This is a genomic window from Streptomyces sp. NPDC045026 (genome assembly GCF_056432625.1).
The window spans coordinates 1-115343 of record NZ_JBWKIS010000026.1 but is presented as its reverse complement, the minus strand read 5'-3'; the positions used below and the strand labels follow the sequence as shown (position 1 = coordinate 115343).

The window sequence follows — 115343 nt, the reverse complement described above, 5'->3', positions numbered from 1 at the left end:
ACCATGCGCTTCATGATCTGCTGGCGCAGCTCGCGCTTCATCTGGCCGCCGAGCGCCGCGTTGATCGTCAAGGGCTTCGTCAGGTCGATCCCGCGCTCCTCGGTCCACGAGGCCAGATAGGCGGCGCTGCGGTCCTTGAGGGAGCCGGGCGGGCGCACGCCGTAGACCTCGTGCAGCTCGGCGACGAGCTTCATCTCGATGGCCGCGACGCCGGTGATCTCGGCCGCCAGCTCGGCGGGCATCGCGGGAGGTACGGGCATCATCGCGGCGGCGCCGATCCCCGCACCCACGGTGGAGGTGGCGTTGGCCGCGCCCGCGATGAGTTTGTCCGCGAGCTGTTCGGCGCTCAGGCCGGGGAATTGTTTGCGCAGGGTCGCCAGATCGCGCACCGGCACGCGCGGTGCGTTCTCGATGATCCGGTCGGCGAGGTAGCCGAGTCCTGCTTTCGCGGCGGTGCCGCTTTTGCGGACGCCGTCCCTGACGGCGGCCACGCGGCGCCTGGCGACCTGTACACGGCCGCCGGTCGGCGCTTGGTCACCCGCGGTGGGCACCACGGGAAGATCGCTGTATCCCGCCGCCGCGAGGTCGCCCGCCACCTCTTGGTCGTCCGCGTCCTCGAGCGAGGCTGCTCCAGTGGGGGAAGAGCCTCGCTCGTTGTCACGCACGCCGTCGTCGGACGGGCCACCGTCCGCTTCCCGGTCCTTCCGGGAGCGGCGCTTCCAGGGCGGGGTCGAGCCAGTCACGGCCGACCCTGCCTCAGTCGCAGTCGCGGCAGATCGGCTGGCCGTTCTTCTCGCGGGCCAGCTGGCTCCTGTGGTGCACCAGGAAGCAGCTCATGCAGGTGAACTCGTCCTGCTGCTTGGGCAGGACCCGGACGGCCAGCTCCTCGTTCGAGAGGTCGGCGCCGGGAAGCTCCAGGCCTTCCGCGGCCTCGAACTCGTCGACGTCGACCGACGAGGTCGACTTGTCGTTCCGCCGAGCCTTGAGCTCCTCGATGCTGTCCTCGTTGACATCATCGTCGGTCTTGCGTGGGGTGTCGTAATCCGTTGCCATGTGTCGCTCTCCCCCTCTGGGTGTATGCGGTGTCTCCAGCGCACAACGCGCGGGAGGCCGGACTTTGTGCCCGACCTGAGGCGGAGATTTTGCCTCACATCAAGGTCTGTTACTCAATCGACACCCAACCGGATCCCCCATGAGTGATCGGGTTGGATGGCGATCGGGACCGTACACGGTCCATGGGTCACGCTCCACGGGCGCCACCCCGTGTACTTCCCGTGATCAGGACCCCTGAAAACCCGGATTTTCCAGGCTTTCCGGGGGCTTTTGCGATCACGGAGCGTAGATGGCCGGAAATTCGCCCTTGTGATCGATCACACACGGCCTTCGCGGGATCAGGTCCCGAAAATTCCGCTAAAAGCGAACTCCTCCGGCACGTCGGCGGAAGCATCTCAGATCGGTCGCCGACCCGCATCTCGAAAGGCCCGGATCGGCAGGGTGACCCGCGTCTCGGAGGCCTCAGATCGGCAGGGTGACCCTCATGACCAGCCCACCCCCCTCACGCGGCTCCGCGATGATACGGCCCCCATGAGCCCGCGCCACCGACCGGGCGATCGACAGGCCGAGCCCCACTCCCTTGTCGCTCCCGGTGCGCTCGGTGCGCAGCCGCCGGAACGGTTCGAAGAGGTTGTCGATCTCGTACGCGGGCACCACGGGCCCTGTGTTGGACACCACGAGGACCGCCTGGCCGTGCTGGGCCTCGGTGGTCACCTCGACCCAGCCGCCCTCCGGGACGTTGTACCGGACGGCGTTCTGGACGAGGTTCAGGGCGATGCGCTCCAGGAGCACGCCGTTGCCCTGGACGACGGCCTCCTTGCGCTCGCCGCGGATCTCGACGCCCTTCTCGTCGGCCTCCGAGCGGGTCTGGTCGATGGCCTGCGAGGCGACCTCGGCGAGGTCGACCGGTTTGCGCTCCACGATCTGGTTGTCGCTGCGGGCGAGCAGGAGCAGGCCCTCGACGAGCTGCTCGCTGCGCTCGTTCGTCGCCAGCAGCGTCTTGCCGAGCTGCTGGAGCTCCACCGGCGCCCCGGGGTCGGAGAGGTGGACTTCCAGGAGCGTGCGGTTGATCGCGAGCGGCGTGCGCAGCTCGTGCGACGCGTTGCCGACGAACCGCTGCTGCGCGGTGAAGGCTCTCTCCAGTCGGTCGAGCATGTCGTCGAAGGTGTCGGACAACTCCTTGAGCTCGTCGTCCGGGCCGTCCAGCTCGATGCGCCGCGACAGGTCCGTGCCGGCCACCCGGCGCGCGGTGCGCGTGATGCGGCCCAGCGGGGACAGGACGCGGCCCGCCATCGCGTACCCGAAGGCGAACGCGATCACGGCGAGACCGAGCAGGGCGAGGAGCGAGCGGCTGAGGAGGTTGTCGAGCGCGTGTTGACGCATCTCGTTGACGCACTCGTTCAGCGCGGAGTTGAGCTGGCTGGTCGTGGGGTGATCCGGGAGACCTGTGAAGTTGCGGCAGGTCCCGCTGCTCACCGTGCCGCCTGTGACCGTGAACGGCAGGTCACTGCCCACGTTCAGCGCCTGCGCGGCGAGCAGATAGATGATCGACAGCAGCAGGATGCCGGCGATCAAGAACATGCCGCCGTACAGCAGGGTGAGGCGTATACGGATGGTGGGGCGCAGCCACGGATAGGGCGGTTCGGCTTTCCTGGGGTCCCAGGTGGGTTTCGGAGGCGCGGCCGGTGGCGCCGGTGACGAGGCCACAGGGGATCAGATCCGGTATCCGGAGCCGGGCACGGTCACGATGACGGCGGGCTCTCCGAGCTTGCGGCGCAGGGTCATGACGGTGACCCGTACGACGTTCGTGAAGGGGTCCGTGTTCTCGTCCCAGGCCTTCTCCAGGAGCTGCTCGGCCGAGACGACGGCACCCTCGCTGCGCAGGAGCACCTCGAGGACGGCGAACTCCTTGGGCGCGAGCTGGATCTCCTTGCCGTCGCGGAACACCTCGCGGCGGTTCGGGTCGAGCTTGATGCCCGCACGCTCGAGGACGGGCGGCAGCGGCACGCTCGTACGGCGTCCGAGCGCCCGCACACGGGCTGTCAGCTCGCTGAACGCGAACGGCTTGGGCAGATAGTCGTCGGCACCGATCTCCAGGCCCTCGACGCGGTCGCTGACGTCGCCGGAGGCGGTCAGCATCAGGACGCGGGTCGGCATGCCGAGTTCGACGATCTTGCGGCAGACGTCGTCGCCGTGCACGAGCGGGAGGTCCCGGTCGAGGACGACCACGTCGTAGTCGTTCACACCGATGCGCTCGAGGGCGGCCGCGCCGTCGTACACGACGTCGACGGCCATGGCCTCCCGGCGCAGTCCGGTGGCCACCGCATCGGCGAGCAGCTGCTCGTCCTCGACGACGAGTACGCGCACGTCGCTGTCCTTCCTGTGTGACCTGCGGGCAGGTTCTGAGCACCTGTGAGCAGGTCCGGGTCGTGGAGTGTGGCCTCCATCCTGCCCCTTTCGGCCATAAACCGGCTGTAAGACGGTGGGGCGCCCCGGGAACGCGGGATTTTCTCGCCGGTCGAGGTTTCTGCGGAAGTGAGCGCGGGGAGGACGGATTTACACCCGCGATCACGCTTTGCATGTGGCGTGCCACGACCCGCTTTCCGCAGGGCGGTTTGAGACGTGATCGCCCCTTCCGAGGGCACACCCCCGTGCCACGACCCACGACCCAGGACGAGGGGGCGCAACCATGGACGCATTCACCGCAGGACTTCTGCAGCGCATCAAGGCGACCGAGTCCGATCTGAGCCGGGCTCGCGAGACGGGCGACGAATTCCTCGTCGAGATCGAGCAGGACGAGCTGCACGACCTGCATCGGCTCGCCGCCGAACACGGCGTGGAACTCGGCGTCTCGCACGTCTGACGCAGTACGGAAGGGCCCCGGCGCCTGGTGATCCAGGCAGGCGCCGGGGCCCTTTCTCGTGCCGTTCCTGTGCTTCTCGCGCTCGGGCGGCCGGCGTCCGTCAGTCGTGCCAGGCCCCGAGCTCCTCCAGGCGGTTCTGGAGCTGCTCGAAGAGTCCGGGCGGCGCCGCGATCGTCAGCTCGCCGGACGGCACCTCGCCCGGACGACCGCCGGTGAGCGCGCCCGCCTCCCTCGCGATGAGGTCGCCGGCCGCCAGGTCCCACGGGTTCAGACCGCGCTCGTAGTACGCGTCGAGGCGCCCGACGGCGACGTCGCAGAGGTCGATGGCGGCCGAACCGCCGCGCCGGATGTCACGCACCTGGGGCACCAACTCCCGTACGACATCGGCCTGGTGGGCCCGGCGGGTGGCGAGGTAGCCGAACCCCGTGCCGACGAGCGCCTGCTCGAAGGGGGGCGCCACGCGCGCGCGTGCCGGGCGGTCGTTCACGTACGCGCCCTGGCCGAGGACCGCGCGGTAGGTCTCGCCGCGCAGGGGCGCCGCGACGACCCCGACGAGGGTCTCCTCGCCCTGGCGGGCGGCGATCGAGACCGACCAGTCGGGGCGTCCGTAAAGGTAGTTGACCGTTCCGTCGATGGGGTCGATCACCCAGGTGATCCCACTGCTGCCCTCGGTGCTCGCGCCCTCCTCGCCCAGGACGCCGTCATCCGGCCGGCGCTCCGCGAGGAAGCCGGTGATCAGCTTCTCGGAGGCGATGTCCATCTCCGTGACGACGTCCACGGCGCTGGTCTTGGTGGCGGCGACGCCGAGGTCGGTGGGGCGACTGTCGCGCAGGAAGCTTCCCGCGCGGGCGGCGGCCTCCAGCGCGACCTCGAGGAGTTCGGCCTTCAGGTCTGTCACGTCGAGTTCCTTACGCGTACGGGCTGTCGGCGCCCGCTGCCGCGGGCTTGGGCGCACGGGAGGGGCAGCAGCCCACCGGGCACAGGTTGTGGCTCGCGCCGAGGGCGCCCAGGGCGCACGGCGTGACCGTCCGGCCGCTCTCGGCGGCGGACCGCTCGAGGACGAGGTCGCGGACGGCGGCGGCGAAGCGGGGGTCCGCGCCGACCGTGGCGGAGCGACGCACCGGGAGGCCGAGCTCGGCGGCCTTGGCCGTGGCCTCCGTGTCGAGGTCGTAGAGGACCTCCATGTGGTCGGAGACGAACCCGATGGGCGCCATCACGACGGCCGGCACACCGGCGCCCTGCCGCTCCTCGAGGTGGTCGCAGATGTCGGGCTCGAGCCACGGGATGTGCGGGGCACCGGAGCGCGACTGGTAGACGAGCTGCCACGGGTGGTCGAACCCGGTCTCCTCGCGTACCGCGTCGGCGATCACGCGCGCGACGTCGAGGTGCTCCTTCACGTAGGCACCGCCGTCGCCGTGGTCGTCGACGGGCCCGGAGACATCGGCGGCCGCCGTCGGGATGGAGTGCGTCGTGAAGGCGATATGGGCGCCGTCGCGCACGTCGTCGGGGAGGTCGGCGAGCGACTTCAGGACACCGTCGATCATGGGGCGCACGAAGCCGGGGTGGTTGAAGTAGTGCCGCAGCTTGTCGACGCGCGGCACTTCGAGCCCCTCCGCTTCGAGGGCGGCGAGGGAGTCCGCGAGATTTTCGCGGTACTGGCGGCAGCCCGAGTACGACGCGTACGCGCTGGTCGCGAGGACGAGGATGCGCTCGTGGCCGTCGGTGACCATCTCGCGGAGGGTGTCTGTCAGGTACGGCGCCCAGTTCCGGTTGCCCCAGTAGACGGGCAGGTCGAGGCCGTGGTCCGCGAAGTCCTTGCGGAGCGCGTCCAGCAGGGCGCGGTTCTGCTCGTTGATGGGGCTGACCCCGCCGAACAGGAAGTAGTGCTGCCCCACCTCCTTGAGCCGCTCCTTGGGGATTCCCCGGCCGCGCGTCACGTTCTCCAGGAACGGGACCACGTCGTCCGGGCCCTCGGGGCCTCCGAACGAGAGGAGCAGCAGGGCGTCGTAGCCGTCGAAGGGCGTGGGATCGAGCGCATCGGACATGCCTTTGATCCTGCCACCCGTCACTGACAGGCGGAAACGGCGATGCCCGCAAGCCCCGGGACCCGTAAGCTGTCTTGGCCACCTACGCGCCTTACCGGAGTCGACTTGCCCAGCCCCTACCGCGCCATATTCGCCCTGCCCGGCACCAAGAGCTTCTCGGTCGCCGGGTTCCTGGGCCGGATGCCCCTGTCGATGATGGGCATCGGGATCGTCACGATGGTCTCCCAGCTGACCGGCCGATACGGGCTCGCCGGTGGCCTGTCCGCCACCGTGGCGCTCTCGGCGGCGGCCATCGGCCCGCAGATCTCCCGCCTCGTCGACCGGCACGGACAGCGCCGTGTGCTGCGGCCCGCCGCCCTGGTCTCGCTCGTCGCGGTGGCCGGTCTGCTGCTGTGCGCGAAGTTCGAGGCGCCGGACTGGACGCTGTTCGTCTTCAGCGCCCTGATCGGCTGTGTGCCGAGCGTCGGCTCGATGGTCCGGGCGCGCTGGGCGGCCCTCTACAGGGACACGCCTCAGCTGCACACCGCGTACTCCTTCGAGTCCGTCATCGACGAGGTGTGCTTCATCTTCGGGCCGATCATCTCGATCGGACTGTCGACGGCCTGGTTCCCGGAGGCGGGGCCTCTTCTCGCGGGCTGTTTCCTCGCGGCCGGTGTCTTCTGGCTGACCGCGCAGCGCGCGACGGAGCCGGTGCCGCATCCGCACGGGCAGCACTCCGGGGGATCCGCCCTGAGGGCGCGGGGCCTTCAGGTCCTGGTGGCCACGTTCGTCGCGACGGGCACGATCTTCGGCGCGGTGGACGTGGTGACCGTCGCGTTCGCCGAGGAGGAGGGCCACAAGGCGGCGGCCAGTCTCGTGCTCGCGGTGTATGCGGCGGGTTCCTGCGTGGCCGGAGCGGTCTTCGGCCTGCTGCACTTCAAGGGGGCGCCCGCGCGCCGGTGGCTGGTCGGTGTCTGCACGACGGCCGTGAGTATGATCCCCCTCCTACTGGTCGGGAACCTTCCGTTTCTGGCCGTGGCGCTCTTTGTCGCGGGCCTGTCCATCGCACCGACGATGATCACGACGATGGCTCTCGTCGAGCAGCACGTACCACGCGCGAAACTGACCGAGGGCATGACCTGGGTGAGCACCGGACTCGCGGTCGGTGTCGCGCTCGGCTCCTCCGCGGCCGGCTGGGTGATCGACGCCGCCGGCGCGAAGGCCGGGTACGGGGTTCCGGCCGTGGCCGGCGCCGTCGCGGTGGCGGTCGGGTTCCTGGGGTACCGCCGGCTGAAGCAGCCGGTGCCGCAGCGGGGAGGAACCAATGAGCACGGGGAACGCGGGCAGCGACACGACGAAAGCCCGGCAGGCCAGGACACGGAACGAACCGTGGCGTAACTGGGCGGGGAACGTCACCGCGCGCCCGGTCCGCGAGGTGACGCCCGCGTCGGTGGAGGAGCTCTCGGCGGCCGTCCGCGCGGCCGCCGCCGACGGCCTCAAGGTGAAGGCCGTCGGCACGGGGCACTCGTTCACCGCGGCGGCGGCCACCGACGGTGTCTTGATACGCCCTCAGCTGTTGACCGGTATCCGCAATATTGACCGTGAGGTCGGCACCGTCACGGTGGAGGCGGGCACCCCGCTCAAGCGACTCAATCTCGCCCTGGCCCGCGAGGGCCTGTCGCTCACGAACATGGGCGACATCATGGAGCAGACGGTGTCGGGGGCCACCAGCACCGGCACGCACGGCACGGGCCGCGAATCGGCGTCGATATCCGCGCAGATCAAGGGCCTCGAACTGGTCACCGCCGACGGCTCGGTCCTCACGTGCTCCGAAAAGGAGAATCCCGAGGTCTTCGCGGCCGCGCGGATCGGCCTCGGCGCCCTCGGCATCATCACGGCGATCACGTTCGCCGTGGAACCGATCTTCCTGCTCACCGCCCGCGAGGAGCCGATGACCTTCGACAGGGTCATCAGCGACTTCGACGCCCTGTACGCGGAGAACGAGCACTTCGAGTTCTACTGGTTCCCGCACACGGGCAACTGCAACACCAAGCGCAACAACCGCAGCGCCGGCCCGGAGGCCCCTGTCGGCAGGTTCAGCAGCTTCCTCGAGGACGAGCTCCTGTCGAACGGCCTCTTCCAGGCGGTCAATTCACTTGGTCGCGCGGTCCCCGCGACGATCCCGTCGATCGCGAAGATCTCCAGCCGCGCGCTCTCCGCCCGCACCTACACGGACATCCCTTACAAGGTCTTCACGTCCCCGCGCCGCGTGCGCTTCGTCGAGATGGAATTCGCCGTTCCGCGCGCGGCCCTCGTCGAGACGCTGCGCGAGCTGAAGACCATGGTCGAGCGCTCGAACCTGCGCATCAGCTTCCCGGTCGAGGTCCGCACGGCCCCCGCGGACGACATCGCGCTCTCCACGGCGTCCGGCAGGGACAGCGCGTACATCGCCGTCCACATGTACAAGGGAACCCCGTACCAGGCCTACTTCACGGCCGCCGAGCGCATCTTCACCGCGCACGAGGGCCGGCCACACTGGGGCAAGGTCCACACGCGCGACGCGGACTACTTCTCGACGGTCTATCCGCGCTTCGGCGAGTTCACGGACCTGCGTGACCGTCTCGACCCGGACCGCCTCTTCGCCAACGACTATCTGCGTCGGGTCATCGGCGACTGACCGCGCTCACCCGGCGGGCGTCTCGGCCTGCTGCTGCGACCCGTCGGTCCCGTCACCGCTCTCCGAGGAGCTCGGAGTGGGCGTCGGGGTCGGCGTGGGCGTGGACTTGTCACCGCCGGTCCCTGAACCACTGCCGGCACCGCTGCCGGCCCCGGTGTCCTTACCGGTGTGCGAATCCTCGCTCGCGCTGGGCGTGGGCGTGGGCTCCTCGGTGTCGCCGTGCTGCCTCCCGCTTCCGTCCTGAGGGGTGCCGCTGCGCGTCCCGGTACTGCTGCTGTCCGACGGCTCCTGCGAGGTGCTCGGCACAGGGGTGCGGTCGTTACGGGGCGAGTGGACGCCTCCGCCGGTGAACGCCTCACGGAGCGTCGTCCGCTGACCGTCGCCGCTGAAACTCTGCCCCGAGGCGAGTTCGTACGTCGTGATGCCGCCCATGGTCACTCCGAAGACCAGGGCAGCGGCGACGAGAGGCCGCTTCCAGCTCCGCACGCGCGCGCGATGCGTGGTCCCTTCGGTGAACTCGTCGCTGAACTCGGACCCGAACTCGGACCCGAACTCGGACCCGAACTCGTCGGGGAAGCCGCCGCCCAAGTCGCCAGGCGGAGGCGGCAGTTCCGGCCCACCGGCCGCGACCCCGCCCGCCGGAGACGCGGCGTGCAGCACGCGCGTGGCGTCATCCACGACACCGGACCCGACACCTGCCCCGGCTCCGGCCCTGAGCAACTGGGTCTTGTCCGGATCGCCACCGCCGGACGTCAGGAGCCGTGTCCGCCCCGGGTCACCGGCGTCCACCTTGAGGAGCTGCGTCCGCTCGGCGCCCAGCGCCGGGAGAACCGTCGTCCGGTCGGCATCCTGCGCCGGCGCACCCATCCCCCAGGTCGTCGTCCTCGGCACGGCGTCCTTCGTCCGCATCGCCGTCGTGGCCGCGGGCGGCGTCACGGGGGCGGCGGTCACGTCGGACCGGAAGGTGTCCGGCACAGGCCGCCCGTCGTCGGTCACGGGGACCTGCCGGCCCTTGGGGATCGCCTGGCCCGCGACGTCACGTATCTGCTCGCCCGTGCGCCGGAAGAAGTGCTGGAAGAGCGAACCGCCACAGGTGGCCAGCGCGCTCACCACACCCGCGCCCACGATCGTCCCGTACACACCGAGCCCGGAGGCCAGCTTGGCCGCCACCACGGCGGCCACGGCGCTGCCCGCCACCTGCGGCACATTCAGGTCGAGCCGCTTCTTCTTGGGCTTTTCTTGTGTGTTCTGGGAGGTTTCCGGCTTCTCGCCCATCTCCGACCCTTGCCTGCCTTTCTCGACTTACTTCACGAGAGGGGGACGGATGGACGAAGTGATTAGTTCCGTTTCTGTGGATTCCGTGAAGCACGCCACGTCCATGGACCCCGAACGAGTGACGCCCCATACCCAACTCCCGTCCCCCATGAGAACTTCGATGGCGTGCCGGTCCACCCGAGTGGCCCGAATGGAGTACCGTTGCGAGCCCTGGGTCCGGTCTCCCGTCAGGGTGCCCGGGGCCTTCCAGGACCGCCGGGAGGGGGTTCGTTGCACAGGGTGACGAGCTCGGTCACTTAGCGTTGCGAACAGGTAACCGTGCCATAACGGCGATCCAGGGCCCATGCCCGACACGCCGGGCAACTCGGCAAGGTTGTGGCAGGCTGCACCCGGGCAGGCCACACTCGACTAGCGGAAGCAGCGACGCACGTGACGTCGGCAGGCACCACCCGGGAGGTCCCCATGCCCGAACTGCGTGTCGTGGCCGTCTCTAACGACGGCACACGGCTGGTGCTGAAAGCTGCGGACAGCACGGAGTACACGCTTCCGATCGATGAGCGCCTCCGGGCCGCCGTGCGCGGCGACCGTCCGCGCCTCGGCCAGATCGAGATCGAGGTGGAGAGCCATCTCCGCCCCCGCGACATCCAGGCGCGTATACGTGCCGGTGCCTCCGCCGAGGAGGTGGCCCAGCTCGCCGGCATCCCCGTCGACCGCGTCCGCCGCTTCGAGGGCCCTGTCCTCGCGGAGCGCGCCTTCATGGCCGAGCGGGCCAGGAAGACCCCCGTACGCCGCCCCGGCGAGAACGCGGGACCCCAGCTCGGTGAGGCGGTGCAGGAGCGCCTGCTGCTGCGCGGCGCCGACAAGGAGACCGTCCAGTGGGACTCCTGGCGCCGCGACGACGGCACCTGGGAAGTCCTGCTCGTCTACCTGGTCGCGGGTGAACCGCACTCGGCGAGCTGGACGTACGACCCGCCCCGGCGGCTCGTCCAGGCCGTCGACGACGAGGCGCGCTCGCTCATCGGCGAGACCGACGACATCGCCGCCCCGGAACCCAGCTTTCCGTTCGTGCCGCGCATCGCGAGGCTGCCCCGCGACCGCCCGCTCGACCGGGCACTCGACCGGCAGCTGGAGCGCCCCACGCCGCCGGCCCCCGCACCGGAGATCACCGAGGAGAGCCCGACGGCGGTCTCCACCGCCGAGCGTGACTCGCTGACCAGCCTCCTGGAGGCCGTACCCAGCTATCGCGGCGACATCGTGGTCCCCGAGCGCCCCACGGTGTCGGCGCCCGAGCCCGTCACCGAGCCGCCGGAGCCTGTCGAGGCGGAGGAGCCCCCGGCGCCTGCCGCGTCCGCGGGAGCGGGTTCGGCCTACGCGGACGTCCTGATGCCGCGCAGCGTCGCGGGACACCGGGACCGTCTCACCGGGACCACCGACCGCCAGGCCGAGGCCGACGGGGTCCGTCCGGGACGGCGCGCTGCCGTGCCCAGCTGGGACGAGATCGTGTTCGGCACCCGCCGCAAGAAGCAGGACTAGGCGGACCAGCCACGAGTAGTACGCACGAGAGGCCCGCGCCACATCGGCGCGGGCCTCTCGCGTGTTCGGCCGCCGAGGTCCTACTGAGGCTCGGGGCCGGTCGCCACGGGGCGTGACTCGTCCGAGGACCACTCGGACCACGAACCGACGTACAGCGCCGCGTCGATCCCCGCCACCGCGAGGGCGAGCACCTCGTGGGCGCCCGAGACGCCCGAGCCGCAGTACACGCCGACCTCGCCCGAACCCCCGGACGCGCCAAGGGACTTGAAGCGGGAGGCGAGCGCGTCGGCGGGCAGGAAACGGCCGTCCTGCGCCACGTTCTGAGACGTCGGCGCCGACACTGCGCCCGGGATGTGGCCGCCGACGCGGTCGATCGGCTCCACGTCGCCCCGGTAGCGCTCGGCGGCGCGGGCGTCGAGGAGGATCCCCGAGCGGGCCAGCGCGGCCGCCCCGTCGGCGTCCAGGAGCCGCACGGCACCCGGAGCGGGCTCGAACGTGCCCGGCACGGGCGACGGCACCGCGGTCTCCAGCGGGCCCTCCCAAGCGCCGAGGCCGCCGTCGAGCACGCGCACGGACGGGTGACCTGTCCAGCGCAGCATCCACCAGGTACGCGCGGCCGCCCAGCCCTGCCCGCCGTCGTACACGACCACGTCCCGGTCGGCCGACACACCAGCCTGCCGCATCACTGCGCCGAAGGAGTCGACGTCCGGCAGGGGGTGCCGACCGGACGCGCCCGCCGGTCCCGCGAGGTCGGCATCGAGGTCAACAAAGACCGCGCCGGGGATGTGTCCGGCCTCGTATTCGGCCCGTCCGTCGAAGGCCGCGGCGCCCGCCGCCTTGGCCACGCTCAGCTGCCAGCGGACATCGAGGAGGACGGGCGGGGTCCCGCCTGTCGACTCGCTCGCGAGTTCGGTTGCGGAGATGATGGCATTCATGGGGGCCATCCTTGCTCATGCTCTGGCCCGAGCGCCCTTGGTCGGCTAGCGTGCACGATCGACTACCGAGCGTTGACCGACCGGACATCGCGAGGTCATGGCGCGGCATCGGGTGCGGACATCTCACCGGACATCCTCGTGCGAGGAGTCCCGCCGTGGCGGCGCGGCCGATGAGCGTCGCGCGGCACGGAGTGCCACCATCAGCTCGGGCGCGTTGCGACACGTGATTTTGTTCCGAGGAGAGAGTGACGATGACCGAGGCAGCAGCCAGGCGCGCGCCGGGCACCCCCTGCTGGGTGAGTCTCATGGTGCATGGCATGGCGGCGACCCAGGAGTTCTACGCGGCGTTGTTCGGCTGGGAGTTCCGGCCGGGACCACAGCAGCTCGGCCCCTACGTGCGGGCGCTGCTCGACGGTCACGAGGTGGCCGGGATCGGACAGATGCCGCCCGACCGCCACCTCCCCGTCGCCTGGACCCCGTACCTCGCCTCGGACGACGTGGACGCCACGGCCGAGAGCGTGCGCAGTTGCGGCGGCACCGTCGGCGTCGGCCCGCTCGACGCCGGGGAGGCGGGCCGGATGGCCATCGCCTCGGACCCGGCGGGCGCCGTGTTCGGGATCTGGCAGGCGGCCGAGCACCTGGGGATGGCGCTCACCGGGGTGCCTGGCGCACCCGCGTGGAACGAGCTGGTGACCCAGGAGACGGCGAGCGTCGCCAAGTTCTACGAGGCGACGTTCGGCTACGAGGAAGTGGCCGTCGTCTCCGCCGACTTCGACTATCTGACGCTACATCTGAACGGCAGCCCGGTGGCCGCGGTGCACGGCGTGGGCCAGGCGCTCCCGCGCGACCGGGGCGCGCACTGGATGACGCACTTCGAGGTGGCGGACGTCGACGAGTCCGTGGCCCTCGTCGAGGAGCTCGGCGGACATGTCCTGAAGCCCGCGCGGGACAGCTCCCAGGGCCGCCTCGCGACCGTCGCGGACCTGGAGGGCGCGGTGTTCACGCTCGTACGGTCGGCGCCACGCGGGGAGGACTAGCCGTCCGGCCGCTCACCGTGCGCGGGGCGCGGGGCGCGGGGGCGGCGTCCGCCTGCCTCCCCACCGCGGACCACTGTCCGAACCCCGGTGACTGTCCACCCGCCCGTAACCGGGGAGTCACCCGCGCCTGCCACGCTCCGGGTCGTCATAAGTTGTTTGTACAACTTGGAGTTTTGTTCATGGAGTCTCTCGCCTCCGCACCGCCGTTCTGGCTGCGCGACAACTGCCCTTGCCCCGCCTGCCGCGACCCGCGCAACGGGCAGAAGCTGTTCCAGATCACCGAGCTTCCCGCCGCGCTCACCGTCGACAGCGTCCACGACGCCCACACCCCCGACGGCGCCGCCGCTCTCGAGGTCGTCTGGGCCCCGGACGGACACCGCTCCGTCTACGCCGAGACCTGGCTGCAGGCCCACCTCCTCGGCACGACCGCCGCATCCGGCGACGGCCGCGCCGAGGACGACAAGGAGTTGTGGGACGCCCCCGGCCTCGCCGGCCGACTCCCCGAGGCCGACTGGGACGCGTACCTCACCGACCCGGCCGTCCGCGCCACCGCGCTCGAATCCGTCCTGCGCCTCGGCTTCGTCCTGCTGCGCAACGTCCCCGTACGCGACCGCCAGGTCCTCGACGTGGCCCGCACCTTCGGCTACGTCCGCGAGACCAACTACGGCGAGCTCTTCGAGGTCCGCGTCGAGGCCGACCCCAACAACCTCGCGTTCACCGGCGCCCGGATCACCCCGCACACCGACAATCCCTACCGCGACCCGGTCCCCACCCTCCAGCTGCTGCACTGCCTCACCAATGCGGCACAGGGCGGCGACTCCGGCCTCGTCGACGGCTTCCACGCCGCCGCACTGCTGCGCGCCGAGGCCCCGGAGGCGTACGAGATCCTGGCCCGCGTCCCCGTCCCGTTCGCCTTCGCCGACGAACACACCGAACTGCGCGCCCACCGGCCGCTGATCGGGGCCGACCGCGACGGCCGGATCCGCGAGATCCGCTTCAACAACCGCTCCGTCGGCGCCCTGCGCCTGCCCGTCGACCTCCTCGACGCCTTCTACGCCGCCTACCGGCGCTTCGGCGAACTGCTGCTGCGACCGGAGCTCCAGCTGGACTTCCGGCTCACGCCCGGCGACTGCCTGATCTTCGACAACACTCGGCTGCTGCACGCCCGAACCGCCTTCGCCGAGTCCGGCGCCCGCCACCTCCAGGGCGCCTACGCCGACATCGACGGGCTGGCCTCCAGCCTCGCCGTCCTGCGCCGGGAGACGATGTGAACCCGCGCGACACGATCGACAGGCTCGCCGCGCTCTTCGAGGGCGAGGGCAGCGCCGAATACCTCGGCGAGGCGGTCACCCAGGCCGAGCACATGCTCCAGGCCGGCGCCCTCGCCGAGGCCGCGGGCGCCCCGCCGCACCTCGTCGCCGCCGCGCTCCTGCACGACGTCGGTCACTTCCAGGGCGCGGTCACCGGCCGCGACCTGATGGAGCACGGCACCGACAATCGGCACAGCCACACCGGAGCCGACTGGCTGGGCCAGTGGTTCGACCCCGAAGTCACCGAGCCCGTACGGCTGCACGTCGCCGCCAAGCGGTACCTGTGCGCGGTCGAGCCCGGCTACTTCGACCTGCTCTCCGAGGCCTCCGTGCACACGCTCGCCGTGCAGGGCGGGCCGATGACCGAGGAGCAGGTACGCGCCTTCGAGGCGCACCCGGGGGCCGCCGACGCCGTCGCCGTACGCCGCTGGGACGAGCAGGCGAAGGACCCGGATATGGACACCCCCGGCTTCGGGCACTTCCGTCCGCTGCTGGAGGGGCTGCTCCGCCCTGAGGCCGGGCCCGGCGCCTGATGGCACGGCGACCGGGACGCGTCGAACCCGGGGTCCTCGATCCTCGACCCCGGGTTCGACGCCTCCCGGCTCACGATCCGAGGCGGCGCCCCAGGGCGCTCGTCGCCGTCGAACTCTGCATCGTGAACGCCACCGTCCCCGGCAGATAGCGGTCCTGCGACCACTCCACCGGGGCCCCCGTCGGGTCGGTGGAGTGCCGGCGCTCCCGCAGCAGCGACTCCCCGGCCCGGCAGCCGAGCAGTTCCGCGTCGTCCGCATCGGCCGGCACGAGGTCGATGGTGTGCCGGGCATCGGCGAACAGGACTCCGTGCAGCTCCAGTTCTTCGGAGTGCGAGACCGTGTCCAGCGGCATCGCCGCCACCAGCTCCCCGATGCGCTCCGGGTACGTCGTACGTTCCACCATCACCGGGACCCCGGACAGCGTCCGCAGCCGCCGCACCCGGTACACGAACGCCCCCTCGGCGAGCCGAAGTTGCTCCGCCTCCTCCTCGTTCGCCCGGACCCGGTCCACCGCCACGATCCGGCCGCCCGGCGCCTCGCCCAGCGAGCGCGCCCAGCGCGTGAACGAGCGCAGCTCGCCGAAGCCGTGCAGGCGGGGCCCGCCGAGCACCACCCGGCGCGTGCCGCGCCGCGAGGTGATCAGTCCATCGGAGCGCAGCGCCGCCAGGGCCTGGCGGACCGTCCCCCTGGACACGCCGTAACGGCGGGCCAGTTCGTCCTCCGTGGGCAGCTTCGCCCCGGAGCCGTACTCGCCCGCCGTGATGGCGGTCCGCAGATCGGCGGCGACCTTCAGATACAGCGGCGTCCTGCCCTGTCCCTCACTCACACGTCCACCCTGTCATGTCCTTTGTTCAACGGACCAGGGAGGCCAGCAGCTCGGGATCCACCTCGGTCAGCGAGCCGGCCAGGGTGACCGCCTCGGTCTGCGCGAAGCGGACCAGGGGCTCGGTCGACGGCACGGCGAGCACCCGGCAGCCCGCGGCGAGCGCGGAGGTGACCCCCGCCGGGCTGTCCTCGACCGCGACGCACCGCGTCGGCTCGGCGCCCAGCGCCACGGCCGCCGCCAGATACGGATCGGGCTCCGGTTTCGTCCGCCGGGTGTCCTCCGCGCCGAACAGCGTGTCGAAGCGGTGCCCGTCGAGCGTGGCCGCGACCTGCTCCACGACCGCCCGCGGCGAGGCCGACACCAGCGCCGTGGGAACCTTCCGGGCCCGCAGCGCGGCGAGCAGCCGCAGCGCTCCCGGCCGGGGGACGACGGCCGCGGAGAGCCGGGCGGCGAAGTCCGCGCCCAGTTCGGCGGCGAGCTCGGCCTCCGGGACGTCCAGATGTTCGTGCACCAGGGCCGCGGTGTCCTCCACCGAGCGGCCCGTCACGGCGCGGCGGCGCTCCGGGTCCAGGGTGCGGCCACGCCGTACGGCCGCCGCCTCCACCACGTCCAGCCAGACGCCCTCGCTGTCGACGAGGGTCCCGTCCATGTCGAAGAGGACGGCTTGCATGCCGCTCATGCCGCACCGCCCCGCGCGCCGGCGAGCAGGACCGGGCGCCGCTGGGGCCGGACGGTGACGGCCGTGCCCGGCGTCAGGGCCGTGGCGGCGTGCGTGGGCAGGTCCGCCTTGACCTCCGTGCCGTCGTGCAGCGCGATCCGCAGGCGGATGGTGGGGCCGTGGAAGGCCGAACCGGTGACCTGCGCGGAGCCGCCCGGCTCCACCTCCAGGGCCTCCGGCCGGACCAGGGCCCGTACCTCACCACGGGCGTCGGGGCCGTCGACCGGCAGCCGCACCCCGAGCACCTCCACCGTGCCGTCGCCAGCGGCATGCCCCTGAAGCCGGTTCATGACACCGATGAACTCCGCGACGAAGTCGGTCGCGGGCCGCGCGTACAACTCGGTGGGGGAGGCGCACTGTTCGAGCCGCCCCTTGTTCATCACCGCGACCCGGTCGGCCATCGACAGCGCCTCCTCCTGGTCGTGCGTGACGAACACCGTGGTGATGCCCAGCTCCAGCTGGAGCCGGCGGATCTCCTCCCGCAGCGTCACCCGCACCTGCGCGTCGAGCGCCGACAGCGGCTCGTCGAGCAGCAGCAGGCGGGGCCGCAGCGCCAGCGCGCGGGCCAGCGCGACGCGCTGCTGCTGGCCGCCGGAGAGCTGGTGCGGGAAGCGGTCGCCGTGGCCGGCCAGCCCGATCAGGTCGAGCAGCTCGGCGGCGCGCGCCCGCCGCTCGGCGCCGCCCACCTTCCGCATGCGCAGCCCGAAGGCCACGTTTTCGGCGGCGGTGAGGTGCGGGAAGAGGCTGTACGACTGGAACACCATCGCCGTGTCGCGGCGGTTGGCCGGCACCGGCACCATGTCCTCGCCGTCGAGCAGCACCTGGCCCTCGTCCGGCTGCTCGAAGCCGGCCAGGACCCGCAGCGCGGTGGTCTTGCCGCAGCCGGACGGGCCGAGCAGGCTGAGGAGTTCGCCCGGGGCGACCTCCAGGTCGAGGCCGTCGAGCGCGACGGCGGAGCCGAAGGCACGGCGCAGTCCGCGCAGGCGGAGCGCGGCCCCGGTACGGGCCGGGGCGTCGGTCAAGGTCATCGGGACGTCTTTCCTTGTGAAGTACGAGGTGCGCGGCGGCGGTTGCCCAGCGTGGTCAGCGCGAGCAGCAGTACCCAGGTCAGCAGCAGGCTCAGCAACGACACGGCCACGGACAGCCGGGCGTCCGCGCCGGACGCCTGCACGATCCACACCGCGAACGGCTGGAAGCCCAGCAGCGAGGCGACCGTGAACTCGCCGAGCACCAGTGCGAGCGTCAGGAACGAGGCGTTCAGCAGCGCGCCCCGCAGGTTGGGCAGCACGGCCGAGACGAGCGCCCGCGGCCAGGACGCGCCGCAGTCGCGGGCGGCCTCCATCAGCGTGCGGACGTCGACGGAGCGCAGGCCCGCGTCCAGCGCCCGGTACACCAGGGGCAGCGCCATCACGGCGTACGCGAGGACGAGGACGAAGGGGAATTCGGGGTTCTGCACGGCCACGAACGTCTGGTACAGCGGTGTCGTGGACAGCTTCTCGGGACCCCAGCGCAGTACGGTCCCGATCCCCGCGGTCAGCGCCACCGGCGGCACGACCAGAGGCAGGGTGCACACCACCTCCAGGACGGGCCGCAGCCGCGGCGCCCCGAGCCGGGCGGCGACCGCCGCCGGGATGGTGACCAGGAGCACGAGCGCGACCGCGGCCACGGCGAGCCCGAGCGAGAGCAGCAGGCTGCCGGTGAAGCCGGGCGCGGCGAAGATCCGCGTGTACGAGGAGAGGGTCAGCCCCTCCCCCGGGATGTCCACGGTGAAGACGGCGGAGGCCAGCAGCGGCACGAGGAAGTAGACCCCGGCCACCAGCAGGATCAGGCTCCGGTTCAGGCGAGCCATCGCGTGCTCCTTCGCTGGAGGGGAAGGTGGACGGCCATCACCAGGGCGGCGACGACGACCATGTCGAGGCTGAGCGCGAGCGCCACGTTCTCCTGGCCGACCAGCACGTTTCCGGACAGCGCGTCGGCGATCTGGAGAGTGACCAGCGGGACGGAGCTGCCGACCATCGCCGCCGCCGTCGCGTACGCGGCGAACGCACTGCCGAAGAGCAGCACGAAGCCGCCGAGCAGGGAAGGCAGCAGTACCGGAATGCCGACATGGCGCCAGTACTGCCAGGTCGTCGCGCCGTTGTCGTGGGCGGCCTCGCGCCACTGGACGCGCAGCCCGTCGAGCGCGGGCGCCACGGTCAGCACCATCAGCGGCACCAGGAAGTAGACGTAGGTCAGGGCGAGGCCCCAGAAGCCGTACAGCGACCAGCCGTGGTCGGCGAGACCGAGGCGGGTGGTCAGCACGCCCGCGTTGCCGAGGGTGGCGACGAAGGCGAAGGCGAGCGGGACACCGCCGAAGTTGGCGAGCACCCCGGAAGCGGTGAGCACCGCCTCACGCAGCGCCCGGCTCCGCGAGGTGACGACGGCGTGGGCGAGGAGCAGCCCGAAGAGGGTGCCCGCGGCGGCCGTGAGCGCGGCGAGCTTCACGCTGCCGAGCAGGGCGGTGCGGTACGCGCCGTCGACGGACCTGGTCAGGTTGTCGAGGCCGTAGCCGCCGCCGGCGACCGTGAGGGCGCCGTCGGCCATGGCGAGCGCGGGCAGCCCGAAAGCGAGCGCGACCACGAGGAGGAGCGGCAGGGCGGCGAGCCAGCCCACCCGGCGCGCACGGCGCGGACGCCGGGCCGCGCGCGCCGGGTGAGCCGGGGCGGTGAAGGAGTGCGGGGTCATGGCAGGTGTCACCCGGAGACGGCCGCGGCCCAGCCCTGCGCCAGGGTCTCCTTGGCCTTGGACGTCTGGGGCTCGGTCGGGAACCTCGGCGTGCCGTCGACCTTCGGCAGCGCGGCGGCCGCCTTGTCGAGGGTGCCGGCGGCCTCCATGGCCGGCATCAGCACGGGCCGGGCGTGACCCTTGAGCCACAGGTTCTGGCCCTCGGCGCTGTACAGGTACTCCTGCCACAGCCGGGCGGCCGCCGGGTGCGGGGCGTCCTTGTTGATCGCCTGCGAGTAGAACTGGGCGTAGACGCCGTCGCTGGGCACGGCGACCTTCCAGTCGATGCCCTTGGGCGCGAACTGGTCGGCGTAGCCCGCGTTCAGGTAGTCCCAGTCGATGGAGATGGGCGTCTCGCCCTTCTCGATCGTGGCGGGCGTCGACTCGACCGGGTTGAAGTTGCCGTTCTTCTTCAGCTTGCCGAAGAAGTCGATGCCCGGCTTGATGTCGTCGAACGAGCCGCCGTTCGCGAGCGCCGCCGCGTAGACGCCGCCGAAGGCGGAGCCGGACTTGGTCGGGTTGCCGTTGAGGGCGACCTTGCCCTTGTACTCGGGCTTCAGCAGATCGGCGAAGGTCTTCGGGCAGACCTTGACGCGCTTGGCGTCACAGCCGATGGAGACGTAACCGCCGTAGTCGTTGAACCAGCGGCCCTTCGCGTCACGCTGCGTCTGGGGGATCTTGTCGAACGCGACGACCTTGTACGGCGCGGTCAGCCCCTGCTCGCCCGCGGCCTGCGCGAAGGATGCGCCGAGGTCGAGAACGTCCGGAGCACGGTCCTGGCCCTTGCGGGACTTGACCGCGTTGATCTCGTCCTGACTCGAGGCGTCGGGGTTCTCGTCGTTCACCTTGATGCCGTACTTCGCGGTGAAGCCGTCGATGATCGCGCCGTAGTTCGCCCAGTCGCGCGGGAGGGCGATCGCGTTGAGCGTGCCCTCCTTCTTCGCGGCTGCGACCAGGGCGTCCATTCCGCCGGCGTCGGCGGCGGAGGCCGAGGCGGCGAGGTTCTTCCCGTCGGCGCCGGCGGCGCCCTGAGTGGGAGCGGCGCCGCAGGCGGTGAGCGTCAGTGCGGTCAGACCGAGGGCGCCGAGCAGGGTGACGGCGCGGGCAGGGGTGGTCACGCGTACTCCATGGGGAAAAGGGGAGCGGGGCCAAAATGTATGAACAACTATTGTTCAGACAACTTCAGTATTACGGGGGGCCCCAATGTCGCCCCGGTGAACGCAAGGCGTCGCTCACCCTTCGATTCACCGGCGGATCAGGAATCCTGCGCCGTACGTCGAAGCGCGCATCCCTGAGAGCGGAGCACCCCTTGCCCTTCGCTCGACCGACCCCGCGCCGCGCCGTCAGGCCGAGGCGACCCGCGGCTCGTCACAGAAGCTGGTCGGAGGTGACCACCGTGACGAGGGGCGCGAGTTGACCGAGCAGCTCCAGCGCCTGCGCGTGGAGGGCCGCTGTCGCGCCCGCACAGGCATCGGCCACCACCGTCACCCGGCGGCCGGCGTCCGCGGCGGCGAAGGCCGTGCCGAGGACGCAGCATTCGGTGGCCACGCCGCACAGGACCAGCGGATCGTCGCCCACGATGCTCTCGAGTCCGGGGCCCCACTTGGAGAAGGTGGGCAGGCTCACCACCCGGGCGCCCTCGGGGACCGACGGTGTCAGCGCCCAGGCCGGGTCCGTCTCGGGCAGCCGGAACTCCTGCCAGCGGTCGTAGTACGCGGCCCACTCCCGGTCCTCGCCCGGGTCGCGTACGAATCTGGTCCACACGACGCGGTCACCGAACCGTCCGGCGAGCTCCGACACCACCGGCTCGATCGCCTCATAGCCTTCCGTCGCCCAGCCCGAGGCGGGATCGCCGAAGGCGACCTGCATGTCGATCACGACCAACCAGGGCGTACGCGCCGTCACTTGGCCTCCACAACGTCCAGGGACGGCTCCGGCGCGGCCTGACGGCCGGTCCGCCAGAGCGGGCGGAGCCGGTACGTGGCGAAGTAGACCACCGCCGCCACCACGAGGCCGACCAGCATGCTCCAGTCACCGCCGCCGAAGTCGTCCGCCAGCGGCCCGGTGTACAGCGAGGACTGCCAGAACGGCACCGAGGCGAGGACGCCCGCCGCCCACGCGACGAATCCCCACTCCAGGATGCGTGAGCGGTCGAAGAGTTCCTGGATCCGCGCCTTGTCCTTGCGGCCGCCGACCGTGTAGTCGAGCAGGATCACCGTGACGTAGGGCGCGATGAAGTACGCCGTCAGGTTGAGGAACACCGTGAAATTGTCGTAGACCCCGGACTCGGCCCAGAGGCTGACCCCGAAGGCGGCCAGGCAGATACAGACGACGGCCTGGACTCGGCTGATGGGCAGGCCGAGCGTCTGCAGCGAGATCGCGCCGCCGTACACGTTGAGGAAGTTCTGCGAGAGCGACGAGAGGAGGATCGCGAGGAGAGCGGGAACCGCCCACGGGCCCGTCAGCTCCTTGACCGCGGCGATCGGGTCGGTCTCCGTCGCCGCCCCGGCCACCACCGCGCCGGCGATGCCGAGCCACGCCAGAGTGAGGAAGTTGCCCAGCGCCGTGTACCAGCCGGCGCGCACGCTCACGGAGTGGTCGTCGGGCAGGTAGCGGGAGTAGTCGGAGGCGAACGGCGTCCAGGCCACCAGGAAGGCCAGGAACCAGCCGAAAAGGGTGACCCACCCGCCGAACGAGCCGATGTAGCCGTCCGCTTGGGGGGCTGCGTGCAATGTCGAGGACCCACGGACGACGGCCACCACCGTCATGATGGAAAAGAGCACCACGAGGACGTAGGACAGCACCTTCTGCAGCAGGTGGATCATGTTGTAACCGAAGATCGCGACCATCAGCTGCACCGCCACCAGCCCCGCCGCCGAGACCGCGAACGGAAGGCCGGTGATCTCACCGAGCGCCTTGCCGCCGAGGATCACGGTCAACGCCGCCCAGCCGATACCGGCGAAGACGTTGATGTATGCAACCGGAATCATGTTGCCGACGAAGCCGAGCGGTCCACGGGCCTGCATCTGCTGCGCGACCCCCAGGCGGACGCCCATTCTGGAGAGCACACCCATCAGCACGGACCCCACGCCGGCACCGGCGACCACCGCGGTCACCGCCTGCCAGAGGCTGAGTCCGAACCAGGCCGCGCTGAAACCCAGCACCATGATGGGGAAGTTCAGGCCGGCCGCGAACCAGACGTAGAACTGCGAGACGGGCCGCCCATGGCGCTCGACGTCGGGTATGTGGTCGATCCCGTAGGGCTCGACCTTCGCGACGGTGTCGCGGTAGCCGCAGTCCGCGGCCTCGCCGCCTGTGTACGCCGGATCGGAGAGGTGACTCATGTTCAGGCTCCCATCGGAGATTCCTGTGTCCCAGTAATGAGTGTGGATTTGAGGCTCATCGCTCTCTGCCTCGACGTTCGACGTTCGACGTTCGAATGGGTCAAGAGGCATGCTCGAGGCGGCTCTGTACGCCTTCGGGATCGCCTTCGAGATCGCCTTCGGGATCGCCTTCGACGGCCGGCTCTCCGCGGACTGTCGCCCACTCGACCCGACCGAGTTGCACCGCTCGCCGCGGACCTCTAGGCCGAACCGTCCCTCGAACCGCCGATGGGCAGCCCCGCCAGCAGCGCACGCCGACTGGCCCTGATGTGCTCGCGCATCACCTGCTCGGCGCTGTCGCCGTCCTTGTCCAGGATCAGCTCCACGACCAGGTGGTGCTCGCGGTCCGACTGCAGGGCGCGGCCCGGCTGACTCAGCGACGTGTTCACCAACCGGGAGTAGGCCAGTTGGTTCATCAACATCCGGTAGTGGGCCTTCAGTTTGCTGTTGTCGGCGCCGGTGATGAGCAGGTCGTGGAACTCCTGGACCAACTCCGCGTACCGCTCGCGATCGTCCCGCGCCACCGCTTCATCGGCCTCGCGCAGGTTTCGCTCGAGCAAGTCGATCTCCGGAACCCGGCCGCGCTGGGCGAGGAGGCGGGCAGCCGCGCCCTCGAGGAGCTCTTTCATCTCGAAGAGCTCGATGATCTCGCGGCGCGAAGGCGTGGTGACGAACGTCCCGACGCGGGGCCGGATCTCGACGAGTCCCTCGGTCTGCAGTTGCTTGAGGGCTTCGCGCACCGGCGTACGGCTGACGCCGAACTCGTCCGCGAGCGCCAGCTCCGACAGCGGAGCCCCGGGCTCGATGTCGCCCTTGATGATGCGCCTGCGCATCTCGGCGATCACCGTGGCCTGCATCGACCCGTTCTTCGGTTCGCTCTTGGCGCGATTCACCGAGTGCTCCTTCATCTCCCGAGCCGCCCGCTGGGTCATCCCAGAGGTGCAAGCGTGCCGGCGTCGAGGAACTTACCCGCGCTGTAGACCATGGGGTGGTGGCCGGCGACCGCAGCGTGGACCACACGGCAGATGAAGACGGTGTGGGTGCTGGCCTGGAGCCGCTCGCGGATCTCCACTTCCATCTGCGCGCTGCTCCGGGCGATCAGCGGGCTGCCGAACGGGCCGCTCTCCCAGTCCAGGTCCTTGAACTTGTCGTCGGCTTTGCTTGCGAACGTGCCCACGACGTCGAGTTGCTCCGTGGACAGGATGTTGATCGCGAGGTGGTCGGACCGGAACAGGCAGTCGTGGGTGGACGAGGTGTGCTGGACGCACACCATGACGGTGGCGGGGTCGAGCGAGATGCTCGAGAACGCGTTGACGGCCAGCCCTCTGGGGGTCTCTCCGTCCATCGCGGTCACGACAGTGACACCGGTGACGAACTGCCGGTTGACCTGCTTCATCACGTCGATGTCGGGCTTCGAGGCAAGCGGGGCCATGAGGGTGCTCCTTGTCATGTCGGTCGTCAGTCCTGTCCCACGCGGATGATGCCCAGTGCCGAGAGCAGCGCCCGGGGATCCCACGTCACGTGCTCCTCGACGATCCGATCCCCCTCGAAGCGGGCGAAGGTGGCACCGCTGACGGCGACGCGCCGCTTGGTCGGAGGGACACCGAGGAACGAGTTCATATGGGCTCCGCTGCTGTGCCAGCGGATCGCGGCCGTGTCGCCTTCGACCACGATGTTGTCGATGGTCGTGGTCAGGTCCGGGAACGCCGCCCGGGTGGAGATGATCGCGGCCTTGAAGGCGTTCAGGTTCTGCGGATGCGGGTCACCGCCGTGGCGGAGGTAGGCCGGGCTCAGCAGTGCATCGAGGGCATCGACGTCACCCTGCCCCCATGCCATGGCCCATGCCTTCTCGATGAGCTCTCGGCGGGCGTCGGCGTGCGACATCGGTCTTCATCCTTTCGATCTGCGCCCGGCTCCTCCGCCGACGAGCATCAGGACGATGGCGGTGACGGTGCGGCGGCCCTGGCGACGGGGCGAGTACGCGGTGGCGAGGCCGAAGACGGTGTCCACCCGCACTGGCATACAAGAAGCAGTAAGACATGGCACAGATAGACCGTCAAGAGTTCGGGGGCGTCGAATCGCACCCGGCTCCACGTATCGCTAAAACATGCAGGCCAGATGGCAATTGGCGGCCCAGACGAGGGCCCATAGGGGAAACGGAGGAGCCGCTCCACCCAACCCCTTGACCGATACAAGAGACGATGCCTATCGTCCTGTGCCATGCAAGAGCGCATGGATCACCCTGACGAGAGCATCGGTCTCCGAAAACTCGTGCTCTACCGTGATGTCGTCTTCACCGAGGCGGGCGAGACACCCGCGCGGCCCGCGTGGCGAGCCAGCGTCGCCGCGGTCATACGGAACCCATGGGTGGGCCTCGGCCCTTCGGCCGATCTGTCCACGGAGCAGGCTCGCATCGGCCCGGTGCTGGCGAAGGTGCTCACCGATCGGCTCATCGCTTCCCTCGGTGGTGCGGACGAGATCGAATCGTTCGGCAAGGCCGCCATCGTCGGTACGGCGGGGGAGATCGAGCACGCCGGGGCGCTCATCCACACGCCGTACTTCGGCAACCTGGTGAGGGAGTTCCTCCAGGGCGAGTCGATCATCTGCTTCGCCGACACGCGTGCCGAGGCCGGAGAGACACTGATCGTCCCGCTCTGGCACAAGACACATGCCGCGAAGCGCAGTCACTACCAGACCATCAGCGCCCGTGTTCCCGACGCCCCGCGTGCGGACGAGATCGTCGTCATCGCGGCCGCGTCGACGGGCCCGCGGCCACACCCCCGTATCGGGGACCGCATGACCGATCCCGTCGTCACCACCAAAACCCTGGAGGTTGTTCCCTCATGAGCGTCCGCAAGATCGTGACCGTCGTCGAGGAGATCCGTTCCGAGGGCGGCCGTGAGGTCAATCCTCCCGCCCGCGTGGCCGTCGTCGCAGCGGTGATCGAGAACCCCTGGGCCGGTCAGGGCTTCGTCGAGGACCTCGATCCCGGCATCGCCGCGACCGCCTCCGACCTCGGCGCACTGCTGGCTCCGGCGGTCCTCGACGCCCTCGGTGAACCTGCCGAGGCGTACGGCAAGGCGGCCATCGTCGGCCTGGACGGGGAGATCGAGCACGGTTCGGCGCTGATCCACACGCTCCAGTTCGGTGATCACTTCCGCAAGGCGGCTCGTGCCACCACTCTGCTGCCGGCAGTCGAGAAGCGCGGGCCCGCCGGGGTCGTCTTCGACATCCCGCTGAAGCACATCACCGACGCCACGATCCGTTCGCACCACCAGACCATCGAAGTCCGCCTCAGCGACGCCCCGCACCCCGACGAGATCGTCATCGCGCTTGCCGCCGCCGCTCAGGGGCGCCCCCAGCAGCGCCTGGCGCCCCTTTCGACCGAGCAGTAGGCATCATGAGCAAGCCGACCGTGGTCCTGCTGCACGGCGTCGGACTCGACCACACCATGTGGGAGCCCACCGCCGCACTCCTGACCGACCGCTTCACCGTGATCACCCCCGACCTGCCGGGCCACGGCAGCCGCCCGCCGGTGAGTGACGGGGTGACACTCGCCGACCTGGCCGAGGGGATGGCGGGCGAGATCCCGGCCGGCTCGCACGTGGTCGGATTCTCCCTGGGTGCGCTGGTCGCCCAGCACCTGGCGCTGCACCGCCCCGAACTGGTGGCCACGCTGACCTCGGTCAGCTCGGTGTGCAAGCGCACGGCCGAGGAGCGGTCCTCCGTCCTCGCCCGGCTGCGTACCGCGGAGGCGGACCTGACGGCGAGCGCGGCCGCATCCCTGAAGCGGTGGTACGACGGCACGGACGTCGACGCCGACCGCGTGGCCCGCACCGGGGCAACGCTGCTCGCCAATGACGCCGGCTCCTTCCTCGGCTGTTATCGCGTGTTCGCCACGGCAGACGCCGAACTCGGGCCGGACCTCGGCACCATCGCGGTACCCGCGCTGGCTGTGACGGGTGAAAACGATCCTGGCTCCACCCCCGAGATGAGCCGTCGGCTCGCCGCGGCGCTTCCGGACTGCCGTGCGGTGGTCGTGCCCGAGGCGCGCCACATGCTGCCCGTCGAGCGTCCCCAGGCGCTCGTCGGATCCCTCACCACCTTCCTCGGAGAGTGTGCACATGTCTGACCCCACCACGTTGCAGCACTTCATCGGCGGGGCACGGGTGGCGCCCGCGTCGGGCGAGTATTTCGACAGCACCAACCCGGCCACCCGCGAGGTCCTCTACCGGGCGGCGCGCGGCGACGCGGCCGACATCGACCGGGCCGTCGCCGCCGCGAGGAATGCCTTCGAGAACCCGCGCTGGCGCGACCTGAGCCAGACGCGACGCGGCCACCTGCTGCGCCGCCTCGGCGACCTGATCGCCGAGAACGCCGAAGACCTCGCCCGGATGGAGACGCAGGACAACGGCAAACTGCTGCGTGAGATGCGTGGCCAGCTGGCCACGCTGCCGGAGTATTACCACTACTACGCCGGACTCGCAGACAAGATCCACGGCGACTTCATCCCCACCTCCGACCGCCAGGTGCTGAACTACACGGCTCGGGAGCCGCTGGGAGTCGTCGGAGCGATCACGCCCTGGAACTCCCCGCTGACGCTGACCAGCAGCAAACTGGCCCCTGCTCTGTGCGCCGGCAACACCGTCGTGATCAAACCCTCCGAATACACCTCGGCCACCGTCCTCAAGCTCGCCGAGCTGGCGCTCGAGGCAGGGTTCCCACCGGGTGCGGTGAACGTCGTCACCGGGTTCGGCGCCGAGGCCGGGCAGGCCCTGGTCGACCACCGCGACCTCGCAAAGATCTCCTTCACCGGCAGCACCGCCACCGGTTCCCGCATCGCCGCGGCGACCGCGAGCCGTTTCGTCGGGTCCACGCTCGAGCTCGGTGGCAAGTCGCCCAACATCGTGTTCGAGGACGCGAACATCCCGAACGCCGCGATGGGTGTCGTCGCCGGCATCTTCGCCGCCGCCGGGCAGACCTGTATCGCCGGCAGCCGCGTCTTCGCGCACCGGTCGGTCTACGACGAGCTTCTCGAGCGAGTCTGCGAACGGGCCAAGACCATCCGTATCGGCGACCCCCTGGCGGAACAGACCGAACTCGGCCCGCTGGCCTTCGCCGACCAGCGCGACAAGGTGGCCGGATACGTCGACCTCGGACGCAGCGAAGGGGCCCGGGTACTGACCGGTGGACACGCCACCGACGGCGGGCTCGGCGGCTACTTCTACGAGCCCACCATCCTCGTGGACGTCGACAACAGCATGCGCGTCGTACGCGAGGAGATCTTCGGACCTGTCCTGGCGATCATGCCGTTCGACACCGAGGACGAGGTCCTGCGCCTGGCCAACGACACCGATTACGGGCTCGCGGCCGGCGTCTGGACGACGAACCTCGCCCGGGCGCACCGGATGGCGGCTCGCCTCGATGCCGGGACCGTATGGGTCAACACCTACCGGGCCATGTCCCCCATGTCTCCGCGGCAGGGCTTCAAGTCCAGCGGCGTCGGCGTCGAGCACGGCACCGAGTCCATGAAGGAGTACACCCGGCTCAAGAGCGTGTGGATCAACACGAGCGAAGAGCCCGTGGCCGACCCGTTCACGATGCGGAGCTGACATGCCCCAGGTCGCCATCACCCTCGCCGAGGGCCGCACCCCGGGCCAGATCCGGGACCTGATGCACGAGGTGCACGCCGCGGTCCTGCGCACCACGAACACCCGGCCCGAACACATCCGTGTCGTCGTTCACGAGGTGCCCCGCTCCCACTGGGCCACCGGTGACGTCACCCTCACGGAGATGGACGCCGCCGGCACGGGACAGCCCGGCGCGACCACCGACGAACACACCGGCCAGGTGAAGAACCGACACCTGACCGGCCAGCAAGACGAGGAGCAGTCATGAGGTTTTCGTTGTTCGTACACATGGAACGCTGGGACGAGGAGGTCAGCCACCGCCGGCTCTTCGAGAACCTCTCCGAGCTGGCGCTGATGGCCGAGGCCGGCGGGTTCGGCACCGTGTGGATCGGCGAGCACCACGGGATGGAGTACACCATCTCCCCCAGCCCGATGCCGCTGCTCGCCCACCTGGCCGCGAAGACCTCGACCATCCGCCTGGGTGCCGGCACCATCATCGCCCCGTTCTGGAACCCGATCCGGGCCGCCGGTGAATGCGCCCTGCTGGACGTCATCAGCAACGGCCGGATGGAGGTGGGGCTCGCCAGGGGCGCCTACCAGTTCGAGTTCGACCGGCTGGCGGGCGGGCTGTCGGCCCGCGACGGCGGCAAGCACCTGCGGGAACTGGTGCCCGCCGTCCGGGCGCTCTGGCAGGGTGACTACGCCCACGACGGCGAGATCTGGCAGTTCCCGACGTCGACCAGCGTGCCCAAGCCTGTGCAGCAGCCCACCCCACCCATGTGGATCGCCGCCCGCGACCCCGATTCCCACGACTTCGCCGTGGCTCAGGGCTGCAACGTCATGGTCACCCCGCTGATGAAGGGGGACGAGGAAGTCGTCGCTCTCAAGGGGAAGTTCGACAACGCGGTGGCCAACCACCCCGAGGTGCCGCGTCCGGAGCTGATGGTGCTGCGGCACACCCATGTCCACTCCCCCGCCGAGCCCGACGGGTGGCGGCCGGCCGCGGAGGCGATCAGCCGGTTCTACCGGACCTTCGACGCCTGGTTCGGCAATCAGGCCACCCCACAGAACGGGTTCCTCGCCCCCAGCCCGGAGTCGAAGTTCGAGGACCGCCCCGAGTTCGAACCGGAATCGCTGCACAAGACGGCGATGATCGGCACCCCGGCCGAAATCATCGAACGGCTGCGCGCATACGAGGAACTCGGCGTCGACGAGTACAGCTTCTGGATCGACACCAGCCTCTCCCACGAGGAGAAGCGCAGGTCGTTGGAACTGTTCATCAAGGAAGTCGTGCCGGCCTTCGAGTGAGTCGATACGCCCCCGCAGAGCCGACCGGCAATCGTCAGTCGGAGCCCACTGGCAGGACGTCCGGCGAGAGCACGCCGGCGCGGACGGTACCGCTCGTCATACGGCGACGGTGATGGCGCCGGCACAACACCTCGTAGCCGACCTCCGCGGCGGGGCTGCTCACGTCACCGACGACGACCTGCTCGCCTTCCACGACCATCTCGCCATCCACCGTGCGGGCGTTGTGCGTAGCACGCGCCCCGCACCAGCACATCGCCTCCACCTGCAGGGTCTCAAGGCGGTCCGCCAGCTCGATCAGCCGCTGCGAGCCAGGGAAGAGCTTCGTGCGGAAGTCGGTGGTGATGCCGAAGGCGAAGACGTCCATGTTCAGGTCGTCGACGATGCGGGCGAGCTGGTCGATCTGCGCGGGGGCGAGGAACTGCGCCTCGTCGACAATCAGGTAGTCGACCCTGCCGCCCTGCGACACCCGGTCGATGACATAGGCGTACAGATTCATACCCGCCACCGCCTCGACCGCCTCGGTCACCAGTCCGAGCCGTGAGGAGAGCTTCCCCTCCCCCGCCCGGTCGTCCCGACTGAAGTTCAGACCCTGCAGCCCCCTCGCCGACCGGTTGTGCGCGATTTGCAGAGCCAGGGTGCTCTTTCCGCAGTCCATCGTTCCGGAGAAGAACACGAGCTCGGGCATGGGGAGTTGAGGGCCTTTCCGCGGTGGTGGGGGGACGATCAGGAGCGTACTTCGAGCAGCGGTACGAGCTGCTCGGCGGGGGTCATCGAGCCGTGGTTGCCGACCATGGCCGACTCCTTGGGCTCCCGCTCGGAGGCGATGATCACCACGTCGTCGTGGGCGGCCGCGATGACGTCGCCCAGGCGCGCGTAGACCCGCTCGTCGATGTGCGGGCCGAACCAGCCCGCCTCGATCGCCTCGTCCCGACTCGCGATCCAGAACTGCTCGCCGAGCACCTCGCGCCACACGGTCAGGACGTCGGACTCGGCGCCCGGCACCGCGTAGACGTGGCGGGCGCGGCCCTCGCCGCCGAGGAGGGCGACGCCTGCGCGCAGCTCCCAGTCCTCGTCGAAGTCGATGCGGGACTGCTCGTCGAACGGGATGTCGATCATGCCGTGGTCGGCCGTGATATACAGCGCGCTGCGCGGCGGGAGCTGCTCGGCGAGGCGCTGCGCGAGCCGGTCGACGTACATGAGCTGGCCGCGCCACGGGTCGGAGTCGACGCCGAAGCGGTGCCCCTTGCCATCGACCTCGCTGTAGTACGTGTACACCAACGACCGGTCACCGGCCGCCAGTTGCTCGGCGGCCAGGTCCATGCGGTCCTCGCCCGAGAGGCGCCCGCGGAAGCTGCCGCCGCTGAGGGCCACCTTCGTGAGAGGCGTCGACTCGAACGCGGGGGCGGAGACCTGCGCGGTGTGCACACCGGCCTCGTGGGCGCGCTGGAAGATCGTCGGGTACGGCTGCCAGACGTGCGGCTGGGTCCAGGGGATCCAGCGGAGCTGGTTCATCAGCTGGCCGGTGTCCGGATTGCGGACCGTGTAGCCGGGCAGGCCGTGCGCGCCGGGCGGCAGGCCCGTGCCGACCGAGGCGAGGGAGGTCGCGGTGGTCGCCGGGTAACCCGCGGTGATCGGGCGGCCCGTGCCCCCGCGCGAGGACGCGAGGAGCGAGGTCAGGAACGGCGCCTCGTCGGGGTGGGCCTGGAGCTGCTGCCAGCCGAGCCCGTCGATCAGGAACACGCACGCGCGGTCGGCGGGCCCGAGCTCGGGTATCGCCGGAGCGCAGTCCGGGACGCCCAGGTGGGAGCCGAGGGTGGGCAGCAGGTCGGCGAGGGAGCCGGCGCCGTACTCGGGCACGGGGGCGGACCGGACGGCGAGCGGCTCTGCTTCTTGCCAGTCTTCCCAGGCAGGCATGGCCATCAGCGCGCGGTCGCCGCGGTGGCCTCGGACAGGGACTGGGCGAAGGCGAGCGTCTCGCGGACGGTGTCGGGGCCGTCCCCGGTCTCGCTGACGCGCAGGCTCAGGTCGTCGGCGGTCGAGCTGCCCGTGTACCCGTGGTCCGCCTCGCAGTTGGGGTCGCCGCAGGCCGCGGGCTCCAGGTCGATGCGGGCGACGGCGCCCCAGCCGATGGTCAGGACGACCTCGCGCGGCAGGGTGCCCGGGACGTACTTCTCCGGGTTGGCGACGACGCGGCTGAGCACGACCGACGAGATCCGGTCGAGCTTCACGGACTCGGTGGACGTCGTGGCGTACGGCGTCGGCGACGTGGTGTCGGCGGCCTGCTCGTCGGTGTGACTGACGATGAAGCGGGTGTCGGTGAGGACGAGCACGGTGACGTGCCTGCGCACCTCGTTCGAGTCGAAGGTGGTCTCCTGGTGGACCAGGTACGACCCGATGGGTTCGCCGCCGACCGCGGCCTCCACCGCCTCGGCCACGAGGGCCGGGTAGTAGCCGCTACGCTCGATCGCCGCGCGGAGCCCTTGGGTCGTCGTACTGGTCTTGGCCATGAGACCCATCCTAAAGCCCGGCGGGGGGCTCGCGGTGCGCCTGTGGACGGGTGCGGAAATCACCCGTATGTGGGGCTCGTCTCACCGGCCCGGCTCAGTACGCGGGCAGGGTGCGGGGGCCGAGGTCGTCGCGGGCGGGCGGCGGAGCGAGCCGTATCGAGGCGCCGAGGACCGACAGGCCGCTCTGGGCGACGACGACGGGCTCCAGGGAGACGGCGACGACCTCGGGATGATCGTCCACGAGCCGCGAGACCCGCTGCAGCACCTCTTCCAGCGCGGCCGTGTCGACGGGCGCGGAGCCGCGCCAGCCGAAGAGCAGGGGCGCGGTCTTGATGCCCCTGACGATCGACTGGGCGTCCCGGTCGGTGACCGGGATCAGCCGGTGCGCGGTGTCGCCGAGCAGCTCGGAGGCGGCGCCCGCGAGGCCGAAGGAGAGCACCGCGCCGGCGGCCGGGTCGATGACCGCGCGGACGACGGTGTCGACGCCGCGGGGCGCCATGGCCTGGACGACGGGCCGCAGCTCCTCGGGCTTGCCCAGCGTCTCGGACAGTTCCGCGTAGGCGCGTCGCAGCTCCTCCTCGTTCGCCAGGTCGAGGCGCACTCCTCCGAGGTCGGCGCGGTGGCGCAGGTGCGGGGCGGTCGTCTTGAGGGCGACGGGGTAGCCGAGGGTGCGCGCGGCGGCGGCCGCCTCGTCGGGGCCGGGGGCGGGCAGGGTCTGCCGTACGTCGATGCCGTAGCGGGCGAGGAGGGCGCGGGCGTCCTCGGGGGCGAGCTCGGCGCCCCGCGGGTCGTCGTTCTTCGCGAGAAGCGCGGCGATGAGCTCGGCGGCGCCCGTCTCTTCGATGCCGTCGTACTCGGGGACCTTGCCGGGCTCCGCGGCGTCGCGCCGCCACTGGGCGTACTTGACGGCTTCGGCGAGGGCGTGGACGGCGCGCTCGGCCGCCGGGTAGGCGGGGATGAGCGCGGGCGTGGGGGCGGGCTCGTCCATGGGCGGGCGTTCGGCCGGGGGGCCGCCCGGGGTCTTGGCGAGCGCGCGCGGGCCGGTGCTGGTGGCCGCGGAGAGCGCCTCGGCGAGACCGCCGAGTTCGACGTGCACGACCAGGACCGGCTTGGTGGGGGTGCCGGCGGCGGCCGAGCTGAGCGCCTCGGCCAGCGCCGCGTCCTCGGCGGACGACTCCCCCAGCGCCGGCATCGCCGTCACGACGACCGCGTCGCACTTGTCGTCCGCGAGTGCCTCGGTGAGCGCCGCATGGAAGTCCTCGGCGGACGCCGCGGTCGTCAGGTCCCGCGGCGGCTTCGGCCGCAGGCCCTCGGCGAGGCAGACGTCGTACGTGAGGAGGCCGAGCGACTCCGAGTTCCCGAGGATCGCCACGCGGGGGCCCGCCGGGAGGGGCTGGCGGGCCAGCAGCAGGCCGGTGTCGACGAGTTCGGTGATGGTGTCGACGCGGATGACACCCGCCTGGCGCAGCAGGGCGGAGACGGTGGCGTACGGCAGGCGCGTGGCGCGGACTGCGTGACCGAGGGGGCCGATGCCGCTGTGCCGGGCGCCCTGCACCACGACGAGGGGCTTCGCGGCGGCCGTGCGGCGGGCGAGGCGGGTGAACTTGCGCGGGTTGCCGATGGATTCGAGGTACATCAGGGCGACGTCGGTGTCCGGGTCGTCGTACCAATACTGGAGTACGTCGTTCCCGGACACGTCCGCGCGGTTGCCGGCGGAGACGAACGTCGACACACCTGTCACTCCAGTCACGCCCCCGCCGCGCCGCTGGAGGCGGGCGAGCAGCGCGATGCCGATGGCTCCGGACTGGGCGAACAGGCCGATGCGGCCCGCGCGCGGCATCTCGGGCGCGAGCGACGCGTTGAGCCGCACCTCGGGCGAGGTGTTGATGACGCCGAAGGCGTTCGGCCCGATGAGGCGCATGCCGTACGAACGGGCCTGGCGCACCAGTTCGCGCTGGCGGGCGCGGCCCTCACTGCCGGACTCGGCGTATCCGGCGGAGACCACGACGATCCCCTGGACGCCGCGCTCGCCGCATTCGGCGACGACTTCGGGGACGTGCCGCGCGGGGACGGCGACGACGGCGAGGTCGACGGGCTCGGCGGCGTCGATGTCGTGGACGGAGCGGTGCGCGGGGACGCCGTCCAGGTCCCGCAGGTCGTCGGGGAACGCCTTGTTCACGGCGTGCAGGCGGCCGGTGAAGCCTGCGTCGCGGAGGTTGTCGAGGACGCTGCGGCCGACTCCGCCGGGCGTGCGGCCCGCGCCGATGACGGCGACGGATCCGGGGGCGAGGAGCCGCTGCACCGAGCGGGCCTCGGCGCGCTGCTCACGGGCGCGCTGCACGGCGAGCGAGGCCTCGGTGGGTTCGAGGTCGAACTCCAGGCGGACGACGCCGTCCTCGAAATGGCGCTTCTGGGTGTACCCGGCGTCCGTGAACACCTTGATCATCTTGGTGTTGGCGGGCAGCACCTCGGCGGCGAAGCGCCGGATCCCGCGCTCGCGGGCGACGGCCGCGATGTGTTCCAGGAGCGCGGACGCGACGCCCCGGCCCTGGTGGGCGTCCTGTACGAGGAAGGCGACCTCGGCCTCGTCGGCGGGGGCGGAGGCGGCCATTCCCTGGGCGTTGATGCGGTCGTAGCGGACGGTCGCGATGAACTCGCCGCCCACGGTGGCCGCGAGGCCCACCCGGTCCACGTAGTCGTGATGGGTGAAGCGGTGGACGTCCTTGGCGGACAGGCGCGGGTACGGCGCGAAGAAGCGGTAGTACTTCGACTCGTCGGAGACCTGCTCGTAGTAGCTCGTGAGCCGCTCGGCGTCGTCGATGGTGATGGGCCTGACGCGGGCGGTGCCGCCGTCGCGCAGCACCACGTCTGCTTCCCAGTGGGCGGGGTATGCGTGCCGGTCCGACGGGGTCTGCATGGGCCCAGCGTACGGCGCACCGACGACAGTCGTACGGGTCGCGGCGCGAGCGGGCCGAAGGCAGGCTATGAGGGCCGACGGGCGTGCGCGGGCGGCAGGCAGGGCCCACATCAGCGGTACGCAGGGCTCGCATCAGCGGTACGCAGGGCTCACATCGGGCACGTCCACCGGTGTGGGAGACTGGTCTAGACAACAGTGAGAATCCTGAAGGGCAGCATCACATGGCTGAGCGCCGCGTCAACGTCGGCTGGGCCGAGGGCCTTCACGCCCGCCCCGCTTCCATCTTCGTCCGCGCGGCCACGGCGACCGGCGTCCCCGTGACGATCGCCAAGGCCGACGGCAACCCCGTCAACGCCGCCTCCATGCTCGCGGTGCTCGGCCTGGGTGCCGGCGGCGGCGAGGAGATCGTCCTGGCCGCCGACACCGAGGGTGCGGACGCCGCGCTCGACCGCCTGGCCAAGCTGGTCTCCGAGGGGCTCGAGGAGCTTCCCGAGACCGTCTAGTCCGGGCCCGGTGCCGGGTCTCCCGATTCTTCGGCGCCGTCCCCTGCTCACAGGAGATCGCGCCACATAAAGGGTCTGTTCGGATTTTCCGAGCAGACCCTTTTGCTTTCCGCTGTTCTGTTCTCATAATTCCGGGGCAGCGGAAATAGGGCCCCTCGAAATTGGCCGCCCTCTTTGTATACGGCGCCTGCGTTAATACTGAAGCCCCACTGTGTTGACGGGATGTTGCGAAGTCCTCACACGGCCACCCGGGCGGGGGGCGCGCAACCGGTGAGCGGCCGCGGCGCGCTCCGTGTGCTGCGCCGTGAGCGCCCGCGCGCGCTCCGCGTCACCGCGCGCCACGGCATCGACGATCGCTCCGTGTTCGGCCCAGGAGTCCGCCGGCTGCGCGGGCTGCTCGACGGTGTACATCCACGCGATCTTGTGGCGGAGCTGGGTGAGCATCGTGGTCAGCCCCGGGCTGCCGGACGCCTGTGCCAGCGTCTCGTGGAACCAGCCGCCCAGCGAACGCAGATCCTCGTTCCGGCCTTGCCGCGAACGCTCCTGACCCAGCCTGACCAGGCCCCGCAGGACCTTCAGGTGCGCCTCGGTGCGGCGCTGCGCGGCACGCGCCGCGGCGAGCGGTTCGAGGAGCATCCGGATCTCCAGCTGGTCCGCCGCCTCCTGCGTGGAGGGTTCGGCGACGCACGCGCCCGCGTGCCTGCGGGTGACGACGAAGCCCTCGGCCTCCAGGGTGCGCAGCGCCTCGCGCACGGGGACGCGCGAGACGCCGTAGCGGCGGGCGAGCACCTCCTCGGTGAGTCTGCCACCGCGCTCGTAGACACCGGAGACGATGTCGTCGCGGATCGCCGTGCATACCGAGTGCGCCGGAATACGCATGACCCGACCTCCGCCTTAATCCCCGCGAAACGCGGTCGATAGTCGCTCGTACAGCACGATTGACGTCTGTTCAGCTTGCTTGTTCAGCGACTCTATTCCAGGGGACGTGAATTTCCGATGGCAGGCCGCAATCCATGGATATTTTTTGGACAGCGCCACCGGGAACGAGCGGGCTCGGAACGATCCCGCGACAGGCCGGGAACGACGAAAGCCCCGGCTCACTGAGCCGGGGCTTTCGGTGCGTATTCGCGAGGTACGGGGCGAAGGTCAGACGTTCACGCCGTGCGCGCGCAGGTACGCGACGGGGTCGATGTCCGAGCCGTACTCGGGGCTGGTGCGCGCCTCGAAGTGGAGGTGCGGGCCCGTGACGTTGCCGGTCGCTCCGGAGAGGCCTATCTGCTGCCCCGGGGTGACCGTCTGCCCGACGGAGACGCCGATGGACGACAGGTGGCCGTACTGGGTGTACGTGCCGTCGTTCATCTTGATGACGATGTTGTTGCCGTAGGCGCCGCCCCAGCCGGCCTCCACGACCGTGCCCGCGCCGACGGCGTGGACCGAGGTACCGCTGGCGGCATGAAAGTCGATGCCGGTGTGGCTGCCGGAGGACCACAGGCCACTGCTGGCCTTGTACGCGGTCGACACGTACGAGCCGGTGACCGGCATGACGAAGGCGTTCAGGCGCTTGCGTTCGGCCGCACGGGCGGCGCGCTCCTTGGCCTCGCGCTCGGCCTTGGCCTTGGCGACGGCCTTGCGCCGCTCCTCCTCGGCCTTCTTCTTGGCCTCGGCCTCGGCCTTCTCCTTCGCGGCGGCCTCGTCGGCGGCCTGCTGCTGGGCAGCGGCCTGCGCGTCGATCTGCTCCGCGAGGGAGTCACCGATGGAGATGGCCTTGGTCAGGCCGGTCTGCTCCAGAGCCGCGTCGTCGGCGGCGAGGGCGGGGGCGGCGAGGCCTCCGATGACACCGGTCGTGGTGAGCGCGGCGACGCCGGCGACCTGCACGGTGGTGCGCGTGAGACGGCTCGGACGACGGTGCTTCCCGGTGGCACGGGTGAACGCCATGGGGTGGCTGATCCTTTCCTTCCTTCTCGCCTACCGGGTTAGCTGACGGGTTCGGAGCAGGAAGGTCTCCTACAGACCCCCTTCAGGGAAGGGCGTCCGATTCACCCCAGGGACGGTGGGTCCCCGGCTCCCCCGGCTCGCGCCTTGGGGGACTCGGCGATGACTGTCCGGTGCCGCGGGCGCGGCGTACATCTGGCGGACAGCCGGACCGACGCTAAGCGGGGCATCTTTCAATCAACAAACGGAACCGGGCTTTTGTAGCGCATGCCACAGGGCAGACAGGCAACCACTGGTCCAATTCGGACATACAGGGGCCCCGGCGGTCATCTCGCCCACCGGGGCCCCTCGTTGCGCACCGGTCACGGTCAGCCCGTGACGACGGTCACCTCGCCGATGCCGAGCGCCCTGACGGGCTCCTCGATCTGCGCGGCGTCACCGACGAGCACCGTCACCAGACGGTCCGTCGGGAAGGCGCTCACGACGGCCGCGGTGGCCTCCACGGTGCCCGTCGCGGCGAGCCTGCGGTACAACTCCGCCTGGAAGTCGTCCGGCAGGTGCTGCTCGATCTGGTCGGCGAGCGTCCCCGCGACGGCCGCGGCGGTCTCGAACTTGAGCGGGGCGACGCCCACCAAGTTCTGTACGGCCACGTCCCGTTCGGCGTCGGTGAGGCCCTCGGCGGCGAGCGTGCGCAGCACCTTCCAGAGGTCGTCGAGCGCCGGACCCGTGTTCGGGGTGTCCACGGAGCCGCTGATGGCGAGCATCGCGACGCCCGTGCCGTCCGGCGCCGAGCGCAGCACCTGGCCGAACGCCCGCACGCCGTAGGTGTATCCCTTCTCCTCGCGCAGGACGCGGTCCAGGCGGGAGGTGAGGGTGCCGCCCAGGCAGTACGTGCCGAGCACTTGCGCCGGCCACACCCGGTCGTGCCTGTCCGCGCCGACGCGGCCGATCAGGATCTGCGTCTGCACCGCGCCCGGCCGGTCGACGATGACGACCCTGCCGGTGTCGTCGGCCGTCACGGGCGGCACGGGGCGCGGCTGCGCCGTGTTCCCCGTCCAGGCGCCCAGCGTGTCCGCCAGGAGGGCGTCGAGGTCGACGCCCGCGAGGTCGCCCACGACGACCCCGGTGGCAGTGGCGGGACGCACGTGCCGGTCGTAGAAGGCGCGTACGGCCGTCGTGTCGATGGCCGCGACGGTCTCCTCGGTGCCCTGGCGCGGGCGGGACATGCGCGCGGTCGCCGGGAAGAGCTGCTTCGAGAGCTCCTTGGCGGCGCGGCGGCCCGGGTTCGCCGTCTCGTGCGGGATCTCGTCGAGGCGGTTGCGCACGAGCCGTTCGATCTCGCTGTCCGCGAACGCGGGCGCCCTGAGGGCGTCGGCGAGCAGGCCGAGCGCCTTCGGCAGGCGGGAGACGGGGACCTCGAGGGAGACCCGTACTCCGGGGTGGTCGGCGTGCGCGTCGAACGTCGCGCCGCAGCGCTCCAGCTCGGCGGCGAACTCCTCGGCGGCGAGCTTGTCGGTGCCTTCGGAGAAGGCCCTCGCCATGATGGTGGCGACGCCGTCGAGCCCGGCGGGCTCGGCCTCCAGGGGCGCTTCGAGGTTGATCTCGACCGCGACGACCTGCTGGCCCGGGCGGTGGCAGCGCAGCACCGTGAGGCCGTTGTCGAGGGCGCCGCGCTCGGGCGCGGGGAAGGCCCACGGCCGGGCCGTGCCGGCCTGGGGCTGCGGGTGGAAGTCCATGGTCGCGAGCTCGGTCACTTGCCGGCCTCCTTGTCTGCGGTCTCGTCTGCGGTCACGTCGGCGGTCTTGTTCACGGTCTCGTCCGTCGCCTCGTCGGCCGTCTCATCGGCCTCTTCGGGGGCCGTCGGCTCGTAGACGAGCACCGCGCGGTTGTCGGGGCGCAGATGGGCCTTGGCCACCTCCTGGACCTCCTCGGCGGTGACGTCGAGGACGCGCTGGACGGCGGTCAGGGCGAGCTGCGGGTCGCCGAACAGGACGGCGAACCTGCACAGTTCGTCGGCGCGGCCCGCGACCGTGCCGAGCCGGTCGAGCCACTCGCGCTCCAACTGGGCCTGGGCGCGCTCCATTTCCTCCGGGGTGGGCCCGTCGGCGGCGAAGCGCGCGAGCTCCTCGTCGACGGCCTTCTCGATGACAGGGACCTCGACGTCGCCGGACGTCTTCACGTCCAGCCACCCCACGGAGGGCGCCCCCGCGAGCCGCAGGAGACCGAACCCGGCGGCGACGGCGGTCTGGTCACGGCGGACGAGACGGTTGTAGATCCGGGACGACTCGCCGCCGCCGAGGACCGTCAGGGCCAGGTCGGCGGCGTCGCACGCGCGCGTGCCGTCCTGCGGCAGGCGGTAGGCGGCCATCAGCGCGCGGGCCGGAACCTCCTCCTCGACGACCTCGCGCACCCCCTCACCGATCCGGTCGGGCAGGGCGCCGTCGCGCGGGGGCTGCTTGCCGTCGTGGCGCGGGATGGAGCCGAAATACTTCTCGACCCAGGCCAGCGTCTGCTCGGGGTCGATGTCCCCGACGACCGAAAGCACGGCGTTGTTCGGCGCGTAGTACGTACGGAAGAACGTCCGCGCGTCCTCCAGGGTGGCCGCGTCCAGGTCGGCCATGGAGCCGATCGGCGTGTGGTGGTACGGGTGGCCCTCCGGGTACACGAGGGCGGTGAGCTTCTCGAACGCGGTCCCGTACGGAACGTTGTCGTAGCGCTGGCGGCGCTCGTTCTTGACGACGTCGCGCTGGTTCTCCATCGACTCCTCGTCGAGCGCGGCGAGGAGGGAGCCCATCCGGTCGGCCTCCAGCCAGAGCGCGAGCTCCAGCTGGTGCGTGGGCATGGTCTCGAAGTAGTTGGTGCGCTCGAAGCTCGTCGTCCCGTTCAGCGAGCCGCCGGCGCCCTGCACCAGCTCGAAGTGCCCGTTCCCGTGGACCTGCTTCGAGCCCTGGAACATCAGGTGCTCGAAGAGGTGAGCCAGGCCCGTGAGGCCCTTGACCTCGTGCCGCGAGCCGACGTCGTACCAGAGGCAGACGGCTGCGACCGGGGTGAGGTGGTCCTCGGAGAGCACCACGCGCAGGCCGTTGGCGAGGCGGTGCTCGGTCGCTGTCAGGCCGCCGGAGCCGGCCTCGGCGGTGGCCGTGTGACCCATGGGCATGTACGTCCCTTCGATCGCGGAACTATCGCGGAAACTGCGGAAACTGCAGATGTGCTGCCAGTTCTGCCACTGTATGCAAGCGTTCTGACGCCTGGCGAAGTTCCCGCACTGGGTACGCCCAGAGCGAGCACCGAACGCCGTACGGACGGGTCGCGGTCGGCGTTGTCAGTGGGGCGGTCCACAATGGTGCGCGTCAGATTCTCGTACATGCCCCGGCAGCATCTGTGAAGGAGCCGCAGCAGCGATGGCCCGCCGCAGCACGAAGACCCCGCCTCCCGACGACTTCGAGGAGCGGATCCTCGACATTGACGTTGTCGACGAAATGCAGGGCTCCTTCCTCGAGTACGCCTACTCGGTGATCTACTCCCGGGCCCTGCCGGACGCCCGTGACGGCATGAAGCCCGTACACCGGCGCATCGTCTACCAGATGAACGAGATGGGCCTGCGCCCCGACCGCGGCTACGTGAAGTGCGCCCGCGTCGTCGGCGAGGTCATGGGTAAGTTGCACCCGCACGGAGACTCGTCGATCTACGACGCCCTGGTGCGGCTCGCCCAGCCCTTCTCGATGCGCCTCCCCCTCGTCGACGGCCACGGGAACTTCGGCTCCCTGGGGAACGACGACCCGCCGGCCGCCATGCGGTACACCGAGTGCCGGATGGCCCCCGCGACGTCATTGATGACGGAGTCGATCGACGAGAACACGGTCGACTTCGGACCGAACTACGACGGCCAGGAGCAGGAGCCCGCCGTCCTCCCGGCCGCCTACCCGAACCTCCTGGTCAACGGCGCGTCCGGCATCGCCGTCGGCATGGCGACGAACATGCCGCCGCACAATCTCGGCGAGGTCATCGCGGCCGCCCGCCACCTGATCAGGCACCCGAATGCCGACCTCGAGACGCTCATGAAGTTCGTCCCGGGCCCCGACCTGCCGACCGGCGGCCGGATCGTCGGCCTGTCCGGCATCAAGGACGCCTACGAGTCGGGCCGCGGCACCTTCAAGATCCGCGCCACGGTGTCCGTGGAGGACGTGACGGCACGCCGCAAGGGCATCGTCGTCACCGAACTGCCCTTCGCGGTCGGCCCCGAGAAGGTCATCTCGAAGATCAAGGACCTGGTCGGGTCGAAGAAGCTCCAGGGCATCGCGGACGTCAAGGACCTCACCGACCGCCAGCACGGCCTGCGCCTGGTCATCGAGATCAAGAACGGCTTCGTACCGGAGGCCGTCCTGGAGCAGCTCTACAAGCTGACGCCGATGGAGGAGTCCTTCGGTATCAACAACGTGGCGCTGGTCGACGGCCAGCCCCTGACGCTCGGCCTCAAGGAGCTCCTGGAGGTCTATCTCGACCACCGCTTCGAGGTCGTCCGCCGCCGCAGCGAGTTCCGCCGTACGAAGAAGCAGGACCGGCTGCACCTGGTCGAGGGCCTCCTCGTCGCGCTGGTGGACATCGACGAGGTCATCCGCCTCATCCGCTCCAGCGACAACTCCGCACAGGCGAAGGAGCGCCTGATGGAGCGCTTCTCGCTGAGCGAGATCCAGACGCAGTACATCCTCGACACCCCGCTGCGCCGCCTCACCAAGTTCGACCGCATCGAGCTGGAGACGGAGCGCGACCGGCTCAACGGCGAGATCGACGAGCTGACCGGGATCCTCGACTCCGACGCCGAGCTGCGCAAGCTCGTCTCCGCCGAACTGGCCACGGTGGCCAAGAAGTTCGGCACCGAGCGCCGCACCGTGCTCCTGGAGTCGGCGGGCACGACCGTCGCCGCTGTGCCCCTCCAGGTCGCCGACGACCCGTGCCGTGTGCTCCTGTCGTCGACGGGCCTCCTGGCGCGCACGGCGAACGCCGACCCGTTCGGGGACGACGAGGACGCCCGCCGCACCAAGCACGACGTCATCGTCTCCGCGGTCCCGGCGACGGCGCGCGGCGAGATCGGTGCGATCACGTCCACGGGGCGCCTGCTGCGGCTCAACGTCATCGATCTGCCGCAGCTCCCGGAGACGGCCTCGGCGCCGAACGTCTCGGGAGGCGCACCCGTCACGGAGTTCCTGTCGTCCCTGGAGGCGGACGAGAAGGTGGTCTGTCTGACCACCCTCGACGAGTCGTCGCCCGGCCTGGCGATCGGCACAGAGCAGGGCGTGGTCAAGCGCGTCGTGCCCGACTACCCGGCCAACAAGGACGAGTTGGAGGTCATCGGCCTCAGGGACGGTGACCGCATCGTCGGCGCCGTGGAGCTGCGCACCGGCGAGGAGGACCTCGTCTTCATCACGGACGACGCCCAGCTCCTGCGCTACCAGGCGTCGCAGGTACGCCCGCAGGGCCGGGCAGCCGGCGGTATGGCGGGCATCAAGCTGGCCGACGGCGCCAAGGTGATCTCGTTCACCGCCGTCGATCCGGCTGTCGACGCGATCGTCTTCACGGTGGCCGGGTCGCGCGGCACCCTCGACGACTCCGTCCAGACGACCGCGAAGCTCACCCCGTTCGACCAGTACCCGCGCAAGGGGCGGGCGACGGGCGGCGTGCGCTGCCAGCGCTTCCTGAAGGGCGAGGACTGCCTGAGCCTGGGCTGGGCGGGCCCGACTCCGGCCCGCGCGGCACAGAAGAACGGCACCCCGGCCGAGCTGCCCGAGGTCGACCCGCGCCGCGACGGCTCGGGCGTCTCCCTCGCGAAGACGGTCTCGGTGGTGGCGGGGCCGGTCTAGTCCGCGTCGCTTTCCGGTTCGCTTCCCGCGTCGCTCGGCTCCTGTACGTATCTCAGGACGCCCCACATGCTGTGCTCGTCGGCATAGGTGTGCGGGGCGTCCTGGGCGCAGGCGGTCAGTTCCTTGCTCAGCCGCGGGGCGTCGATCCCGGCGCCGATGAGGACGAGCCGGCTGAGGCGCGGCTCCCCTGGAGCCCAGGGCTCCGGCGAGAACCGCAGGAACCGCCCGACGGCGTGCACGGTGTACTTGTTGCGCGCGTCGGCCGCTCCGAAGCCGACGTACCCCTTGATGCGGTAGAGCCCTTCGGGCCTGCTGTCGAGGAAGGCCATCAACCGGCGTGGATCAAGCGGCACTTCACACTCGACGGAGACGCTGTCGTACGCGGAGTGCAGATGCCCGTCGTGCACGTCTCCGCCTGCGCTGCCGTCGTCGTGTCGGTGCAGATCGTCGAACGACAACTGGCCGATCCGCTCGCGCGTCGGCCGGCAGTCGAAGAGGAACTCGGGGTCCACGCGCGCGTACGTCGTGGGAACGACCGCCGCTTGTCCGGCCAGCCCGCGCACGCGCTCCATGACGCGCTCCAGGTCACCATCCGGGATCCGGTCCGCCTTGTTGACCACCACGAGGTCGGCGATGGCCACGTGCCGGTCGAGCTCTGGGTGCTGTTCCCTCGTCGCCTCGAACTCGACGGCGTCGACGACCTCCACCAGACCGCCGTACACGATCCGCGGATTCTCACTGGCCAGCACCATGCGCACGAGCTCCTGCGGCTCGGCGAGCCCGCTCGCCTCGATCACGATCACATCGATGCCGTTGCGCGCGGACGGCCGGGTGAGGCGGTCCAGGTACTCGTCGAGCTCGCTCGCGTCGACGGCGCAGCACAGACACCCGTTGCCGAGGGAGACGGTGGAGTCGCCGAGCTGCCCGGCGACGGCCATGGCGTCGATCTCGATCGAACCGAAGTCATTGACGATGGCGCCGATCCGCGTGCCGCCGCCGTGGTGCAGCAGATGGTTCAGCAGGGTCGTCTTGCCGGAGCCCAGGAACCCGGCGAGGACGACGACCGGGATCTGCTGTGGAAGCTCCTGCCTCGGCTGACTCAACGCGCGACCTCTCTCACACCGACGCGCACGCCGGTCTCATACCGACGCGCATACCGGCGTTCTTACGACGAATGAATGCCGCCCCAGGATACGAGCGCGTAGAAACACCGCGAAGTGAACGATTGTTAACGTCGCGGGTTGGGCACACGACGGGCGTTGCGCCCGGACGAGCGACCCCTGCTTCCCTCCGTGGGCCTCCTCTCCGCCTCCTCGCCGACCAGCGCCGCTCGGCACCCTGGGGGGCGGCAAGCGCGCCGCCCACCGCTCGCCGGTCCCTTTCCCGTCGCCCCGCACCCGACGACGGCAGGCGGACGGCCGTCTGAACCGGTGGTTGGCATGGCCACACAGAGTTTTGGGTTACTGGTCAAGGCCATCGACGACCCGTCCCTCGCGTCTCTGATCAGCACGTACGGCGCGGAGATCCCGCCGAAGAAGGTGCGCTAGTACGTCTTCGCAAACGCCTGGTACGTCAACCGCTTCCACCTGGACCAGGCAGGCGTCATCGATGGCGAGGAGCCGACCCGCCTGAGGCAACGCCTTCGCGACGAAGTCTCCACCGGACCACCCTGGTCGCAGGACTGCTGGGAGGGGCCGCATACGCCATCGGCTCGGGAGCCGGCACAGCAGCGTGGTCCTGGCTGCTCGACTGGCTCAGCCGCATCAACTAGAGCGGCTGCACAACAGCATCGGTGTGCCCCCGCACACCCGTGGCAGTACCTCGGGCGCGAACTGCCCTGACGCATTCGAGCTGAGCGACGGGAACTCCCGGAGCCCGGTCCCCACGAGGGGCCGGGCTCCCGCCCGTTCAGGACATGACCGGCACCGGCACCGGAGCCGCAGGTCCCACGTATCGCGCCGCCGGGCGGATGATCTTCGAATCCCGCGCCTGTTCAAGGATGTTGGCGCTCCACCCCACCACCCGCGCAGCGGCGAACGTGGGGGTGAACATCGTGCGCGGCAACCCGCACAGCTCCATGACCACGCCCGCGTAGAACTCGACGTTCGTGTGAAGTTCCCGCCCCGGCTTCAGCTCCGCGAGGATCGACTCCACATGGCGCTCGACCTCGATCGCGAACTCCACCATCGGCCCGCCGAACCTCTGGGCGATGCCTCGCAGCATCCGCGAGCGGGGGTCCTCCGTGCGGTAGACGGGGTGGCCGAAGCCCATGATCCGGTCGCCCGCGAGGACCCGCTCGCGAATCCATCCGTCGATCCGGTCCGGCGTACCGATCGCGTCGAGCGTGTCGAGCGCACGGCTCGGGGCACCGCCGTGCAGCGGCCCGGAGAGCGCCCCGACGGCGCCGACCAGACAGGCCGCGACGTCGGCACCGGTCGACGTGATGACCCTCGCCGTGAACGTTGACGCATTGAATCCGTGGTCAATGGTTGAGATCAGGTACTGCTCGATGGCGCGGGCGTGAGCGGGCTCCGGCTCCGAACCCGTCAGCATGTAGAGGTAGTTCGCCGCGTACGACAGGTCGTCGCGGGGCTCGACCGGTTCGAGGCCGCCGCCGAGCCGGTGCAGCGCAGTGAGCAGCGTCGGCACGACCGCCGCGGCGGTCAGGGTGTCGTCGCGCCGCCGTTCGTCGTCGATGTCGTACACGGGGCGGAAGCCCTGTGAGGCGCCGAAGAGCGACAGGGCGCTGCGCAGGCCGGCGAGCGGGCCGGGGAGGGATCCGGCGCGGGCGATCCCGGGCAGCGCGGCCCGCACTTCGTCGGGCAGCCGGCGCAGGGCGGCCGTACGCGCGGCGAAGGCGGCGGACTGCGCGGCGTCAGGCAGGTCGCCGTGGATCATCAGGTGCCATACGTCCTCGAAGCTGCGGGTCTGCGCGAGCTCGACGGCCGAATACTGGCGGTAGTGGTAAAAGCCCTCACGCCCTCTGACGTCACCCAATTCGGTGTCGGTGACGACGACGCCCGCGAGTCCCCGCGGTACGTCGACAGGGGCGGCCGTGGTCCCGTTGATCGGCATGTTTCCTCCCTGAACTTGATTTGACTGTCCATGCTTGACTCAATGTCTGTCAATATTGATTGAATCAATACACACGATGCGGATACGGTGGCGCGCATGACGGATCACGAACCCGCACCCGCGCGGGAGGCCCGACGGCTCAGCACCAAGGAGACGGCCGAACTTCTGGGCGTGAAGCCCGAGACCGTGTACGCGTACGTGAGCCGCGGTCAGCTCAGCAGCCGCCGGGCGGGGCCCGGTTCGCGAGGCAGCACGTTCGACGCGGCCGAGGTGGCAGCGCTCGCGCAGCGCAACAAGCGGGAGTCCGCGGCCGGTTCGGCGCCGGGTGAGTTGTCCGTGCGTACCCGCATCACGCTGATCGACGAGGACCGCTACTACTTCCGTGGGGTCGACGCGGCCGAGCTCGCCGCGCACCACACCTACGAAGAAGTCGCCGAGTGGCTGTGGACCGGGGAGCTGCGGCCGGGGATCCACTTCACGGCGCCACGGCAGTCCCTCGCCGCGGCCCGGCGCGCCGTGGGGGCGCTGCCGGAGCACAGCGGTCCGATCGACCGTCTGCGAGTCGCTGCGGTCGCCGCCGCGGTCGCCGACCCACTGCGCTTCGACCTCTCCGAAGAGGCCGTGCTCGGCACGGCCCGGACCCTCATCCCGACGCTGGTGACCGCCCTGCCACCCGTACGGCACACGCACCGCGACGGCGGGCCGCTCGCCCAGCGCCTGTGGGGTCGCCTCTCCGGACGCGAACCCGACGATCCGTCACTGCACGTCCTGGACACGGCACTTGGGCTCCTCGTCGACCACGATCTCGCCGCGTCGACGCTCGCCGTCCGGGTCGCCGCGTCGGCGCGCGCGCACGCGTACGCGGCGGTGTCCGCGGGCCTCGGTGTCCTGGAGGGGCCGCTCCACGGCGCCGCCAGCGGTCTCGCGCACCGCATGCTCCTCGAAGTCCTCGACCGCGGCAGCGCGGCCCCTGTGGTGGCGGACGAACTGCGTGCCGGGCGGCGTGTCCCGGGCCTCGGGCACCGCCTCTACCGGGGCGAGGACCCGCGGGCCCAGGCCCTGTTCGCCCTCCTCGAAGAGATCCCGCAGGCCCACTCGGCGCTCGCCGCGGCCCACGACGTCGTGACGACGACCGCCCGCCACACGGACTTGCACGCCAATGTGGACCTCGCCCTCGCGGTCTTCACCGTCTCGTGCGGGATGCCCGCGGAGGCCGGCGAGACCGTCTTCGCGGTGGCCCGGACGGCGGGCTGGATCGCCCACGCCCTGGAGGAGTACGGCGAGCGCCCGCTGCGGATGCGACCGAGCGGCCAGTACGTGGGACTGCGCCCGCCGCAGCCGCTGCCCGTGCCCGACGCCCCACTGCCGACCGAGTGAGGTTAGGCTCCCCTATGTGAGTACGTGTACGACCGCCTCGCAGGACCTGAACGAGCCTCTCGCGGGGACCGCCGCCACCGCGAGCACCTGGCTGCTGATCGAGCAGCCGGGCCCCTGGGGCGCGAAGGCGCTGGTGTCCAGTCATCTGGACCCGGAGCTCGGCAGGGCCCTGGAGGCGGCCGCTGAGGGGACCGGCGTGCGCGTCGCCCTCATCAGGCGCCCGGGCCGGCACGCCGACTTCCACTCCACCACCCGGCGCCATGTGTATGTGGCCCACACCGTCCCGGGAAACTCCTGGCTGCGCGGCACCATGACCGAATCCCCGGAGGAGCTGCTCGCCCTCGACTTCGCCGCCCTGGGAGCGGGTGATCACGGCGGCTTCGGCACCCCGCACGACGGCGCGCCCCTCGCGCTCGTCTGCACCAACGGCAAGCGCGACCGCTGCTGCGCACTCCTGGGCCGGCCGCTCGCCGCGGACCTCGCCGCGTCCGGGCAGGACGGCATCTGGGAGGTCACCCACCTCGGCGGCCACCGCTTCTCCCCCACGCTGCTCGTCCTGCCCTACGGGTACGCGTACGGCCGTGCCGACGTCTCCCACGTCAAGGACACCCTCGACGCGGTACGGGCCGGCCGGATCACCACCGACGGGTGCCGTGGGAACTCCGCGTGGGAGCGGCCCGGCCAGGCCGCCGAACTGGCCGTGCGCACGTCGGCCGGAATCGATGACGCCGGAGTGCTGAGCGTCGTCGGCACGAAGGGCACAGCTCCGGGGCCTGTGGCTGCGCTCTGGGAGGTGACTGTCGTCCGCACGGACGGCCGCCGCTGGCGCGTGGCGGTCGCGCAGAGCGCTTCGCAGCCGCCCCGCCCCGAGAGCTGCGGTGCCGCGCTGGGCTCTCCCGCGCGCATGGACGTACTCGCGGTGGACGAGATCGCACCCGCCGTCACAGGGGCACTCGGCACGGGCGCCTGACCCGACGGCTCGTGCCGTGCCCCACAACGGCGTACGCACGGCCCCTTGCCACCGACCACGACGCGCGCTCCGGCCCGCGAGATCCCCACCACATCCGCTACGGGGTACCCCGCTCGCCCCCGTACCGTTCTTCGTATGAGCCCCACTCCCCCCACACGCCGACTGCGCTTCGGTCTGCCGCGACGCGTCTTCGCGCAGGTACTGCTCATGCAGGTCGCGATCGCCGCCGGAGTGGCCGTGCTCGCGACGGGGCTCTTCCTCGCACCGCTCAGCGACCAGCTCGACGACCAGGCGATGCGCCGCGCGCTCGCGATCGCGCAGACCACCGCGGCGCAGCCGAGCATCGCCGAGGATCTGCGGCGTTCACGTCCCACGGTCGACGGTCCCGTCCAGCGGGAGGCCGAGCGGATCCGCCGGGCCAGTGGCGCCGAGTACGTAGTGATCATGAACAAGGAAGGCATCCGCTGGTCCCACACGGATCCCGGCGAGGTCGGCAGGATGGTCTCCACGGACCCCAGAGAGGCGCTCGCGGGCCACGAGGTCATGGAGATCGACAGCGGCACCCTGGGCCGCTCGGCACGCGGCAAGGTGCCCCTGCGTGACGCGCAGGGCGACATCGTCGGGGCCGTCTCCGTAGGGATCGAGTACGACAGCGTCAGGGCGCGGCTCATCCACGCCATCCCGGGCCTGTTCGCCTACGCGGGCGGTGCCCTCGCGGTCGGTGCGCTGGCCGCCTACCTGATCTCGCGCCGGGTCCAGCGACAGACCCGTGACCTGGCGTTCTCCGATATCGCGGGGCTGCTCTCGGAGCGCGAGGCCATGCTGCACGGCATTCGCGAAGGCGTCGTCGCACTGGACCGGAGCGGCCGGATCCGGCTGCTCAACGACGAGGCGCACCGGCTCCTGGGCATCGGTGACGAGGTGATCGGGCAGTCGCTCGACGACGCGCTGGGCCCGGGACGTACGACCGATGTGCTGTCGGGCCGGGCCACCGGGACGGATCTCCTGACCGTGCGCGGCCAGCGCGTCCTCATCGCCAACCGCATGCCCACGGACGACGGCGGCGCCGTCGCGACACTGCGGGACCGCACCGAGCTGGAACAGCTGGGGCGGGAACTCGACTCGACGCGCGGCCTCATCGACGCCCTGCGCGCCCAGGACCACGAACACGCCAACCGCATGCACACACTGCTCGGCCTGCTCGAACTGGAGATGTTCGACGACGCCGTGGAGTTCGTCGGCGAGGTGGTCGGCGACCACCGGGCGACAGCGGAGCAGGTGACCGAGAAGGTGCACGATCCGCTGCTCGCGGCTCTCCTGGTCGGCAAGGCGACGGTGGCGGCGGAGCGTGGGGTCGCCCTGTGGATCTCCGACAGGACGCTCCTCCCCGACCGGTTGATCGACCCGAGGGGGCTCGTCACGATCGTCGGGAATCTCGTCGACAACGCCGTGGACGCGGTCGCGGGCACGCCCCACGCGCGCGTGGAGGTCGATGTACGGGCGGCCGACGACCACACAGTGGAGTTGCGGGTACGCGACACAGGTCCCGGCATCCCCGCCGCCCGACGGGAGTTGATCTTCACGGAAGGGTGGTCCACCAAGAAGCTGCCCTCCCACGGGAAGCGCGGCATCGGCCTGCCCCTCGTGCGCCGGCTCGCGGAACGGCAGGGCGGCAGCGTCCAGGTCGGCGAACCGGACGGCGGAGGCGCCGAGTTCACCGTCGTCCTGCCCGAGGCGCTCACAGACCCGGGCCTCGCTCAGGAGGCCACCGAAGCGGCCGCGACCACCACGGCCGGCACCGTCGCCGATGCCCTGGCCACCCCCACGAAGGAGGACCCGCGATGATCGAAGTGCTGGTCGTGGACGACGACATCCGCGTCGCGCGCGTGAACGCGGCCTACGTGCAGAAGGTGGCGGGCTTCCGCGTGGCGGCCGAGGCGCACAGCGCGGCCGACGCCCTGCGGGAGGTGGAGGCCCGGCCGCAGATCGACCTGATTCTCATGGACCACTACCTGCCGGACGAGACGGGTCTGGCGACCGTTCAGGAGATCCGGCGCCGCGGCCACCAGACCGACGTGATCATGGTGACGGCGGCCCGTGACGTCTCCACCGTGCAGGCCGCCATGCGGCTCGGGGCGCTGCAGTACCTGGTCAAGCCCTTCGCGTTCGCGGGTCTGCGCGCCAAACTGGAGGCATACGCGGGACTGCGCCGCACCCTGGACGGCGGCGGCGAGGCCGAACAGGCCCAGGTCGACCGGATCTTCGGCGCCCTCTCGGCCGACACCGAGCCGGACCTCCCCAAGGGGCACTCCCTCAGCACGGCGGAGCTCGTCCGCAGGGCGCTGGTGGACGCGGAGGGCCCGCTCTCGGCGCAGGAGGTCGCGGACCGTACGGGACTGAGCCGGCAGACGGCCCAGCGGTATCTGAAGCTCCTGGAACGCACCGGGCGGGCCGGCCTGACCCTCAAGTACGGCGATGCGGGCCGCCCGGAACACCGTTATGTCTGGGCGACCCGCACCTGAGCGACGTACGAGGAGTCGACCTGGTCAGCCGGCGGCCTTGTCCACGAACTCGGTGGTGAACGTCTTGCTCAGGTCGACCTTGGCGTTCTTGATGTTCGGGTTGAACGCCTTGAGTACACGCTCAACAGTCTCGGGGCCGTTCTTGGGCATCACGCCGTCCGTCGTGAACATCGGGAGCGTGGCCTTGATCGCCTCGGCGTACAGCTTCTTGTCGCCCTGCGAGTAGTCGGCCGGCATCTTGGCCGCGATCTCGTCGGCGCTGTGCGTGGACATCCACTTGAGCGTCTTCACGAAGGCGTTGACGAGCTTCTGGACCGTCGGCTTGTGGGTGTTGACCCAGTCCGCCTGCATGTAGAGGCTCGACGACGGGTACGGGCCGCCGAGCGCCTCCTGCGAGCCCTCCGGGGTCCGCATGTCGACGAGGACCTTGCCGAGCTTCTTGTCGAGGATCGTGGCGACGGTGGGGTCCGTCGTCATGCCCCCGTCGATGGCACCCTTCTGGAGGGCGGAGACGAACGTCGGGCCGGCGCCGACAGCCACCGGCGAGAACTGGCTCGGCTGGACGCCGTTCTTGACCGCCAGGTACTTCGTGAGGAAGTCCGTCGAGGAGCCGAGGCCCGTGATGCCGAGCTTCTTGCCCTTGAAGTCCTTGGGCGAGGAAATGACCCCGGACGCCTTGTTGGAGACGATCTCCACCTCGCCGGGGGCTCGCGAGAACTGCACCACGGACTCGACGGCCTTGCCCTTGACCTGCAGGTCGAGCGTGTGGTCGTAGAAGCCGACGGCGCCCTGGACCTGGCCGGAGACGAGCGCTGTCTCGGCCTGAACACCCGCGGGTTCACTCAGGAGTTGGACATTCAAACCCTCATCCTGGAAGTAGCCGAGCCGATCCGTGAGCATCGCCGGCATATAGATGACCTTGTCCAGGCCGCCGACCATGATCTTGACGTGCTCGCCCTTGCCGTCCGCCTTCTTGCCGGAGCCGGTGCTGGTGCTCGCGGCGTCGTTGGCGCACGCCGTGAGCGTGGAGAGGGCGAGCAGGCCGGTCGCTGCGAGGGCACAGAGCCGCACGGAATTGCGCATGGTGGTTCACGTCCTTGTGAAGAGGGTTGAGAAGAAGTGGGTTGAGAAAGCAGTGGGGAAGCATTGGCAGTGCGCGTCGGGGGCGGCCGTCAGCTGTCGGAATCCGCCGGCTTCCAGCGGAAGATGCGACGCTCGGCGAAGGTGAGCAGCCCCTCGGCCAGCAGGGCCACGACGGCGAGGATGACCATCGCCGCGTACACACCGGCCGCGTTGAACGTGCCCTGCGACTGCGCGACGAGCAGACCGACGCCCTTGGTCGCGCCGATGTACTCGCCGACGATGGCGCCGATCAGCGCGAAACCGAAGCTCACATGGAGGCTGGTGAAGATCCATGACGTGGCGGACGGGATGACGACCTGAAGCGTCACGCGACGGTCACTGGCGCCGAGGATGCGGGCGTTGGCGACCAGGTTCCGGTCGACCTCGCGGGCTCCCTGGAAGGCGTTGAAGAACACCGGGAAGAACACGAGGACGACGGCGGAGGCGACCTTGGAGGCCGGGCCGAGGCCGAACCAGATCACGAAGATCGGGGCGAGCACGATCCTCGGGATCGAGTTGAGGACCTTGATGTACGGGCCGAGGATGTCGGCGAGGAAGGTGATGCGCCCGAGCGCGATGCCGAAGACGACACCGGCGATCACGCCGATGATCCAGCCGACCAGCGCTTCGTAGAGCGTGAACCAGACCTGTTCGCCCAGTGAGCCGAGCGCCGTGCCGTGGGTGGTCCACGTCCAGATCTGGTCCCAGATCTTCGACGGCATGGAGAAGTTGAACGGGTCGATGATCGCGGCGCGCGAGAGCACCTCCCAGAGGCCGAGGACGGCGACCAGAAGCAGGACCCGGGCGCCGCCGATCAGGACCTTGCGCCGGCGCGCGGCGCGGGCCTTGGTGACGGCGCGTCCCGGCTTGGCGGCATCGGTGACGGGCACGGCGGTGGCGGCATCAGGCGACATCGGCGGCACCTCTCTCGCGCGTGATGCGGACCTCTTCGCCCAGGGACTCCCAGATCTCGCGGTAGATCTCGATGAACTCGGGCAGCAGGCGCACCGATTCGACCTTGCGGGGGCGTGGCAGGGCGATGTCGAAGACCTGCTTCACGGTGGCCGGGCCCGCGGTCATGACGACGACCTTGTCGGCCAGCGCGATGGACTCCTCCAGGTCGTGGGTGACGAACACGACCGAGGCGCCCGTGCCCTCCCACAGCTCAAGGAGCTCGTCCGACATCAGAGCCCTGGTCTGCACGTCGAGCGCCGAGAACGGCTCGTCCATGAGCAGGATCTCGGGGTCGTTGACGAACGTGGCGGCGAGCGCGACGCGCTTGCGCTGGCCTCCGGAGAGCTGGTGCGGGTAGCGGTCCTCGAAGGACGCGAGCCCGACGCGGGCCAGCCACTCGCGGGCCTTGGCCTTCGCCTCGGCCTTCGGCACACCACGGAAGCGGGGGCCGGCCATGACGTTGGACAGCACCGTTCGCCAGGGGAACGTCGCGTCCTGCTGGAACACGAATCCGACTTTGTCGCCGACTCCCTCGACGGGTTCGCCGGCCACCAGCACCTCGCCGTCGGTGGGTTCCTCCAGGCCGCTGACGAGGGTGAGGGTGGTCGACTTGCCGCAGCCCGTGGGGCCGACGACGGCCACGAACTCGCCGCGTCCGACGGTCAGATCGAGCTCCCTGACCGCCGTGTGCAGGCCACCCGAGGGCGTCCTGAAGATTTTGCTCGCGCCCCGCAGTTCGATGGCGGGGCCGGTGTCTGTGCTCATGGCCGGAAGGTAGGTGTGACCTGGGACACCGCATCAGTCTTCTGGGCGCAAGGCGGACTTCTGCTTGCAAGAGACTGTTGTGCTCGTTTTGCTCGCGCTACAACAGCTGAGCCGAAACACGGGCTCAACAGCTCGCCTGGGCTTGAGGGAGAGAGGCCCGATGATTGACGTCCTGGTCGTGGATGACGACTTCCGTGTCGCCGAGATCAACGCGAAGTACGTGGGAAAGGTTCCCGGATTCCGGGTGGCGGCCCGCGCGCACAACGCCGCGCAGGCTCTCGCGGCCGTGCAGCGCCAGCGCATCGACCTCGTGCTGCTCGACCACTACCTGCCGGACATGACGGGCCTCGACCTCGCCCACCGGATGCGGGAGAACGGCCACAACACCGACGTCATCATGATCACGGCGGCGAGCGACGTCCTGACGGTGCAGGCGGCGATGCGCCAGGGAGCCCTGCACTACCTCGTCAAGCCGTTCACCTTCGCCGCGCTGCGTTCGCGGCTCGACTCGTACGCGGCGCTGCGCCGCACCGTGGACCGTGTCAGCGGCCGTGGTGCGGCGGGCCAGGAGCAGGTCGACCGGATCTTCGGTGCGCTACGGGCGCTGCCCCTGCCCGCGTCGCCCGGCCTGCCGAGCGGGCAGTCGGAGCCGACCACGGATCTGATCTGTGGCGTGCTGCATCGCGCCGACCATCCACTGTCCGCCCACGAGGTGGCGGCGGAGACGGGCCTGAGCCGGTCCACGGCGCAGCGGTATCTGCGGCACATGGAACAGTCGGGCCGGCTCAGCCTCTCGCTCAAGTACGGGGACACCGGGCGCCCGGAGCATCGCTATGTGTGGGTGGCGCCCTAGGTGACGTGGGGTGAACTGAGCGCTCCGGGGCGGGCTCCTCGCGGGGGCACGGCCACACATAGGGCACGGTCACACTCTGGGCACGGCCGCACGTGGGGCCGGGTCCTCAGACCGCTCCCGCTCCGGTCAGCGCACGCACCTCGGTCTCCGCGTGCTTGGCCTCGTCCGGTGGCTCGGCCGAGGTGACCGTGCCGAGCCAGCCCGCCAGGAAACCGAGAGGGATCGAGACGAGGCCGGGGTTCTCCAGCGGGAAGAACTGGAAGTCCACGCCGGGGAACAGCGAGGTCTCGCTGCCGGACACCACCGGTGAGAGGACCACCAGGATGAGGGCGGGCACGAGCCCCCCGTAGACGGACCACACGGCGCCACGCGTGGTGAAGTTCCGCCAGAACAGGGAGTAGAGCAGTACGGGCAGGTTCGCGGATGCCGCCACGGCGAAGGCGAGGCCCACGAGGAACGCCACATTGAGGTCGCGGGCAAGCAGCCCGAGGCCGATGGCGACCACGCCGATTCCGGCGGCGGCGACGCGGGCCACGGCGACCTCGCTGCGCGGCTTGGCATGGGGACGGCGCAGGGACGCGTACAGATCGTGGGCCACGGACGCCGAGGAGGCGAGCGTGATCCCGGCGACAACGGCGAGGATCGTGGCGAAGGCAACGGCCGCGACCACCGCGAACAGAACCGTTCCGCCCGTGGAGTCCGGGCCGCCGCCCAGGTCGAGCGCGAGCAGCGGAACCGCCGTGTTCCCCGCCGCGTTCGAACCGCGCACCGTGTCGGAGCCCACGATCGCCGCCGCACCGAAGCCGAGCACGATGGTCATCAGGTAGAAGCTGCCGATGAGTCCGATGGACCAGATGACCGAACGGCGCGCGGCCCGTGCCGTCGGAACGGTGTAGAAGCGCGACAGGATGTGCGGCAGTCCGGCGGTGCCGAGCACGAGCGCCAGACCCAGGCTGATGAAGTCGAGCCGCGCGGTCCAGTCGCCGCCGTACTTCAGTCCGGGCGCCAGGAAAGCGGCTCCGTGCCCGCTCCGCTGCGCCGCCGTACGCAGCAGTTGGTCGAAGTCCCCGTGAAAGCGCACCAGGACGAGCACGGTCAGGGTGATCGCCCCGCCCATGAGCAGGACTGCCTTGACGATCTGGATCCAGGTGGTGGCCCGCATCCCTCCCAGCGACACATAGATGACCATGAGCCCGCCGACACCGACGACGGTCCACGCCTGTACGGCTCCGCCGGTGCTGCCGAGCAGCAGCGCGACCAGGCTGCCCGCACCCACCATCTGCGCCACCAGATAGAGAACGGACACCGTCACCGAAGAAGTTCCCGCCGCGATCCGCACAGGGCGCTCCCGCATCCTGGCGGCGATGACGTCGGCCAGCGTGAACCGCCCGCAGTTGCGCACGAGTTCGGCGACCAGCAGCAGCACGACGAGCCAGGCCACGAGGAACCCGACCGAGTAGAGCAGGCCGTCGTAGCCGAAGAGCGCGATCAGGCCCGAGATGCCGAGGAAGGAGGCGGCCGACATGTAGTCGCCCGCGATGGCGAAACCGTTCTCCATGGGCGAGAAGAGCCGGCCGCCCGCGTAGAACTCCTCCGCCGATCCGTGCCTGTTACGGCTCACCCATGTGGTGATCGCCAGCGTGACGGCGACGAACACGCTGAACAGCAGCAGCGCCAGCGTCTGATGGTTCCCGGTCACCGCTGGCCACCCTCGATCACTCGGGTCATCTCCTGGGTGTCCCAGCGCAGTTCGAGCGCCGCGCGGTCCCTTCGCAGCCGCGCGTGGCGCGAGTACAGCCACGTCAGAAGGAAGGTGCTGAGGAACTGTCCGAGCCCCGCCAGCATGGCCACGTTCACCGCTCCGGCGACGGGCCTGCCCATCAGCCCGGGGGCCGTCGTCGCCGCCAGGATGTACGCCAGGTACCAGGCGAAGAAGGCGGCGGCGGCCGGAATGACGAACCTCCGGTAGCGGCTGCGCACTTCCTGGAAGGCGGCGCTGCGCTGCACCTCCAGATAGATCGCGGCCGCGCTCCGCTCCGGGGGCGCGGCCTGGGGAGGTACGGCCGGGGCCGGAGCCCCCGTGCCGTCCAACTCGCCCCACCCGGAGGCCAGCGCGTCGTACCAGGGATCGCCGAGAACACCGCGATCACCGGCCCGGGTCTGCGCCACCTCGCGCCCGTCGTGCTTCTCCACCGAACTCTCCTTGTCCGCGGGCCACTCAGGCCGCGAGCCCAAGGATGGGCAGATCGGGAAGATCCCGGACTCTTCTCACATCCCCCTTCACCCCATTAGGTGATGGCCGACCCCGGTGGCTGAACAAGGCCGTGCCGATAGGCATACCGGACCGCCTGGGCCCGGTCCTTGAGGCCGGTCTTGGCGAAGAGATTGTTGATGTGTGTCTTCACCGTCGCCGTGGAGACATGCAGGGCGCGGGCGATCTCCTGATTGGTCAGCCCCTCGGCGATGAGCCCCAGAACTTCGGCCTCACGCGCGGTGATTCCGTCGGGCGGCTCCACGGGCGCGGGCGCCGGTGCGGGCTCCGAAAGACGCTCCAGGAGCCGGCGCTGGATCTTCGGTGACAGTCCCGCGTCACCGGAGAGCACGTCCTCCACGGCCCGCACGATCTCGTCGCCGCCCGCATCCTTGGTCAGGTAGCCGCGGGCTCCGGCCTTGAGAGCGGGGAACAGCGACTCGTCGTCCGCGTACGTGGTGAGGATGACGACCTGGGTCCCGGGATACTCCGACCGGATGCGCCGCGTCGCCTCCACCCCGTCACAGCGCGGCATGCGCAAGTCCATGAGGACGACGTCCGGGGCGAGTTGGGCGACGAGCGCGACGGCCTCGTCGCCGTCACCGGCCGCTCCGACTACCTCGATACCGGGCAGCAGCCCGAGCAGCATCACGATGCCCTCGCGCACGACCGTCTGGTCGTCGACGACCACCACTCTGGCGTCCCTGCGCGCCGCACCGCCTCTCTGCGCACCCGCCGCGCCTGCCGCGCCTGCCTGCGAACTCGCCGCGTCCGCAACGCGATCCGCCCCGTTCGCCCTCGGGTCCGTCCCGCTCATGCGGGTACCTTCAGCTTCACTGCGAAACCCTCCTCGCACGGCCCTGCCACGAGCGTGCCGCCGAGCAGCTCCGCACGCTCCCTCATCCCCAACAGACCGTAGCCGGAGCCACTGACAGTGAACTCCCCGGACGGCGCGGACGAGCCCGAATCCCGTACCTCGAGGGTCACTTCGGCGGTGCCATACTCCAGTCTCACCTGGGCCTTCGCGCCGGGCGCGTGCTTTCGGACGTTCGTCAGGGCCTCCTGGGCGACCCTGCGTACGGTCTGTGACGCCTCGACGGACAGCGGGCGCCGCACGCCCTCCACCGAGACCGTCGCGCCGTCCGTGGCCACGAGTTCGCGCAGGAAGTCCTCCAGCGGCGTCATCTCGCCGCGCAGCGCCGAGAGTGCCTGGCGCGTCTCGGTGAGCCCGTCGCGTGCCATGGCCCGGGCGGCGACCACCCGCTCGTGGATCTGGTCGAGGTCCGCGCCCCGCTCGATGAGCAGGCGGGCCGCTTCGAGGTGGACCAGCTGGGCGGAGAGACTGTGCGCCAGGACGTCATGGATCTCCCGCGCGATCCGGGCCCGCTCGGCCAGTGCGGCGGATTCCGCCTCCGCGGCCCGCGCGGCCCGCTCCTGGCGGAGCAGCCGGTGGGCGCTTCCTCTTGCCTCCGCATCGAGGCGCAGGACGTATCCCGCAAGGCAGAGCCCGATGGTGGTGACCGCCGTGGTGAACCATGCGTCGTTGTTCAGGATCGCGAACCCGGTGAGCGCGCCGGCCGTGAGAGGAATGGCCGCGACGAGAGGCAGCCGCTCAAGTGCGGTGATGGCACAGCCGCACCAGAGGACGAGCGCCGGCCCTCTGAATCCTGCCTGCTCCGCCCCGAATGCCGCGCCCAGCAGGACGGCGAGCAATCCCACGGAGGGCCACAGCAGGTGTTCCAGCGTGGTCCGGAAGAACCCCCAGGCCGCGGCTCCGCAGGCGATGAGCACGACCGGCGCCAGGGCAACGGTCCAGCCGTGCACGCCACGCTCCGCCGCCGCGGTCCACACGAGAGCCGTGAGCGCGACCCCTCGCACGACGCGGGCCAGGACCCGCCGCGCCCGTGTGAGCCCTTCGCGGGAGAGCGCCTCCCGCGAGGGCCAGCTGGTCCAGGCTCCGGGCGTCACACACGGTCCTTCCACGACGGCACGCGCACGCCGTCACCGTACGCCCCGTCCCCCTGGGGTGCAGGCCGCAGGGACTGCGCACGCCAGATGAGGACTCCGGAGCGGACGAGCAGTGTGGCCGCCAGGGCGAGCATGAGCGCGGCGCTGCCCTGCTTGATACCGAAGGCCGCGCCGGCGGCGTACAGACCGGCCCGTACGGCGATGCCGACGACCCAGACGGCGCCGCTGGCCTTGGTGCTCTTGCTCCACACAGTGCCGTCCTGCGCGGTCCAGATCCGGGTGGTCCAGGCCCAGCCGGCGCCGAGGGCGAGACCCACGAGCAGCTCAACGCCCAGGAGCGAGGCCGAGAGGGTCTGGTGGTGGGGATCCAGGAGGTCCGGCTTGCGCAACGCCATGAAGACGAGCACGGCGGGCACGACCCAGAAGCGCTTGTCCGTGGTGATCTGCTGCGCCTTGAGCTGACGGGCGACCACCAGCACGACGACGGCGATGATCACCAGCACATTGGTGAGCCCGGACATGGCGGCCTCCGATTTTCCGTGACTTCGAGGATTTCGAGCTTCGAGTGCGCCGGACGACGCCGAGCGGCGGCGTCCTGCAACGTCTTCGAAGTTACGGAAAAGGCCAGTTCACGGGATCGGAGCTGGGGTGGATCGTGGGTGGATCAGCCGGCTCCACCCACGGGTGGAGCCGGCGTCCGGGTCACCCCTAGGCGTCGATGCGCGAGCGGTCGAGCGTCGCGGCCGAGCTGCTGATGAACTCCTTGCGCGGCGCCACGTCCGTGCCCATGAGCAGATCGAAGACCTGCTCCGCGGCGTCCAGCTCTCCGATGTTGATCCGGCGCAGCGTGCGGTGGCGCGGGTCCATGGTGGTCTCGGCCAGCTGATCGGCGTCCATCTCACCGAGGCCCTTGTAACGCTGGATCGAGTCCTTGTAGCGCACGCCCTTGCGCTGGTACTCGAGGAGCGTCTCGCGCAGCTCGCGGTCCGAGTACGTGTAGACGTACTTGTCCTGGCCCTTCTTCGGCTGGACGAGCTCGATGCGGTGCAGCGGCGGCACCGCGGCGAACACGCGACCGGCCTCGATCATCGGCCGCATGTAGCGCTGGAAGAGGGTCAGGAGCAGGGTGCGGATGTGCGCCCCGTCGACGTCGGCGTCGACGAGCAGGATGATCTTCCCGTAGCGCGCGGCGTCGATGTCGAAGGTCCGCCCGGACCCGGCTCCTATGACCTGGATGATCGCGCCGCACTCGACGTTCTTCAGCATGTCCGACACGGACGACTTCTGAACGTTGAGGATCTTGCCGCGGATCGGCAGGAGCGCCTGGAACTCGGAGTTCCGGGCCAGCTTGGCGGTGCCGAGCGCGGAGTCCCCCTCGACGATGAAGAGCTCGCTGCGCCCCACGTCGTCGCTGCGGCAGTCGGCGAGCTTGGCCGGCAGTGACGACGACTCGAGGGCCGTCTTCCTGCGCTGCGCGTCCTTGTGCTGGCGGGCCGCGATCCGCGTACGGGCAGCGGCGACGGCCTTCTCCATGACGGCGCGGGCCTGGGCCTTCGCGTCGCGCTTGGTGGAGGTCAGGAACGCCTTGAGTTCCTTGGCCAGGACGTTCGCGACGATCCTGTTGGCCGCCGAGGTGCCGAGCACCTCCTTGGTCTGGCCCTCGAACTGCGGCTCGGCGAGACGCACCGTGACGACGGCCGTCAGGCCCTCCAGGGCGTCGTCCTTGACGACGTCGTCCTCGGCGACGCGCAGCAGCTTCTGGGAGCGCAGCACCTCGTTCATCGTCTTGGTGAGCGAGCGCTCGAAGCCGCTCACGTGGGTGCCGCCCTTGGGAGTGGCGATGATGTTGACGAACGACCTGAGTGTCGTGTCGTAGCCGGTGCCCCAGCGCAGCGCGATGTCCACCCCGAGCTCGCGGGTGACCTCGGTCGGCGTCATCTGACCGTGGTCGTCGAGGACGGGGACGGTCTCCTTGAAGGTGCCCTGTCCGGAGAAACGGAGGACGTCGCACACCGGCTTGTCGGTGGCGAGGTACTCGCAGAACTCGCTGATGCCGCCGTCGAAGCGGAAGGACTCCTCGCCCTTGCTGCCGCCGTCACCGAGCCCGTACTCGTCGCGTACGACGATGGTCAGGCCGGGCACGAGGAACGCGGTCTGGCGGGCGCGCTGGTGCAGGTGCTCCAGGGAGAGCTTGGCGTCCTTGAGGAAGATCTGGCGGTCGGCCCAGTAGCGCACGCGCGTGCCGGTGCGGTTCTTCGGGACCCGCTTGACCTTGCTGAGCCGCGCGGATGAGTCGAAGGCCGCATCGGGTCCCGGCTTGGCGAAGGCACCGGGGACGCCGCGGCGGAAGCTGATGGCGTGCGTGTTCCCGCCGCGGTCGACTTCGACGTCGAGTCGCGCAGAGAGCGCGTTCACCACGGAGGCGCCCACGCCGTGCAGGCCGCCGGAGGCCGCATAGGACCCTCCGCCGAACTTGCCGCCCGCGTGCAGCTTGGTCATGACGACCTCGACTCCGGAGAGCCCGGTCTTGGGCTCGACGTCCACGGGGATGCCGCGGCCGTTGTCCCGCACCTCTACGGAGGCGTCGTCATGAAGGATGACCTCGATGTGGTCGCAATAGCCGCCGAGGGCCTCATCGACGGAGTTGTCGATGATTTCCCAGAGGCAGTGCATCAGGCCACGGCTGTCCGTCGACCCGATGTACATACCTGGGCGCTTGCGTACGGCCTCGAGCCCCTCAAGGACGAGCAGGTGCCGCGCGGTGTAGTTGGAACTGTCCTTGTCCACGATGCCGCCTGCTCCGGTCAGCAGCGCTGTGGACGGCACGGACGTTTCGGCGGTCACGCAGTTCGCTCCTCGCTGAATTTCACTTGGAACCCTTTTGGGTAAGGGGTCGGCTTCGGTCGCCGCTCAGAGGGTACCGAGGCCTGGTAGAGCCGTTGTAACGCAACCCTCGCCTCCGCCAAGACTAGTGCAGCGTCGCATGCATGTTCGATCCCTCGATGGGGTGAAGCGCACATCACGTTCCCTTCGAGGCATGAACCATTTAGGCTCCGGGCACGTCCTCATTCACAACCGACAAGCCAGTCGGCGAGGACCGACCTGACGGAACGCGCGAACCCGTAAGACACGTAAGAGACGCAATACGGCACATTCGCCGCCAACCGGCAGCAGACAGCCCCTCGGAAAGATTTTTCGAGGAAAAGCCACGAGCGGGAACGTTTTCGGCCTGGTTGGATGTTGACCCTGGTACGACAGCTCGTCGAGCTAGAGAAGAGGCGACGTGACTACTGTTCTGACCCCCGCGAGCCCGCTGACGGCGGCTGACCGCTGTGACCGTTGCGGCGCCCAGGCATACCTGCGCGTCGTGCTCATCAGCGGTGGTGAACTGCTCTTCTGCGCCCACCATGGCCGCAAGTTCGAGCCGGAACTCAAGAAGATCGCCGCTGAGATACAGGACGAGACGGAGCGCCTGACCGCCGCTCCGGTAAGCGCCGAACCCGAGGAACGCTGACACCTCGCACAACGACGAGCCAGCTCCGGCCCAGGCCGGTGATCGGGCGGCCGCCCCTGCACCACGGGGGTGGCCGCCCGTCCTCGCGTCAGCGCCGCATATGCCCGTGAGGCACCCTGAGGGCCTCAGGCAGGCTCCGGCATGACGCGCATGGCCTCGGACACCCGGGCGTAGACGCCAGGGCTCCCAGGGCGCCCACAGCCGCTCCCCCATGAGACGAGTCCGATCAGGCGCCCACGTGCCACGAGAGGGCCTCCGCTGTCGCCCTGGCAGGCATCCCGCCCGCCCTGCAGCTTCCCTGCGCACAGCATCGTGCGAGCGCGGAACGTTCCCTCGGAGCTTCCCGGATAGGCCGCCTTGCACGCGGAGTCACCCAGCACCTGCACCTTCGCGGCCCGCAGCTTGTTTGCGTAGTCACCGGCTCCCGTGGTGTCGCCCCAGCCGTAGACCGCGGCGCCGGTACCGGTCGCGTACACAGAGTCCCCGGACCCCGCCATGGGGATCACATACCCCTCGGGTAGCGGCGCATCCAGTATGACGACCGCCACATCGCCGGAGTTGGTCTCGGGGTCGTAGTCGGGGTTGACCCAGGTACGACGTACCGGGATCTCCGCGCCCGACCGGGTCCGCAAGTCATCACGCCCCGCGATGACCTTGAGGTCACCCACGGCACGCAGAGCGGTGCCCAGGACTTCGGGGCTCAGACAGTGGGCGGCGGTCATGACGGTCGATCGCCCGACCACGACACCCCCGCAGAACTGCCCGGATCGGGTACCCCCGAACCGGTCACGACTGGACAGCGCCACCATCCACGGACTGTCGGCCACCCGGACCGACCGGCCTCCGATGACCACACTGTCTGCCGCCGACGGAGCAGGGGAAGCCAGGGGCAGCAAGGCCGCCGCCGCCAGCAGGGCAGGCGCCCGGAACAGCGTTCGGGCGAAGGGACGACGCATTCGGTGTCCTCACTCTGGGTTGTATCGACACACCCAGCGTGAGTGAACTTCGTGCGTCATGCACACGAGCATGCCGAAGGGCCCGGCCCCCTCAGGGGAGCCGGGCCCTTCGATGAGGCACGTACCGCCCGGAGCCGGTCCGGGCGGTCGCGCTTCTAGTCCAGGTAGTCGCGCAGAACCTGCGAACGCGACGGGTGGCGCAGCTTCGACATCGTCTTGGACTCGATCTGACGGATCCGCTCACGCGTGACGCCGTAGACCTTGCCGATCTCGTCGAGGGTCTTCGGCTGACCGTCGGTGAGACCGAAGCGCATCGAGACGACGCCCGCCTCGCGCTCCGACAGGGTGTCGAGGACGGAGTGCAGCTGTTCCTGGAGGAGCGTGAAGCTGACCGCGTCGGCCGGCACGACCGCCTCGGAGTCCTCGATGAGGTCACCGAACTCGCTGTCGCCGTCCTCACCCAGGGGGGTGTGGAGGGAGATCGGCTCACGGCCGTACTTCTGGACCTCGATGACCTTCTCCGGGGTCATGTCGAGTTCCTTGGCCAGCTCCTCCGGGGTGGGCTCGCGGCCCAGGTCCTGGAGCATCTGGCGCTGCACGCGCGCGAGCTTGTTGATGACCTCGACCATGTGCACCGGGATACGGATGGTGCGGGCCTGGTCGGCCATGGCGCGGGTGATCGCCTGGCGGATCCACCACGTCGCGTACGTGGAGAACTTGTAGCCCTTGGTGTAGTCGAACTTCTCGACCGCGCGGATCAGACCGAGGTTGCCCTCCTGGATCAGGTCCAGGAAGAGCATGCCGCGACCGGTGTAACGCTTGGCCAGGGAGACCACCAGACGGAGGTTCGCCTCCAGGAGGTGGTTCTTGGCGCGGCGGCCGTCCTCGGCGATGATCTCCAGCTCGCGCTTGAGCTTCGGGGCGAGCTTGTCGGCGTTGGCGAGCTTGTCCTCGGCGAACAGGCCGGCCTCGATGCGCTTGGCGAGCTCGACCTCCTGCTCGGCGTTGAGCAGCGGGACCTTACCGATCTGCTTCAGGTAGTCCTTGACGGGGTCGGCGGTGGCGCCGGCCGCGGCGACCTGCTGCGCGGGCGCGTCGTCCTCGTCCTCGTCGGACAGCACGAAGCCCTGCGCGCCCTCCTCGCCGGGCTCGCCTTCGGCCTTGGCCGTACCGGGGGTCTCCTCGGCGGCCTCGTCGTCGACCTCGTCGTCCTTCTTGCCGGACGTCTTCTTCGCCGTCGCCTTCTTGGCGACGGTCTTCTTCGCGGCGGCCTTCTTGGCCGTCGCCTTCTTGGCTGCGACCTTCTTGGGTTCGGCGTCCTCAGCCTCGACCTCGTCGGCCGGGGACTCGGGGGTGGCCGTGGCAGCGACCTTCTTCGCCGTGACCGTCTTGGCGGCGACGGTCTTGGTGGCGGTGCGCTTGACCGGGCTCTTAGCTGCGACGCTCTTGCGGGGGCGTTTCGGCTCCGCGGCACTGACCATCAGCGTCACACCCTCTTCCTCGAGGATCTGGTTGAGGCTGCGCAGAACGTTCTTCCACTGAGTGGCCGGAATCTGGTCGGCCTCGAAGGCACGGCGCACGTCGTCGCCGGCGATCTGGCCATCAGCCTTTCCCCGCTCAATGAGCGCCATGACAGAGACGGACTCGGCGATCTCCGGCGGGAGCGTACGGGATGTGCTGGCCGACACGAACAACCTCTCGGAACGTTGGAAAACGGCTTCCGGCCCCGTCCTGTGAGGACCGGAGCCGACGACCGCCGACTTGGGGATGGGTCAGCGGCGCGGGCGGGGGCCGGGGAGATGCACAGCGCCACACGCGGCTGCTGTATTCCCTCCTCGGCTGTCACCTCTTAGGTCATCGCGCTGTTCCGAGGATCGTTACGCCCAATCTGCGTGGCCCGAGTCACACCCCGTAAGCGGTCAAAAACTAATGGATGCGGTCAAACATGGCCACTTTTCGACTACCCAGCTCGAACCGACGGAACCCTTGGTCCACGCATGTGTCGCCGGATCGCGCCGGGTCCCGGGGGAACAGGCGCAATCCGGCGACACATGAGAACAGCTGGTGGGGGGCACATCCGAACCGTGCGATGTATCGAACGCCGGGGGCTGCACCGAGGCGCCGGATCACCGAATCGCCGAATCACCAAGGAACGGGTCAGTGCTCGCGGGGCGCGGGGACCACACGTTCGACATCGGGGTGGACGGTGAGCAGCTGGCGCATGGCCGCCTCCGCGCCGGTGCCGTCACCCGCGGCGAGGGCGTCGGCGATCCGGCCGTGGTGCGCGACGGCCACCTCGTTCGGCCGGTCACAGCCGGTGACGGGCCCCCCGGAGACCTGGAGGGCCGCGGAGACGATGCCGGACAGGTGCTCGAGCATGCGATTGCCCGCGAGCTGGATGAGCAGGGCGTGGAACTCGGCGTCGGCGCGGGCGAAGGTGATCGGGTCGCCCTGCCCCAGGGCGTGCCCCATGATCTCGACCATGTCGGTGAGCCGCTGCTGGACGTCCTCACGGCCGTGCCCGGCCGCGAGCCGGGCGGCGAGGGGCTCGATCGTCCAGCGCAGCTCGTTCAGCTCGCGGCGCTGGTCGTCGCGCTGCGGCCCGAAGGCGCGCCATTCGATGATGTCCGGGTCGAGCAGGTTCCAGTCACTGACGGGGCGGACACGGGTGCCGACATTGGGGCGGGCGCTGACCAGGCCCTTGGCTTCGAGAACGCGGAGCGACTCGCGGACGACGGTGCGGGACACCTCGAATCGCTGACCGATCTCCTCGGGCACAAGCGGACGGTCCGCGCCGAGGTCCCCGGAAACAATCATCTGGCCAAGCTGCTGGACGAGTTGGCCGTGCAGGCCGCGGCCACGGCTGCCGGCGGCACGCCGCCCCATCCGGCCGAGATCCTGATCCGCGACATCCCAAACAGGGGCGCCGACACGGTCGGCGCCGTTGGCCTCCCCATAGGGGTAACGGTCGAGTTCGCCCGGGCCGGCCAGACCGGAGTCGGCGGAGCGGGCGGCGGTCATCATGGTGTGCGCAAGGGTACTCACGGATGTGTTGTCGGCGCCGCCCCCAAGTCCCTTGAGGTCTTTGGTGAAAAGCACACGAAAGGGTGATCGCTTACCCCGTCGCAATTGACGCCTTATCGGACGGAAATGAGCGATCGTCGGGGAGTTGTGCGCGACGCAGGACCTGAAGGCGCCGGACAGTCGTCATCGAGCCCTGGGACGCAGCACCGTGAGCAGATAAGCGCAGAGCAGAGCGGTCAGCGACAACATCAGCGCACCGCCGACAGGTTGGGCGATCATCCGCAGCCCCGCAGCCAGAAAACGCTCCGCACCGAACGGCCAGTGCACGAGCGCCAGATCACGAAGCCTCGACGGAAGTCCCGCTGCGGTTCGCACAGATGGCCCTTCCAAGGCCTTCTGTACGAGGGGTACGACGAGGACCGGAACGGCGAGTACGGCGGCCAGCCCTGCCGTCGTCGACCGGAAGATACCGGCGGCGAGGACCCCGGCCCAGGCGCAGCCCACGACGAGTGCCAGCCAACTCGCGCTCGTCGAAAGCCAGTCGGCGGGAACCTCGGTGAGGTCTTCGCCGTATACAAGATGGAGCAGCACCGCGTCGGAAGCGACGACGAGGAAAGCCAGCGACACGGCGATGGCCGCCGCGACGACGAGTTTCGCGCAGAGAAGTCCCAGGCGACGGGGGACGGTACCGCGGTCGGCGGCGAGCGCGGGGTGACGGAATTCATCGCCGAACGCGAAGGCCCCGAGCAGTCCGGCGCCGAGGGCGGCCGGCGGGAGCGGCAGTTCTTGGGGCCAGGCGACCAGCAGGCGTGACTGCGGGGTGTGACCGGTCCGTGCCAGCAGTACGGCCACGATCGCCGAGGCGACGAGGACAGCAGCCGCGGTGAGGTATCCGGTGGCGATGCCGGTCGCCCGGCGGACCTCGTAACGCAGCGGACGGAGCGGGCTACGCGCGGGGTGGATCGTGATGGGGGGTGGGAGGGGGGACAGGGGGGCGGGGGGATGGGCGGGGGCCGAGGGGGTTCTGAGCGACTCGGGGCCTGGGCCGTCGGCCGGCGGTGTCGCGGCCAGGGAGGTGGCGCCGCCGAGGTCCGCGTCGGCGGGGAGCGGGACGAAGGTGCCTGTGGGGTGCGGGGGTTCCTGGGCAGGGGAAGTGTGTGCCGACGCCTGCCCCTGCGCCTGCACCGACGGTGCGGCGGGTTCCGACGGCTCTGTGGCCGGGGGCGACGCCTCCGTGCCGGTCGCCTGGGGCACGTTCGGCTCCGGGCCGCGGACTTCCTCATCACGCACCCGCACCGGAACTCTCACCGCGGGCCCCGCATCCCCGACCTCGTCGGCGAGTTGGTGGACCAGGATGCTGTGGCGGAACGCGGTTTCGCCGACGTCCGCGCAGTTGCTGCCATATACGGAGAGGCGGTTGCCGTCCTCGTTCACGACCTCGACGGAACGCTGCGTCGCGCGCGCCTCCTTGGCCAGCAGGACACCGAGCCGGGCGGCATGTGGGCTGCGGACGGCGACGCGGGGGCGCAGCCTCGTGCGGGAGAAGTCGGCGACGCCCTGGTCCGCGATGACGCGCCCCGATTCCAGGGAGACGACGCGGTCAGCGGTCCGCGCCGCCTCCTTGGCGTCGTCGGTGGTGAAGAGCACGGTGCCGCCGAGCGACGCGTGTGCCCGCAGGATGCCGTGCAGCCACTTGCCCTCGCGCGCCGAGAGCCCGTCGGCGGGCCCGTCGAGGACGAGCGTGTGCGGGTCCGCGAGAAGCGCGCAGGCGAGGCCGAGGCGCCGGTCCATGCCACGCGAGAGCGTGCCGAGCCGCTGTTCACGCAGGCTGACGATTCCGACGACTTCGAGGACCTCGTCGGCACGCTGCACCGGCACGCCTGCGGCCGCGCACAACATGCGCAGCTGTCCGCGCACCGTTCGGGACGGATGCCCCTGGACCTCGCCGAGCAACACCCCCACTTCACGGGAGGGATGGGGGATCCGGTGCAGGGGGCGGCCTCTGAAATGCGTGATTCCACGGCCTTGTTGGAGTTCGAGCATCAGCCGAACCGCCGTCGTCTTGCCGGACGCGTGGGCGCCGAGCAGCGCAGTGACGCGACCCGTCGGTGCCTCGAAAGACACGTCGTCGACGGCGGGCGGGAGCTCCTGGCGGGGATTGCTGGTCAGTCCGAAGGCCTGGATCATCGCTTCTCTCGCAGGATGTGCGACCGCTCGGCGGCCGGGACCCGTCCGCCGAGCGGGGACGGACGAACCCCGTGGGTACCGCAGCAAGATAACGCGACATTTCTGTCTTTTCGGTCAGGTCGTGGACCTCGGGTGTCCCTGCGCGGCGTGGGCAGGCAGAGCCCGGGGGCCGGACCCGGTCAGCTCGGGGTCACACCTCGGGACGCAGCATCGGCGGGTTGAGCAGTGTCGCGCCCCCGGCACGGAAGAGCTGGGCCGGCCTGCCGCCCTGGCGGGTGGTGGTCCCGCCGGTGGGCACGAGGAAGCCCGGGGTGCCCGTCACCTTGCGGTGGAAGTTGCGTGGATCGAGCGCGACGGCCCACACCGCCTCGTACACGCGCCGCAGCTCACCGACCGTGAACTCGGGCGGACAGAAGGCCGTGGCGAGTGACGAATACTCGATCTTCGAGCGGGCGCGCTCCACTCCGTCCGCGAGGATCTGCGCATGGTCGAAGGCCAGGGGCGCCGCCTGCTCACCCTCGCGCCCGTACCCGCTCTGGTTCAGCAGGGCTTCCACGGGTGCCCAGCGCGCGCTGTGCGCGTCCCCGCCCGCACGCGGTGCGGGCAGATCCGGCGCCAGGGCCAGATGAGCGACGCTGACCACGCGCATACGAGGGTCACGCTTGGGATCGCCGTAGGTGGCCAGCTGCTCCAGGTGCGCGCCGTTGACCTGGTCCGGGTCCGCGGGATCATGGGCACAGAGCCCGGTCTCCTCGATCAGTTCGCGCGCCGCAGCAGACGAAAGGTCCTCGTCGTCGCGCACGAAGCCGCCGGGGAGTGCCCAACGCCCCTGGAACGGCGGTTCGCCGCGCCGCACCGCGAGCGCACAGAGCGCGTGACGGCGCACGGTCAGCACGACCAGGTCGACGGTGACTGCGAAGGGCGGGAAGGCCGACGGGTCGTAGGGCGACATGCCGCGATCATAGTCGTCTTCCTGACGATAAACACTCCCTTCGCGATCGTCGATCGAGGCCTCTTCGAAGTTCGCCAGGTGCGACCCGCCGATCTTCCGAACTCACGTCCGCCCCGGTCACACCCCCAACTGCAGCCCGTCGGCCGCCTCCTCCACCATGGCGAGACCGAGCCTGCTGACCCTCACCGAGAACGGAGCGCCCGCCACCCGCAGCCCGGACAGTCCGATCTCCCCCAGGGGTGCGCTGCGCATCGGCCTCAGCGTCACCGTCCCGGCAGGCGCGTCCGGCCGGATCCCGGCGAGGGAGGCGAGGAGCTGTACCCCTGCCGCAGCGGCGGTGGCCGCGGGTCTGCAGGCGGCCGGATGCGGAAGCGGGGCGCTCCCTTCGGCACGCTGCTCCCCCGCATACATCTCCGGCAGCCGGAACCCGAAGGCCTCGGCCGCGGACAGGACGCCCCGCAGCAATGAGCTCGACTCCTTCTCGTAGCCGGCAGCAGCCAGACCACCCACAGCCAGCACGGTCTCCTGTACCCGCACGGCTCCGCCACGATGCCCGAACGGGTTGTACGACGCCTCGCGTACGCCCAGGCTGCGCAGCCCCCATCCCGAGTCGAGCGCCGGACCGCCGAGGAGCCGTGCGAGCTGTTCGGTCTGCACCTTGTCCAGGAGACCCTGCGCCGTCAGGCCGCCGCCGAGCAGCCCTGTGTCGAGGAGATGGGCCGCCGCGCTGCCCAGGTGGGGCAGGGGACGTCCGTCCGGCGTGCGGGCGACGGCGGGCCGGCCGCCTCCACGGTCCTCGGTCCAGAAGTCCTCTCTGAACCGTGCCCGCAGCGCTTCGGTCCACTGGCGCAGTTCTACGGCGCCGGGCCGACCAAAGGCTTCGAGGAGATCAGCGCCAAGCAGGGCGGCCCGGTGGGCGTGCGCCTGGGTCTCGCAGCGCAACGGTCCCCCGGGACCGGGGTCCGCCAGGTACGTCCCGTCACCGACGGCGCCCCGCAGCCAGAGGAGGCAGCGCTCCGCCGTCGGCAGCAGCTCGGCCACCTCCTGCTCGGGAAGGCCCCAGCGTCTCGCCTCCGCGAGGAGCGCCGGGAACAGGAGCGTCGCTTCGGTTCCGGTGCAGCCGGGCGGCAGGTGCGGGCCTGCGTCTCTCAGCGGGCCGGGGATCATCCCCGACTCCCGTCCCGTACCCGCGAGTTGGGTGCGAGCCAGGGCTCTGAGTGTGCCCGCGGCCAACCGCGTTCCCAGAGGCAGTGCCATTCTCGCGGCCGCCAACGCCTCGGCCGGAGCCAGGCCACAGCGCCAGGGCGCGCCGGCGGCGAGGTAGAGGTCCGAGGGGTGGGCAGGGTCGCGCAGCAGCAACGCGTGCAGGTCCTCTGCGCACGTTCTCAGCAACGGGCCCACCCGGGCGTCGTCCCCTGCCGCTTCCGCCCCGGCGAGTGGACGTACGGTGCCATGCCCGACCGGCCTGCTCGCCCCCCCAACATCAGCTCGTACCCGTAGTTCGACACTCCACGTGCCGCCCGGAGGCAGGTCGAACTCCCAGCGCAACAGCCCGGCGGAGGCGAGCGCATCGCGGGGCGGCGGGTCGGCGGTGACCACAGCGTGGCCCGTTGGCGACGACCATCGCATGCCGGAATCGTGGACGGTGGCGGACAGTTCACGCCCCGGCCGCCCGGCCGCCACCGCCCCCAGCTCGGCCAGATCCGTACCGAGGGCGACCTCGACCGGAAGCCGCAGCGGGCGCGTGGCGGAGCTGCGCAACGTGATCCGCTCCGTGCCGTCGGCATGCCGTATCCGTTCGACCATGATGTCCGGGTCGGGCCCGCCGTCCACCACAGGCCGCAGCGTCGCCACGAATCGGGCCCGGTCGGCGGCGACCATGCGGGCCTGCACCGCGACCGGCTCGCGCCCCGCCACCCGGAACAGGCAGCGCGACAGCAGCCGGCGCCCCGCACGGTAGAACCCCTCCAGCCCGTTGCCCGTCAACTGCCCTTGCTCGGAAGAGATCGCGAGCGAGGGCAGCGCCACGCAGATCAGCGCCGTATGCGCCGGAGGCAGCTCCGTGGAGCGCCGGGGAACGGAGGTGTTCACGCGACCGGGGGCGGCGAGTGGGGGTGAAGCGTTGCGGGTAGCGGGTGGAGCCGGAGCCTTGCGGCGGGCGGGCGAGATGGCTGGGGAGATTCCCGACGTCGTTGCTTGAGCGGACGGCGCTCCCGTGATGGCGGTTGACGGCTCTGCGGTGTCGGACGGCACTCTCAGTCCCAAGGCCGCGGCCGGCACGCCGGCGGGCGCGGTCCCTACCCCAGTCGGTGGAGGCGGCGAGATGCCGGCACCGATTCCAAGGGCCTTGCCCGCAGCTCCGCCTGCCGGGTCGATGAACGACTCCTCGGGTTCCGGCACGCGTGCCGCTGAAGGCATCACCGCCGCCTCGCCCCCTGACGACCAGCGGTACCGCAGTCGCAGGGTGGTCCGACGGCACCTGGTGCGGCGCCCTTCTCCAGGGTGGGCACCATGGATGCGGCGCAAGTCGATACGGCGGACACGGTCGACGACGCGGGGGGCGGCATGGGGTGGCTCCTTCCGCGCTGGGCGCGCGCGAGGCGCCGATGGCGCTCCGAAGGGTCGGCGGGGAGACGGCGGCGTGGCCCGGTCACGGGCTGTGCCACAGAGGAGAACGGGACTGCCCCACCCCAAGTCACGCCCGGGGCAGAGGAAGCCGAGGAGACGACGCCCCACGCCCGTCCCCGACTTCCCCGCACCGATCGGTGCCTGCGCGGTCACAGACGCCGGCGCGCGGGACCTGCGCCACGAGTCGGTACTCATCCGTCCCGCCTTGTGCCCTGCCGCCCCACTCGCCGACGCCCCTGCGGTCGCCTCGGCGCGTGCGCCCCGGCCTGGGTGGGCCCCTTACCTGCGCCTGCACGTCGCGATCCGCGCCGGCGCAAGGCCGCCTCCAAGGCCCGCGTCACCCGATCCTCGGCGGGCTCCCGCGAGTCCTCGGAACTTCGCGGGCCGGGGGTTCCTTGGCCCGTACGACCAGCGGCGCCTTCGGCGTTGACACCGGCAACGGGCCCCGCACCTACCGATGCTCCAGCCCCGGCACCGCCAAAGTCCGCCTCCGAATTCGCCTCGGACGGCGTCACGTTCCGCTCGTCCCGTGTCTTGCGCAGGCTGCGGCGCACTGGCTCCGGATCGAGGTCCGCACTGCACGCCTCCATGAGAAGCCTGGCGAAGACGTACCGCGGATCCGCAGCGAGCGCCATGTCCAATGCCTCGCCGGCCTCCACTCGGTCACCCAGAGACCACGCGACCCAGCCGGCGAGCGTCAGCGGAGCAGCCGCGTGCTCGCCGTACGGACCCACGCAGCGGCGGGCCAGGGCTCGCCACAGGCGCAGAACAAGCGGTGCCTCGTCACCCTCCATCCACTCGGCCGCGTGATCCCGGGTCAGCCGGTCCTGGAGGCCGAGGATCAGCCTCGCCGCCTCGTCGTGCGCGAGCTGCTCGTCGTCCTTGAGATCGGCTTCCAGCGTGTCGCCGCCGGTGGGCATGTGCCCGAAACGGCTCCAGACCCGCCGTGCGAGATCGAGCGTCTCGTCCGCGACCTCGGTGCGCGGGACACCGGCGAGGATCCTGGGGACAAGAGCCATGGCCGCGGCGTCCAGCGCACGCTCCTGCTCTGCGACGGCTGCGGTCTGCCACGGCGCGAGCCTGGCCCTCATCTCCCTTGGCGGACGCCGCACTTGGATGCCCGCGTACGTCATCGCGGCAGCCGTGACGGACGTACCGGACGCGGCGAGCGGTGTGCCGTCGGGCGGACAGCACTCCGCGACAGGGCAGCTGTACGACCAGAAGTGATCGTCGGCGATGCAGAGGGTCTCGACCACGGGCACGTCGAGGCGGCCGCACGCCAGGCGCAGCATCTGTGCCAGCGGCTGCAGGCGCTCCATGACCTGCCGTCCGGTCTCAGTAGTCTTCGAGTCCTGGCAAAGGAACGCGACGATTCCGTCCGGCGTTCCGTCCTTCTTCTCGCTTCCGCTGATCAGGCACTTGGCCATCTCGTGTGCGACGGACGGCCAATCGCCGGGGCGCTCAGGGATCCCGAGACGCACGCGGCCGCCGAAGCGTCCGCGGTGCAGGGCGACGAGCACGATGCTGTCCTCGGGCCTGAACCCGAGCAAGTACGGGAGAGCCTCGGCCAGTTGGGACGGGTTGCGCAGGGTGACCTGGTCCGTGCCGGGTGCGCCGGCTGCTTCGCTGTGATTCGTCATGTGACGACCATGCCGCGAAACTCAAGATTCCGTTTTGACCTGTGGATAACCCGGATCAGGGACACGACAGGAGTTGTCCACAGGCCGGGAGGGGCATTCGCGCGAAGCCGACCCGTCGGGCCATGCTTGTCCCGGCAGTTCGCTCACATGCTGACGTCAGCTCAGCGGCGGTACGCAGGGCGGGACTTCACGTGCGTGACGACACTTCCACGGCATGGGCCACGACCGCCATCAGCCCGCCGCAGCCAGCACCAACGGAAGGACCTGCTCGCTCCCCGCCTGTCGGAGCAGCCGCGCAGCGACCGCGAGGGTCCAGCCGGAGTCCGTGTAGTCGTCCACGAGCAGGACCGGACCGGGTGTCCCGGCCAGGGCGGCGGCCAGGTCGTCAGGAACGGTGAAGGTCCCGGACAGTGCCCTGAGGCGCTGGGCGGAGTTACTGCGGCGTGCCGCGTGTACGTCGCCCGACCCGGTGTACGCCAGCGCGCCCAGGAAGGGGAGGCGGCCGATGGTCGCGATGCCCTGCGCGAGAGTGCCGACCAGTTGCGGGCGGGTCAGGGACGGCACGGCGACGACTCCCACCGGCCGGGCAGAGGCATCCGCAACATTCGGCGCCCAGCCCCCGGGAGAGCGCGCCCAGTCGGCGATGACCGCCACCGCGGCCTTGAGGACGTCGTCGGGGACGGGACCGTCGGCCGCGGTCTCGGCCAGTAGCGGGCGCAGTCGGTTGCCCCAGCCGATGTCCGAGAGGCGTCCCAGGGCACGCCCGGTGGAGCACTGCTCCTTGGCCGGGATGCGTCCCTTGAGGTCGATGCCCAGCGCGGGCATCCCCGTCGGCCACATGCGGCGCGGCTCGACCTCCACCCCCGGGCGATCCAGCTCCCTGGCGGCCCCGGTCAGCATCTCCGCCGAGACCGAGGAATCGGCCCAGGCCCCCGCACAGTTGTCGCAACGCCCGCACGGCGCCGCCCCCTCGTCGTCCAACTGCTGCCGCAGGAACTCCATCCGGCACTGGGACGTGCTCGCGTAATCGCGCATGGCCTGCTGCTCGGCCGCCCGCTGCTTGGCCACCCACGCGTAGCGCTCGGAGTCGTACACCCAGTCGGCTCCCGTGGCCGTCCAGCCGCCCTTCACGCGCCTGACCGCACCGTCGACATCCAGCACCTTCAACATCGACTCGAGGCGGCTGCGCCGAAGATCGACCGCCGCCTCCAGGGCGGGCACGGACAGCGGCCGCCCCGCACCCTCGAGTGCCGAGAGGGTCTGCCGGACCTGCGTCTCGGGCGGGAAGGCCGTGTCGGCGAAGTAGCGCCAGATGGCCTCGTCCTCCTTGCCGGGCAGCAGCAGGACATCGGCGTGGGCCACACCGCGCCCCGCACGCCCCACCTGCTGGTAGTAGGCAATCGGTGAGGACGGCGAGCCGAGATGGATCACGAACCCGAGGTCCGGCTTGTCGAAGCCCATCCCCAGCGCGGAGGTCGCGACCAGCGCCTTCACCCGGTTCTCCTGAAGGTCGATCTCGGCCTGAAGCCGGTCGGCGTTCTCCGTCTTGCCCGTGTACGAGGCCACGTTGAAGCCGCGCTGACGCAGGAATGCGGTGGCCTCCTCGGCCGCGGCCACCGTCAGCGTGTAGATGATGCCGGAGCCCTGAAGCTCGTCCAGGTGCTCGGCGAGCCAGCCCAGCCGGTGCGCGGCGTCCGGCAGCCGGACCACACCCAGGCGCAGACTTTCCCGGTCCAGCGGGCCTCGTAGCACCAGCGCCTCGCCGGCACCCGTACCCAGCTGATCGGCCACGTCCGCGGTCACCCGCGCGTTCGCCGTCGCGGTGGTGGCCAGTACCGGCACACCGGCGGGAAGCTCGGCCAGCATCGCGCGCAGCCGGCGGTAGTCCGGCCGGAAATCATGACCCCAGTCGGAGATGCAGTGCGCCTCGTCGACCACCAGCAGGCCGGTGGTGGCGGCGAGCTTGGGCAGCACCTGATCGCGGAAATCCACGGAATTGAGGCGTTCCGGACTCACGAGGAGAACGTCGGTCTCGCCGCGCTCGACCTCCTCGTAGATGGTGTCCCACTCCTCGGGGTTGGCCGAGTTGATCGTGCGTGCCTGGATACCGGCCCGCGCCGCCGACTCGACCTGGTTGCGCATCAGGGCCAGCAACGGCGAGATGATCACCGTGGGACCGGAGCCACGCCGCCGCAGCAAGGCTGTGGCCACGAAGTACACCGCCGACTTGCCCCAGCCGGTGCGCTGCACGACAAGAGCACGCCGACGTTCCTCGACCAGGGCCGCCACGGCCTGCCACTGATCCTCCCGAAGGCGCGCCGAACCCCCCGGATCGCCGACCAGCTCAGCAAGGATGGCGTCGGCCTCGGCACGCAGCTCCTGGTTACTCATGCCCCCATGCAACCCCACACCACTGACAACGGCCCAATCACCCGCCGTGATGATCACGGCCGGACCTCGTCCACCCACCTGCCTGAAGGGTGTCCCACCAGGCAGCGAGGCCCTCCTGATCCCATTCCTCAGGCGCCCCGATCGCCTACATCGAGGGATGTTGCCGCTGGTCCCGGCCGCAAAGACGTGAACCTGGCGTCGTGGGCGGCGGCGCTGGGCAGGGATATAGCCGACGCTTCCCCAGATACTGGTCCCCGGCCCCAATTGCTCGTTGCCGCAAGCCAGTGCGAAGGGAAGAATTGGAATCGCTCCCGCGCGGCTCGATCGTGGTCCGGTAGGGCTGTGCCGCGGTGCGCTCCCGCAGTCCGACCCCGCCCGCAGTGTGGGCGCGTAGCCGAAGGGAGGACCGTGACCTTCGGATTCGCTCCGTCCTCGGCGGCATCGTTGTCGACGTCATCGACGCGTGCCGACATGTCCGCCGACTCCGCCCACCAACTCGCCAGGATGCTCGAACCCGCGGAATGGGCCGCGGCGGGGATCCCACTGCTGCGCAATCCGCGCGAGGTCGTCAGCGGCCTGCACGCCAGGCACCGCCCCAAGCCGCAGACGGCCGTCGTGGCCGTTCTCGACACGGAGGAGCGGCTCAGCGCCAGCGCGTCGTTCGCGCGGCGCGCGAGCGCGGCGGACGGCTGGGTGTTCCGCAATGCACTGCTCACGCACCTGCGCCGGGTCATCCCGCACGATCTCCGGCGTCGCACACCGGTGCGCACGGCCGTACTGCTCTACTGCCGTGAGGGCGACGCGCGTTGGACCGAGGAGGACGGTGCGTGGATGTGGGGGCTGCGGGATGCCTGCACACTTCATGGGCTGCGCTGCGGGGCGTACATCACCATGACGCGGGACGGCTGGCAGGTACTCGGCGAGGGGCGTGGCGGCCGGCGGCCCAGTCTGGGGTCGACGCCCGAAGCGTTCGAGGGCTCTACCGAGCCGCCGCTGCCACGCGCGGGAGGAGCCGCGTCGGAGGTACTGCGCCGCGCGGCCGCCCGCTGAGAGCTGCCGCGGAAACGGACCCCTGCCGATACGGGCCCGCAGACACACGGCGCCGCCGGCCGCCCCAAGACCGTCGAGCGGTCCGGGCAGCCGGCGTGCGGCGTGTCAGACTCCGGCGCCCAGCAGGGAGTTGATCCGCTGCGGGTCTCCGCACACAACCAGCAGGGCGCCCGCCCGGCCGAGGGCGAGAGGCAGAGCGGTGGCGCCCGCCTCGTCGTCACCGCCGTTCAGCGCTACGACGACCACCGGCCGCTTCGTGGCGCGCTCGACGGCACCGGCGCCGACGTAGAAGACGTCGTCACCCGCGTCGTGCTGCGCCCAGTAGGCGGTGTCGCCGAAGGACAGCTCGTGGGTGGCCCATGGGTGCGGGTCACCGATGGTGATCACCAGCACCTCGCCGGGCGCGCGGCCCGAGTCGAGGAGCAGGTCGACGGCTTCCTCCGCAGCGTCCAGGGCGCCCTCGACCGAAGCCGGGATCAGCTGGATCTGCGGCTGCGCGGGCGCGGTCGGCACGGCGCCGGGAGCGGTCGGAGCCGAAGGCTCCGGCTTGACGGCGGGCGCCGACTCGCGCGACGTGCGCTGCGCGGGCGGCTTCGGCCGTGCGGGACCCGGGCGTCCGGGTCGCGGCGGCGCCGCGGGACGCGGGCCGGGTACGGGGCGGGGGGTCGGCGCACTGCGGCCGCTGGGGGCAGAAGTGGCGCGGGGACCCTGGGCACTCTCGTAAATCTGAGGCTCCTCGGGAAGGAGAGGCATGAGCTGATGTCTATCAAACACCGGTGCGAGTGGCTCCGGCGGGTGGCACATGAGTGCGAGCGGAAGGTCAGAAGTCGAAGCCGAGCTGGCCTTCGATCTCCGGAACGTTTCCGTCCGCCCAGCTGCGGGCCTTCTTGAGGTGCCGCCACTGGGGCAGCGCATCAAGATACGCCCACGTGAGCCGGTGGTACGGGGTGGGCCCCCGCTCCTCCAGCGCGGCTTTGTGGACCGGCGACGGATAACCGGCGTTGGCCGCAAAACCGAAGTCTGCATGTTCGATGCCCAGTTCGGCCATCATTTTGTCGCGCCGAACCTTGGCGATCACCGATGCCGCGGCGACGGCCACACAGGACCGGTCACCCTTGATCACCGTACGGACCTGCCAGGGAGCACCGAGGTAGTTGTGCTTCCCGTCGAGGATGACCGCGTCCGGACGGACCGGAAGGGCCTCGAGGGCGCGCACCGCGGCGAGCCGCAGAGCGGCCGTCATCCCCAGCTCGTCGATCTCCTCGTGGGAGGCGTGCCCGAGAGCATGTGCCGTCACCCAGCTCTCCAGCGTCTCGGCGAGCGCCTCGCGCCGCTTCGGGCTGATCAGCTTGGAGTCGGTGAGCCCTTCGGGGGGTCGGCGCAGCCCGGTGACGGCGGCGCACACAGTGACCGGCCCCGCCCACGCACCGCGACCGACCTCGTCCACACCGGCGACGATCTTGGCTCCGGTGGTGGCGCGCAGTGAGCGCTCGACGCTGTGAGTGGGTGGTTCGTACGGCATGGCGCCAGATAGCGTACGCCGCCTTGACCCCTCAGCGACACCCGGTACGACCAGCCCGTTCTCCGTAGCTGACGTCGGCGGGGGCGAAACCTCCGGTTCACGGCCGACCCGACGAGGGCGCGGCCCCCGCACCACCCGGGCGCCGGGCCTCGATCCGCAGCCCGCAAGGCGCCGACGCCGCCCCGCGTCACGCCCCCAGCGGCCGCAGCAGCGGAACCATCACCTGATCGATCATTTCCGTGAGATCACGCTCTCCCCATTCGCTTGCGCACACCTTGGAGCGGTACATCATCATCGCCGGGATGACATCGCAGACGTACGCGTCCATGGCGTCAGGGCGCACCTCTCCGCGCTGAATGCCGCGGTGCACGACCTCTTTGATCAGCTCGACGCTCGGCTGGACGACCCCCTCGAAGATCACCTCATGGAAGCGCTGGGCCGTCGCCGAGTCGCATTCGTGAAGAACCGACCGCAGAGCGAATCCGGGGCGCGAGTACATCGCCTCACGCATCAGGCGGCACAGCTCGATCAAGTCCTCCCGGACGCTGCCGCAGTCCGGCGCTCCGTCGAGCTTGGGCAGCGCCGCCTGGAGGGCGTCCACGACGAGCTCCTCCTTGGAGGGCCAGCGGCGATAGACGGCGGCCTTGCCCGTCTGCGCCCCGGCGGCGACGCCCTCCATCGTGAGGGCGTTCCAGCCGACCGTACTGAGCTGCTCCAGCGCGGCTTCCAGGATGGCCCGCTCCAGTACGGGGCCACGCCGGCGCAGGGTGGCCGTCCGAGCGGGGGCGGCCGTCCAGCGCGAAGTATCCATCGTCTTCTCTCCGTCGGGGATCCGGGCGTTCAAGGCAGCTTCTTCAGTGAACGGTTGCGTTCACTGATGGGGAGTCACTACCGTTTGACGCGACAGTGAACGGCTGCGTTCACTAACGCACTCGTGGGGGATCCATAGTGTCAACCTCTCAGTTAACTCAGGATCAGAAGCCGGACAAGCCAGGGAAGTCGGGGACAGCACGACGGGCGGGGCACCCCGGCATAGCCCTCTCCGTCATCGCGGCCTGCCAACTCATGGTGGTACTGGACGCGACGATTGTGAACATCGCGCTCCCGCACATTCAGGACGCGCTCAAGTTCTCCACCACTGACCTCACTTGGGTCGTCAGCGCGTACACGCTCACCTTCGGCGGCCTGCTGCTTCTCGGCGGCCGCGCGGGGGACATCCTCGGTCGCCGCCGCGTCTTCATGTCCGGCATCCTGCTCTTCACACTCGCCTCCCTGCTCGGCGGACTCGCCCAGGAACCCTGGCAGTTGCTGGCAGCTCGGGCGCTGCAGGGCGTCGGTGGCGCGATCGCGTCACCCACCTCGCTCGCCCTCATCACCACGACGTTCCCCGAAGGACCTGAGCGGAACCGCGCGTTCGGCGTCTTCGCGGCCGTCTCCGCGGGCGGCGGCGCCGTCGGTCTCCTCGCCGGCGGCATGCTCACGGAGTGGCTGGACTGGCGCTGGGTGCTGTTCGTGAACGTACCCATCGGCATCCTCATCGCCGTACTCGCGCCGATGTACATCAACGAGTCCGAACGCCACCCGGGACGCTTCGACATCGCGGGCGCGCTCACCTCCACGGCGGGCATGGCCTCGCTCGTGTACGGCTTCATCCGGGCGTCGGAGAAGGGCTGGCGGGACAGCGTCAGCGTGGGCTCCTTCGTCGCCGCCGTGGTGCTTCTGCTCGCCTTCGCCTTCATCGAGAGCCGGGCGAAGGAACCGATCACTCCGCTGCGGATGTTCGCCGACCGCAACCGCTCCGGCACGTACGTGATCATGCTGAGCCTGGCCGCGGCGATGTTCGGCATGTTCTTCTTCATCGTCCTGTTCGCACAGAACGTCCTCAACTACACGCCGATCGAAGCGGGCCTCGCCTTCCTCCCCGTGACGGCCGCGATCATCGTCGGCGCGGGCCTGTCCCAGCGACTGCTTCCGGTACTCGGCCCCAAGCCGTTCATGATGACCGGCGCGGCACTCGTCCTGCTCGGCCTCGGCTGGCAGACGTTCATCTCCCCTGACAGCTCGTACGTGGGCGGGGTGCTCGGCCCGATGCTGCTGTTCGGCGTCGGGATGGGGCTCAACTTCGTGACGCTCACCCTGACCGCGGTCTCCGGAGTCGCCCAGCACGAGGCGGGCGCGGCGTCCGGGCTGCTCAACGTGACGCAGCAGGTGGGCGGTTCACTCGGCCTCTCCATCCTGACCACGGTCTTCGGCACGGCCAGCCGCAACGAAGCCAAGGACCAGATCCCGTCCTTCCTGGCGCAGGCCACGCCCGAGCAGAAGGCGGAGTTCGCCCGGACCCACCAGCTCCCGGCTCCCTGGGGTCACCAGGTGCTGGCCGAGGGCATCTCGACCGCGTTCATTCCGGCCGCGGCGATGGCACTGCTCGCCCTGATCGTCGCCACTGTGGTGATCCGGGTGCGCAAGAGCGACCTGGAAGCGCTCGCGGGTACCGCGGGTGCGGCCGGGCCGGCGGGCGGCTGACGGGGGGATCCGCCCACCACTGCGGTGGGTGCCGGGCCGTCCGAGTCGATCGGGCAGCCCGGGACCCACCACACCGGAGCCGACGCATCCGCCACACCCGTGCAGTGCATCCATCACGCCCAGCGAGCGGTGAGCAGTGAGCGGTGAGCGGTGAGCCAACCGCAGGTCAGACCGGCAGTCCGGGCGCCCACTCCGGCAATGGCTCGGTCCGCTGCAACCACAGGTCCGCCGGAGCGCCACCCGGGCCTGAAGCGACTACTCCGCCCACGATCGCGCACGTCGTGTCCATGTCGCCGCCCACCTGGGACGTGTCCCAGAACGCGCGCTCGAAGTCGCCGAGCCCTCGCGCCGCCGACCACAGGGCGAAGGGCACGGTGTCGTGCGCCGTGGTGCGCCTGCCGCAGCCGAGGACCGCGGCAACCGTCCCCGCGTCGCCGTAGTCGAGCATGTCCCTGGCCCGCCGGAGCCCCGCACCCACCGCACTGCGTGGAACGAGCGCGATCACGCCGTCGAGCAGGGCCTGCGGGGTCGGCGGTCCTGCCGGATCGGCCACAATCGCGGCGGCTGCGGCCACGGCCATGGCCCCGACCACGGCCTCCCGGTGCTGATGCGTCGGATAGGCCGAGATCTCGGCCTGATGTGTGGCCTGCTCGGGATCGCCCGCGTACCAGGCGCCGAGCGGCGCGATCCGCATCGCCGCCCCGTTGCCCCACGAGCCCTGGCCCTTGAAGAGCGCGGAGGACAGAGAGCGCCAGTCGCCGCCCTCGCGGACTTGCCGGAGCAGCCGGTTCACCGCGGGACCGTAGCCCCGGTCGAAGTCGTGGTGCTCCGCGAAGGACCGGGCGAGCGCGTCCTGCTCGATCCGGTTCTCGGCGGCCAGGACCGCCACTACGGAGCACGCCATTTCGGTGTCGTCGGTCCACTGCCAGATACCGTCGGGCAGCTCGCGGCGCTTGAGCAGCGGATAGTTGGCGGGCACGAAGAACTGGGAGCCCAGCGCGTCCCCCACCGCCAGGCCGCGCAGGCTGGACAGCGCGCGGTCCAGCCGCACAGGAGAAGAGGAGTCAGCGATCATCGCCCTGCCACTCTAACCGGTGACTCCGTACGGCTCCGGGTCACGCCATCGTTCGAACGGCCGGTCCAAGGTGTATTTGCCGTCCTCCCCGAGAACGAGTGCCCGCGTCTCACCGTTCCCGGGATTCGACAGGCATTCGAAGTCGGCGACGGTCCAGTGGAACCAGCGCATGCAGAACAGCCGCATGGTGAGCCCATGGGTGACGAGGAGGACGTTCGACGGGTGGTCGTGCGCCTCGAAGCTCCGGTAGAGACTCTCCAGAAAAGCACCCACACGGTCGTACACGTCAGCCCCGGACTCGCCTTGGGCGAAGCGGTAGAAGAAGTGGCCGTAGGCGTCGCGGTACGCCTTCTGGAGGCGTACGTCGTCCCGTTCCTGCCAGTTTCCCCAGTCCTGCTCCCGCAGCCGCGGCTCCTCGCGCACGCGCACGCGTTCCGGGTCGAGACGGAAGGCGCGGAACGTCTGGTGCGTGCGGCGGTAGGGCGACACGTACACGCTCACCTGCTCGCGGCCGAACAGCTCCCGTAGGTACTTCCCCGTCTCGTCGGCCTGACGGTGCCCGGTCTCGGTGAGGGCCAGGGCATGGTCGGGCTCGCGTTCGTAGACGGTGTCGTCGGCGTTGCCCTCCGACTCGCCGTGCCTGACAAGGACAATGCGCCGCGGTCGTGCCATGCGGAAACCCTAGATCGGACGGGCCCGGTTCGAGCACCCGTACGGGCTCCATACGGCGTATGTCACATGGCGCGGCCCCTCTTCGCGGCCGGTCCGGCTCACACCGTCCAGGAGGGTTCGAGCTGGACGATGTCGCCCGTGATCCCGGCGATGTCGGTCTCCGTCTGGGCGCGGGTCGAGAGTCGCTCGACGCGTTCGGCCTGGTACTTGCCGTGCTCGGCCACGGAGTGCCACATCGACAGGATCAGGAACTCGTTGCCCGGTGCTTCACCGAACAGCCCGCGCACCATCCCCGGGGAGCCGGCCATCGCGGGGTTCCAGACCTTCTCCTGCATGAGCGCGAAGTGTTCCTCGCGGTCCGTGTGCACCCGGCAGTGCGCGAGACGCACCGTGTCCGCGTCCGTGAAGCGCGGCTCGAACCCCGTCTTCACGTCGAACCGGTGGTCGAAGAGCTTCACTTGGATGTCTTTGTACGTGCCCGACTGGGCAGCCGCGAGCCGGTCGTGCGAGCGCGCCATGAAGGAGTCGTAGAAGGCACGGCTCTCCCAGAAGCCGAGGACATGCGCCACCCCTGGCCGATTTCTGCTCCAGCCGCCGCCCTGCCCCCGGAACCCCGGCTCCCCCAGAAGCCCCGCCCACTTTCGCTGCCCCCGCTCGAAACCGCGTCGGTCGGTCACGGTGCAACGAATCCACTTGACCAGCACCGCGCCATCGTACGGCCCACGGCGTGGGTTCGGTCACGCTCCGGCGCCGCACATCCTGATCAGTCGCGCCGCGTCCTCGGCACTCAGTTCGATCCCGAACTCACGGGCGAGAAGGTCGATCAACTCGCCTTCCTGTACGTCCCGTTCGTCCCGTGTGCCGTCAGGATGCTCGATCGACAGCCGCATGTCGATCAGTGAGCGCTGGGTGTCGACGGCGGCACGCTGGACGACGGGCCGATGGGTGAAGGCGGACCGCGGATGCGTCGACGTGTAGTGGTTCATCAATACGTAGTCGACGGGATAGCGCTCCTCCAGGGTGAAGGCGTAGATCTCCTCCCATCCGCCGGGGCGCAGGCTCCGCAGGACCAGAACGCCTCCGGCCTCCGACACGAGACCGAACGTCCACGGCCCCTGACGCACCTCGATCCCGTCCCGCAGGGGGATCGGTTCGCGCAGCCCCTGGGCGCCGAAGCCCACGTCGCACAGCCACTCCTGACCGTCCTCCACGGTGACTCGGGTCAACATGTGGGTGACGGCGCGCATCGCCGTCGCCCCCACCCGGACGCGGGCCCCAAGTCCCTTCACGGAGTAGCCGATTCGCTCCAGAGCCGCCGCGAAGAGCAGGTTCTGCTCGTAGCAGTAGCCGCCGCGGCGCTGCCGCACGAGCTTCGCCTGGAGGGCAGCGGGATCCAGGTACACCAGCCGCCCGAGCATGATCTCCAGGTTCTCGAACGGGATCGACGCGAGGTGCGCCCTGTGCAGCGCGCGCAGCGTCTCCAGGTCCGGTTTCACGTCTCCCATGAAGCCGATTCGCGCCAAGTAGGCGTCGAGATCCAGGTCTTCCCCGTTCCAGGTCATGGTCACAATCGTAGGACGTAGCGTGTCCGTAGCAGTCATGCGCAGTCATGAACAGTCAGTCATGAACAGCCGTAACCAACAGCCGAGGAGGGGGAGTTCGGTGAGCAGTTTCAAGAAGGGGCTCAAGAAGGTCGAGGTCGCGCTGAAATGGGACCCGAGCCCGATCGGCACGCCGCCCCATGATCTCGACATCATCGCGGCGACCTACAGGTCCGACGATCCGGGCGGGGCACCGGCCTACGTCGTGCACTTCGACAGCCGCTCCCCCGACGGGACCATCACTCTCAACCGGGACAGCACCACCGGCCAGGGCTTCGGGTTCGACGAAGTCATGACACTGGAGCTGGAGCGCCTTTCGCCCTCCTACGCGCGCGTGGTCGTCGGTATCGCCATACAACAGGGCGAGCGGGCAACGGTGTTCGGCGCTGTGGCGAACACGGCGGTCCGCATCCGCGAGGGGTACACCGACCTCGCGCAGAACGACTTCTCCGTAGTGGCCGATTCCACGGCGGCCGTGATCGCCGAGTTCGCGAGGGACGACTCCGGAGAGTGGGCCTTCCGCGAGGTGCTCCAGGGCTTCGACAGCGACCCGACATCGTTCGCCGCCGTGATGGGCAGCGCGCGCTGAGGACTCCGGGAACGCACAACGGGTGAGGGGCGGCGGGCCTGTGGCCCGCCGCCCCTCACCTCAGTGCGTCAGATGATCAGCTGCACCCGCTGGTCGACCCACAGCCCTCGCAGATGTAGCACGAGCCGGCGCGCTGCATCTTCGTGCCGCAGGAGAAGCACAGCGGAGCGTCCGCCTGGATACCCAGCTGCATCTCCACGAGCTCGGCGCTGGTGTGCGCCTGCTGCGGAGCGGGCGCCACGGCCTCGGCCTTGGGGGCCTCGACGACGGCCTTCAGGGACTCGGTCTGCCGCGGGGCGGACTGAGCCAGACCCTCGACGTCGACATCGTCGATGGACTGCTCGTACGAGCCCGTCTCCAGGTGACGCTGACGCTCCTCGGCCGAGTGGATGCCGAGCGCGGAGCGCGTCTCGAAGGGCAGGAAGTCGAGCGCCAGGCGTCGGAAGATGTAGTCGACGATCGACTGCGCCATCCGCACGTCCGGGTCGTCCGTCATGCCGGCCGGCTCAAAGCGCATGTTCGTGAACTTCGAGACGTACGTCTCCAGCGGGACGCCGTACTGCAGGCCTACGGAGACGGCGATCGAGAAGGCGTCCATCATGCCGGCGAGGGTGGAACCCTGCTTCGACATCTTCAGGAAGACCTCGCCGAGACCGTCGTCCGGGTAGGAGTTGGCGGTCATGTAGCCCTCGGCGCCACCGACGGTGAAGGAGGTGGTGATCCCCGGGCGACCCTTGGGCAGACGCTTACGGACCGGACGGTACTCGACGACCTTCTCGACCGCGGTACGGATGGTGTCCTCGGCCTTGGCGGTGACCGCCTCCTTCTCCTTCTCCTTGGTCTTGGCGGAGAGGGGCTGGCCGACCTTGCAGTTGTCGCGGTAGATGGCGAGCGCCTTGACGCCCATCTTCCACGCCTCGAAGTAGACCTCTTCGACGTCCTCGACCGAGGCGGTCTCGGGCAGGTTGACCGTCTTGGACAGCGCGCCGGAGATCCAGGGCTGGATGGCGGCCATCATGCGGACGTGGCCCATCGCGGAGATGGAGCGCTCGCCCATCGCGCAGTCGAAGACTTCGTAGTGCTCGGTCTTCAGGCCGGGGGCGTCGATCACATTGCCGTGGTCGGCGATGTGGGCGACGATCGCCTCGATCTGCTCCTCCTGGTAACCCAGGCGGCGCAGGGCCTGCGGGACGGTGCCGTTGACGATCTGCATCGAGCCGCCGCCGACCAGCTTCTTGAACTTGACCAGGGCGAGGTCGGGCTCGAGGCCGGTGGTGTCGCAGGACATCGCGAGACCGATGGTGCCGGTCGGGGCGATGACCGAGGCCTGCGAGTTGCGGAAACCGTTCTTCTCGCCGAGGCGGACCACGTCCTGCCAGGCCTCCGTGGCGGCGGCCCAGATCGGCGCGTCCAGGTCGTCCATGCGGACGGCCTTGGTGTTCGCGTCGGCGTGCTGCTTCATGACCCGCTGGTGCGGCTCCGCGTTACGGGCGTAGCCGTCGTACGGGCCGACGACCGCGGCGAGCTCGGCCGAGCGCTTGTACGAGGTACCGGTCATCAGCGAGGTGATGGAGCCGGCCAGGGCGCGGCCGCCCGCGGAGTCGTACGCGTGGCCCGTGGCCATCAGCAGGGCACCGAGGTTGGCGTAGCCGATGCCGAGCTGGCGGTAGGCGCGGGTGTTCTCGCCGATCTTCTGCGTCGGGAAGTCCGCGAAGCAGATCGAGATGTCCATCGCGGTGATGACCAGCTCGACGACCTTGGAGAAGCGCTCGACGTCGAAGGACTGGAGGCCCTTGCCGTCGTCCTTCAGGAACTTCATCAGGTTCAGCGACGCGAGGTTGCAGGACGTGTTGTCCAGGTGCATGTACTCGCTGCACGGGTTCGAGCCGTTGATCCGGCCGGACTCCGGGCAGGTGTGCCACTGGTTGATGGTGTCGTCGTACTGGATGCCGGGGTCGGCACACGCCCACGCGGCCTCGGCCATCTTGCGGAAGAGCGACTTGGCGTCGACCTCCTCGATGACGTCACCGGTCATCCGGGCGCGCAGACCGAACTTGCCGCCGGTCTCCACGGCCTTCATGAACTCGTCGTTCACGCGGACCGAGTTGTTGGCGTTCTGGTACTGGACGGACGTGATGTCGTCGCCGCCCAGGTCCATGTCGAAGCCCGCGTCGCGCAGCGCGCGGATCTTCTCCTCTTCCTTCACCTTGGTCTCGATGAAGTTCTCGATGTCGGGGTGGTCGACGTCGAGGATGACCATCTTGGCCGCGCGGCGCGTGGCGCCACCCGACTTGATCGTTCCTGCGGAGGCGTCGGCACCGCGCATGAAGGAGACGGGACCGGAGGCGTTGCCGCCCGAGGACAGCAGCTCCTTGGAGGAACGGATCCGCGAAAGGTTCAGGCCGGCGCCGGAGCCGCCCTTGAAGATCATGCCCTCTTCCTTGTACCAGTCGAGGATCGACTCCATGGAGTCGTCGACGGCCAGGATGAAGCAGGCGGAGACCTGCTGGGGCTGCGGCGTACCGACGTTGAACCACACCGGAGAGTTGAAGCTGAAGATCTGGTGCAGGAGGGCGTACGCCAGCTCGTGCTCGAAGATCTCGGCGTCGGCGGGCGAGGAGAAGTAGTTGTGGTCCTCTCCGGCCTTCCGGTACGTCTTCACGATCCGGTCGATGAGCTGCCTGAGGCTCACCTCGCGCTGCGGGGTGCCGACCGCGCCGCGGAAGTACTTGCTGGTGACGATGTTGACCGCGTTCACCGACCAGAAGCCGGGGAACTCGACGCCACGCTGCTCGAAGTTGATCGAGCCGTCGCGCCAATTGGTCATGACGACGTCACGGCGCTCCCACTCCACCTCGTCGTACGGGTGCACGCCGGGAGTCGTATGGATGCGCTCGATACGCAGCCCCTTGCTGGCCTTGGCTCCCTTGGCGCGGGAACCTCGTGCCGGGCCACTCGTCGTCTCTGTCATGCCGCCTCCCTATACCGGGCTAAAACGCCCCGAAGTGCCTCGATCTTCCCGTGGCACGGTGTGTGTCTTGTATTGCGGACGCCGCTCTTGCCGCCCGCAACAGGTCTGGATGGCCGCCGACCGGCCCCTGGGCCGTCAGTCGGCAGCGGTGGCGGGCACGGGGACTTCGACAGTCCCTCCGGGCCCGCAGTCACATGGTTCGCGCTCTCCGCCCGCGTCGCCGCGGCTCGCACCCGGCAGCTGTTCCCTCAGCTCCGCGATGGCCGAGTCGAAGTCCTCCAGCGAATTGAACGCCCGGTACACGGACGCGAAGCGCAGGTAGGCGACGAGGTCGAGTTCCTGAAGCGGGCCGAGTATGGCCAGGCCCACGTCATGAGTGGTCAGCTCCGCACTGCCGGTGGCACGCACCGCCTCCTCGACCCGCTGGCCGAGCTGGGCAAGGGCGTCCTCGGTGACGGGGCGACCCTGGCATGCCTTACGGACGCCGTTGATCACCTTCGTACGACTGAAGGGTTCGGTCACCCCGCTCCGCTTGACCACCATGAGCGAGCACGTCTCCACGGTCGTGAAACGACGGGAGCAGTCGGGGCACTGGCGGCGCCTGCGGATCGACGTCCCGTCGTCAGTGGTGCGACTGTCGACGACACGGCTGTCGGGGTGCCTGCAGAAGGGGCAGTGCATGGAACTCCAACCCTCCTTCACAGCACGACTCAATGGCCCCGGGAGGCCCTTCAGGCCCCTCGAAGCAGCCCCAAGCATAGGCGATGACCGAGGCCTCGATGGACCGGGGACCACAACTTCTGGGCTGCTGCCGCAATCCAACCACTAGATCTGGGGTTTGGTCGCTAATTCGCCCCACGCGTGTCGCTTTCACCTCACGAACGCCAGGGCGGGAGCGCGCCCATGACGGATGCACGCAGATCACGGGCGGCGGCGCACGGAGAGGGGGCCGGTTCCGGGCTGATGGACCACCGGATGGCACACTGGGAGCCCCACGGAGTGGGTCACGACCTCGGCGATGAAGCGTACCGTAATCAACCGAATTGCCACTCCGGCGAAGCGCAAGGCATACACCCAGGCACATGATCACGACAAGCAATCTGCGATTTTTCACTCGAACGTGTGTTTGGCGCAACCTTTCGAAAGCAACTACCGTTGGCTAGCTAGGGAGAACATCTCGAGAGGGGCCGACAGACGTGACCACCACCGCAGACAGCGCCACCATCACTGCCCAGGACCGTTCCCAGGGCCGACTCGAGCCGGTGCATGCCATGAATGACGCATCCATGAGCCCGGAGGGGCCGAAGCCCGCGCGCTCCCTGCCGGGCCGACCTCCTGGGATCCGCGCCGACAGCTCGGGGCTGACGGACAGGCAGCGCCGCGTCATCGAGGTGATCAGGGACTCCGTGCAGCGGCGTGGTTACCCGCCGTCGATGCGGGAGATCGGCCAGGCGGTGGGCCTGTCGAGCACGTCGTCGGTCGCGCACCAGCTGATGGCCCTGGAGCGCAAGGGCTTCCTGCGCCGGGACCCGCACCGCCCCCGCGCCTACGAGGTCCGGGGCTCCGACCAGCCGAGCGCACAGCCCACGGACACCGCGGGCAAGCCGGCCGCCTCGTACGTCCCGCTCGTCGGCCGCATCGCCGCCGGTGGCCCGATCCTCGCCGAAGAGTCCGTCGAGGACGTGTTCCCTCTCCCCCGGCAGCTGGTCGGAGACGGTGAGCTGTTCGTCCTGAAGGTCGTCGGCGACTCGATGATCGAGGCCGCGATCTGCGACGGGGACTGGGTCACGGTCCGCCGCCAGCCGGTCGCGGAGAACGGCGACATCGTCGCCGCGATGCTCGAGGGCGAGGCCACCGTCAAGCGGTTCAAGCGCGAGGACGGCCATGTGTGGCTGCTGCCGCACAACTCCGCGTACCAGCCGATCCCCGGCGACGAGGCGACGATCCTCGGCAAGGTGGTGGCAGTTCTGCGGCGGGTGTGACACCGCGCCCCTGACCGGGCCCCGGAACCAACTGCGCCGGTTCCGGGGTCCTGCTGTGTCCTGGCCCTGCCGAGTGTCCGGGTCCTGCCGCGTCCGTGGCGAGCTGCGTCGCGGAGCCCCGCGGTGTCCGGGGCTCCGCGTGCATGTGCGCGCGGTCTGCGTGGCTACGCGCTCTCTTCGGCTTCGGCGGTCGCCTTCGCGTCGATCGCCGCCAGCGACCGCCGCACCTGATTCCGGTCCGTCGTGTACCAGAAGTCCGGCATCGAGGCCCGCAGATAGCTGCCGTACCGGGCCGTTGCCAGCCGCGGGTCCAGGACCGCCACGACGCCGCGGTCCCCCGTCGCCCGTACGAGACGGCCGGCGCCCTGGGCCATCAGCAGGGCCGCGTGCGTCGCCGCCACGGCCATGAAGCCATTGCCGCCGGCGTCCTCGACAGCCTTCTGGCGGGCGCTCATCAGCGGGTCGTCCGGCCGCGGGAACGGGATCTTGTCCATGACCACGAGCTGGCAGCTGGCACCCGGGACATCCACTCCCTGCCACAGGGAGAGCGTGCCGAACAGGCACGTCTTCGGGTCGGCCGCGAACCCCTTGATCAGCTCACCGAGCGTTTCCTCGCCCTGGAGCAGGATGGGGAACTCGGGAAGCCGGGTCCGCAGCTCCTCCGCCGCGGCCTGGGCGCCACGCATCGACGAGAAGAGCCCCAGCGTCCGGCCGCCGGCGGCCTGCATCAGCTCGGCCAGCTCGTCCATCATGTCGCTGCGGGTGCCCTCGCGCGCGGGGCGTGCCAGGTGCTTGGCGACGTAGAGAATGCCCTGCTTGCGGTACTCGAACGGCGATCCGACGTCGACGCCCCGCCACTGCGGGAGACCCTCGCCCTGCTGGCCCTCGGGGGCCAGGCCCAGAGAGGCACCCACCCCGTTGAAATCGCCACCGAGCTTGAGTGTCGCCGAGGTCAGGACGACGGACCGGTCCGTGAAGAGCTTCTCCCGCAGCAGGCCGGACACCGACATGGGGGCAACCCTGAGGGACGCGCCGAAGCGGTCGTGGCGCTCGTACCAGACGACGTCGTATTCCGAGCCGTTCGTGATGCGCTCGGCCACGTCGTGAATGCTCTCCACGGAGGCCAGGGCCTGCTTGCGCACGGCGTCCTCGTCCTGGACGGACTTGTCACGCGTGGTCCCCATGGCCGAGATGACGGTCCTGGAGGCGTCCCGAAGCGCCATCAGCGCGTAGCCGAGGTCCTCCGGGATCTCTTCCAGACGGCCGGGAAGCGCCAGCTCCATGAGCCGCTCGAAGCCCTCGGCGGCGGTCTGGAGCTGATCGGCCGCCTTCTCGTTGACCAGCTTGGCGGATCGGCGCACCGCGCGGTTCACCTGCCCCGGGGTGAGCTCGCCCGTCGCCACACCCGTGACCCGGGAGACGAGCTCGTGCGCCTCGTCCACGATCAACACCTCGTGGGACGGCAGGACAGGCGCCCCCTCGATGGCGTCGATCGCCAGGAGCGCGTGATTCGTGACGATCACATCGGCGAGCTTGGCCCGCTCGCGGGCCGCCTCGGCGAAGCATTCCTGCCCGTACGCGCACTTGGTGGCGCCCAGGCACTCCCTGGAGGAGACCGACACCTGGGACCAGGCCCGGTCGGAGACTCCGGGCGTCAGATCGTCCCGGTCGCCCGTCTCCGTCTCGTCGGCCCAGTCCCGCATCCGCAGCAGGTCCTGGCCGAGCTTGCTGGTCGGAGCGGCCGCCTCGAACTGGTCGAAGAGGCCCTCCTCCTCGTCCTGCGGCGCTCCCTCGTGGAGGCGGTGCAGACACAGATAGTTCGACCGGCCCTTGAGCATGGCGAACTGGGGGCGCCGACGCAGCAGGGGGTGCAGCGCGTCGACCGTGCGTGGCAGGTCCCGCTCGACGAGCTGACGCTGGAGGGCCAGTGTGGCCGTCGCGACCACGACCCGCTCCCCGTGCGCCAGGGCAGGCACCAGGTAGCCGAGGGACTTACCGGTACCCGTGCCTGCCTGTGCGAGCAGGTGGGAACCGCCATCGATCGCCTCGGCGACGGTCTCGGCCATGGTCACCTGGCCAGGGCGTTCCGTACCGCCGACGGCAGTGACGGCGGCGTGCAGGAGTTCGGGGAGGGAGGGCTTCGTCATAGCTCGACCACCCTACGGGGCACCACTGACAATCCCGCGATCAAGGCTGGTGCAGAGGGTTGGGCACGGTGCCGTGCACGGCGGCGTGGGGGCGCTGGGGCCGGTCGCGGTAACCGTCCAGGTGCAGTCGGTTGCGATTGAGGCAGAGCCGCTCGATACGGGGGGTGAGGAGGTCGAACATCTCGTACCGCTCCTTGAGCTCGGGGAAGCGCGCTTGATACCGCAGGATCTCTCCGCGCACCAAGGACCAGAACTTCTCTTCCGTGACCCCCAGTTGCTCCTCGCACAGGGGCGCCAGATACCGGAAGACGCCGACGAAGAGCCCCGAGTGGATGAACTGGGTCAGGAAAGCGGGCGGCTCGGTGAGCAGGATCTCGCGAACGTCCTGCGGCATGCGCTCGTGTTCGGGCAGCGGCTCGGCACTCACGTTCACGTCGTCGACGAAGTCCTTCACCGCGAGCCGCACCGGCACGTCGTGGTCGTCGAAGACGACGATGGCGTTCTCTCCGTGCGGAGAGAACACGGTGCCGTAGCGGTAGAGGAAGTGCAGAAGCGGGGGCAGCAGGGCCGCGAAGAGCCGGCGCAGCCACACCTCGGGGGTCAGGCCCGAGCGGGCGACGAGCTCCGCCGTGAATGACCGGCCGTGCGGGTCTGCGTGGAGCAGTGAGGCCAGCGTGCGGGCCCGCTCGCCGGGGGCGAGATACCGGGAGACCGGTTCGCGCCAGATGGCGCCCAGCAACTCCTTGTATTGATATGGGACTTCTTCGAGGCCGTCGTACGCAGGATGCTCGACGGCGACGGAAGCCACCTCTCCAAGGAGGATGACCCCGCAATCGTCCTTCAAGAAGGGATCGGTTTCGCGGAGGGAGTGCATCCACGCGGTCACCGACGGTGCCGCGAGAGTGCGCTCTGTGGGCAGGCCGCGCCACACGAGGGTGTTGAGTACGGAGAGCGGGAGCTTCACCGTGTGGCGGTCAGGGCGCGAGATGTTGAGGAACGTACGGATGGACTGCTGGGGCAGGCGTACGTCGCCGTCGGTGGGGAGCGGCACGATGGCGTCCGTCGCGACGGGGCCGGCGAAGAGCGGCAGCACGATGTTGCTCCACTGCCACGGGTGTACCGGTAGGTACAGGTAGGCCTGGGGGTCCAGGCCACGCGTCCGGAGGGCCTTGGCGAAGGAGTCCCGCGCCGCCGGGGAGAGCTCACGATCGTAGAGCCGTTGGGCTGTCGCCAGGTCCGCGACGCCTCTGTAGGCGGCGATCCGTGTGTGGACGGCGATCCACGGGAGCGTCCCGGGGATACGGGCCTCGGGGGCCCAGCGGGCTGTGTCGGCCGCCGAGAAGCCCATGCGGCCCTTGTTGAGGACGAGCCAGGGGTGGCCCGTCTGGTGGCCTTCCAGCTCGGCGTATCCGAGTTCGGCGAGCTGGGCCGCGGAGAGCGCGGTGTGGTCGAGACGGGCGTCGGCGGCGAGGGTGACGGTGAGCTCGCGGATGAGATGCCCGAGCGTGGCGCCGTCGAGGCCGAGGACGTGTTTGGCGCGTAGGAGGAAGGCGAGGGGGTCGGTGAAGTGTTCCGGCGGCTTCGTTCCGGTGATTGGCGGATCGGGCTCGGCGCCGTCCGCGTCCATATCCGTCTGCGTGGGACGGCCCCCGATCCACTGGATGCTGCCCGGATCCACGAGCCAGCTGCCGTACGCGGCCCTGCGGGCCCGGAACTCGAACGCGCTGCCGGACGGCATGTGGGCGCCCTCGACGGACAAGCGGTAGAGGTCCGTCGGTAACGGCCCCGGTCCGGGCCCATGCACCCGCTCGGGGCTCGGCTCCGGCTCACGTTTCGGTTCGATGATCTCCTCGTACGCGAACTCCCCGATCATCTTCGCCAGCAGCCGGGCTGCGGCGCGCTCCCAGGTCTCGGAGGTCAGCTCCGCTGGGTCGTACAGAGCGGAGGACGCTACGGAAGTCTGGGGCGCGGACGGATTCGGCACGGGGACTCCTCGGGAGGGAACCGGATCGAGGTGAGCGATGTACTAAGAGTGACGGGCTCACAGCAGAGCGCGCAGGGCCCGGTCTCGGATCATGAGTGCGGCTCGCTTGTCGGGAAGGTCCACCTCGGCGGAGAAGCGGAAACCAGCACTCAAGAACGCTGATACGGAAGGGGTGTTGCGAAGGTCCGGCTCTGCGACGACACGAGCGCAGGGCGGACGATGGTCGAGTACGAGGCCGGCGACGGCCCGGAGCAGGCCCGTGCCGAGCCCTCGGCCGCGGTTGGCGACACCGCCGATGAGGAGGTGAACACCGGTGTCGTGCGGGCGGGCGGGGTAATGGCGGGCCAGTGGGTCGAGGTCGGCGCGGTAGATCTCCCAGTAGCTCATCGGGGTGCCGTCCAGTACACCGAGGCAGGGGACGCTGCGCCCGTCGCCGTCCAGTTGGGGGCGGAGATGCTTCTCCGTGACGGCTTCCGGGCCCTCGAGTTCCCAGAATGCAGCGACGGCTGGGTCGTTCATCCAGCGACTGATCAGCGGCAGGTCGCGTTCGATACGGACGGGAACCAGCTGGAAGACGCCGGAACGTGTGGTGACCGGTCCCCACGCTCCGACGTTGTCGAGCAGGTCGTCGTCCGTGAGGGCCGTCGAGGGGCCGCCCGGTCCGTGCGCTCCTGTTCCCTCACCTGCGTGCCCATACGTGGCGGAGTCTGCACCCGTCCCCTGCCCCGCGCTGCCGTTGGCCTGCCCGCCGGCTCCACCCTGCCCGGTGATCAGGTCGATGAGTTCGTCGGGCAGACGCAAATCCAAGGTGTCGGCGGCGTCCATGCCGGCACTCGGATCGGAGCCGGTGAGCTCGTCGGCGCCGGGGCCCGTGTCGGTGATCTCGTCGGTGACGGCATCGGTCAGGGCGGCAGCGGGGGTGACTTCGGCGTCGGTGCGCGCGTCGGTGGGTGACACGGCGACGTTCCTCTCAGGGGATGGGGTGGGGCATGTTCCTCAGGAATGAAGGGGGTTGGCGATGGTGACGTAGACGGACTGGGTGTCGACGGGGCCGACGAGTTCGTCGAGTCCGTGCAGGCGGGTGAGGAGGTTGGCCTTGCAGCGCAGGGCCGGGGAGTCGAGGAGGTATCCGGGCAGTGGGCTGCGGAGCTTGTCGGGGCCTGACGCGACATCGGCGAGGAATCCTCGGAACGCGGCGAGCAACAGCCGTTCGTCCGCCAACTGTTGAGAGCCGAAGGCTCCGATGAGACCGAAGATGTTGTTGATCCCGAGGTAGTAGGCGAACCTCTCGTCGGTGACGTCGTCGGTGACGAAGGTGTCGCTGTGGCTGCCGATGCCGGGCAGCCGGCTGTCCAGCTCGGCGCGCCGGGACTCGCGGAAGTAGTAGCCCTGGTTGTCGCGGTAGCGGCCGCCGACGGGCCAGCCTTCGGGGTCGAGCAGCAGCAGCGTGTTCTGCTGATGGGCCTCCAGGGCTACGCCGGCGGTGCTGTCGAGCCAGAGCACGGGGCGTACGACGTGTTCGAGGTAGCGCAGGAACCACTCGGCGGCGACGGCGCCGCGGGGGCGGCCGGTGCGGCCGGCGAGGCGGGTGATGGTCTCGGCGAGGCGGGAGCGCATGAGCTGGCGGTCCCGTTGTCCGTGGGGCACGGCCGGGGGCCTGGGCGACACGAAGCCGGCGATGCAGGCCGCGTCGTCTCCGGGTGCGAACGGGTTGTTCCGGATCATCACGTCCAGGCCGGGTACCGGTTCGCCGTCGGGGTCGTTCACGGCGAGCCAGGCCGGGTCGCGGACGATGTCGAATCCGGGGTGGGCGGCCTGCCACTGCTCGAAGAGGCCCGTACGCAGCAGTCGGTGGACCTCGACTCCGCGGTGGAGTTCCTTGCGGAGGTTCTCCCGACGGGAGTTGGTGATGCGCAGGCCGAGCGAGAGCTTCAGCATGGCCGATGCGTCGGACCGGTAGAGGGTACGGACAGAGGAGGTGGGGTACCAGGGGGCACCGTGAGGACCGAGGTCACGCAGAAGGCCGGCGTCGAGGAGGGCCGCCGTCCGGGGGCGGTGCTTGAGCTCGCGAACCTGCCAGGGATGCAGGGGCAGCGCGGCGTGGCCATCGGGCAGGGGCAGCTCCGTCCCGGCGAGTTGGAGGGTGAGCTGGTCCGCGGGGAGGGGACGGCCCCGCTGGGTCCAGGCCGAGTCCATCGCGAGCACCGAGCGGTTCACCGCCATCCAGTGCAGGGGGAAAGATCCCTGCGACTCAGGTGAATAGAGATGGGATTCGGCCTCGGACAGGCCCTCGCGGCTCTTCGGGGTCGGGTGCAGGGGGTGGCCGAGCAGGAGTGACTGTTCGGCGGCCAGGAAGAGGTCGGTCGTGTCGCGGGGGTTGCTGCGGCGGTGAGCGATGAAGTCGGCGGTGCGGCGCACCGAGTCGGCGACGCGTCCCACCAGATCGGCTCCGTCGCCGCAGGAGGTGGGGTGGGAGGGCTCGGAGGTGGCCGAGTGGGAGGGCTCGTGGCGGGTGGCCCCGGGGGGCTCCGAGGCGGTCGGCGTGGGCGCCGGGACGCTCGGGTTCGGCGCCGGGGCGGTCGCGGGCTGCGGCGCGATGAAGGTGTCCGGCGTGCCGGCCGACCCCGGCACCGAGCCTTCCCGCCGGGCGACATCGACACCGCCCCGCACCGGGGCTTCACCGCTGCCCCCCACCCTGGCGGCGCTTCCCGGGCCTGATGCCTCGCGGCTCAGGAGGGCGGCGACGGTGACGGCGTCGACCCGCGGGGCGTCCAGCGGGCCGTCCTGAAGATGGGGCATACCGAACCGGTGCCAGCCGGTCACGGACCAGTAGTGGACGGGGATGAGGAGGGCGGTGCCACTTGCGGGCAGAGGGATGCGCAGAGTGCCGTGCGGGGGTTCGGCCAGATCGTTCTCCCGCACCCAGCAGCGGAGCAGGTTCTCGACGGCCGCGGCCTGGGCCGCGGTGCCGGGGTCGGGATGCTCCAGCAGGTCGGCGGCGGAGCCGTGCAGATGCTCGACCTCCTGGCTGCCGTCCTTCTGCCGGGGGACCGTCCCGCGTTCCGGCGCAAGCTGGGGCTGCGTGTCGCAGGCTCCGCTCGCCTGGGGTCGGTGTCGGTCGTCGGGTGCGGGAGTGGCGTTCAACGGGGCTTCCTTGTGGGGTAGTTGACTCCGTGATGCGGCGGTCCGGACTGTCCGGTGTTCCGCCGCTGTCCGTGGTGGTCCGTGTTGTGGTGGCCCTGGCCTGGTGGGTGTGGGGTCTCAGGACGGGGCCGGTCCCGGCTGGGCTAGCCGCGATGGGTGCGGGCGGCTTGGGCCAGGGCGTCGGCGAGACGCTCGACGACCGCGGCAGCCTGTTCGTCGGTGATCGTGAGGGGCGGCAGGAGGCGTACGACGCTGGAGTGGCGGCCGCCGAGTTCGACGATGAGTCCACGGCGGAGACATTCGCGCTGCACGGACGCGGCCAGTTCGGGCGCCGGAGGACAGGGACTCGCGTCGCCTGCTGCGGATCGGCCCGGGTCCTGGGCGGCGCCCACGTCGACCAGTTCGACGCCGATCATCAGGCCGCGGCCCCGCACGTCCCCGATGCAGGGGTGTTCGGTTGCGAGGCCCTGGAGCTGGCCCACCATGCGGGCGCCCAGGAGGGCGGCCCGTTCGGCGAGACGGTTCTCCCTGACGTAGGCGAGGGTCGCGGCGCCGGCGGCCATGGCGAGCTGGTTCCCGCGGAACGTGCCGGCGTGGGCCCCGGGTTGCCAGACATCAAGGTCGTCGCGGTAGACGACGACGGCCAGGGGGAGGCTGCCGCCGATCGCCTTGGACAGAACCATGACGTCGGGCACCACGCCGCTGTGTTCGACGGCCCAGAAGGCGCCGGTCCTGCCCACGCCGGTCTGGACCTCGTCGGCGATCAGCGGGATGGAGCGGGCCGCGGTGAGTGCGCGCATCCGGCGCATCCAGGCGTCGGGCGCGGGGATCACTCCGCCTTCCCCCTGGACGGGTTCGAGGATCATGCCGGCGGGGTGTGGCACCCCGGACTTCGGGTCGTCGATGAGGGATTCGGTCCAGCGCGCGGAGAGTTCGGCGCCGCGTTCGCCGCCGACGCCGAAGGGACAGCGGTAGTCCTGCGGATAGGGCAGTCGCGCGACTCTGACGTCCTGCGCCCCGCCGGACGCTTCGAGCGCCCCCGCTGTCATCCCGTGATACGCGCCGGTGAAGGCGAGCAGTCCGGTGCGGCCGGTGGCCGTGCGGACGAGCTTCAGGGCGGCCTCCACCGCATCAGTGCCGGCCGGTCCGCAGAACTGGATCCGTGCGCGCTCGGCGAGCCCGGCGGGCAGCGTACGGAAGAGTTCCGTCGTGAAGGCGTCCTTCACGGGGGTGGCCAGGTCGAGCACGTGCAGGGGGGCGCCGGAGTCGAGTACGCGTCTGATCGCTTCGAGCACGACGGGGTGATTGTGGCCGAGGGCCAGGGTGCCCGCGCCGGAGAGGCAGTCGAGGTACCGGCGCCCGTCGGCGCCCTCGATCGTCAGGCCGCGTGCCCGCACGGGCACGATCGGCAGGGCGCGCGCGTAGGTGCGGGCCGCCGACTCCCGTGCGGACTGCCGTCGCAGGATCCCCTCTTGGGCAGCGCCCGCACGGGCGGAGTCCCCCTCATACCCCGCGGGCACCGCCGCGGGCGCAGGCTCGGTGACGGCCACGACTGATGGTCCTCCCCCTGGATCCCGCTGGATCCGGTCGAATTCTCCGAGTGCGGGGATCAGTTGACGTACGTGCCTGCAGGGCCGAACCCCAAGGACCGAGCGGCAACGGCGAATCCCCCGTACGTACCAACGACGGTGGCTGCGCGGGATCACGGGTCGGCGGAAATTCCTTGTCCTTCCGAAGATCCCTGCCGTGACGGAACCGTTGCCGTTCCGTAGGTAGTCACCCACAGCGCGCGCATAGGGTGGGTTGCCGTTCGACGGAGGGCACAGGGCGCGGTCGCGGGGCGAGGCACATCAAGTGCCGAGCGTGGCGCGACCGGTTCACGACCGCCGGCGGCCGGCACTGCACAGTTCTCGAAGCCCAGGGGGATTCACGACATGCGACCCATACGTCCGCTCTTGACCGTTCAGCGCGGGAGGAACGCACGCCGCAGAACCTCCCCCGTGGCGGCCGCTCTCGTCGTCGGTGCGGCGCTCGCGCTCACCGCCACCGCGTGCGGTCCCGGCGACGACAACGCGGACTCGAAGCCGACCGCGTCCGCTGCACAGGGCGGCAGCGACAAGATCCAGATCCCGGACGACATCAAGGACCGGCTCAAGGAGCACGGTATTGATCTGGACAAGTGGAAGAACGGCGAGTGGAAGAACTGGGACAAGGACAAGTGGCTGCGTGAGGCGCAGGACTACGTCAACCCCATCATCGACGGTCTGTGGGACCCGGACCGGATGCGTGACGCCGACAAGAACCCGGACAACGAGGTCGACGACAACGACATCTCGGGTGACCAGGGCGTGACGGATCCGACGCCGCAGCCCGTGAAGGCGGCGGCCGTCGGCACGCCGTACCACGACAGCACGCCGTACGCCGGAAAGCTCTTCTTCGACAGCCCCGAGGGGTCGATGGTCTGTTCGGCGACGGTCGTCACGGACCCCGCGCACCCGGGCAAGTCGAACATGGTGTGGACCGCGGGCCACTGCGTGCACGCCGGCAAGAACGGCGGCTGGTACCGCAACATCGCCTTCGTCCCCTCGTACAACAACGCGGGCCTGTCGGACGAGCAGCTCCAGAAGGCCACCAAGGAAGAGGTCGCTCCGTACGGCGTCTGGTGGGGCAAGTGGGCGCAGACGTCCGACCAGTGGATCGAGCAGGGCGGTCCGACGGGCGGGCAGGGCGCGCCGTACGACTTCGCGGTCATCCAGGTCACGCCGGAGAAGGGCAGCGAGGGCAAGTCCCTTGAGGAGACGGTCGGTACGGCCGTACCGGTCGACTTCAACGCGCCCGCGGTGCCGAAGATCGCCACGATGACGGCGAAGGGTTACCCGGCGGCGCCGCCGTACGACGGCCAGACGCTGTACCAGTGCGCCGACAAGCCGGGGCGGCTCTCCCTCGCGAAGGCCGACCCGACGATGTACCGCATCGGCTGCACCATGACCGGCGGCTCGTCCGGTGGCGGCTGGATCGCGCAGGGCTCCAGCGGCAAGCCGTCGCTGGTGTCGAACACGTCGATCGGCCCGGTGACGGCCGGCTGGCTCGCGGGCCCGCGCCTCGGCAAGGAGGCCAAGGGAATTTACGAAGCGGTCAGCAAGAAGTACGCCGGTCAGTAGACCGGAAATGGGCGGCGGCGGGGTGACGAAACCTTCACCACCCCGCCGCCGTCCGTCCCCAACTCCACAGGCATAGTGGGGTGCTGCGTCCGAGATCTCCGCACGGAGGTCACTCCGGACCTGACAAGCTCATGACACATTCGCTCAACGGGGGTAACCGCACCATGCGTTCCACACGTCCGTCATCCACGCGGAGTCGGGGCCGGCGTACCGTCCTCGCCGCTACGGGGCTCGCCGCGGCCCTGGCGCTCACCGCCACGGCCTGCGGCCCGAGCGACGACAAGGCGAGTGACAAGTCGGCCGCCACGGCTTCGCAGGGCGCCGGCACGGGATCCGACGACAAGCTGCCCGGGGGCATCGCCGACCAGCTCAAGAAGCACGGCATCGACCCGGACAAGTGGCAGAACGGCGCCTGGAAGAACTGGGACAAGGACGACTGGCTGCGCGAGGCCAAGGACTTCGTCAACCCGGTCATCAAGGACCACTGGAAGCCTGAGCGGATGAAGTCCGCCAAGGACCCGGACAAGACGATCGCGGCGAAGGACGCCTCGGCCGACCAGGGCGCCACGGACCCTGAGCCGCAGCCGGTCAAGGCTGTGCCCGAGAAGACCCCGTACACCGACAACGCCGCTCCAGTCGGCAAGGTCTTCTTCGACTCCCCCGAAGGTTCGATGGTCTGCTCCGGCACCGTCGTGAAGGATCCGCGCAACCCGGGCAAGTCCAACCTCGTCTGGACCGCGGGCCACTGCGTGCACGCGGGCGCGGCAGGCGGCTGGTACCGCAACATCGCCTTCGTCCCGGCCTACAACAACCTGGGCAAGTCCGAGGCGCAGCTGCAGAACGCGGCCCCGCAGGAGGTCGCCCCGTACGGCACCTTCTGGGCCGACTGGGCCTCCACCTCCAACGAGTGGATCGACACGGGCGCCGAGTCGGGTGGTGCGGGCGCTCCGTACGACTACGCGGTGCTGCATGTGAAGCCGGAGCAGGGCTCCAAGTCCCTCGAGGAGACCGTCGGCAACGCGCTGCCCGTCGACTTCTCCGAGCCCGCGGTCCAGTCGGTCAGCAGCATGGGCGCCTGGGGCTACCCGGCCGCGCCGCCCTTCAACGGCCAGCTGATGCACAAGTGCATCGACCATCCGGGCCGTCTGTCCCTCAGCCCCGACATGCCGACGATGTACCGCATCGGCTGCACCATGACCGGCGGTTCGTCCGGTGGCGGCTGGTTCCGGATGGTCGACGGGAAGACTCAGCTGGTGTCGAACACGTCGATCGGCCCGGCCGAGAACACCTGGCTGGCCGGACCGCAGCTGGGCAAGGGCGCCCAGCAGGTCTTCGACACGATGAGCGAGAAGTACGGCAGCCAGTAAGCGCCGGCTGCACCGCACGATTCACTGCACGAGAACGCACGAACGAGGGCCCGCCCCCAGGAAGTTGGGGGCGGGCCCTCGCCGTCGGTACAGGATGCCCGGCTGCTGCCGGAGCGTCAGCTCGCGGCCGCCGCCAGGAGGTAGGGCGCGAACTCGGCGGCGAGTTCCTCGTGCACCCGGGCCTTGAGCAGCGTGCCCTCCGGCGTGTGCTCCTCGGAGATCACCTCGCCGCCGGTGTGCGCACGCGCGACCAGCTGGCCGTGCGTGTACGGAACGAGCGCATCGATCTCGACCTCGGGACGCGGCAGCTCGTCGTCGATGATCGCGAGCAGCTTGTCGATGCCGAGCCCGGTGCGGGCCGACACCGCGATCGCGCGCCTCTCGACGCGCAACAGCCGCTGGAGGACGAGGGGATCGGCCGCGTCCGCCTTGTTGATCACCACGATCTCGGGCACCTCCGTGGCGCCCACGTCGCGGATGACCTCGCGCACGGCGGCCAGCTGCTCCTCCGGCGCCGGGTGCGACCCGTCCACCACGTGCAGGATCAGGTCGGAGTCACCGACCTCCTCCATCGTGGAGCGGAACGCCTCGACGAGGTGGTGCGGCAGGTGCCGCACAAAACCGACCGTGTCGGCCAGCGTGTAGAGACGGCCGCTGGGCGTCTCGGCCCTGCGGACGGTCGGGTCGAGGGTGGCGAACAGGGCGTTCTCCACCAGGACTCCGGCGCCCGTCAGTCGGTTGAGCAGGGACGACTTGCCCGCGTTGGTGTATCCGGCGATGGCCACCGAAGGCACCTTGTTGCGGCGCCGCTCCTGGCGCTTGATCTCGCGGCCCGTCTTCATCTCCGCGATTTCCCGGCGCATCTTCGCCATCTTCTCGCGGATCCGTCGCCGGTCCGTCTCGATCTTGGTCTCACCGGGACCACGGGTGGCCATGCCGCCACCGCCGCCGCCACCCATCTGCCGGGAGAGCGACTGACCCCAGCCGCGCAGCCGCGGCAGCATGTACTGCATCTGCGCGAGGGCGACCTGTGCCTTGCCCTCTCGGGACTTGGCGTGCTGGGCGAAGATGTCGAGGATCAGGGCGGTCCTGTCGACCACCTTGACCTTGACGACGTCTTCGAGGTGGATGAGCTGGCCGGGGCTGAGCTCACCGTCACACACGACGGTGTCGGCTCCGGTTTCGAGGACGATGTCGCGCAGCTCCAGGGCCTTGCCCGAGCCGATGTACGTCGCCGCGTCGGGCTTGTCCCGGCGCTGGATGACGCCGTCGAGCACCTGGGCGCCGGCGGTCTCGGCGAGGGCCGCCAGCTCGGCGAGGGAGTTCTCCGCGTCGTCCACCGTTCCCGAGGTCCACACGCCGACGAGCACGACCCGCTCCAGACGGAGCTGTCGGTACTCGACCTCGGTGACGTCCTCGAGCTCGGTGGAGAGGCCCGCGACGCGGCGCAGGGCCGCGCGCTCGGAGCGGTCGAACTGGTCGCCGTCCCGCTCTCCGTCGATCTCGTGGCTCCAGGCGACGTCCTCTTCCATCAGGGCATCGGCCCGAAGACCTTCGGAGTTGTTCTGCGCGAAGCTCTGCGCGTCCTGGGAAGGGGAAGAAGAGGAGGTCATTGGATCCTTACGTCGAGGTGGTTCGAAAGGGTGCGGGTCCGCGCATGACAGCGTGGTCCTACGACTGACACAACGCCCCGGGACGTCCGTAGATTCCCGGGGCGGCCGTGCCGCCGACCTGAAAGATGGTCGCACGGTACGGCCCGTCTCGTCATCCGACTTATTGCCCGCCTAAGCCGGGCTCGAAGCCTTGTCCTGCCTGGGTTGTGGGCCGACGGCCTAGCCCTTGGCAGGCTTCGCCTTCTGCACCGGCGCCGACTTCCAGTCCGGGTGACCCGGCATCGGCGGCGTCGTCTTGCCGTACAGCCAGGCCTTGAAGAAGCCCTGGAGGTCGCGGCCCGAGGTCTGCGAGGCGAGGCTGATGAAGTCCGCCGTGCCCGCCGTGCCGTCACGGTGCGTGCGCACCCAGTCGCGCTCCAGCCGCTCGAAGGCCGGGGTGCCGATCTTCTGACGGAGCGCGTAGAGGACGAGGGCGCTGCCGTCGTAGACCACCGGGCGGAAGATGCTGATCTTCTGGCCCGGCTTCGGGGCCTTGGGGGAGGCCGGCGGGCCGCCCGCGGCGCGCCAGCCGTCCGAGGCCCGGTAGGCCTCACGCATGCGCTTGGCCATGGACTGGTGCCCCTTCTCCTGGGCGTAGAGGGCCTCGTACCAGCTGGCATGTCCCTCGTTCAGCCACAGGTCGGACCAGGTGCGGGGGCTGACGCTGTCGCCGAACCACTGGTGCGCCATCTCATGGACCATGATCGAGTCGATGTACCAGGCGGGGTAGGCCGGCTCCGTGAAGATGTCCTTCTCGAAGAGGGAGAGCGTCTGGGTCTCGAGCTCGAAGCCGGTCTGGGCCTGGGCGATCAGGAGGCCGTAGTTCTCGAAGGGGTAGCGGCCGACCTTCCCTTCCATCCAGGCGAGCTGGGCGGGCGTCTTCTTGAGCCACGGTTCGAGGACCTTGCGGTCCTTGGCGGGCACCACGTCACGGACGGGCAGCCCGTGCGGCCCCTCGCGGTGCAGTACCGCGGAGCTGCCGATCGAGACCTGCGCCAGCTCGGTGGCCATGGGGTGGAGGGTGCGGTACGACCAGCTGGTGTCCGCGCCGTGGCGCATCTTCAGGAAGGGCACACCGTTGGCGACGACCGTGAGCGCCTTGGGGGCGGTGATCCGGAACGTGAACAGTGCCTTGTCCGAAGGGTGGTCGTTGCTCGGGAACACGCGGTGTCCGGCGTCGGCCTGATTGGCCATGGCGAGACCGTCCTTGGTCTGCACCCAGCCGCCCTCCTCCTTGCCGCGGACCGGGTTGCTGGTGTGCCGCACCGTGATCTCCAGCGGGGCACCCTCCGGGACGGGGGTCGCGGGCGTGACGACCAGGTCCTCGTCGCTGGTGTCGAACCGCGCGGGACTGCCGTTGACCTCGACGGAGCGGACGGTTCCCTGCGAGAAGTCGAGGTTCACCTGGTCGAGGGGGGCGGTCGCCGTGGCCTCGATCTTGGTGACGGCGTCCAGCGGCTTCTTGTTGTCGCCGTGGTACGTGAACGCGATGTCGTACGACTCCACGTCGTAGCCCGGATTGCCGAGGTGCGGGAAGAGCCGGTCGCCGATGCCCAGCGGGACGGCCGGCGGCGGCGCGCTCGCGGCGAGAAGGGCGGTGGAGGCGGCCGCGGCGACGAGCGCGGTGCCCATGCGGATGGTGCGGGGGGTGAGCAGCATGAACTACGGCTACCAGCGAGCGCGTCCGGACTCCGGCCGGACGCGCCACACCCACCCGAATGAGACCTTAGGACGTGGTCTGGGCGGGGTGCTGTGCGCGGCTGACGTCGTACACCCCTGCGATGTTGCGCATGGCGCGCATCAGTCCGGGGAGTGTTGTCGCGTCGGGGAGTTGGAGCGTGTAGGTGTGGCGTACGCGTCCCTGGGTCGGCGGTTCCACCGTCGCGGAGATGACGGCGACGCTCTCCAGGGCGATGGCCTCGGTGAGATCGGCCAGCAGATGGGGCCGGCTGAAGGATTCGGCGATCAGGGAGACCCGGCACTCCGCGGTGTCGCCCCAGCGCACTCCGACCTCGGCGCGCCCCGCGCTCTTCATGCGCGCCACGCCGTGACATTCCGCGCGGTGCACGGTCACGACGCCGCCGCGTACCGCGAAGGCGGTCACCGCGTCGGGCGGCACGGGAGTGCAGCAGCCCGCGAGGCGGACCGTGGCGCCCGGCTGGTCCACGACGGCGTTCGCCTCGGCGGGGCGGCCGGCGGGCGCGCCCTGAGGGGTCCTGGGGGCCGGCTCCGGGGCGCGGCTGTCCTCGGGCTCGGGCTGGGGCGTGGCCGGGTGGGTCGTGAGCCAGCGCCGGATGGCGATGCGCGCGGCGGGCGTACGGGCATGGTCGAGCCAGTCCCTGGAGGGCTCGGAGGCGAGGTCCTGGCCCATGAGGAGCTGGACGGTGTCCCCATCGCTCAGGACCGTGCTGAGCGTCGCCAGCCGGCCGTTGACGCGGGCTCCGATGCAGGCGTGGGCGTCCTCGCCGTACTGGGCGTACGCGGCGTCGACGCAGCTGGCGCCCGCGGGCAGGCCGAGCGTGCCGCCGTCGGGCCGGAAGACGGTGATCTCGCGGTCCTGGGCGAGGTCTTCGCGCAGCGTCGACCAGAAGGTGTCCGCGTCCGGGGCGGCCTCCTGCCAGTCGAGCAGGCGGGAGAGCCAGCCGGGCCTGGTCGGGTCGGCGCGCTCCCCGTCGCTGTCAGCCTGCTCCTCCGAAGGAGGAGCGTAGGGATTGCCGAGGGCGACGACGCCGGCCTCGGCGACCTTGTGCATCTGGTGCGTACGGATGAGGACTTCGGCGACCTCGCCGTCGCCGCGCGACACGGCCGTGTGCAGCGACTGGTACAGGTTGAACTTCGGTACGGCGATGAAGTCCTTGAACTCCGAGACGACCGGCGTGAAGCACGTGTGCAGCTCGCCGAGCACCCCGTAGCAGTCGGCGTCCTCGCCGACGAGTACCAGCAGGCGCCCGAAGTCCGCTCCGCGCAGCGTTCCGCGCTTGCGTCTCGCCCGGTGCACGGAGACGAAGTGGCGAGGCCTGATCAGCACTTCGGCCGTGATCCCCGCGTCCTTCAGGACGACGCGGGCGTCCTCGGCGATCTCCGCGAGGGGGTCGGCGCCCCGCGCCTCGTTGGCCGCGATGAGCTCGTGGGTCTCCGCGTACTCGTCGGGGTGCAGGATCGCGAAGACGAGGTCCTCGAGCTCGGTCTTGAGTGCCTGGACGCCGAGGCGTTCGGCGAGCGGGATGAGCACGTCCCCGGTGACCTTGGCGATGCGCGCCTGTTTCTCGGGGCGCATCACTCCGAGGGTGCGCATGTTGTGCAGCCGGTCGGCGAGTTTGATCGACATGACCCGCACATCGTTGCCGGTGGCGACGAGCATCTTGCGGAAGGTCTCGGGTTCGGCGGCTGCTCCGTAGTCGACCTTTTCGAGCTTGGTCACCCCATCGACGAGATACGCGACCTCTTCGCCGAATTCCGTACGCACTTGATCGAGCGTCACCTCGGTGTCCTCGACGGTGTCGTGGAGGAGGGACGCGGTCAGGGTCGTGGTCTCGGCGCCCAGCTCGGCGAGGATCAGCGTCACGGCGAGCGGGTGCGTGATGTAGGGCTCGCCGCTCTTGCGCATCTGTCCCCGGTGGGAGGACTCGGCGAGGACGTATGCCCGGTGCAGTGGCTCCAGGGGCGCTTCCGGGTGGTGGGCGCGGTGGGCCTCGACCACGTGGCCGATCGCGTCGGGCAGCCGGTTGCCTGCGGCGGGGCCGAGCAGCGCGGCCCCGATGCGGCGCAGGTCGATCCGGGGACGGCCGCGCCTGCGGTGCGCGCCCGGTGTGATCGGGCCCGGCGTCGCGGGATTGGTCGCCTCCGCACTCATGAGCACCTCCGGCTGCGTCGACCGGCGGCGGTCTGTGGGGTTCCCGTCCGGGCCGGTGCTTGATGCTACCGAGCCCATCACGTGGAGCAGTCCCCCTCTCGCCCAGCGTGAAACGGATCACCCATTCGAGCGAACGTTCAGGGGTTTACGGTTTCGAGACCCGCCAGCCAGTCCGCGTCGATCTCTCCCTCGGCGACGATCACTGCGGGCCCTGTCATCTCGATCTCTCCATCGGCCCGCTCCGTGATCACGAGTCGTCCGCCGGGCAGATCCACGGTGTACGTCACCGGCGATCCGGTGACCGCCGGGTCCAGGCCGTCCCTGCGGGCCGCCGCGACGGCCACGGCGCACGCGCCCGTGCCGCACGAGCGGGTCTCGCCGACGCCGCGCTCGTGGACCCTCATGGCGACGTGACGGGGACCGCGGTCGACGACGAATTCGACGTTCACCCCGTCCGGGTAGGCCGTGGCCGGGGTGAAGGGCGGGGCGGAGAAGAGGGTGCCGGCCTGGGCGAGGTCGTCCACGAAGGCGACGGCGTGGGGATTCCCCATGTTCACGTTGCGCGCGGGCCAGCTGTGGTCGTCGACGCCGACGGTGACATCCCCTTCGGGGAGCAGGGCCTTGCCCATGCCGACCGTGATGTCGCCTTCCTTGTCGATGTGCACGCTCTTCACGCCCCCGCGCGTGGCCACCGCGAGGTCACCCTCGCCGACATGGCCGGCCCGCTGGAGGTAGTGGGCGAACACGCGCACGCCGTTGCCGCACATCTCGGCGATCGAGCCGTCGCCGTTGCGGTAGTCCATGAACCACTCCGCCTCGGCCGCCAGGTGCTGGGCGTCGGGGTGCGCGGCGGAGCGCACCACGTGCAGCAGGCCGTCGCCGCCGATTCCGGCGCGGCGGTCGCACAGGGCTGCGACGGCCGCCGGGGGCAGCTCCAGGGCGTTCTCCGGGTCAGGGACGATCACGAAGTCGTTCTCGGTCCCGTGCCCCTTGAGGAAGGCGATCCGCGTGCTCATTCCTCGATCGTACGGGGTGGCCACGACAACCCGTCCGGGCGGCCCGGTACGCGGACCAGGTGTATTGCGAAAGGCCCTAGCGCAGGCGGGCGACGCGCCACACGGCGAGGACGGCGACGGCGGCGACCACGATCGCGTACGCGCCCACGACCCGCCAGTCCGGGCGCCTGCCCGATCCCCGGGCCGGGAAGCCGGGCCAGGTGTAGCCGACGCGGCGGGCCGCCATCATTCCCCAGCCGGCGGCGCAGGAACTGATCAGGAGCCCCAGCATGGCCACGACGGCACCGCCGTCCCCGAACTCGAAGAAGAGCGGGAACGCGAACATCAGGGAGCCGATCGCGGAGAGGATCACGATGGGCGCGAGCTGCCACAGGCGCAGCCGGCGCTGCGGGCGCAGTTCCACCTCGACCTCGGCGCCCTGGGACTGCGATGCGAGCTCCTCGGCCGTGGGGCCGTCGGCGATCACACCGTCCGGGGTCGCGTCCGGTCCGTCAGGGCTCAGCTGTTCCCCGCCGGGTGCGGTGTCACGAGGGCCGGCCTCCATCGCCACGCGCCCTCCCACTTCGGACTCCACTGGTCGATCGATGGTCGATGATGGCACGCTCCCAGGGGCCGCGATGACGGCCGGAGCGTCCCGATGCCATCACGTGATCAGGCTGTGACCGGTCGTTCGATCAACGTCATTGCCCGGGCCGGGAGTTCCCCGCGTTCGGCCGCCGTGCCGCTGAGCCAGTGGACACGCGGATCGCGCCGGAACCACGAGTCCTGACGGCGCGCGAAGCGCTTGGTGGCGCGGACGGTCTCGGTCCGCGCCTCGTCCTCGGTGCACTCCCCCGCGAGCGCGGCGAGCACCTGCTGGTAGCCGAGCGCCCGCGAGGCCGTACGCCCTTCCCGCAGGCCGTGCGCCTCCAGGGTGCGCACCTCGTCCACGAGCCCGGCGTCCCACATGCGGTCGACGCGGGTCGCGATGCGCTCGTCGAGTTCGGGGCGCGCCACGTCCACGCCGATCTGGACGGTGTCGTAGACGGACTCGTGTCCCGGCAGGTTGGCCGTGAAGGGCTTGCCTGTGATCTCGATGACTTCGAGGGCGCGGACGATGCGTCGGCCGTTGCTCGGGAGGATCGCCTTGGCGGCCTCGGGGTCGGAGACGGCGAGGCGGGCGTGCAGGGCGCCGGAGCCGCGCAGGGTGAGCTCCTCCTCCAGGCGTGCACGCACCTCGGGGTCGGTGCCGGGGAACTCCAGGTGGTCCACCGCTCCGCGGACGTAGAGGCCGGAGCCGCCGACCAGGACGGGCCAGCGTCCCTCGGCGAGCAGCCGGTCGATCTCGGCGCGGGCGAGCCTCTGGTACTCCGCGACGCTGGCCGCCTCGGTGACGTCCCAGATGTCCAGCAGGTGGTGCGGGATGCCGCCGCGTTCCTCGGGCGTCAGTTTGGCGGTGCCGATATCCATCCCCCGGTAGAGCTGCATGGAGTCGGCGTTGACGACCTCGCCGCCGAGCTCCCTGGCGAGAAAAACGCCCAGATCGGACTTTCCGGCCGCGGTGGGTCCGACGATGGCGATGACCCGCGGAGCGGGAGCTGCACTACTCACCGCCCCAGTCTCGCAAACCTCAGGACCTCTTCCCGAACGAGCTACGTGACGCCACAGGTCCGGGGTCGTTCCCTGTTGCGAGGTTGCGACCGCCGGTTTCGAGTACCTCAGACCCGGGCGACGCAAACGGACGCACCGGGCGACGCGGGATTTCGCCCGCACGAGTAACGTATGGAGTTGAAATGGGTGTTTTCGCCAGGTTTCGCCGGAAGTCGAAGGCCACGGAGGAGGCGTCAACCACTGAGGCGCAGGCCGCCACTCTGACGGCCGAGCCCGAGGCCGAGGACTCCTCTCCCGGGGCTTCCGGCACTTCCGAGGCATCGACAGAGGGTGCCGACACCTCCGCGGCCTCCGACGACGCAGCACCGGAGACGTCCCCGGAGGCGTCCGCGGACGCTGCCGATACCCGCGAGCCCGCCGCGGCGGAGCCCGTGGAGATCCCGAAGCAGCAGTCCGCGGAGCAGGCCGCCGACAACGAGGCCGGTGAGAGCGCCCGTAAGTAGTCCCCCCGCGAGTGAAGGTGAACCCATGGGCATCCTGGACACGTTGAAAGCCAAGCTCAGCAAGGACAAGGTCGCGGGCCTCGCGCAGCAGCACGGGGACAAGATCGACCAGGGCATGGACAAGGCCGCGAAGACGGCCGACGAGAGGACCAAGGGCAAGTACAGCGACCAGATCCAGACAGGCACGGGCAAGGCCAAGGACGCGATGGACCGCTTCGGGGGGCCGGGTCAGGAGAAGCGCGGAAGCGCGGACGGCGGCGCCCCTCCGCCGCCGCCTCCCGCCTCCTGAGGCGCGCGGTACCAGCAGACCACGGACCACGGACGGCCGCGGAGCCCTTTTCCGGCTCCGCGGCCGTCGCCGTGCGCCCTCGCTCTACGACCAGGCGGCGACGAAGTAGCCCACTCCGTAGGGAGCGTCCTCGTACAGGACGCGACACTTTCGGCCCTCGCCGGAGGCCGCCGTGAGGATCTGCCACGGGGAGCGGCCGGAGATCTTGAGTTCGCGGGCGAGGTCCGCGTCCAGGGTCGCGAAGAATCCGTCGTGGTCGCCGTTGCCCAGAGCCTGCGCGATCGACGCGTCGACCCCTTCCGCACGGTCGTCCAGGTAGCCGGGTGCCTTGAGGCTGCGGCAGGCCGTCCCGTCACCCATCACCAGGAGTCCCACCCGCTCGGCCCGCGCCGCGAGACGCACGCCGTCCTCGCCGTTGGCCGGCCAGGACCTGTCGCCCCGCACCTCGAAGCCCTCGACAGTGCCGGTCCACCCGGCCCTGTCGAGCAGCCAGGCGCCCACCGCGAGGGAAAGGGGCAGCCGGTGCGCCGACGTCCCGGCGCTCCCGGTGACCGCGCCGAGGCGGACCTCGCGGTCCACGCCGAACGGCTGGAAACCACCCGTGGCGCCCTGCTCGTGCGTGCGGCTCACCGGCCCTTCGCCGACGACCACGATCAGGTCGGGCCGGCCGGCCAGGACCGCGCGGACGGCCTCGTCGCAGGCCGCGCGCGCGGCGTCCAGCTCGGGGGCCGCACCCGCGGCGACCTCGGGTACGAGCAGGGGCGGGCAGGGGCAGACGGCGGCGGCGACAAGCATGATCGGCAGCCTACTGCGCGACATACGGCCCTCAGGGGGTGGTGCCCGTCAGTTGACGGCGCAGCCGCCCGTGGCTGCCGGCAGCGGGGCCGGGACGCCCACCGAGGGCAGGCCGAGCAGGACGCCCTGCTTCTGCTGGGGTTCCGCGTTCCGCTTCTCCCAGGCGTCACCCGCGCGCGTGCGGCGCACCTCGAGGACGTCGCCCTCGGCGAGCAGGTGGTGCGGGGCCGCGTAGGTGATCTCGACGGTGACCACGTCACCGGGGCGCACCTCGGCGTCCGGCTTCGTGAAGTGCACCAGGCGGTTGTCGGGGGCGCGGCCGGACAGGCGGTGCGTGGCGCCGTCCTTGCGGCCCTCGCCCTCGGCGACCATCAGCTCCAGGGTGCGGCCGACCTGCTTCTTGTTCTCGTCCCAGGAGATCTCCTCCTGGAGCGCGACCAGGCGCATGTAGCGCTCCTGGACGACCTCCTTGGGGATCTGGCCCTCCATGGTCGCCGCCGGGGTCCCGGGGCGCTTGGAGTACTGGAACGTGAAGGCGTTCGCGAAGCGGGCCTCGCGGACCGCGTGCATGGTCTGCTCGAAGTCCTCCTCGGTCTCTCCGGGGAAGCCCACGATGATGTCCGTGGAGATGGCAGCGTGCGGGATCGCGGCGCGCACCTTCTCGATGATCCCGAGGAAGCGCTCCTGCCGGTAGGACCGGCGCATCGCCTTCAGGACCGTGTCGGAGCCGGACTGCATCGGCATGTGCAGCTGCGGCATCACGTTCGGCGTCTCGGCCATGGCGGCGATCACGTCGTCGGTGAAGTCGCGCGGGTGGGGGGAGGTGAAGCGCACCCGCTCCAGGCCTTCGATCTTGCCGCAGGCGCGCAGCAGCTTGCCGAAGGCCTCACGGTCGCCGATGTCCGAGCCGTACGCGTTCACGTTCTGCCCGAGCAGCGTGATCTCGCTGACGCCCTCGCCGACGAGGGCCTCGATCTCGGCGAGGATGTCGCCGGTCCTACGGTCCTTCTCCTTGCCGCGCAGGGCGGGCACGATGCAGAAGGTGCACGTGTTGTTGCAGCCGACCGAGATGGAGACCCAGGCCGCGTACGCGCTCTCGCGGCGCGTGGGCAGCGTCGAGGGGAACGCCTCCAGCGACTCGGCGATCTCGACCTGCGCCTCTTCCTGCACGCGGGCGCGCTCCAGGAGGACCGGCAGCTTGCCGATGTTGTGCGTGCCGAAGACGACGTCCACCCACGGGGCCCGCTGCACGATGGTGTCGCGGTCCTTCTGCGCGAGGCAGCCGCCGACGGCGATCTGCATGCCGGGCCGCTTCGTCTTCATCGGCGCCAGGCGGCCGAGATTGCCGTACAGCTTGTTGTCCGCGTTCTCGCGGACGGCGCACGTGTTGAAGACGACGACATCGGCATCACCGTCGGCGCCCTCGGGCGCACGGACGTAGCCGGCGCCCTCAAGGAGGCCGGAGAGCCGCTCGGAGTCGTGGACGTTCATCTGGCACCCGTAGGTGCGCACCTCGTACGTCTTGAATTGTTGAACGTCCACTGCCTGGCTCCGGTCGCTGCTGGTCATGTACTCCAGGGTAGGCGGTGCCGGGAGCCCCTTTGCTCCCGCTCCCGGACCCCGGGATTCATCCCACAACGGTCCAGGTGTCGCCGCCCCCGGCCAGCAGCTCACTCAGCTCGCCCTTGCCGTTCTGTTCGATCGCTTCGTCGAGCTGTTCGGACATCTGCACGTCGTAGACGGGGCGCTCGGCGGAGCGGAAGACGCCGATGGGTGTGTGGTGCAGGGTGTGCGGGTCGGCCAGGCGGGACAGGGCGAAGGCCGTCGTGGGCGAGGCCGCGTGGGCGTCGTGGACGAGGATCTGTGACTGGTTGTCCTCGGTCACGTCGACGACCTCCAGGTCACCGGTCTGCGGGTCCCGCACGACGCCCTTGGCGAGGTCGGTGCCGAAGCGGATCGGCCGGCCGTGTTCCAGGCGGATCACCGCCTCCTCGGCCTGCTGCTTGTCTTTGAGGACTTCGAAGGCGCCGTCGTTGAAGATGTTGCAGTTCTGGTAGATCTCGACCAGTGCGGTGCCCGGGTGGGCGGCCGCCTGCCGCAGTACGTCGGTGAGGTGTTTGCGGTCGGAGTCGACGGTGCGGGCCACGAACGAGGCCTCCGCGCCGATGGCGAGGGACACCGGGTTGAAGGGCGCGTCGAGGGAGCCCATCGGCGTCGACTTGGTGATCTTGCCGACTTCGGAGGTGGGTGAGTACTGGCCCTTGGTCAGGCCGTAGATCCGGTTGTTGAACAGCAGGATCTTCAGGTTCACGTTGCGGCGCAGGGCGTGGATGAGGTGGTTGCCGCCGATGGACAGCGCGTCGCCGTCACCGGTGACCACCCACACACTCAGGTCACGGCGGGAGGAGGCGAGGCCGGTCGCGATGGCGGGGGCACGGCCGTGGATGGAGTGCATCCCGTAGGTGTTCATGTAGTACGGGAAGCGGGAGGAGCAGCCGATCCCGGAGACGAAGACGATGTTCTCCTTCGCCAGGCCGAGCTCGGGCATGAAACCCTGCACGGCGGCCAGGACCGCGTAGTCACCGCAGCCGGGACACCAGCGCACTTCCTGGTCCGACTTGAAGTCCTTCATGGACTGCTTGGCCTCGGCCTTGGGTACCAGCGAGAGTGCCTCGATCGTGCCCGTGCCTTGAGTGCCGGTGTCAGCCATGGATGGCCTCCTTGAGAGCCGTGGCGAGCTGCTCCGCCTTGAACGGCATGCCGTTGACCTGGTTGTAGGAGCGGGCGTCCACCAGGTACCTGGCCCGGATGAGGGTGGCGAGCTGGCCGAGGTTCATCTCGGGGATCACCACCTTGTCGTAACGCCCCAGAACCTCGCCAAGATTGCGCGGGAACGGGTTCAGATGACGCAGATGCGCCTGCGCGATGTCCTCGCCCGCCGCACGCAGCCGGCGCACCGCCGCGGTGATCGGCCCATACGTCGAACCCCAGCCCAGGACGAGGGTGTCGGCCTGGCCCGAGGCGTCGTCGACGTCGAGGTCGGGGACCTCGATCCCGTCGATCTTGGCCTGGCGGGTGCGGACCATGAACTCGTGGTTGGCCGGGTCGTAGGAGATGTTGCCC

99 protein-coding genes, 1 pseudogene and 1 riboswitch (1 of these 101 running past the window's edge) are annotated in these 115343 nt (G+C 70.2%); of the genes and pseudogenes, 29 read left to right on the top strand and 71 right to left on the bottom strand.

Annotated elements, in window-relative coordinates; all coding sequences use genetic code 11:
• From AC07EJ_RS36600 to AC07EJ_RS36585, 4 genes are all read right to left on the bottom strand, one after another.
• A protein-coding gene (locus tag AC07EJ_RS36600) for a hypothetical protein (RefSeq protein WP_389486277.1) crosses the window boundary here: on the bottom strand, positions 1-743 show its 5' portion. Its footprint begins 223 nt before the window's first position; 743 of the gene's 966 nt are visible here — the first part of the coding sequence; it begins with the start codon at positions 741-743; its stop codon lies off the left edge, out of view.
• 13 nt (positions 744-756) lie between these two features.
• Positions 757-1053: a DUF4193 domain-containing protein gene (locus AC07EJ_RS36595; RefSeq protein ID WP_030357326.1), complete on the bottom strand. Its 297-nt coding sequence runs from the start codon at positions 1051-1053 to the stop codon at positions 757-759.
• 462 nt (positions 1054-1515) lie between these two features.
• Positions 1516-2760: a sensor histidine kinase gene (locus AC07EJ_RS36590; protein WP_389486274.1), complete on the bottom strand. Its 1245-nt coding sequence runs from the start codon at positions 2758-2760 to the stop codon at positions 1516-1518.
• A gap of 6 nt (positions 2761-2766) precedes the next feature.
• Positions 2767-3420 (bottom strand): response regulator transcription factor, encoded by a 654-nt coding sequence (locus AC07EJ_RS36585; RefSeq protein WP_055544891.1) that lies wholly within the window; start codon positions 3418-3420, stop codon positions 2767-2769.
• A gap of 322 nt (positions 3421-3742) precedes the next feature.
• On the opposite strand from AC07EJ_RS36585, the gene AC07EJ_RS36580 reads away from it, so the two are divergent.
• Positions 3743-3916, top strand: coding sequence for a hypothetical protein (locus AC07EJ_RS36580; protein WP_362906901.1), 174 nt, complete (start codon positions 3743-3745; stop codon positions 3914-3916).
• Between the two features lie 100 nt (positions 3917-4016).
• Here AC07EJ_RS36580 and AC07EJ_RS36575 read toward each other — a convergent pair whose 3' ends face one another.
• Both AC07EJ_RS36575 and AC07EJ_RS36570 read right to left on the bottom strand, forming a co-directional pair.
• Entirely contained in the window at positions 4017-4814 is a 798-nt protein-coding gene (locus AC07EJ_RS36575) for an inositol monophosphatase family protein (protein ID WP_389486271.1), read from the bottom strand.
• A gap of 10 nt (positions 4815-4824) precedes the next feature.
• On the bottom strand, positions 4825-5961 hold the full coding sequence (locus AC07EJ_RS36570) for a ferrochelatase (protein WP_389486269.1): 1137 nt from the start codon (positions 5959-5961) through the stop codon (positions 4825-4827).
• A 105-nt stretch (positions 5962-6066) separates the two neighbouring features.
• Here AC07EJ_RS36570 and AC07EJ_RS36565 point away from each other — a divergent pair, with 105 nt between their 5' ends.
• Positions 6067-7338 carry an MFS transporter gene (locus AC07EJ_RS36565; protein ID WP_389486267.1) on the top strand — a complete coding sequence of 424 codons (1272 nt, stop codon included), beginning with the start codon at positions 6067-6069 and terminating at the stop codon, positions 7336-7338.
• Positions 7265-8617 carry a D-arabinono-1,4-lactone oxidase gene (locus AC07EJ_RS36560; RefSeq protein ID WP_389486265.1) on the top strand — a complete coding sequence of 451 codons (1353 nt, stop codon included), beginning with the start codon at positions 7265-7267 and terminating at the stop codon, positions 8615-8617. The genes AC07EJ_RS36565 and AC07EJ_RS36560 overlap by 74 nt, the downstream gene beginning before the upstream one ends.
• 6 nt (positions 8618-8623) lie before the next feature.
• On the opposite strand, the gene AC07EJ_RS36555 is transcribed toward AC07EJ_RS36560, so the two are convergent.
• A complete protein-coding gene (locus tag AC07EJ_RS36555) occupies positions 8624-9892 on the bottom strand; it encodes a hypothetical protein (protein ID WP_478885891.1) in 1269 nt (422 codons plus the stop codon).
• A gap of 462 nt (positions 9893-10354) precedes the next feature.
• Between AC07EJ_RS36555 and sepH the strand changes: the two genes are divergently transcribed.
• Entirely contained in the window at positions 10355-11425 is a 1071-nt protein-coding gene (gene sepH / locus AC07EJ_RS36550) for a septation protein SepH (protein WP_478885890.1), read from the top strand.
• Between the two features lie 80 nt (positions 11426-11505).
• On the opposite strand, the gene AC07EJ_RS36545 is transcribed toward sepH, so the two are convergent.
• Positions 11506-12360 (bottom strand): sulfurtransferase, encoded by an 855-nt coding sequence (locus AC07EJ_RS36545; RefSeq protein WP_389486259.1) that lies wholly within the window; start codon positions 12358-12360, stop codon positions 11506-11508.
• 251 nt (positions 12361-12611) lie between these two features.
• Here AC07EJ_RS36545 and AC07EJ_RS36540 point away from each other — a divergent pair, with 251 nt between their 5' ends.
• The 3 genes from AC07EJ_RS36540 (at position 12612) to AC07EJ_RS36530 (ending at position 15240) form a co-directional block, all read left to right on the top strand.
• Positions 12612-13397 carry a VOC family protein gene (locus AC07EJ_RS36540; RefSeq protein WP_389486257.1) on the top strand — a complete coding sequence of 262 codons (786 nt, stop codon included), beginning with the start codon at positions 12612-12614 and terminating at the stop codon, positions 13395-13397.
• A 179-nt stretch (positions 13398-13576) separates the two neighbouring features.
• Positions 13577-14668: a 2-trimethylaminoethylphosphonate dioxygenase gene (gene tmpA / locus AC07EJ_RS36535; RefSeq protein WP_389486256.1), complete on the top strand. Its 1092-nt coding sequence runs from the start codon at positions 13577-13579 to the stop codon at positions 14666-14668.
• Positions 14665-15240, top strand: a complete 576-nt coding sequence (locus AC07EJ_RS36530; protein ID WP_389486254.1) for a phosphonate degradation HD-domain oxygenase — start codon at positions 14665-14667, stop codon at positions 15238-15240. Before tmpA ends, AC07EJ_RS36530 begins: the two co-directional genes overlap by 4 nt.
• A gap of 70 nt (positions 15241-15310) precedes the next feature.
• Here AC07EJ_RS36530 and AC07EJ_RS36525 read toward each other — a convergent pair whose 3' ends face one another.
• The 12 genes from AC07EJ_RS36525 to AC07EJ_RS36470 form a co-directional block, all read right to left on the bottom strand.
• Positions 15311-16066, bottom strand: coding sequence for a GntR family transcriptional regulator (locus tag AC07EJ_RS36525; protein ID WP_389486252.1), 756 nt, complete (start codon positions 16064-16066; stop codon positions 15311-15313).
• A 25-nt stretch (positions 16067-16091) separates the two neighbouring features.
• On the bottom strand, positions 16092-16745 hold the full coding sequence (locus tag AC07EJ_RS36520; RefSeq protein ID WP_478885889.1) for an HAD family hydrolase: 654 nt from the start codon (positions 16743-16745) through the stop codon (positions 16092-16094).
• Complete coding sequence (locus AC07EJ_RS36515; RefSeq protein ID WP_389486248.1) at positions 16742-17812, bottom strand: ABC transporter ATP-binding protein; 1071 nt, start codon at positions 17810-17812, stop codon at positions 16742-16744. The genes AC07EJ_RS36520 and AC07EJ_RS36515 overlap by 4 nt, the downstream gene beginning before the upstream one ends.
• Entirely contained in the window at positions 17809-18633 is an 825-nt protein-coding gene (locus AC07EJ_RS36510) for an ABC transporter permease (RefSeq protein ID WP_389486246.1), read from the bottom strand. The genes AC07EJ_RS36515 and AC07EJ_RS36510 overlap by 4 nt, the downstream gene beginning before the upstream one ends.
• The gene (locus AC07EJ_RS36505; protein ID WP_389486244.1) at positions 18621-19508 is read right to left on the bottom strand and encodes an ABC transporter permease; all 888 of its coding nucleotides are present in this window, start codon (positions 19506-19508) and stop codon (positions 18621-18623) included. The genes AC07EJ_RS36510 and AC07EJ_RS36505 overlap by 13 nt, the downstream gene beginning before the upstream one ends.
• Positions 19509-19516: 8 nt before the next feature.
• The gene (locus tag AC07EJ_RS36500) at positions 19517-20665 is read right to left on the bottom strand and encodes an ABC transporter substrate-binding protein (protein WP_389486242.1); all 1149 of its coding nucleotides are present in this window, start codon (positions 20663-20665) and stop codon (positions 19517-19519) included.
• Positions 20666-20915: 250 nt separating this feature from the next.
• Positions 20916-21452 (bottom strand): cysteine hydrolase family protein, encoded by a 537-nt coding sequence (locus tag AC07EJ_RS36495; RefSeq protein ID WP_393586242.1) that lies wholly within the window; start codon positions 21450-21452, stop codon positions 20916-20918.
• Positions 21449-22891, bottom strand: a complete 1443-nt coding sequence (locus tag AC07EJ_RS36490) for a purine-cytosine permease family protein (RefSeq protein ID WP_478885888.1) — start codon at positions 22889-22891, stop codon at positions 21449-21451. Before AC07EJ_RS36490 ends, AC07EJ_RS36495 begins: the two co-directional genes overlap by 4 nt.
• Positions 22892-23130: 239 nt before the next feature.
• Positions 23131-23823 (bottom strand): GntR family transcriptional regulator, encoded by a 693-nt coding sequence (locus tag AC07EJ_RS36485; RefSeq protein WP_389486237.1) that lies wholly within the window; start codon positions 23821-23823, stop codon positions 23131-23133.
• A gap of 35 nt (positions 23824-23858) precedes the next feature.
• Entirely contained in the window at positions 23859-24362 is a 504-nt protein-coding gene (locus tag AC07EJ_RS36480; RefSeq protein ID WP_389486235.1) for a flavin reductase family protein, read from the bottom strand.
• Positions 24363-24388: 26 nt separating this feature from the next.
• Positions 24389-24814, bottom strand: coding sequence for an ester cyclase (locus tag AC07EJ_RS36475; protein ID WP_393586238.1), 426 nt, complete (start codon positions 24812-24814; stop codon positions 24389-24391).
• Positions 24815-24820: 6 nt separating this feature from the next.
• Positions 24821-24952, bottom strand: a complete 132-nt coding sequence (locus AC07EJ_RS36470) for a hypothetical protein (RefSeq protein ID WP_389486231.1) — start codon at positions 24950-24952, stop codon at positions 24821-24823.
• A 210-nt stretch (positions 24953-25162) separates the two neighbouring features.
• Here AC07EJ_RS36470 and AC07EJ_RS36465 point away from each other — a divergent pair, with 210 nt between their 5' ends.
• From AC07EJ_RS36465 to AC07EJ_RS36440, 6 genes are read left to right on the top strand one after another with little or no spacing between them, the layout of a single operon-like run.
• Positions 25163-25777 carry an amino acid synthesis family protein gene (locus tag AC07EJ_RS36465; protein WP_389486229.1) on the top strand — a complete coding sequence of 205 codons (615 nt, stop codon included), beginning with the start codon at positions 25163-25165 and terminating at the stop codon, positions 25775-25777.
• Entirely contained in the window at positions 25774-26325 is a 552-nt protein-coding gene (locus AC07EJ_RS36460; RefSeq protein WP_389486228.1) for an amino acid synthesis family protein, read from the top strand. Before AC07EJ_RS36465 ends, AC07EJ_RS36460 begins: the two co-directional genes overlap by 4 nt.
• A 5-nt stretch (positions 26326-26330) precedes the next feature.
• The gene (locus AC07EJ_RS36455) at positions 26331-27062 is read left to right on the top strand and encodes an alpha/beta fold hydrolase (RefSeq protein ID WP_478885887.1); all 732 of its coding nucleotides are present in this window, start codon (positions 26331-26333) and stop codon (positions 27060-27062) included.
• A complete protein-coding gene (locus tag AC07EJ_RS36450) occupies positions 27055-28542 on the top strand; it encodes an aldehyde dehydrogenase (RefSeq protein ID WP_478885886.1) in 1488 nt (495 codons plus the stop codon). Before AC07EJ_RS36455 ends, AC07EJ_RS36450 begins: the two co-directional genes overlap by 8 nt.
• Position 28543: 1 nt before the next feature.
• The gene (locus tag AC07EJ_RS36445) at positions 28544-28828 is read left to right on the top strand and encodes a tautomerase family protein (RefSeq protein WP_389486222.1); all 285 of its coding nucleotides are present in this window, start codon (positions 28544-28546) and stop codon (positions 28826-28828) included.
• Positions 28825-29868: an LLM class flavin-dependent oxidoreductase gene (locus AC07EJ_RS36440; RefSeq protein WP_478885885.1), complete on the top strand. Its 1044-nt coding sequence runs from the start codon at positions 28825-28827 to the stop codon at positions 29866-29868. Before AC07EJ_RS36445 ends, AC07EJ_RS36440 begins: the two co-directional genes overlap by 4 nt.
• A 34-nt stretch (positions 29869-29902) precedes the next feature.
• Here the strand turns inward: AC07EJ_RS36440 and AC07EJ_RS36435 are convergent, their stop codons facing one another.
• The 4 genes from AC07EJ_RS36435 to AC07EJ_RS36420 form a co-directional block, all read right to left on the bottom strand.
• The gene (locus tag AC07EJ_RS36435) at positions 29903-30553 is read right to left on the bottom strand and encodes a thymidine kinase (protein WP_478885884.1); all 651 of its coding nucleotides are present in this window, start codon (positions 30551-30553) and stop codon (positions 29903-29905) included.
• A gap of 38 nt (positions 30554-30591) precedes the next feature.
• A complete protein-coding gene (locus AC07EJ_RS36430; RefSeq protein WP_478885883.1) occupies positions 30592-31788 on the bottom strand; it encodes an alkaline phosphatase family protein in 1197 nt (398 codons plus the stop codon).
• Positions 31788-32375, bottom strand: coding sequence for a DUF5998 family protein (locus AC07EJ_RS36425; RefSeq protein ID WP_362906941.1), 588 nt, complete (start codon positions 32373-32375; stop codon positions 31788-31790). Before AC07EJ_RS36425 ends, AC07EJ_RS36430 begins: the two co-directional genes overlap by 1 nt.
• Positions 32376-32469: 94 nt before the next feature.
• On the bottom strand, positions 32470-35292 hold the full coding sequence (locus tag AC07EJ_RS36420) for a bifunctional acetate--CoA ligase family protein/GNAT family N-acetyltransferase (protein WP_478885882.1): 2823 nt from the start codon (positions 35290-35292) through the stop codon (positions 32470-32472).
• Between the two features lie 221 nt (positions 35293-35513).
• On the opposite strand from AC07EJ_RS36420, the gene AC07EJ_RS36415 reads away from it, so the two are divergent.
• On the top strand, positions 35514-35795 hold the full coding sequence (locus AC07EJ_RS36415; RefSeq protein WP_389486211.1) for an HPr family phosphocarrier protein: 282 nt from the start codon (positions 35514-35516) through the stop codon (positions 35793-35795).
• 192 nt (positions 35796-35987) lie between these two features.
• On the opposite strand, the gene AC07EJ_RS36410 is transcribed toward AC07EJ_RS36415, so the two are convergent.
• The 4 genes from AC07EJ_RS36410 to AC07EJ_RS36395 form a co-directional block, all read right to left on the bottom strand.
• Positions 35988-36674, bottom strand: coding sequence for a GntR family transcriptional regulator (locus AC07EJ_RS36410; protein WP_389486209.1), 687 nt, complete (start codon positions 36672-36674; stop codon positions 35988-35990).
• A 267-nt stretch (positions 36675-36941) separates the two neighbouring features.
• On the bottom strand, positions 36942-37730 hold the full coding sequence (locus AC07EJ_RS36405) for a M23 family metallopeptidase (protein WP_389486207.1): 789 nt from the start codon (positions 37728-37730) through the stop codon (positions 36942-36944).
• 12 nt (positions 37731-37742) lie between these two features.
• A riboswitch (cyclic di-AMP (ydaO/yuaA leader) is annotated at positions 37743-37899 on the bottom strand.
• Positions 37900-38095: 196 nt separating this feature from the next.
• Positions 38096-39481, bottom strand: coding sequence for a M16 family metallopeptidase (locus AC07EJ_RS36400; protein ID WP_478885881.1), 1386 nt, complete (start codon positions 39479-39481; stop codon positions 38096-38098).
• Positions 39478-40878 (bottom strand): M16 family metallopeptidase, encoded by a 1401-nt coding sequence (locus AC07EJ_RS36395; protein WP_389486315.1) that lies wholly within the window; start codon positions 40876-40878, stop codon positions 39478-39480. The genes AC07EJ_RS36400 and AC07EJ_RS36395 overlap by 4 nt, the downstream gene beginning before the upstream one ends.
• Before the next feature lie 250 nt (positions 40879-41128).
• On the opposite strand from AC07EJ_RS36395, the gene AC07EJ_RS36390 reads away from it, so the two are divergent.
• Complete coding sequence (locus AC07EJ_RS36390) at positions 41129-43585, top strand: DNA gyrase/topoisomerase IV subunit A (RefSeq protein WP_389486203.1); 2457 nt, start codon at positions 41129-41131, stop codon at positions 43583-43585.
• Here AC07EJ_RS36390 and AC07EJ_RS36385 read toward each other — a convergent pair.
• Positions 43582-44688 (bottom strand): CobW family GTP-binding protein, encoded by a 1107-nt coding sequence (locus tag AC07EJ_RS36385; RefSeq protein WP_393586223.1) that lies wholly within the window; start codon positions 44686-44688, stop codon positions 43582-43584. The genes AC07EJ_RS36390 and AC07EJ_RS36385 overlap by 4 nt on opposite strands.
• 805 nt (positions 44689-45493) lie before the next feature.
• A complete protein-coding gene (locus AC07EJ_RS36380; protein WP_389486199.1) occupies positions 45494-46660 on the bottom strand; it encodes a citrate synthase/methylcitrate synthase in 1167 nt (388 codons plus the stop codon).
• Positions 46661-46756: 96 nt separating this feature from the next.
• Between AC07EJ_RS36380 and AC07EJ_RS36375 the strand changes: the two genes are divergently transcribed.
• The 4 genes from AC07EJ_RS36375 to AC07EJ_RS36360 all read left to right on the top strand — a co-directional run bounded on the left by AC07EJ_RS36375 (position 46757) and on the right by AC07EJ_RS36360 (position 51529).
• Positions 46757-48037 carry a citrate synthase gene (locus tag AC07EJ_RS36375; RefSeq protein ID WP_478885880.1) on the top strand — a complete coding sequence of 427 codons (1281 nt, stop codon included), beginning with the start codon at positions 46757-46759 and terminating at the stop codon, positions 48035-48037.
• Between the two features lie 16 nt (positions 48038-48053).
• On the top strand, positions 48054-49007 hold the full coding sequence (locus AC07EJ_RS36370) for a sucrase ferredoxin (RefSeq protein WP_478885879.1): 954 nt from the start codon (positions 48054-48056) through the stop codon (positions 49005-49007).
• Between the two features lie 135 nt (positions 49008-49142).
• The gene (locus AC07EJ_RS36365) at positions 49143-50852 is read left to right on the top strand and encodes a sensor histidine kinase (RefSeq protein WP_389486193.1); all 1710 of its coding nucleotides are present in this window, start codon (positions 49143-49145) and stop codon (positions 50850-50852) included.
• A complete protein-coding gene (locus tag AC07EJ_RS36360; RefSeq protein ID WP_389486191.1) occupies positions 50849-51529 on the top strand; it encodes a response regulator in 681 nt (226 codons plus the stop codon). The genes AC07EJ_RS36365 and AC07EJ_RS36360 overlap by 4 nt, the downstream gene beginning before the upstream one ends.
• Before the next feature lie 24 nt (positions 51530-51553).
• Here the strand turns inward: AC07EJ_RS36360 and AC07EJ_RS36355 are convergent, their stop codons facing one another.
• From AC07EJ_RS36355 to AC07EJ_RS36345, 3 genes are all read right to left on the bottom strand, one after another.
• Positions 51554-52612, bottom strand: a complete 1059-nt coding sequence (locus AC07EJ_RS36355; RefSeq protein WP_478885878.1) for an ABC transporter substrate-binding protein — start codon at positions 52610-52612, stop codon at positions 51554-51556.
• Positions 52613-52701: 89 nt separating this feature from the next.
• Complete coding sequence (locus tag AC07EJ_RS36350; protein WP_389486188.1) at positions 52702-53565, bottom strand: ABC transporter permease; 864 nt, start codon at positions 53563-53565, stop codon at positions 52702-52704.
• A complete protein-coding gene (locus AC07EJ_RS36345; RefSeq protein WP_389486186.1) occupies positions 53555-54370 on the bottom strand; it encodes an ABC transporter ATP-binding protein in 816 nt (271 codons plus the stop codon). The genes AC07EJ_RS36350 and AC07EJ_RS36345 overlap by 11 nt, the downstream gene beginning before the upstream one ends.
• Positions 54371-54530: 160 nt before the next feature.
• On the opposite strand from AC07EJ_RS36345, the gene AC07EJ_RS36340 reads away from it, so the two are divergent.
• On the top strand, positions 54531-55223 hold the full coding sequence (locus AC07EJ_RS36340) for a response regulator (RefSeq protein ID WP_389486184.1): 693 nt from the start codon (positions 54531-54533) through the stop codon (positions 55221-55223).
• A gap of 106 nt (positions 55224-55329) precedes the next feature.
• On the opposite strand, the gene AC07EJ_RS36335 is transcribed toward AC07EJ_RS36340, so the two are convergent.
• The 6 genes from AC07EJ_RS36335 to AC07EJ_RS36310 form a co-directional block, all read right to left on the bottom strand.
• On the bottom strand, positions 55330-56922 hold the full coding sequence (locus tag AC07EJ_RS36335) for a solute symporter family protein (protein WP_389486182.1): 1593 nt from the start codon (positions 56920-56922) through the stop codon (positions 55330-55332).
• The gene (locus tag AC07EJ_RS36330; RefSeq protein ID WP_227297786.1) at positions 56919-57416 is read right to left on the bottom strand and encodes a DUF485 domain-containing protein; all 498 of its coding nucleotides are present in this window, start codon (positions 57414-57416) and stop codon (positions 56919-56921) included. The genes AC07EJ_RS36335 and AC07EJ_RS36330 overlap by 4 nt, the downstream gene beginning before the upstream one ends.
• 95 nt (positions 57417-57511) lie before the next feature.
• The gene (locus AC07EJ_RS36325; protein WP_478885877.1) at positions 57512-58291 is read right to left on the bottom strand and encodes a response regulator; all 780 of its coding nucleotides are present in this window, start codon (positions 58289-58291) and stop codon (positions 57512-57514) included.
• The gene (locus AC07EJ_RS36320) at positions 58288-59442 is read right to left on the bottom strand and encodes a sensor histidine kinase (protein ID WP_478885876.1); all 1155 of its coding nucleotides are present in this window, start codon (positions 59440-59442) and stop codon (positions 58288-58290) included. The genes AC07EJ_RS36325 and AC07EJ_RS36320 overlap by 4 nt, the downstream gene beginning before the upstream one ends.
• Positions 59439-59963, bottom strand: a complete 525-nt coding sequence (locus AC07EJ_RS36315; RefSeq protein ID WP_389486176.1) for a DUF1453 domain-containing protein — start codon at positions 59961-59963, stop codon at positions 59439-59441. The genes AC07EJ_RS36320 and AC07EJ_RS36315 overlap by 4 nt, the downstream gene beginning before the upstream one ends.
• Positions 59964-60150: 187 nt before the next feature.
• Positions 60151-62286 (bottom strand): DNA gyrase/topoisomerase IV subunit B, encoded by a 2136-nt coding sequence (locus tag AC07EJ_RS36310; protein ID WP_389486174.1) that lies wholly within the window; start codon positions 62284-62286, stop codon positions 60151-60153.
• A gap of 439 nt (positions 62287-62725) precedes the next feature.
• Between AC07EJ_RS36310 and AC07EJ_RS36305 the strand changes: the two genes are divergently transcribed.
• Positions 62726-62956, top strand: a complete 231-nt coding sequence (locus tag AC07EJ_RS36305; RefSeq protein ID WP_393586210.1) for a DUF7455 domain-containing protein — start codon at positions 62726-62728, stop codon at positions 62954-62956.
• 125 nt (positions 62957-63081) lie between these two features.
• On the opposite strand, the gene AC07EJ_RS36300 is transcribed toward AC07EJ_RS36305, so the two are convergent.
• From AC07EJ_RS36300 to AC07EJ_RS36265, 8 genes are all read right to left on the bottom strand, one after another.
• Positions 63082-63912 carry a S1 family peptidase gene (locus tag AC07EJ_RS36300; protein ID WP_389486170.1) on the bottom strand — a complete coding sequence of 277 codons (831 nt, stop codon included), beginning with the start codon at positions 63910-63912 and terminating at the stop codon, positions 63082-63084.
• 155 nt (positions 63913-64067) lie between these two features.
• Positions 64068-65606: an RNA polymerase sigma factor gene (locus tag AC07EJ_RS36295; RefSeq protein ID WP_478885875.1), complete on the bottom strand. Its 1539-nt coding sequence runs from the start codon at positions 65604-65606 to the stop codon at positions 64068-64070.
• 463 nt (positions 65607-66069) lie between these two features.
• The gene (locus tag AC07EJ_RS36290) at positions 66070-66957 is read right to left on the bottom strand and encodes a FadR/GntR family transcriptional regulator (RefSeq protein ID WP_362906990.1); all 888 of its coding nucleotides are present in this window, start codon (positions 66955-66957) and stop codon (positions 66070-66072) included.
• A gap of 162 nt (positions 66958-67119) precedes the next feature.
• Positions 67120-69123 (bottom strand): ABC transporter ATP-binding protein, encoded by a 2004-nt coding sequence (locus AC07EJ_RS36285; protein WP_389489609.1) that lies wholly within the window; start codon positions 69121-69123, stop codon positions 67120-67122.
• A 190-nt stretch (positions 69124-69313) separates the two neighbouring features.
• Positions 69314-70075: an NUDIX hydrolase gene (locus AC07EJ_RS36280; RefSeq protein WP_326773769.1), complete on the bottom strand. Its 762-nt coding sequence runs from the start codon at positions 70073-70075 to the stop codon at positions 69314-69316.
• 117 nt (positions 70076-70192) lie between these two features.
• Complete coding sequence (locus tag AC07EJ_RS36275) at positions 70193-72166, bottom strand: glycogen debranching N-terminal domain-containing protein (RefSeq protein WP_478885874.1); 1974 nt, start codon at positions 72164-72166, stop codon at positions 70193-70195.
• A 728-nt stretch (positions 72167-72894) separates the two neighbouring features.
• Positions 72895-74343, bottom strand: coding sequence for a DUF4192 domain-containing protein (locus AC07EJ_RS36270; protein ID WP_389489616.1), 1449 nt, complete (start codon positions 74341-74343; stop codon positions 72895-72897).
• A 231-nt stretch (positions 74344-74574) separates the two neighbouring features.
• The gene (locus tag AC07EJ_RS36265) at positions 74575-76734 is read right to left on the bottom strand and encodes a RecQ family ATP-dependent DNA helicase (RefSeq protein WP_389489618.1); all 2160 of its coding nucleotides are present in this window, start codon (positions 76732-76734) and stop codon (positions 74575-74577) included.
• Positions 76735-77142: 408 nt separating this feature from the next.
• Between AC07EJ_RS36265 and AC07EJ_RS36260 the strand changes: the two genes are divergently transcribed.
• Positions 77143-77784, top strand: coding sequence for a hypothetical protein (locus tag AC07EJ_RS36260; RefSeq protein WP_389489621.1), 642 nt, complete (start codon positions 77143-77145; stop codon positions 77782-77784).
• A gap of 105 nt (positions 77785-77889) precedes the next feature.
• Here AC07EJ_RS36260 and AC07EJ_RS36255 read toward each other — a convergent pair whose 3' ends face one another.
• From AC07EJ_RS36255 to AC07EJ_RS36245, 3 genes are all read right to left on the bottom strand, one after another.
• Positions 77890-78537, bottom strand: coding sequence for a hypothetical protein (locus AC07EJ_RS36255; protein ID WP_389489624.1), 648 nt, complete (start codon positions 78535-78537; stop codon positions 77890-77892).
• A gap of 67 nt (positions 78538-78604) precedes the next feature.
• Entirely contained in the window at positions 78605-79306 is a 702-nt protein-coding gene (locus AC07EJ_RS36250) for a ribonuclease HII (protein WP_389489627.1), read from the bottom strand.
• A gap of 187 nt (positions 79307-79493) precedes the next feature.
• Positions 79494-80117: a TetR/AcrR family transcriptional regulator gene (locus AC07EJ_RS36245; protein ID WP_389489630.1), complete on the bottom strand. Its 624-nt coding sequence runs from the start codon at positions 80115-80117 to the stop codon at positions 79494-79496.
• A gap of 137 nt (positions 80118-80254) precedes the next feature.
• Between AC07EJ_RS36245 and AC07EJ_RS36240 the strand changes: the two genes are divergently transcribed.
• Positions 80255-81829: an MFS transporter gene (locus AC07EJ_RS36240; RefSeq protein ID WP_478885873.1), complete on the top strand. Its 1575-nt coding sequence runs from the start codon at positions 80255-80257 to the stop codon at positions 81827-81829.
• Positions 81830-81995: 166 nt separating this feature from the next.
• Here AC07EJ_RS36240 and AC07EJ_RS36235 read toward each other — a convergent pair whose 3' ends face one another.
• From AC07EJ_RS36235 to AC07EJ_RS36220, 4 genes are all read right to left on the bottom strand, one after another.
• Positions 81996-82904, bottom strand: coding sequence for an ADP-ribosylglycohydrolase family protein (locus tag AC07EJ_RS36235; protein ID WP_389489635.1), 909 nt, complete (start codon positions 82902-82904; stop codon positions 81996-81998).
• 12 nt (positions 82905-82916) lie between these two features.
• Entirely contained in the window at positions 82917-83576 is a 660-nt protein-coding gene (locus tag AC07EJ_RS36230) for a histidine phosphatase family protein (RefSeq protein WP_389489637.1), read from the bottom strand.
• Positions 83577-83674: 98 nt separating this feature from the next.
• A complete protein-coding gene (locus AC07EJ_RS36225; RefSeq protein ID WP_384269703.1) occupies positions 83675-84280 on the bottom strand; it encodes a YdbC family protein in 606 nt (201 codons plus the stop codon).
• Positions 84281-84313: 33 nt separating this feature from the next.
• Positions 84314-85138, bottom strand: a complete 825-nt coding sequence (locus AC07EJ_RS36220; RefSeq protein ID WP_389489640.1) for an arylamine N-acetyltransferase family protein — start codon at positions 85136-85138, stop codon at positions 84314-84316.
• A 100-nt stretch (positions 85139-85238) separates the two neighbouring features.
• Between AC07EJ_RS36220 and AC07EJ_RS36215 the strand changes: the two genes are divergently transcribed.
• Positions 85239-85766, top strand: a complete 528-nt coding sequence (locus AC07EJ_RS36215; RefSeq protein WP_389489642.1) for a TerD family protein — start codon at positions 85239-85241, stop codon at positions 85764-85766.
• Positions 85767-85842: 76 nt separating this feature from the next.
• Here AC07EJ_RS36215 and AC07EJ_RS36210 read toward each other — a convergent pair whose 3' ends face one another.
• Both AC07EJ_RS36210 and nrdR read right to left on the bottom strand, forming a co-directional pair.
• Positions 85843-88737: a vitamin B12-dependent ribonucleotide reductase gene (locus tag AC07EJ_RS36210; RefSeq protein ID WP_389489644.1), complete on the bottom strand. Its 2895-nt coding sequence runs from the start codon at positions 88735-88737 to the stop codon at positions 85843-85845.
• A 135-nt stretch (positions 88738-88872) separates the two neighbouring features.
• On the bottom strand, positions 88873-89418 hold the full coding sequence (gene nrdR / locus AC07EJ_RS36205) for a transcriptional regulator NrdR (RefSeq protein ID WP_227297763.1): 546 nt from the start codon (positions 89416-89418) through the stop codon (positions 88873-88875).
• Positions 89419-89933: 515 nt separating this feature from the next.
• On the opposite strand from nrdR, the gene lexA reads away from it, so the two are divergent.
• Complete coding sequence (gene lexA, locus AC07EJ_RS36200; RefSeq protein WP_362907016.1) at positions 89934-90719, top strand: transcriptional repressor LexA; 786 nt, start codon at positions 89934-89936, stop codon at positions 90717-90719.
• Between the two features lie 164 nt (positions 90720-90883).
• Here lexA and AC07EJ_RS36195 read toward each other — a convergent pair whose 3' ends face one another.
• The 5 genes from AC07EJ_RS36195 to AC07EJ_RS36175 form a co-directional block, all read right to left on the bottom strand.
• A complete protein-coding gene (locus AC07EJ_RS36195) occupies positions 90884-92866 on the bottom strand; it encodes an ATP-dependent DNA helicase (RefSeq protein ID WP_393586189.1) in 1983 nt (660 codons plus the stop codon).
• Positions 92867-92906: 40 nt separating this feature from the next.
• On the bottom strand, positions 92907-94850 hold the full coding sequence (locus AC07EJ_RS36190) for an IucA/IucC family protein (protein ID WP_478885872.1): 1944 nt from the start codon (positions 94848-94850) through the stop codon (positions 92907-92909).
• Positions 94851-94907: 57 nt separating this feature from the next.
• Positions 94908-95807 carry a GNAT family N-acetyltransferase gene (locus tag AC07EJ_RS36185; RefSeq protein ID WP_478885871.1) on the bottom strand — a complete coding sequence of 300 codons (900 nt, stop codon included), beginning with the start codon at positions 95805-95807 and terminating at the stop codon, positions 94908-94910.
• 39 nt (positions 95808-95846) lie between these two features.
• Positions 95847-97994, bottom strand: coding sequence for an IucA/IucC family protein (locus AC07EJ_RS36180; protein WP_393586183.1), 2148 nt, complete (start codon positions 97992-97994; stop codon positions 95847-95849).
• Positions 97995-98137: 143 nt separating this feature from the next.
• The gene (locus AC07EJ_RS36175) at positions 98138-99544 is read right to left on the bottom strand and encodes a diaminobutyrate--2-oxoglutarate transaminase family protein (RefSeq protein ID WP_389489658.1); all 1407 of its coding nucleotides are present in this window, start codon (positions 99542-99544) and stop codon (positions 98138-98140) included.
• Between the two features lie 384 nt (positions 99545-99928).
• Between AC07EJ_RS36175 and AC07EJ_RS36170 the strand changes: the two genes are divergently transcribed.
• Positions 99929-101155: a trypsin-like serine peptidase gene (locus AC07EJ_RS36170; protein ID WP_389489660.1), complete on the top strand. Its 1227-nt coding sequence runs from the start codon at positions 99929-99931 to the stop codon at positions 101153-101155.
• 164 nt (positions 101156-101319) lie between these two features.
• Positions 101320-102522 carry a trypsin-like serine peptidase gene (locus tag AC07EJ_RS36165; protein ID WP_478885870.1) on the top strand — a complete coding sequence of 401 codons (1203 nt, stop codon included), beginning with the start codon at positions 101320-101322 and terminating at the stop codon, positions 102520-102522.
• 116 nt (positions 102523-102638) lie between these two features.
• Here AC07EJ_RS36165 and hflX read toward each other — a convergent pair whose 3' ends face one another.
• From hflX to miaA, 6 genes are all read right to left on the bottom strand, one after another.
• Positions 102639-104135: a GTPase HflX gene (hflX, locus tag AC07EJ_RS36160; protein ID WP_389489665.1), complete on the bottom strand. Its 1497-nt coding sequence runs from the start codon at positions 104133-104135 to the stop codon at positions 102639-102641.
• Between the two features lie 219 nt (positions 104136-104354).
• Entirely contained in the window at positions 104355-105833 is a 1479-nt protein-coding gene (locus AC07EJ_RS36155) for a M1 family metallopeptidase (protein WP_478885869.1), read from the bottom strand.
• A 67-nt stretch (positions 105834-105900) separates the two neighbouring features.
• Positions 105901-108027: a RelA/SpoT family protein gene (locus tag AC07EJ_RS36150; protein ID WP_393586177.1), complete on the bottom strand. Its 2127-nt coding sequence runs from the start codon at positions 108025-108027 to the stop codon at positions 105901-105903.
• 137 nt (positions 108028-108164) lie between these two features.
• Positions 108165-109043, bottom strand: a complete 879-nt coding sequence (dapF, locus tag AC07EJ_RS36145) for a diaminopimelate epimerase (RefSeq protein ID WP_478885868.1) — start codon at positions 109041-109043, stop codon at positions 108165-108167.
• 76 nt (positions 109044-109119) lie between these two features.
• Positions 109120-109587, bottom strand: coding sequence for a hypothetical protein (locus AC07EJ_RS36140; protein ID WP_389489683.1), 468 nt, complete (start codon positions 109585-109587; stop codon positions 109120-109122).
• 107 nt (positions 109588-109694) lie between these two features.
• Complete coding sequence (miaA, locus tag AC07EJ_RS36135) at positions 109695-110633, bottom strand: tRNA (adenosine(37)-N6)-dimethylallyltransferase MiaA (protein WP_389489673.1); 939 nt, start codon at positions 110631-110633, stop codon at positions 109695-109697.
• A gap of 182 nt (positions 110634-110815) precedes the next feature.
• Between miaA and AC07EJ_RS36130 the strand changes: the two genes are divergently transcribed.
• Both AC07EJ_RS36130 and AC07EJ_RS36125 read left to right on the top strand, forming a co-directional pair.
• Entirely contained in the window at positions 110816-111136 is a 321-nt protein-coding gene (locus tag AC07EJ_RS36130; RefSeq protein ID WP_389489675.1) for a hypothetical protein, read from the top strand.
• A 25-nt stretch (positions 111137-111161) separates the two neighbouring features.
• Entirely contained in the window at positions 111162-111425 is a 264-nt protein-coding gene (locus AC07EJ_RS36125) for an antitoxin (RefSeq protein ID WP_478885867.1), read from the top strand.
• A gap of 84 nt (positions 111426-111509) precedes the next feature.
• Here the strand turns inward: AC07EJ_RS36125 and AC07EJ_RS36120 are convergent, their stop codons facing one another.
• The 4 genes and pseudogenes from AC07EJ_RS36120 to AC07EJ_RS36105 all read right to left on the bottom strand — a co-directional run.
• Positions 111510-112220: a class III extradiol dioxygenase subunit B-like domain-containing protein gene (locus AC07EJ_RS36120; protein ID WP_478885866.1), complete on the bottom strand. Its 711-nt coding sequence runs from the start codon at positions 112218-112220 to the stop codon at positions 111510-111512.
• 48 nt (positions 112221-112268) lie between these two features.
• Entirely contained in the window at positions 112269-113789 is a 1521-nt protein-coding gene (miaB, locus tag AC07EJ_RS36115; RefSeq protein ID WP_389489681.1) for a tRNA (N6-isopentenyl adenosine(37)-C2)-methylthiotransferase MiaB, read from the bottom strand.
• A 58-nt stretch (positions 113790-113847) separates the two neighbouring features.
• Complete coding sequence (locus AC07EJ_RS36110) at positions 113848-114930, bottom strand: 2-oxoacid:ferredoxin oxidoreductase subunit beta (RefSeq protein WP_478885865.1); 1083 nt, start codon at positions 114928-114930, stop codon at positions 113848-113850.
• Positions 114923-115343 (bottom strand): annotated as a pseudogene (locus AC07EJ_RS36105) (2-oxoacid:acceptor oxidoreductase subunit alpha); the annotation flags it as partial. The pseudogene AC07EJ_RS36105 and the gene AC07EJ_RS36110, both read right to left, overlap by 8 nt.

Bases quoted from the DNA above. Each gene is read 5' to 3' on its own strand.
- AC07EJ_RS36595 (WP_030357326.1), bottom strand. From the start codon at position 1,053: ATGGCAACGGATTACGACACCCCACGCAAGACCGACGATGATGTCAAC.
- AC07EJ_RS36580 (WP_362906901.1), top strand. From the start codon at position 3,743: ATGGACGCATTCACCGCAGGACTTCTGCAGCGCATCAAGGCGACCGAG.
- AC07EJ_RS36570 (WP_389486269.1), bottom strand. From the start codon at position 5,961: ATGTCCGATGCGCTCGATCCCACGCCCTTCGACGGCTACGACGCCCTG.
- AC07EJ_RS36560 (WP_389486265.1), top strand. From the start codon at position 7,265: ATGAGCACGGGGAACGCGGGCAGCGACACGACGAAAGCCCGGCAGGCC.
- AC07EJ_RS36555 (WP_478885891.1), bottom strand. From the start codon at position 9,892: ATGGGCGAGAAGCCGGAAACCTCCCAGAACACACAAGAAAAGCCCAAG.
- sepH (WP_478885890.1), top strand. From the start codon at position 10,355: ATGCCCGAACTGCGTGTCGTGGCCGTCTCTAACGACGGCACACGGCTG.
- AC07EJ_RS36545 (WP_389486259.1), bottom strand. From the start codon at position 12,360: ATGAATGCCATCATCTCCGCAACCGAACTCGCGAGCGAGTCGACAGGC.
- AC07EJ_RS36540 (WP_389486257.1), top strand. From the start codon at position 12,612: ATGACCGAGGCAGCAGCCAGGCGCGCGCCGGGCACCCCCTGCTGGGTG.
- tmpA (WP_389486256.1), top strand. From the start codon at position 13,577: ATGGAGTCTCTCGCCTCCGCACCGCCGTTCTGGCTGCGCGACAACTGC.
- AC07EJ_RS36520 (WP_478885889.1), bottom strand. From the start codon at position 16,745: ATGAGCGGCATGCAAGCCGTCCTCTTCGACATGGACGGGACCCTCGTC.
- AC07EJ_RS36515 (WP_389486248.1), bottom strand. From the start codon at position 17,812: ATGACCTTGACCGACGCCCCGGCCCGTACCGGGGCCGCGCTCCGCCTG.
- AC07EJ_RS36510 (WP_389486246.1), bottom strand. From the start codon at position 18,633: ATGGCTCGCCTGAACCGGAGCCTGATCCTGCTGGTGGCCGGGGTCTAC.
- AC07EJ_RS36505 (WP_389486244.1), bottom strand. From the start codon at position 19,508: ATGACCCCGCACTCCTTCACCGCCCCGGCTCACCCGGCGCGCGCGGCC.
- AC07EJ_RS36490 (WP_478885888.1), bottom strand. From the start codon at position 22,891: ATGAGTCACCTCTCCGATCCGGCGTACACAGGCGGCGAGGCCGCGGAC.
- AC07EJ_RS36480 (WP_389486235.1), bottom strand. From the start codon at position 24,362: ATGGCCCCGCTTGCCTCGAAGCCCGACATCGACGTGATGAAGCAGGTC.
- AC07EJ_RS36475 (WP_393586238.1), bottom strand. From the start codon at position 24,814: ATGTCGCACGCCGACGCCCGCCGAGAGCTCATCGAGAAGGCATGGGCC.
- AC07EJ_RS36470 (WP_389486231.1), bottom strand. From the start codon at position 24,952: ATGCCAGTGCGGGTGGACACCGTCTTCGGCCTCGCCACCGCGTACTCG.
- AC07EJ_RS36465 (WP_389486229.1), top strand. From the start codon at position 25,163: ATGGATCACCCTGACGAGAGCATCGGTCTCCGAAAACTCGTGCTCTAC.
- AC07EJ_RS36460 (WP_389486228.1), top strand. From the start codon at position 25,774: ATGAGCGTCCGCAAGATCGTGACCGTCGTCGAGGAGATCCGTTCCGAG.
- AC07EJ_RS36455 (WP_478885887.1), top strand. From the start codon at position 26,331: ATGAGCAAGCCGACCGTGGTCCTGCTGCACGGCGTCGGACTCGACCAC.
- AC07EJ_RS36450 (WP_478885886.1), top strand. From the start codon at position 27,055: ATGTCTGACCCCACCACGTTGCAGCACTTCATCGGCGGGGCACGGGTG.
- AC07EJ_RS36445 (WP_389486222.1), top strand. From the start codon at position 28,544: ATGCCCCAGGTCGCCATCACCCTCGCCGAGGGCCGCACCCCGGGCCAG.
- AC07EJ_RS36440 (WP_478885885.1), top strand. From the start codon at position 28,825: ATGAGGTTTTCGTTGTTCGTACACATGGAACGCTGGGACGAGGAGGTC.
- AC07EJ_RS36435 (WP_478885884.1), bottom strand. From the start codon at position 30,553: ATGCCCGAGCTCGTGTTCTTCTCCGGAACGATGGACTGCGGAAAGAGC.
- AC07EJ_RS36430 (WP_478885883.1), bottom strand. From the start codon at position 31,788: ATGGCCATGCCTGCCTGGGAAGACTGGCAAGAAGCAGAGCCGCTCGCC.
- AC07EJ_RS36425 (WP_362906941.1), bottom strand. From the start codon at position 32,375: ATGGCCAAGACCAGTACGACGACCCAAGGGCTCCGCGCGGCGATCGAG.
- AC07EJ_RS36420 (WP_478885882.1), bottom strand. From the start codon at position 35,292: ATGCAGACCCCGTCGGACCGGCACGCATACCCCGCCCACTGGGAAGCA.
- AC07EJ_RS36415 (WP_389486211.1), top strand. From the start codon at position 35,514: ATGGCTGAGCGCCGCGTCAACGTCGGCTGGGCCGAGGGCCTTCACGCC.
- AC07EJ_RS36410 (WP_389486209.1), bottom strand. From the start codon at position 36,674: ATGCGTATTCCGGCGCACTCGGTATGCACGGCGATCCGCGACGACATC.
- AC07EJ_RS36405 (WP_389486207.1), bottom strand. From the start codon at position 37,730: ATGGCGTTCACCCGTGCCACCGGGAAGCACCGTCGTCCGAGCCGTCTC.
- AC07EJ_RS36395 (WP_389486315.1), bottom strand. From the start codon at position 40,878: ATGGGTCACACGGCCACCGCCGAGGCCGGCTCCGGCGGCCTGACAGCG.
- AC07EJ_RS36390 (WP_389486203.1), top strand. From the start codon at position 41,129: ATGGCCCGCCGCAGCACGAAGACCCCGCCTCCCGACGACTTCGAGGAG.
- AC07EJ_RS36380 (WP_389486199.1), bottom strand. From the start codon at position 46,660: ATGCCGATCAACGGGACCACGGCCGCCCCTGTCGACGTACCGCGGGGA.
- AC07EJ_RS36375 (WP_478885880.1), top strand. From the start codon at position 46,757: ATGACGGATCACGAACCCGCACCCGCGCGGGAGGCCCGACGGCTCAGC.
- AC07EJ_RS36365 (WP_389486193.1), top strand. From the start codon at position 49,143: ATGAGCCCCACTCCCCCCACACGCCGACTGCGCTTCGGTCTGCCGCGA.
- AC07EJ_RS36360 (WP_389486191.1), top strand. From the start codon at position 50,849: ATGATCGAAGTGCTGGTCGTGGACGACGACATCCGCGTCGCGCGCGTG.
- AC07EJ_RS36355 (WP_478885878.1), bottom strand. From the start codon at position 52,612: ATGCGCAATTCCGTGCGGCTCTGTGCCCTCGCAGCGACCGGCCTGCTC.
- AC07EJ_RS36350 (WP_389486188.1), bottom strand. From the start codon at position 53,565: ATGTCGCCTGATGCCGCCACCGCCGTGCCCGTCACCGATGCCGCCAAG.
- AC07EJ_RS36345 (WP_389486186.1), bottom strand. From the start codon at position 54,370: ATGAGCACAGACACCGGCCCCGCCATCGAACTGCGGGGCGCGAGCAAA.
- AC07EJ_RS36340 (WP_389486184.1), top strand. From the start codon at position 54,531: ATGATTGACGTCCTGGTCGTGGATGACGACTTCCGTGTCGCCGAGATC.
- AC07EJ_RS36325 (WP_478885877.1), bottom strand. From the start codon at position 58,291: ATGAGCGGGACGGACCCGAGGGCGAACGGGGCGGATCGCGTTGCGGAC.
- AC07EJ_RS36315 (WP_389486176.1), bottom strand. From the start codon at position 59,963: ATGTCCGGGCTCACCAATGTGCTGGTGATCATCGCCGTCGTCGTGCTG.
- AC07EJ_RS36300 (WP_389486170.1), bottom strand. From the start codon at position 63,912: ATGCGTCGTCCCTTCGCCCGAACGCTGTTCCGGGCGCCTGCCCTGCTG.
- AC07EJ_RS36285 (WP_389489609.1), bottom strand. From the start codon at position 69,123: ATGATCCAGGCCTTCGGACTGACCAGCAATCCCCGCCAGGAGCTCCCG.
- AC07EJ_RS36280 (WP_326773769.1), bottom strand. From the start codon at position 70,075: ATGTCGCCCTACGACCCGTCGGCCTTCCCGCCCTTCGCAGTCACCGTC.
- AC07EJ_RS36270 (WP_389489616.1), bottom strand. From the start codon at position 74,343: ATGACGAATCACAGCGAAGCAGCCGGCGCACCCGGCACGGACCAGGTC.
- AC07EJ_RS36265 (WP_389489618.1), bottom strand. From the start codon at position 76,734: ATGAGTAACCAGGAGCTGCGTGCCGAGGCCGACGCCATCCTTGCTGAG.
- AC07EJ_RS36255 (WP_389489624.1), bottom strand. From the start codon at position 78,537: ATGCCTCTCCTTCCCGAGGAGCCTCAGATTTACGAGAGTGCCCAGGGT.
- AC07EJ_RS36250 (WP_389489627.1), bottom strand. From the start codon at position 79,306: ATGCCGTACGAACCACCCACTCACAGCGTCGAGCGCTCACTGCGCGCC.
- AC07EJ_RS36245 (WP_389489630.1), bottom strand. From the start codon at position 80,117: ATGGATACTTCGCGCTGGACGGCCGCCCCCGCTCGGACGGCCACCCTG.
- AC07EJ_RS36235 (WP_389489635.1), bottom strand. From the start codon at position 82,904: ATGATCGCTGACTCCTCTTCTCCTGTGCGGCTGGACCGCGCGCTGTCC.
- AC07EJ_RS36230 (WP_389489637.1), bottom strand. From the start codon at position 83,576: ATGGCACGACCGCGGCGCATTGTCCTTGTCAGGCACGGCGAGTCGGAG.
- AC07EJ_RS36220 (WP_389489640.1), bottom strand. From the start codon at position 85,138: ATGACCTGGAACGGGGAAGACCTGGATCTCGACGCCTACTTGGCGCGA.
- AC07EJ_RS36210 (WP_389489644.1), bottom strand. From the start codon at position 88,737: ATGACAGAGACGACGAGTGGCCCGGCACGAGGTTCCCGCGCCAAGGGA.
- nrdR (WP_227297763.1), bottom strand. From the start codon at position 89,418: ATGCACTGCCCCTTCTGCAGGCACCCCGACAGCCGTGTCGTCGACAGT.
- AC07EJ_RS36195 (WP_393586189.1), bottom strand. From the start codon at position 92,866: ATGACGAAGCCCTCCCTCCCCGAACTCCTGCACGCCGCCGTCACTGCC.
- AC07EJ_RS36170 (WP_389489660.1), top strand. From the start codon at position 99,929: ATGCGACCCATACGTCCGCTCTTGACCGTTCAGCGCGGGAGGAACGCA.
- AC07EJ_RS36165 (WP_478885870.1), top strand. From the start codon at position 101,320: ATGCGTTCCACACGTCCGTCATCCACGCGGAGTCGGGGCCGGCGTACC.
- hflX (WP_389489665.1), bottom strand. From the start codon at position 104,135: ATGACCTCCTCTTCTTCCCCTTCCCAGGACGCGCAGAGCTTCGCGCAG.
- AC07EJ_RS36155 (WP_478885869.1), bottom strand. From the start codon at position 105,833: ATGCTGCTCACCCCCCGCACCATCCGCATGGGCACCGCGCTCGTCGCC.
- AC07EJ_RS36150 (WP_393586177.1), bottom strand. From the start codon at position 108,027: ATGAGTGCGGAGGCGACCAATCCCGCGACGCCGGGCCCGATCACACCG.
- dapF (WP_478885868.1), bottom strand. From the start codon at position 109,043: ATGAGCACGCGGATCGCCTTCCTCAAGGGGCACGGGACCGAGAACGAC.
- AC07EJ_RS36140 (WP_389489683.1), bottom strand. From the start codon at position 109,587: ATGGAGGCCGGCCCTCGTGACACCGCACCCGGCGGGGAACAGCTGAGC.
- AC07EJ_RS36130 (WP_389489675.1), top strand. From the start codon at position 110,816: ATGGGTGTTTTCGCCAGGTTTCGCCGGAAGTCGAAGGCCACGGAGGAG.
- AC07EJ_RS36125 (WP_478885867.1), top strand. From the start codon at position 111,162: ATGGGCATCCTGGACACGTTGAAAGCCAAGCTCAGCAAGGACAAGGTC.
- AC07EJ_RS36120 (WP_478885866.1), bottom strand. From the start codon at position 112,220: ATGCTTGTCGCCGCCGCCGTCTGCCCCTGCCCGCCCCTGCTCGTACCC.
- miaB (WP_389489681.1), bottom strand. From the start codon at position 113,789: ATGACCAGCAGCGACCGGAGCCAGGCAGTGGACGTTCAACAATTCAAG.
- AC07EJ_RS36110 (WP_478885865.1), bottom strand. From the start codon at position 114,930: ATGGCTGACACCGGCACTCAAGGCACGGGCACGATCGAGGCACTCTCG.